We start from the raw sequence: 92,495 nt of genomic DNA, 5'->3' as shown, positions 1-92,495 counted from the left end.
AAAAACGTTTTGCATCAACGGTTTAAGGTGTTTTTAATATGCGAAGTTTGAGTTAACAAGTTTTAAAGTTTCAGGCTGGTATGGCGGGCCGGTTTAAATGAGTTTGAAGGCCCGGTAGTAGTTATCGTCTTTAATGGTACCAAAGAGCTGTAAATCCTGGCCGGAATAAACACCGGGGAAAAACATCACCACTGGCACAGTGTCCAGCACCTGATGAAGATTGTTGAGGACATTGTGAGACCGCACAATCGGATAACATTTTCCCACCCCGGTAATAAAAACTACGGAATGAGGCGGGGTATGCTCAACAATATGGTTGACCAGCAGATTGGTCTTGCTGGTCAGGCGGAGCATTTTGATAATGGCCTGATAAGTATATTCCAGACCTTTTGTTTGTTCAAACTGGAAGCACTTTTCCAGATAGCCCCGTTCTTTTAAAACGGTAATCACCAGTTGGTATAGGTCATATTCGACAATCTTTACGCCACCGGATGATTTGTTAATTTTCGCTTTGAGATAGGCAATGTGCTGCCTGACCTTTAGTTCGTCTTGGGGGGCATAGTCAAAGATGTAATAGCCTACTTCATTGCCCAGACCCTTGTTTTTTAAAAAGTCATCATTGGTGATTTTCGCTTCAATTTGATCCAGTCGAATTTCGATGTTTTTCATGTTACGCCTCTCCGGTTATGGCATTCAGGTAAGGTGTGAAGCCATGGTCTTCCAGTAGTTTTCTCAGGTTGTAGTCAACCAGGGGAATGATGATTTTTCTTTGCTCGGCTTCATTTTGAATCACCCCTGCTTCAAGAAGATTCTTTATATATTGCTGTTTTAACTTTTTGGTGGTTATTTCAGTCCATGCTGCCACGGTTTCGTTTTGCTGTTTCTTTTCATCAAAAAAAACGTTGATGGCCCGGTCGGTGATAATCTTCTCGCCTAAGAGAATCGCCAGACGGTAAACCTGATGGATGAACTCAAAAAAAAGCCGATCGGTTTTCATAATGCTGATCAGAATAATCAGCTTGACGGTGGCAATATCAGCGGTGACGATCAATTCTAAACAGTCAACGGGCAGACTGTGGAGACGCTTGATGATGACATTGGCCATTTTTCGGGCCCGTATTTCATTTTTTACCTGATAAATATTTTCTGTCTGGGCGAGAACCCGGATCGTATTAACGTCGTTGCCGTCTATCAAAAGCTGGGCTGTTTTTCGGGTTTCGCTGAGCCAAAACAGGCTTGAAACCATTCCGGCGCTATATTCCATGGTCTTCCTCCAATTCGATTTTTGAGATACTGCCATTATTGTACCACTTCTTTGCCTGTTGATAAATATAAAGTTAACACGACAAAATTATCAACAAAAAAACAAGTGACTATGATTGCACCAATCGATGCATCTTATCATAACCACTTGCTATTTTTTATTGTCTTCTTATTCTTTTAAACCCTGTAAACAGAACTTATTTCAGAGAACTACACTTTAAAAACTTATTCCCACTCGATCGTTGAAGGCGGCTTGCTGGTAATGTCGTAGACAATCCGGCTGACATGCTTCACTTCATTAACAATTCGGGTGGAGATGCTTTCTAACACATCAAAGGGGATGCGGGCCCAGTCAGAGGTCATACCGTCAACCGAGGTAACGGCTCGCAGGCCGATGGTATAGTCATAGGTTCGTTCATCACCCATAACCCCGACACTACGGTTTCCCGGCAGGACCGCAAAGTATTGCCAGATTTCTTCATCCAAGCCTGCTTTGGCAATCTCATCTCTAAAGACAAAATCAGCTTCTTTTAAGATGTCCAGTTTTTCTTTGGTGACATCGCCCATCACCCGAATGGCCAGGCCTGGTCCCGGGAAGGGTTGCCGCCAGACCAGATCATGATCCAGCCCAATTTCTTCACCGACGGCCCGAACCTCATCTTTAAATAGGTTTCGCAGCGGTTCAATCAATTCAAAATTGACATCATCCGGCAGACCGCCAACATTGTGATGACTCTTGATGACGGCCGCATTTTTGGTGCCGCTTTCGATGACATCGGGATAAATGGTTCCCTGCAGCAGAAAATCGATATCGTTGAGTTTGCTGGATTCTTCCTCAAAGACGCGGATAAATTCCGTACCGATGATTTTTCGTTTTTGCTCCGGATCACTGACACCTGCCAATTTACCAAGGAAACGATCTTCGCAGTTCACCCGGATAAAGTTCATGTTAAAGCGGTTTTTAAAGATTGCCTCAACCTGATCACCTTCATCTTTTCGCAGTAAACCATGATCCACAAAAATACAGGTCAGCTTGTCGCCAATGGCCTGGTGAACCAGGGTCGCTGCAACCGAAGAATCAACGCCGCCGCTGAGAGCGCATAGCACTCGACGGTCGCCAACCTGTTCTTTGATGGCTTCAATCTGTTCCTGGGCAAAGTTATGCATGGTCCATAAACCTTCACAGCCGCAGACATCATAGATAAAGTTATTTAAAACTTCTTTGCCATATTGGGTGTGTTCCACTTCGGGATGGAATTGAACCGCATAGAGCTTGCGTTCATGACATTCCATCGCGCCGGTAGGACAAGAGTCGGTAGTAGCAGTGATTGTGAATCCTTCCGGAATGGTCTGGATATAATTGGTGTGACTCATCCAGCAGGTCGATCCGTCGGGAATATCTTTAAACAGCACCGAGTCTTTTTCAAAATTCAGCGCTTTTTTTCCATACTCGCGAATATCGGCAGAATCGGTGACGCCTTTTAGCTGCTCGGCCATCAGCTGAGCACCGTAGCAGATCCCTAAAATCGGAATCCCCATGGTGTAAATTTCCGGATCACATTGTGGTGCTCCCTCTTCATGGACGCTGGAAGGTCCGCCGGTGAAGATAATACCCTTGGGATTTTTCTGGCGAATCTCATCAGGAGTAATATCGTAGGGTACAACCTCAGAATACACTCTGGCTTCACGGACCCGTCGGGCGATCAGCTGATTGTATTGTGCTCCAAAATCCACAATGAGAATAATTTCATCTTGGTAATGCTTTTTTATCATAAATTCTCCTAAAATTGAGCGCTATTGTAGTTAGGTGATTCTTTGGTGATGGAAATATCATGAGGGTGACTTTCGATCAGACCGGCACTGGTTATTTTCATAAACTGTGATTTTTCTCTTAAATCCTTGATGGTTGGAGTACCGCAATAGCCCATTCCCGAACGAAGGCCCCCAACTAATTGGTAGACGGTATCGGCCAGTGGTCCTTTGTAGGGAACCTTTCCTTCAACCCCTTCAGGAACCAGTTTTTTCTGGCCTTCCTGGAAGTAGCGGTCCGAGCTGCCATCTTTCATGGCCCCTAAAGAGCCCATACCGCGGTAGGTTTTAAAGCTTCGGCCCTGGTAGATAATGGTTTCGCCCGGGCTTTCGTCAGTACCGGCAAAAAGACTCCCGATCATAACCACATCAGCGCCGGCGCCAATGGCTTTTACCACATCACCAGAATACTTGATCCCACCGTCAGCAATCACCGGAATATCATATTCTTTGGCGACTTCAACCACGTCTAAGATCGCGGTGATTTGAGGAACCCCAATCCCAGCCACAACCCGGGTTGTACAGATGGAGCCGGGGCCAATCCCAACCTTAAGGGCATCAACGCCAGCTTCGATTAAATCTTTGGCGGCTGCTCCGGTGGCAATGTTTCCGACGATGAGCTGAACATCGGGATATTTTTCTTTGATTGCTTTGACCGTTTTAACCACCCCGATGGAGTGTCCATGGGCGGTATCCACAACGATGACATCAGCCTGGGCTTCGACCAGGGCATCAACCCGTTCGAAGGTGTTGCTGCTGATGCCGACGGCACCACCAACAATCAGTCGACCGCGATAATCTTTAGCGGCGTTGGGATATTTAATGCTCTTTTCAATATCTTTAATGGTGATCAAACCTTTTAAATTATTTTCCGAATCCACAATGGGAAGCTTTTCGATCTTGTATTGTTTCAAAATGGCTTCTGCTTTTTCCAGGGTGGTGCCCTCTTCAGCGGTAACCAGGTTTTCTTTTGTCATGGCGTCTTTGATCTTTTTTTTAGGATCACTCTCAAAACGCAGATCGCGGTTGGTGATGATTCCTACCAATTTTCCTTCAATGGTAATTGGAACCCCGGAAATACGATAGCGGGACATCAATTCCAGAGCATCCCCGATATTATGTTCTGGGGATAAGAAAAATGGATCCACGATAACCCCGTTTTCTGAACGCTTAACCTTGTCAATTTCAAAAGCCTGTTCTTCAATGGTCATATTTTTATGAATAATCCCGATGCCGCCTTCTCTTGCCATGGCAATTGCCAGCCGTCCTTCGGTGACCGTGTCCATGCCTGCACTCATAATGGGAATATTCAGAGCAATTTTCTTTGTCAGACGGGTGCCGGTGTTTACGTCCCCTGGCAACACTTCTGATTTTCCTGGGATTAACAATACATCATCAAAGGTAATGCCTTCCTTTAATATCTTCTCCAACCTTGTACTCCTTTCGAATTCAACTCTCGCTTAGATACAAAAAAAGCAGACAATTGGCCATTGCTTTTCATCTGCTTCATGTATGTTCTGTAATCTTATATTATGCTGTTTAGTCTAACACAATTTGCTTAAATGTGACAATGATTATTTTTTTGGTAACGTTATCTTTTCTTGATTTTGACAAATTTTAAGACTAAAACAATAAAAGTGATGGATTCTCCATGTCGGCCTTAATTTCCTGCAGGAATTTAGCGCCGTCTACCCCATTGGCCACCCGCTGATCCAGATTGAGGCTGATTTTCATCACTGATCGAACCACCGGTTCACCCTGGTGAATACGAATCCGCTGAACGACTTCGCCGACACTGAGGATGGCGCTGTTGGTCTGATTGATGATGGCGGTAAATTCCCGGATTCCATACATCCCCAGGTTGGTGATGGTAAAGGTGCTGCCCTCTAACTGATCCGGGGGCAGATGTTTGTTTTTAACCGCCTTTAAGAGATCGCCCCGACTTTTGACGATTTCCACAAAGTTCATCGCCTGAGCGTTTGGGATCACCGGAACAATAAAACCATGTTCGGATTCGACGGTTAAACCCATATTTACATGGGCATGGGCAACCACCGCATCATCTTCCCGTCGGGCATTAATCAGCGGATGTTTCACCAGTGCCCGGGATGTTGCCAAAAGCAGAAAATCCGTATAGGTACAACGGTATCTGGCCTGTTCTTCAATTTTTTTGGTGATCTTCTTGCGGAGGTCCTTGATTTCGGTCATGTCAATTTCCGTGGTTAAGCTGATGACGTCCGTTTTTGCATTGCTTTTAACCATATATTTTCTGATCGCTTTAGGCCGAACCGGCCGGGTCACAATTTTTTCTTCATGGCTTTCTTCATTGTTCTCAGCGATCTCCGGTTCCTGAAGGGGTTCTTCGAGTGTTTCGATGATTATCTCTTTTTTAACTTCACTATTTTCAAGAACTTTATTTTCTTCAACGATATCGCTGACTACTGCTTCAGCGATAATTGGAACACTGGTTGCTACTGCTTTGATGTCATTTTTATCGTGAGCTTGATTTTTTCTTGGCAGCCCCCGGGATTTTTTGTTTTCCAAAGCAAGATCTTCCGGTTCGCTTTCATAAAGCATATGCATGGGCGTTGGTTTAACAATAATCTCTTCCCGCAGCGGTTCCGCTTTCAAATCGACAAAGGGGACAAAATCCAGTGCTGATATTTTGGTCACCACATCAGCATCTTTAACTTCCCGATTTTCATCGTTCTCGTCCACAAAGGGAACGAAGTCCAATTCCGGATTTGGTACCTTTTCGATCTTCTGATTCATATCCTTCAGTTTTTTACGCGACCCCGTTTTTTTGTCGGGAATTTCTTCCAGTTTCACCGGCGTTGAAAAAAGATTACCGGGATTCCCGGCTATTTTATCCAGACTTGTGCCAATTACCACCGGTTCTTTTGATTTGTAGTCGAAGGTTCCTGGTTGAATGACCACCAGTTTTTTTACATCATCGGCTTCAATTCTTCCGTTTGGTCCGCTGCCGGTTGCTTTTTCAAGTTTCACCTTAAATTCCCGGGCGATTCGTCGTGCCGCCGGGGTTGCTCTGACCTTTCCCACTCGGGGATCTGGTTCAACGACCATTTTCTCGGGTTCTTCAATCACTTCATCCATGACGATTCCCCGAAGGACTTCAGATGGTCGCTCTTTGTTCCCTTCTTTGATGGTTTCTTCCAGATTTCTTTCCAGCGCCTCAATGACCGCGGTCAGTTTTTCTTCCAGATTTTCTGCCAGCGGGTTTTCTGCCACAGGATCGTCGGCAGAAATATCTTCCGATGGTTCCATCATTTCTGCTGATGCTTCTATCGGGATCGCTACGGCTGTCTCAGTTTTTAAAGCGACAGCCGCTTCGTGAAGGGCTTCTTTCTGGTTATCGTCATCAAGAACTGCGTCCGTTTTAATTGTTTCCGCCAACTCAGCCGTAGCGGTATTCGTCAAGTTTTCTGCTGCCATATCCAATTTCTCTTTCGGTAGTATTATTTCATTTTCCATCATCCTGTCAACTCCCTATTCCCGGTTAAGGAGACGATAAACGCCATGAACAAAATCGTTCCGCTGGGGCACCGCTGCTGCCTCTAGTTCCTGATTAAAGGGAATTGGGACATCCAGCCCACCTAACCGGATGATCGGGGCCGTCAGATAGTCAAAGGCTTCGCTTTCGACCACCCGGGCGACGATTTCGCCGCCAACCCCGCCGGTTTTAACCGCCTCATGGGCGACAATCAGACAGCCGGTTTTAATAACCGATTCAATGATGGGTTTCATATCCATGGGATACAGGGTCAGGGGATTGAGAATTTCTACCCGGATCCCTTCTTCGTCTAAAAATTCAGCGGCTTCAATCGCTTTTGCCAGGGTGGTACCGTAAGCGACAATCGTGACGTCCTTACCAGGCCGTTCGACAATGGTTCTTCCGATTTCCAGAGTATAATCGTCGTCAAGCGGAACCAGACCCACCATATCGTAGAGCATTTTATGTTCAATAAAACAGACCGGGTTATTGTCCCGGATAGCCGCTTTTATCAGACCTTTGGCCTGAGCCGGAGTCGATGGGGTCACCACCTTTAGTCCCGGCACATGGCATAACCAGGCTTCCAGACTCTGACTATGCTGAGCTGCTGCACCGGTGCCGGAACCGGCCGGCAGACGCAGAACCATCGGCACCTGGGACTGGCCGCCAAACATGTAGCGCATTTTAGCGCCCTGATTAACCAGGGCATCCAACCCGAGAGTAATAAAGTCCATAAACATCATTTCGCAAACCGGTCGCAAGCCGGTGGTTGCTGCTCCCACCGCGGTCCCAACGATGGCGCCTTCGGAAATCGGAGCATCCAGAATCCGTTCTTCGCCAAACTCTTCCAGCATACCCTTTGACACCCCAAAGGCCCCGCCGTAAACGCCAATATCTTCTCCTAAAAAAATGACATCCCGGTCCAAACGCATTTCTTCGGTTATTCCCAGACGGATGGCATCGCGGTAGGTCATTTTTGTCATATCACTTGTTTTCATCATTCAACCTCTCACGCATATACATCTTCTAAAATTGTGTCAAGCTGCGGTTGCGGACTTTTTTTGGCAAATTCCACCGCTTGCTCAATGGAAATCATCGCTTCGTCTTCCATTTTCAGGATCTGTTTTTCGGTAAAGATCCGGTTTTCCCGGAGATATTCTTTCATCTTCAAAATCGGGTCTGTTTTGCGCCATTCCTGAACTTCCCGTTTGTCCCGATAAACCTGTTTATCACTTTTGGAATGGCCGCAATAACGATAGGTTTTGGCTTCAATCAGCACTGGACCCTTTCCGGCTCTGGCATAGCGCAGGGCTTTAGTAACGGTGTTGTAAACATCGAGAAAATCGTTGCCGTCAATAGTGAGGCCCGGCATGTTATAGGCTTCGCTGCGGTCGGAAATGTTTTCGATATTCATATGATTTTCAATCGGGTTTGACATTCCATACTGATTGTTTTCAATGAAGAAAACCACTGGCAGTTTCCAGACTGACGCCAGATTCAAGGATTCATGAAAACTGCCCTCGTTGGTGGCGCCATCCCCGGCAAAGCATAAAACAACCTTTCCGGTCTGATGGTATTTTTGCGTCAGCGCCGCCCCGCAGGACAGGCTAAAACCCCCACCGACCACGCCATTAGCGCCAAGATTTCCGTTTTCCACATCAGCGATGTGCATCGATCCGCCTTTGCCTTTGCAATAGCCGGTATATTTTCCCAGACATTCGGCCATCATCAGATTAACATCCAGCCCGAAGCCAATCGCCTGGGCGTGACCGCGATGACTCAGCGATACCAGATCCCCCTCTTCCAACGCCAGGCAGGCCATAACCCCTGAGGCCTCCTGACCCATGGCCAGATGGACGGTTCCATGGACCTGTCCCTTTGAAACGAGATCATCCAGTTTTTCTTCGAAATATCGGGCTTGATTCATTTTATAATACATTCTTAATAGAATTTCTTCAGATAATTCAATCATGGTTTCCTCCACATTTTCACAATTTATTTTTAAAAAGGTGAATAACCCTTAGCTTTTTGTTTCGTGCATTTCCATTATATCTTTTATTCCCCAATAAATAAAGAATGAAGCGAAAAACTGCATAAAATAACAGCTTTTTTCACTTCATTCTTTATTTCTATTAATAATCTTTTAATTTTTTCTGTCCGTTCACAGGTTATCGGCCATTTGCTTGATGATGGCTTCAGCGATGGTCAAATCCTCCGGGGTGGTGATTTTGATATTAGTATAATCGCCAACCACAATTTTAACCGGGATCTTCAACCATTCCACCAGAAAGGCGTCATCGGTCCCGACTACTCCAGATTCAAGAGCTTTCTGATGGGCTTCTTTGATCAGATCGTAATCAAAGGTTTGAGGGGTTTGTATTTCGACCAGATAATTTCGATCCGGGGTGTCTTCGACAAAACCCTCTTCATTAATCACTTTGATGGTATTTTTAGCCGGCACCCCCACCACCGTGGCTCGATGTTTGAGGGTTTCTTCAATACTCTTGCGAATGACCGACTGCCTGATCAGAGGTCTGGCGCCATCGTGGATCATGACAATCCGGGTCTGCGGATTTACCGCCTTTAGTCCGGCAAAAACCGACTCCTGTCGGGTATCGCCACCGGCCACTAATTTGATCTTGTTATAGGAATAAGCCCCGATGACCTGCTCCTGACAGAGATCCAGCTCTTCCGGATTAATGACCAGCACAATTTCATCAATCAGCGGACATTTTTCAAAAGCATCCAGGGTATGGGCTAAGATCGGTTTTCCGTTTAACTGCAGATACTGTTTGCTGACGGATGCGTTCATCCGCCGACCTAATCCGGCGGCGGGGATGATCACACTGGTTAACGATTTTTCCATATTTGCCACCTTTTCATTTATTATTAACATCGCCTAAAGCCCAGCAGTTAATGACCACCACCAGGTCAAGCCCCAGTTCTGGCGGCATCATGCTTTGCTTTTTAGCTACAGCGAATTTAAGATCTGCGACACTTTTAAATTGTCTGTTCTTAAAATAATTTCCCGCTGCTCGGGCGTCTCCAGATGGGATACCAGACTGATTTCAAGCTTGGGATCAAACTGATCTTCCAGCACCAGATCCGGCCACTCCAGCAGCAGGGTGCAGCCCTGACTAAGATAATCTTCAAAACCCATCTCGTAAAGCTCATCTGGATCCTGGAGCCGGTATAAATCAAAATGAAAAATCCGGGGCGGATTGCCATATTCATTGACAATCGTATAAGTGGGACTAGTGACCTCGTCATCTAACCCCATTCCGGCCACAAAACCTTTTGAAAACAGGGTTTTTCCGGCGCCCATTTCGCCATGTAAAAAAATAATCAGGGGGAAGTCGATGACTTCCCCCAGATATTTTCCAAAATCAAAGGTTTCCTGACTCGATTTTGTAATGATTTTTTTTTCCAGCATCTTAATCAACCTTTTCTTCGGATCCTGTCTTTTCGGCACTGAAATCAATGATCTCTTCATCGTTATTGTCATCAACAATTTCATAATCCACCTCAACCACATCCTGATCCGCAATCCGTTGAGTTCCAGGGAGTACCACTGCCAGGAGAATATAGACAATGATGCTGAGGATGCCCGGTACAAATCTGAGCACAAAGGGCAACAAGAACAACCCTCTGAAGACCCAGGGCGAAATGTTGCAGTATTCGCCAAGACCGGCACAAACACCGGCCAGGATTGCTCTTTTTTTACTTTTCACTAACTGTTTTTTCATTATTCTTCCGTTCTTTTAACCTTATTTTTGCTGATAGTTGGCCATAAACCGCTCCAGTCGATCCATGGTTTCAATCAAATCTTCGGGATGGGGTAAAAACACAATTCTGAAATGATCGGGATGGGGCCAGTTAAAGCCGGTGCCCTGAACCATCAGGACATGTTCTTCTTTCAGGAAGTCCAGCGCAAACTGGATATCACTGGTGATATTAAACATTTCCGTATCAATTTTGGGAAAGACATAAAAGCCGGCTTTTGGTTTGACACAGGACAGACCCGGAATCGCATTAATCCGCTTACAGACAATTTCCCGCTGTTCATAAAGCCGTCCCCCGGGTTTGAGCAGATCATTCATGCTCTGGTAGCCGCCCAATGAGGTCTGGATTGCATGCTGTCCTGGAACATTGGAACACATCCGCATATTGGAAAGCATCTTGATGCCTTCGATATAGTCCTTGGCCCCTTCCTTGTTGCCGGTCAAGATCATCCAGCCGACCCGATAGCCGGGTATCCGATGCGATTTTGACAAGCCGTTAAGGGTCACCACCAGCACCTCCTCGGTGAGCGTTGCCATCGGGATATGAACATTGTCATCATAGAGAATCCGGTCATAGATTTCATCGGCAAAAATAATCAGATTATTTTCCACCGCCAGATCGACGATGCCTTCTAAAATCTCGCGGGGATAAAGGGCGCCGGTGGGGTTATTGGGATTGATGACCACAATCCCCTTGGTATTGGGGGTAATCTTGCTGGCAATGTCAGCAAGATCGGGGTTCCAGTCGTCCTCTTCATCACAGGTATAATAGACGGCAGTACCACCCGATAAGTTGACCGCAGCCGACCACAGCGGGTAGTCCGGTGCGGGAACCAGAATTTCGTCACCATTGTCTAACAGAGCCTGCATACAAAAAAGAATCAGTTCGCTGACACCATTGCCAAGAAAAACATCATCGACCTTCAGATCCATCAGACCCTTGGTCTGATAATGCTGAACTACGGCCTTCCGGGCTGAAAAAATCCCCTGGGAATTACAGTAGCCTTCGGCGGTTTTCATGTTATATTTGATATCTTGAATAATTTCATCCGGGGCATTTAAATTAAAGGGGGCAGTGTTCCCGGTATTGAGCATAATAATGTCAATGCCGTCTTTTTCCATGCGGTCCGCCTCGTCAACCACCGGTCCTCTAATATCATAACAAACGTTGTCCAACTTCTTCGACTTTTTCACAGCTTTCATCACTACACTCAACTCCTTCAATATTAAATTTTAGATAAGATTCAGGTTCCTGCAAACTACCGTACCGACCAATTGTTAATCTGTTGTTCGCCGCGGAATCGGACAGGCTCGCCGTGTCCGCTCCGATGCGTACAACATGATGTAACAATTGTCGGTACTGCTTTTGCGTTTGTTTACAGACTCAAGATTACTCCAATGTATGGTCCTTTTTCATTTTTTCGATGATGTTGCGGTAGCCTTTGCCGTGTTTGAGGCAGCGGTTGACCCGACTGATGGTGGCCGAGCTGGCCCCGGTCAGTTTTTCAACATCGATAAAGGTTTTTCCCTGGGACAGTAAGTAGGCAATTTCGAAACGGTGCGCCATGTCTTCGATTTCTTTGATGGTACACAGGTCTTCAAGTAACAGATTACAATCCTCTTCGGTTTCTAGGGCTAAAATCGCCTGGGCCAGGACTTTTCTCTTTGCATTTACTTCCATGGAGATTCCTCTTTCATTTCTTGTCATTCATTTTGGCTGATAACAGAAATTTTCTTCCTAAAAAATTTTATCCATTGACACTTAATCTTATCTTTAGTGTATAATATGTTATCATAACACATTCATGTAAAGAAATAAATTGAAAGGTTGAACTTTATGAAATTATATAATACCTTGACCCAGAAGAAAGAAACCTTTGTCCCCATTGAAGCGGGCAAGGTCCGGATGTATTCCTGCGGACCCACTGTTTACAACTATTTTCACATCGGCAACGCCCGTCCCTTCATCGTTTTTGACGTGCTGCGCCGGTTTTTGGAATATAGCGGTTATGAGGTGACCTTTATCCAGAATTTTACCGACGTGGATGATAAAATCATCAACCGCAGCCATGAAGAAGGAATCTCGCCTGGTGATGTTTCGGAAAAATACATTCGAGAATATTTCACCGATGCCGATGCTTTGGGCATCAAACGGGCTTCGGTCCATCCCAAGGTCAGCGAGCACATGCCGGAAATCATTGCCATGATCAAAACCCTGGAAGAAAAAGGATTGGCCTATAACGTCGACGGTAATGTCTACTATCATGTCGATGCCTTTAAAGACTATGGCAAATTATCCAAACAGTCGATTGACGATTTAAAATCCGGCGCCCGGATTGATGTCAATGACGAAAAACACAGTCCCCTGGATTTTGCCCTGTGGAAAAAGAAAAAAGATGGCGAACCCTATTGGGAAAGTCCCTGGGGCCAGGGTCGACCGGGCTGGCATATCGAATGTTCGGCAATGTCCAAAAAACACCTCGGCGAAACCATTGATATTCACGGTGGCGGCCAGGACCTGATCTTCCCCCACCACGAAAACGAGATTGCCCAATCGGAAGGCTGCTGCGGCAAACCCTTTGCCAACTATTGGGTACACAACGGCTACATTAACATCGACAACGAGAAAATGTCCAAGTCCAAGGGCAACTTCTTCACCGTCCGGGATATTGCCAAAACCGTTGATCTCGAAGCAGTCCGGATGTTCTTATTGATGGCTCATTACCGCAGCCCGGTTAACTTCAGCGAACCGCTGCTTAAGCAGGCGGCCAGTGCTCTGGAACGTTTGTATACCGCCAAATTCCAAATGGCTTTCTTGCTGGAAAACGCCACCGCTGAGATGATTACCGAAAAAGAACAGGCCTGGATTGATGCCCTGGTTAAATATAAAAACGATTTTGTCGCCGCGATGGACGACGATATCAACACCGCCGATGCGATAGCCGTTATTTTTGAGCTGGTCCGGGATCTCAACTCCAATCTTGATGCCGCTTCTTCCCAACCGGCGATCATTGCCGGCCAAAACCTTTTTGCCGAACTTACCACCGTTTTAGGACTGGCGGTAAAAGATAAGGAAACCAATCTTGAAGAGGCTGTTGAAGACCTGATTGCCCAGCGACAAGCCGCCCGTAAAGCCAAAGATTTCAAACGGGCCGATGAGATCCGTGATGAACTACTGGCTCAAGGCATTGTATTGGAGGATACCCGGGAAGGTGTAAAATGGAAAAAAGCCTGATCCCAACACTACCAAATGCCGACAACCTGGAAACAATTAAGGCCACCATCGAAAAAAGCTATACCATCGAACAGGCCGCTGCCATGAATCCCCTGGCCCTGGCCTATATCGGCGATGGGATATTTTCGGATCTGATCCGGAAATATCTGTTGGGCTGCGGCCACCAGAACGTTAATTTCATGACCAAAACCTCGATCAGCTATGTCCGGGCCAGTGCCCAGGCCCAAATCGTCCGGGAACTGCTGCCGGAGCTTTCCGAAACCGAGGAGCGGATGGTTAAACGGGGCCGGAACACCGCCTCCCAGGTGCCCAAAAACGCTAACCCTGCAGACTACCGCTATGCCACCGGATTTGAAACCCTGATTGGCTACCTCTTTCTCTGCGGCGAAACCGAGCGGATGAAAAGCCTGATTTATCAGAGCATTGATGTGATAAATAAATTGAATACGAAGTAAAAAAAGATCTTCAAAAGCCAAAACGCCTTTTGAAGATCTTTTTATTTTGAGTTGTTTTAATTTGACTTTTTAAAGCCCAGGTTAGTTTTGTATCGCTACCGGTGAGGCATCCCAGGTGTCGAAAATATTGCGCTGATACCATCTGAACATGAAAAGCTCATAAGCCAGACAGAATACTTCGGAAATGATAAATCCATACCAGACCAAGTCCAGACCACCGGCCTGAGCCAGCAGATAGGTAACCGGCAGGAGTACCACCATCTGCCGGATAAAGGATGCAATCATGCTGACATAGGCTTTGCCAATCGCTTGAAAGCTGACCCCAATCATAATCGAGATCCCGGCCAGGGGAAAGGCCAGACTGATGCTGCGCAGACAATTGATCCCGATTTCCATCATCTCCGCCGACGGGTTAAAGGCCATCATAATCTGGGCTGGGAAAATCCAGAACAGTAGCGTGCCAATCGTCATAATCGTCAGGGCGGCGGTAACCGCCACCTTCAGGGTTTCATTAAACCGTTCCCGATTTTTGGCCCCAAAATTGAAGCCGAAGATCGGCATGGCGCCCTGACCCAAGCCAAAGATGGGCATAAAGATGACCGACTGAATTTTAAAGTAAACGCCAAATACTGCCACGGCCGACATTCCGAATCCGGCCAGAATCAGATTATATCCGGTAATCATCAGCGACGCCAGCCCCTGCATAATGGCTGCCGGCAAGCCGACTTTAAAAATATCTTTGACTATTTCTGTTTCATAATGAAACACCTGATAGTCCAATTTGAGATAATTTTTACTGCTTTTGAAAATTACCAGCAGCATATAGGTCATCCCGAAGAGCTGACCGATTACTGTTGCGATGGCGGCACCGGCCACTCCCAATGCCGGGAATCCCAACCACCCGAAGATCATAATCGGATCGAGAATAATATTGGTAACTGCACCAATAATCTGTCCCACCATCGGCTGGATCATTTCACCACTCCCCTGCAGCATGGAATAAGCCGCTTGAGTAATGAAACTACCAAAACAGAATACGGTGACGATCATTAAATAAGCCCGCCCCTGGGCTATGATGTTGGCATTGTCAGTAAACAAACCGATAAATGTTTCTGCCGTAAAGAAACCCAGGATTCCCAACACCGCGGCGATCAGAATCGCCAGTAAGAAACCATGTTCTGCCACATTGGCGGCTTCGCTTTTTTTATTCTGCCCCAGTCGTCTTGAAATGGCCGAATTAATTCCAATTCCCATGCCAACAAAACAGGAGATGATGATCATCTGAATGGGAAACGCCAGGGAAACCGCAGTCAGTGCTTCTTCCCCGATTTGGGCCACAAAGATACTATCAACAATGTTATACATAGCCTGAATCATCATCGAAATAATGGCCGGTATTGACATCGAAAAGAGTAGCTTCGGAATTGGAACGACCCCCAATTTATTCTTTTTTTCTGCTTGAGTGTCTTTCATTTGGCACCTCCTCCTTATTTTATTTAAAATGTACTAAATAATACAATAATGAAAAACCTGGATCCAAGGACAAAGTCAGCCTCAAACCCAGGTTCTATTGATACGTTAATTATTTCTTCTTTTTAGAAATTTCAACTTTAACTTTGCGTTCTTTGATTATTTTTCCGTTTAATTTCTTTTCAACTTTTTTTGCCTGTTCTTCATCGACATCAACAAAGGTAAATTTGTCGTACATGTCGATATTGCCGACTGCTGAAGACGGTATCCCGCATTCGCCACAGATCGCACCCAGGATATCACGTTTTTGAGCATGATCCTTTTCGCCGACACTGATGAAAAGACGCTTGGTTTTTTCTGGACCAGCTCGACGGGAACCGCCATCTCTGGATCCGCCATCGCGACGGCCGCGGCCATCTCGGCCATCGCGGCGAGGTGCTGAATCAGTACGTCTTGGTCGTCGTTCAATGGTGTTAAGGTCTTCGGCTTCTGACAGCGGCAACTGGGCCTGCAGTAAGACAGCCGCAATGGTTTCTGCGGTATAGCCTTTTTCGACCAGTTCGTCAATGATTTTTACATAGGTGTCTAAGGTACCCTTTTCCGATCCCTTATCCGCGCGAATCTTAAAGCGTTCATGGAAATGAGCAATCTTGATGTCATTAATGACTTCGCTGGTGGGAATTAAATCCCGTTCAATACTTTTTTTGGTATAGTCGGTGATTTTCTTCAGTCTGAACTGATCTCTGGATCGTGCCAGGGTCAGGGAAATTCCGCTTTTCCCGGCCCGGCCGGTTCGACCGATTCGATGGACATAGTATTCTTCGTTATCCGGCACATCGTAATTAAAAACGATATCCACATCATCTACGTCAATTCCCCGGGCTGCTACGTCAGTGGCAACCAGGATATTCAGTTTACCACGGCTGAAATCTTTTAAAACCGCCATTCGGGACATCTGACGCATATCACCATGAATTTTATCGACTGAATAACCCAGTTTTTTAAGATCATCCGTAATTTCATCCACATATTTTTTGGTGTTACAGAAAATCAGGGATCGCTGGGGTTTGTAAACATCCAGCAAGCGGGTTAACGCTTCGAACTTGTGGTGATCGTTGATGTTGAAGTATTTTTGTTCGATACTGGTTGCGACCATATTTTTAGGTGAAATTTCCACCAATACCGGATTTTTCTGATAGGTTTCGGCGATTTTTAAAATTGGTTTCGGCATCGTTGCCGAGAATAATACGGTCTGAATTTCATGAGCAATTTCGTCAAGGATCAATTCAATATCTTCCCGGAATCCCATGTTTAACATTTCGTCGGCTTCATCTAAAACTACCATCGAAACATCGGTTAATTTCAATGTTTTTCGGCGCATATGATCCATCACGCGGCCGGGCGTACCCACGACAATCTGAACCCCGGATTTAAGATCACGGATCTGGGCTTCAATAGAGGCACCACCGAAAATCGGCAGTACTTTAACGCCTTTTTGATATTTTATAACTTTTTTAAACTCGTCTGAGACCTGTACTGCCAACTCTCGGGTTGGGCATAGAACTAAAACTTGTACTTTCTTTATGGAAGGGTCAAGCTTTGTAATGGCTGGAATAGCAAACGCAACAGTTTTTCCTGTTCCTGTTTGTGATTTTCCAATGAGGTCTCCTCCCATCATCAATTGTGGTATCGCTCGCTCCTGGATTTCGGTCATTTCTACAAAGCCCATTTCTTCGATGCCTTGCAGTAGTTGTTCATTAATTTCTAATTCTGTAAATTTCATTTAGTATCCTTTCTCGAATATATAACATCTTATTCTAAACCAAGTTAAGCAATAAAGCAAGTTTGTTTTAATTGTTATTAAGAAATAATGCTTCTGACTCATGTCCAATTCAAATTATTTCCGGCTTGGCACCTTTGTATAAAATTTCTGGCTATCAAAGATATAGATGGTGTATAATCTGGGTATACACATATCATGTGTTTATCTTATTCATTCATACTGAGATTATGAATATTTTTGGAGGAAACACCATGTCTACTTTTGGAACACGATTAAAACGACTGCGAATTAATAAGGATATGACACAGCAGGATTTTGCTGAACATTTTGATTTAAACAAGAGCTCGATTTCCAAGTATGAGAAGGATAAAAACCTTCCTGAAAACCAATTACTGGTCGAAATTGCCGATTATTTTGATGTATCAGTCGACTATCTACTCTGTCGAACTGACAACTCTACCTCACTCAATGATGCCAAGCTCAAATCCGAGGGTTCATTGAACTCAGCCGAACAATTAGTTAAACCGTTGGATATGAAAGATCTACTGGGACTTTTTGGATATGCCATGACCAGTGATGATGGGAAAAAAGAAATTCTGGATTTCATTAATTTCAAACACGAAGTCCTGATTCAACACTACGCTAAAAAAGAATAACCAAAAAAGAAGCTGTTTTCGAACAGCTTCTTTTTTAGTTGCCGATAAACTACCGTACCGACCAATTATTAATCTGTTGTTCGCCACGGAATCGGACACTAATAAGAAATAAAATTTCTTGTTAGTCGTGGGCAGTCGCCAACTACAAGCCAGCTTGTGATTGGCTCGTTGCCTCCACGCAGGCTATGCCGTGTCCGCTCCGATGCGTACAACATGATGTAATAATTGTCGGTACTGGGTTATCTTTTATGCAGCTTCTTTTTTAACAGCTTAGCTGATCGGTTCCATTTTTTCCAGACTCTTGAGCCATTGGGTGGCGTGGGCATCGGCAGGCATTCGCCAGTCGCCCCGGGGCGAAAAGGAAACCGAACCCACCTTTGGACCGTCGGGCAGGCAGTTGCGTTTAAACTGCTGGCTAAAGAAACGATGGTAAAAGCTTTTCAGCCATTTAAAAATCACCGGCTTTTCATAGACGCCATCAAAAGCTTTGCAGGCCAGGAAATATACTTTTTCTGGCGAAAAGCCATGACGCACCATTTGATACATAAAGAAATCGTGGAGTTCGTAGGGACCGACGGTTTCTTCTGTTTTTTGGGCGATTTTTCCATCGGCATCCGGGGGCAGCAGTTCCGGGGAAACCGGAGTGTCCAGAACATCATAGAGAATTTTTTGTATATCCGCCTCGGGAGAATGATCCGCCACCCATTCCACCAGGTAGCGAATAAGCGTTTTGGGCACACTGCAATTGACGCTGTACATCGACATATGATCGCCGTTATAGGTGGCCCAGCCAAGCGCCAGTTCGGAAAGATCGCCGGTCCCAATAACAATCCCGCCTAGTTTATTGGAAAGATCCATGAGAATCTGGGTTCGTTCCCGGGCCTGAGAATTCTCGTAGGTGACATTATGAAGTTCCATGGGGTGTCCGATGTCCTTAAAGTGTGCGGTACAGGCGGCAACAATGGAAATTTCATGAAAGGTGGCACCGAGACCCTTGATCAACGCCACGGCGTTATCGTAGGTGCGGTCAGTGGTACCAAAACCGGGCATCGTTACGGCATGTATTTTTTCCCGGGGGATGTTGAAGCGGTCACAGACACTGACGCAGACCAGCAAGGCCATGGTGGAGTCCAGTCCGCCGGATATCCCCACCACCATTGGCGCATTGCCGATATGAGCCAGGCGGGTTGCCAAACCCATGGTTTGAATGTTAAATATTTCTTCACACCGTTCACTCCGGCGATTTGGGTCAGCCGGAACAAAGGGCTGCGGATTCACCTCCCGGTCAAAATCATTGGTGCCCGGGGTTTCAAACTTAATGGTTCGGTAGGAATGGTTATCGAGCAAATCAATCGAGTCTCCAAAACCATGCTGCATTTGCCGATCATGATTAAGTGATTCAACATCGATATCGGTAATCAGCAGTTCATTTCCCAGGTTAAATTTGGGCAATTCCTTTAATAATATCCCCCGTTCACAGATGATCGCATTGCCGCCGAAGACCAGATCACTGGTGGATTCACCAAATCCTGCCGAAGCGTAGAGATAGGCGGCGTTGCAGCGACCAGATTGGGAGCGGATCAGCTCTCTGCGGTAATCACTTTTCCCCACCACCTCATTGCTGGCTGATGGATTAAGAATCACCGTTGCGCCAGCCAAAGCGTGAAAGCTTCCTGGTGAAATGGGCACCCACAAATCCTCGCAGATTTCGATCCCCACCACAAATTCTTCCCGATGGACATGCTGAAAAAGAAGATCAGTTCCGATCGGAACCGTTTGAGAACAAATGGTTATTTCTGTTCGATTCAGAGCTTTTGATGAGGCAAACCAGCGCTTTTCATAAAATTCCTGATGATTGGGAATATAGGTTTTGGGGACAATTCCCAGAATTTTTCCGTCATTCACTGCTATTGCACAATTATAGAGGCTCCCACTGATGGCCAGGGGCAGTCCCACAACCAGGAGCATCTTCTTTCCGTCGGACCATTGACAAAGGCTGTCCAGAGCCTTTACAGCGTTTGTTTGCAGTTCCCGTTGAAAGAATAGATCACCGCAGGTATACCCGGTGATCCCCAACTCTGGAAACAATAATACCTCAACGCCCTGATCCCAGGCTTTGCTTGCTAAAGTAATGATTTCACCGAGGTTATATTGACAATCTGCCAGTTTTAGTTTTGGAACAGCACAGGCCGTCCTAAAAAAGCCATATTTATGCATATAATTCACCTTATATCTTTTTATTTTTCATTTATTTTTAGTGGATGACTTTCATTATATCCCCATTTATGACTTGTGACAATCTTATTTTATTTTCCACAGCCTGTGTGCAACCGCATTTTTTTTATTAACAATTGCCTTGTTCATTGTTTTTCCATTACATTGGCGCTATTGGGGGTTTCCCTGTTCAATCAACAAGGTTATCCACATTGTCCACAGGGAAAACCGATGTTCTCCACAGTTTTATACAAATACTATCCACAGTTTTTGAGTTATCCACAGTTTTCCTGTTAGTATATCTTGTGTATCGCGCCATAAAAAAAATCAAGATCTGGGATCTCGATTTTTTTATCAACTATTTTTTTGCTGTTAACGCGGCTTTTACAAAGCTCTGAAACAACGGATGGGGTTTATTCGGACGGGATTTAAACTCTGGATGAGCTTGAGTAGCCACAAACCAGGGATGGTCTTTAATTTCAATCATTTCAACAAGAACTCGGTCAGGTGACATTCCTGAGAATACCAGACCCTTTTCTTCAAGTTGTGGGATAAAATCATCATTAACTTCATAACGATGACGATGTCGTTCGCTGATATTTTTCTCGCCATAGGCTTCCATGGCCTTTGAACCTTCCAGCAGTTCGCAGGGGTATAATCCCAAACGCATGGTGCCGCCCATATCGATGATTTTTTTCTGTTCTTCCATCAGATTGATAACTGGGTAAGGTGTTTCCGGATCCAGTTCAATACTGTGGGCACCGGCAAGACCGGCTACATTTCGGGCAAACTCAATAACTGCCAGCTGCAGACCCAGACATAAACCCAGGAACGGAATCTTATTTTCTCGGGCGTATTGGATCGCATGAATTTTGCCTTCCACCCCGCGGTGACCAAAGCCCCCGGGGACAATGATACCATCCAGATCTTTTAGCATTCGGTCGACATTTTCCTCATTGATATCTTCGGAGTGAATCCATTTGATCGCAACCTCGGAATTATTACCGATGCCACCGTGACGTAATGCTTCGGCAACTGAAAGGTAGGCATCGTGAAGTTCCACATATTTTCCAACCAAACCGATGGTTACCTTGTTTTCCAGACTTTTGGCCTTTTTAACCAGGTCTTTCCATTCAGTTAAGTCCGGTTCTTTACAATCGATATGCAGTTTTTCGCAAACTAATTCAGCCAGACCTTCTTTTTCAAGCATTAAAGGCACCTCGTAAAGTTCTGCGGCATCCATATTGACAACCACTGCTCTTTTATCCACATTACAGAACAGTGAGATTTTTCCTTTTAAGCTGTCATCTACTTCTTTTTCCGATCGGAGGACGATAATATCGGGTTGAATCCCAATACTTCGGAGTTCTTTGACGGAATGTTGGGTTGGTTTTGTTTTCAGTTCCCCGGCTTTTCCCAGGTAGGGTAACAGTGTCACATGGATGTACAATACATTTTCAGCGCCCAGATCACCCTTGAATTGTCGGATCGCTTCCAGATAGGGAAGACTTTCGATATCCCCAACGGTGCCGCCGATTTCGGTGATGACCACATCCGGATGGCTGTATTCGGTGACCCGTAGAATTCCGTCTTTTATTTCATCAGTGATATGAGGAATAACCTGAACGGTTCCCCCCAGATAGTCTCCCCGGCGTTCCTTCGAAATAACATTCCAATATACTTTTCCGGTGGTGACATTACTGAACTTGGACAGGTTTTCGTCAGTAAATCGTTCGTAGTGACCCAGGTCTAAATCAGTTTCTGCGCCGTCATCGGTAACAAAAACTTCTCCGTGCTGATAAGGACTCATGGTTCCGGGATCAAAGTTCAAATAGGGATCAAATTTCTGGATCGACACTTTGAGCCCTCTGGACTTAAGCAATCGCCCCAATGAAGCACTTGTAATGCCCTTACCTAAAGAAGATACTACACCACCAGTGACAAAAATATACTTTGTTTGCATTAATTTACAGGCTCCTTTTTCTTTTACATTTTCTTGATTTTCCAACAAAAAAATCACTGCAAAAAATGAGTTTTTTTTTTGCAGTGATGCAATTAACAATACTATTAGTTTAACATTTTTTTTTTGAAATTCAATAAAAATTTTATTTTTAATATCAATTTTTTAATAATAACATTTTTTTCTTAAAGAATAAAGAAAAAAACGCAAATAAAATGACAAAGGGAACCTAAAATTACAAAAATGTGAAACAATTCGTGAAAACCGAAATTTTCACCGAAGTTTGGTTTTTTGATCGCATAGATAACCCCGCCGATGGTGTACATCACGCCGCCGCCAACCAGAAGCATAAATCCCGGCAAGGGCAGGGCCTGATAGAGCGGTCCTAAGACAAATAAAGCAAACCACCCCAGAAAGATATATAGTCCCGTTCCCAGCCATCGGGGCATATTGATCCAGGCCACTTTGAGAATAATTCCGATCAGGGCTACCCCCCATATCGCCACCATCATCGCCACCCGCATGGTTCCGGTCAGGCATAACAGACAAAATGGTGTATAGGTTCCGGCAATCAGAATAAAGATCATCGCATGATCCAATTTTTTCAGATGCAGAATTTTTTCCTGGTCCCCCTGAGCGGCATGATAAGTAAAACTGGTACCATAGAGACAGATCAGCCCCACCCCAAAGGCCAGCACGGAGATTAGGGTCAATGGGGTCACATTATCTTTCGCAATAATTAAAATCACCATCGCAATAATCCCAAAAACCGATAAAACTGCTCCAATTAAGTGAGTTAGCGCATTCATTGGTTCTCTAAACTGATTCATATTTTGTCCTTTCTGTTACTGAATAGTTCTTTTCTTTCACTATACCACACTTTTCTAAGTTGATGCAACTACGATTCCACTTCGCTCCTTCGCACAAAAAACACCCGGAAAATCAATTGCTGATAGAACCAGGTGTTTACTTAACCGTTTTTTTAATTGCTCACACTTTTCGAACTGCTACCCCATCAAAATCGTCATGGGTGGTAAACTGACCGGGGGGAATAATACAAAAGCCCTCATGCCATTGCCCGGTTACCATTTTTTCCAGCGGGGTAATGCTGCCCTGATCGACTACCACCTCCAGACCGATGAGTTCGCCGATATCATTGACCCGGGGCAGATGATCCGCCACCGGGTAGGCTCCGGTATCAATGAGCATCAAATTTTTATAATTTTTGAACATGATCTCCATAACCCGCCGCGCCCGGCTTTCGCCGTATTTTTCGAGATTGTGCTGGAACTCCTTGTCTAGCGACTTTTCGCCCTTTAACCATCCCTGGGTTAAGAAATAGGTGGATGTCCGGATCCGTTCGAGGTTTTCTTTTTCTGAAAGAAGGATATCAATGCAATCCCCATAGCGGGGAATAATCAGCGTCGCCTTTTCGCTTTTTAGACCCAGGAGGCCATTGCCACAATTGCCATAGGCAAACAGCAGCTGGTCATAATCATCTTCGGTTTTGTCAATTTCTTCCTGGAGGGCATTTTTCAGTCGTTCCGGGGAGTCATGGAGCAGATTGGACATCCAGATGATTTCCAATTCCGCTCCGGTTCGTTGTAATGCCATTTCAACCTCATCCCGGATGGTTTCACAGGCGATTAATAATCTCTTCATTTATTTTTTACACCTTTTTTCTGTTTACTCCGTTAAGAGTATTATTTATGTACTATTTTTCTGCACTATACCCAGTATAACCAAGAATCCTTTGTTTTCAAGCAGAAATTCAGATAAAATTTCCCCTCGATAATTTTTTGTCCACATCCGACTTTATGTTATAATATCATCGTCAATTAATCTTAATATTAGGAGAAGAAAATGGATAAAAGTTTGTTCCGAAAAGAAATTCTGGCACGTCGTAAAGAAATTTACTGTGCTGACACCGATGCTAAAATTATCGAACAATTCCTCGATAGTGATCTTTATAAAAACGCCGACTGGATTATGGCCTATGTCAGCTTTGGGACCGAAATCTACACCCATGATTTTATCAAGCGCGCCTTAGCCGATGGCAAACACATTGTGGTTCCCATCTGTAACATTGAAGACCATACCGTTACTTTGTCAGAACTGATCAATTTTCCCGATGATCTGGAAGAAGGCCACTACGGAATCCTGGAAGTTCGTGAAGATTGTATGCGGATTGTCGACCCCAAAAAACTTGATCTGGTCATGGTTCCCGGTTGCGCATTTTCGCCCTCTGGCCATCGGATGGGTTTTGGTGGTGGCTATTATGACCGCTTTCTGGAAACCATCAGTGACGACTGCATCACCATTGCGCTGATTCGGGAAGACTTTATCTTCGAAAAAATCCCCATGGAAGAACATGACAAAAGCGTTCAGTTCATGGTGACCGAAAAATGTGTCAATTGTTGTCCCATCCAGGAGGCCTAATTTAACATGAACGTTACAGAAGCCATCAGCTACATTGAAGCAACCCATAAGTTTGGCACCCGCTTAGGTCTCGAAAGCATGAGCCTATTGCTTGATGCCATGGACAACCCCCAGGATAAACTCAAATTTATCCACATTGCCGGCACCAATGGAAAAGGGTCCACCTCCACCATGATCGCCACTATCTTAACCACCGCCGGATACAACACCGGTTTATTTACCTCACCCTTTCTGGAAGCCTTTAACGAACGGATCCAGTTAAACAACGAACCCATTGACGATGACAGCCTGGTCGCCGCCACCATTTTTGTTAAGGAACGGATTGAAGTTCTGATGGAACAGGGCGAGCCCCATCCCACTGAGTTTGAAATGGTTACCGCAGTCGGGCTCCAGTATTTTTATCAAAAACAGGTGGACTTTGTGGTTCTGGAAGTTGGTTTGGGCGGGCGGCTTGACGCCACCAATATCATCAAAGATCCACTGGCGGTGGTGATCATGGGCATCAGCAATGATCACACCGATTACCTGGGAAATACCCTGGCTGAAATCGCCTTTGAAAAAGCATCAATCATCAAGGAAGGATCCGATGTGGTGGTTTATCCCCAGGATCCGGAAGCCTTAAAGGTTATTCTTGATTTTGGCGCCTCAAAAAACGCCAATCTCGTTTTGGTTAACCCGGATGATATTTCAGTTTTAAGTCATACCACCCGCAGTCAGACCCTGAAATACCTGGGTGATCATCTCTATCTTGATGGCTTTGAATTAAAACTGCTGGGCGACCATCAGTCCCTGAATTGCCTGACAGCGTTGGAAGTCATTGCCCTGCTTAATCGCAAAGGCTATGATATCAACTCCGGGCATATTAAAAAAGCATTGGCTACCGTTGTTTTTCCGGGACGTTTTGAAATCTTTCTGGAAAATCCGGTGGTCCTCATTGATGGGGCCCACAACAGCAACGGCATTCAGGCCTTTGTCAACAATATGAAGCAATACTTTCCCAACCGTACCATCAACTTGTTTTTTGGGATGCTGGAAGATAAGGACATTGAAGAATCTTTATCTTATCTGGTTCCCATCGCCAGCACCATTCATACCCTGACCCCCAACAGTGACCGGGCGATGCCGGCGGAAAAAATGGCCGCGCTGATCCACAATACTTACGGAAAGAGTGTCGACTTCTACGATACCATGGCGGCCGCAATTAACAGCATAGACTTATCTAAAAAAGACGAGATTAATGTTTTTGTGGGCTCACTCTACATGATCGGCGAAGCCCGCACCCTGATCCGAAAAAATTTACTATAAAACTAAGCTGAAAATTTACAATCATTAATAAAAAAGTAGGGGCGATCGCAGATCGCACCTACTTTTTTATACGTTTTTATTAATTTATTATTGTGTCAAGGCACTAGTCAACAGTTTTATTACCGCTTCTTTATCCGGCGCATGAAAGAGTTCGTTGCGGATGACGGTAGCATGATGAAGACCCTTGGTATAGGCCGCCAGATGCTTGCGCATTTCCCGGAGCCCGGCGTCTTCATTTTTAAGGAGCGCCAGCAAGTCGATGTGCCGAATGGCGACCTGAACCCGTTCATCTGGCGTCGGTTTGTCCAGCACTTCACCCGTCTGCAAATAATGGTTGATCTCCCGAAAAATAAAGGGATTGCCAATGGCTGCCCGACCAACCATCAGACCATCCACCCCGGTGGTTTCAAGGGCTTTTTGCGCCGCTTCACCGCTGTTGATATCGCCATTTAAGATAATCGGAATCCCGGCATTTTTTTTGACCTCGGCAATAATACCCCAGTCGGCCTGACCCGAATAATAAGCTTCCCGGGTTCGTCCGTGGATCGTTAGGGCCGCTACCCCGGCTTCCTCCACCCCTTCTGCGATGGCCCGGATATTAATGCTCTGATCATCCCAGCCGATTCTCGTTTTGACAATCAGTGGCTTTCGGGAGGCTTCCGCCAATGCTCTGACCACCTTAAAAAATAGCTCCGGTGTTTTTAACAAGGCCGAGCCTTCACCATTTTTGGTAATCTTGGGGGCTGGACAGCCGGCATTGAAATCCAAAAAGGCATAATCGGTAGCATTGATTGTATCGCTGACGACTTCAGCCAGAATATCCGGATCGGATCCGAACAGTTGAATCCCCGCCGGCGCTTCTTCTTCACAGGTCAGCATTAAATCAGCCGTCTTATGGTCTTTATAATACAGACCCTTACCGCTGATCATTTCTGAAAAGACTACTCCTGCCCCAAACTGTTTGGCAATCAAGCGAAAGGGCAGATTGGTATAGCCTGCCAGCGGCCCCAAAAAAAGAGGGGTCTCAATTGAAACATCCCCAATTTTCAGTTCTTTATTTTTTTGTGCTCGTTCTGATTTTATGTTCATTGTATGTCCTGTTTATCTGAAATTTTTGTCATGGATAATCTTCAATCCTTTTAGTGACAATTGCGGATCATAAACGTTGATGGATTTTGTTTCCTGGTAGAAAAGACGGCCATAACCACCGGTGGCCACCACCTTCATATCCTTGACGCCAGTCTCTTTTTTAATCTGTTCGATGATATACTCCACCTGACCAATATAACCATAAACCAAACCAGCCTGCATGCTGGTGACCGTGTCTCGCGCCAGTATCGAAGCGGGTTTTTTGATTTCAATATTGGGCAGCTTAGCGGCATTCTTCCACAGCGCGTCGATGGAAATCTGAATTCCCGGGGTAGTCACCGCCGCGGCAAAGGCCCCATCCTTGGTGACATAATCAAAGGTGGTTGCGGTTCCAAAGTCGGTCACAATCACCGGTCCACCGTAAATGCTGTAAGCCGCCACGGCATCGACAATCCGGTCTGCCCCCACTTCGGATGGATCCGAGGTGTGAATGGGCATCCCGGTTTTGATGCCCGGTCCTACTACCATCGGTTCCAGGCCAATATATTTTTTGATGCCATTGGTCAGCGAGTACATGATGTTTGGCACCACTGAAGCAATAATCACACTGCTGACTTCCTCTACCGATATCTCCGAGTTTCTAAAAAAGGATTTAATCAATACCCCATACTCATCTGAGGTTCGCGGTGTTTTCGTGACAAATCGCCATGAATAGGGGATTTCATCACCGATCAGTACCGCCAGTTCTGTATTTGTATTTCCGACATCAATACCTAAAATCATATTTCCTCCTAAAGACTGGTTTCCAGCTTTTTCAAAACCTTCTCGTTGAAGCGGGCTTTGTCTACAATAAAGCGCTGGTGAATGGCTTCGCCGATTTTTTCTGCGGTATCCCAGGCTTCAATGTCAAAATTCAGAGCCCGCTTTTCAATGGATACCAGCGTCGCTTTGATCCGGATTTCCATGCCCACTGGTGAAGCCGCCATATGCTTTAATTCGATGAAAGTACCCACGGTAGTGTTCTCGTCCAGCTGGGTAGCTTCCACCCCTTCAAATGCGGTGTTTTCCATCCACGCCACCAGTCGCGGCGTCGCCAGCACGGCTTCGCCGCCGCTGCCTAAAGCCAGGGCGGTATCTTCTTGATTCACAAAAAATTTCTTTTCATAACTGGTTCCAACTTTCAGTTCTTCCATTGCTTCCTCCATGTCTTGTTTTATCAATTTTATCCGATCTCACCACTTAATATCTTAAGAACAACATTTTAAAAAAAGCCGTTATTAAACGGCTTTTTTTGTCCTAATTATTCAATTTCAGCTTCGATCTCAATTTCAACCATTTTTTCTGCTTCCGGTTGTTCTTCTTCCGCATGTTCTTCGAACAATGCTTTGAATTCTTCACCAGTTACGGTTTTATCTCTGAGTAATCGGGTCGCAATTTCTTCAAGCTTTTCCTGATGCGTTTCGAGAATGGAACACGCCCGTTCAAAAGCATTTTCCACAATGGTGCGGATTTCCTTATCAATGACAGCGGCTACTTCTTCACTGTAGTTACGGGATCTTCCCAAATCCCGGCCTAGAAATACTTCGCCGCTTTCCGGATGTCCAAAGGTCATCGGTCCCAGATGTTCACTCATTCCCCATTCAGTTACCATACTTCTGGCAATGTGAGTCGCCCGTTCAATGTCATTGCTGGCGCCGGTACAGATATCATCGAGGGCAATCTTCTCAGCTGCCCGTCCGCCCAGTAAGCCACAGATGTTTTCCAGTAATTTGCTTTTGCTCATATGCTGACGATCATCATCCGGCAGCGACAGGGTGTACCCAGCCGCCATTCCCCGGGGAATAATCGAAATCTCATGAACTGAGTCACAATTGGGCAGGAGATGCATGACAATCGCATGTCCAGCTTCGTGATAGGCAGTGATATGTAAATCGTCCTGATTGACAACCTTGCTTTTCTTTTCCGGTCCGGCAATTACCCGTTTAATGGCTTCTTCCAGTTCAACCATGGTAATCAGTTTTCCGTTATGTCTGGCTGTCAGCAGTGCTGCTTCGTTCATCAGGTTTTCCAGATCTGCTCCGGTGAATCCTGGCGTTCCTTTGGCGATAGTACCCAGATCTACTTCTGGAGCCAGTGGCTTATCTTTTTTATGAACATTGAGAATTTCTTCCCGGCCTTTTACATCGGGTACGCCGACTGTTACCTGCCGGTCAAAACGTCCCGGTCTCAGTAACGCCGGATCCAGAATATCCGGACGGTTGGTTGCAGCGATGATGATGATACCTTCGTTGACACCGAAACCATCCATTTCCACCAGCAGTTGATTCAGGGTTTGTTCCCGTTCATCATGCCCGCCGCCAAGGCCAGCGCCACGATGACGACCCACCGCATCAATTTCATCAATAAAAATGATGCAGGGTGCGTTTTTCTTGGCATTTTCAAAAAGGTCCCGAACTCGGGAAGCTCCGACCCCAACAAACATCTCGACGAAATCTGAACCACTGATGGTGAAGAACGGCACTGCCGCTTCCCCGGCCACCGCTCTGGCCAGAAGGGTTTTCCCGGTTCCCGGAGGGCCGACTAACAAAATCCCTTTTGGTATCCGGGCGCCCAGTTTTCGGTAACGATCCGGCGCTTTTAAGAAGTCAACAACTTCTTCAAGTTCTTCTTTTTCTTCATCCGCACCAGCCACGTTTTTAAACGTGACCTTTGTTTCTCCTTCAACGTGAAGTTTTGCCCGACTCTTTCCAAAGGACATCACTTTACCGCCGCCACCGCCAGCTTGTTGGCTGAAGACCAGGAAAAACACCACCATTAAAACAATTAGCACCACGGATGGAATTAAAGAAATCCACCAGGAATCCTGCTGTTTGGTAATGGTTACCTTGACATCATTCTCTAAAATATACGGTGTTACCTGTTCATCTATTACATATTGCGGTACCACTGCCTCAAATGTTTCGCCACTTCGCAAAACGCCAGTGACATTTGAGTTGTTTATTTCAATCTCAGCGACCTGATTGTTATTCAATTCGGTGAGCAACTCGCTATAAACAATGGTTTTAACCTCTTCCTTCATGGGGTTTAAAAAGGTTACCGCGACAATAATGATTAATAGAATTACTAAATAAAACCCAATCATCTTAAGGTATTTATTCAAAAAACATCACTCCTCTCAAGTTCGAATTTTTCTTTTCACTGCTATGCTTATTCATATACTTCTCGTTTTAAAATCCCGATAAAGGGGAGGTTTCGATACTTTTGGGCATAATCCAAGCCGTAACCCACCACGAATTCATTGGGTATTTCAAAGCCGATATAATCGGCAACGACTCGTTGTTCCCGACGCTCCGGTTTATCCAGCAACGAACAGACCTTCACATCGGCTGCCCCCAGGCTTTCGAAGCGGTTCAGTAAATATTTCAGCGTGTTTCCGGTATCAACAATATCTTCAACCAGCAAAATACTCCGGCCTTTAACATCCATCGATAAATCGGCCTCCAGCTCAATAACTCCGGAGCTGCGAGCTTCAGCACCATAGCTGGATGCCTTTAAAAAATCAATTTCCACTGGAATTGGGATTTTTCTAATCAGATCGGCCATAAAAACCGATGATCCTTTTAAAATCCCGATCAAAATCGGGTATTTCCCCCGGTAGTCTTCTGTAATCTTTTCTCCAAGTTCTGAGACACGCTTTTCCAATGCCTTTTCATCAACCAAAATTTCCTGAATATCGGCTATCACACTTTTCTCCTAACATAAGGTATGTTACCCTAATTATATTTTTTGTATCATCATCGGCCAGGAATCGTTGGTTAATGGCATAACCCAAAATCCACAATACCTCAGCCTCCGTCGCCAGCAGCGGAATTTCATCCCTTTGGTTACGGTCGATTTTTTTATCGATATAATACTTTTTAATGGATTTCTTGCCCGCCAAACCCGAGGGATAAAAATAATCTCCGGATTGTCGGCTACGTAAAACCAATATGTCCTTTATTTTATCATAATCAAAATATTTTTCACTATGATTTTCCATTTCTTTGGAAAAAAAACACCTTTTTTTTCTAAATTCATCCTGGGTAACAAATTTTGTCTCCAATATCAGACGTTCTTTAGAAAAAAGATAGGTTTTATTGGGGAGAATCCGCTTGGGTGGTATTATTGCACCCTGATATTTTTGTTTTTCTGCCACCATAACCCGGTCATAACGGCGCATTATTTGAATGTCATGAGGGAAGTGGATTTCCCATATCGTTTTATCGCTCTTTAGTAAACTATAAAAAGCAGTGATATGATTGTACTCAATTTCCTTTAAACTACCCTTAAATTTAAAAATAGACCGGCGTAAAATTTCTTTTTGAACGACCGGTTCTTCTCTTAACCACAAATCACGATCAATGACTACCCTATTCTCTTTTAAGGCCAGGATCTGATCTTCAATCTGATCCACATATTTCTCGAAAAATGCTTCATATTCATTGGCAATTTTTGTAAATTCATTAAAATGGACTTCCGCCCTGGGATTGATCTCTAAAATCATGGGCATAATATCCAGGCGAATTTTATTGCGAGTATAATCTCTTTGAAAGTTGGTAGCATCGGTACGAAACGCCAGCTTATGGATTTCACAATAATTCAGGATTTCTTTCTTCTCCAGACAGAGAAATGGCCGGATGTATAAATTGTCCCGGCTGGATTTAATGCCGGACACACCCTTAACCCCAGTACCCCGAATCAACCGCATCAACATCGTTTCAGCCTGGTCGTTGATATGATGCCCCATGGCAATCCGATTATACCCGTGATCCTCGGCAATGACGCTAAAAAAGTCGTAACGCTCTTTTCGTCCTGCTTCTTCAACGGAAATCTTTTCCGTTCGGGAAATCTCCGGGATATTCCGCTGCCTTGAGAAGCAGGGAATGTTTCGCTCCTGACAGAAGCTTTTGACAAACATTTCATCCGCATCGGCTGCCGGTCCGCGGAGGCCGTGGTGAAGATGGGCCACGCCGATGGCAATCTGAAACAGGTCGGCAAATTTGTCCAAAAAATACAATAAAGCCAGCGAATCTGCTCCACCGGATACGCCGATGAGAACATGATCGCCAGCCTCTAAAATACTCTGTTCTTCAATATATTGAATTACTTTTTTCTCCATGGTTTCACCACTTCAATAAAATTCTCTATTCTAATTCTAAATAAAAAAAATGGTGGTCGCAACAGGGCTCGAACCTGTGACCCCCTGCTTGTAAGGCAGGTGCTCTCCCAGCTGAGCTATGCGACCACGAACAAAATCTGGAAATTATATTATGTTGTAATTATACAAATTAAGTGGTGACCCCTAGGGGACTCGAACCCCTGTTACCGCCGTGAAAGGGCGGTGTCTTAACCGCTTGACCAAGGGGCCACAGATTGTATATTTTTTTATGGTAGCGGCGAACGGAGTCGAACCGCTGACACTACGGGTATGAACCGTATGCTCTAGCCAACTGAGCTACGCCGCCATGAAAAAAAGGATTTGTTTAATTGGTTGCGGGAGCAGGATTTGAACCTACGACCTCCGGGTTATGAGCCCGACGAGCTACCAAGCTGCTCCATCCCGCGATGTAATTAGTGAGCAAGTTTTAAAGTGGCAATTTTAAAAAGTGTTTATTTAAAAAAGTGGTGCCGAGGACCGGAATCGAACCGGTACGGTCGTTAGGACCGCAGGATTTTAAGTCCTGTGCGTCTGCCAGTTCCGCCACCCCGGCACTTTTTCGTCTGTCCCCTTGCTCAAGGGACAAGTGTTATTATACGCCCATTCAAACCTAATGTCAAGCTTTTTAGAGAAAAAGTTTTTTTATTTATTTTCCATGACAAAACGGCTGTACGCTGCGCCTTCAAGGTTATCATAATCACAGACGGTAAAAATAGTTTCGCCGGTAATTTTAAAAATATTTAAAAGTAAAAAAGCCCCGGCTAGAATAATGTCGGCCCGTTTTGCTTCCAGACCCACCATATTTTGCCGTTCTTTGATGGTTTTACCGGCCAAACTGTCAATCATGCGTTCCAGCTCGTCTTTGGTAATGGTACTCTCATGAACCATCTCACTGCAATAGGTCTTCAGTTCCTGTTTGATAGTGGAAAGACTGGTGGCGGTTCCGCCAATGCCAATGAGTTTATACGGTTTTGTCGGCAAAAATCCCCTGGTTCTTTGCTCAAATTCAGCATATATCTTCTCATTCATCCGTTCCAGTTCCTGAAAGGTCGGCGGATCGGAAAAAAGATATTCTTCGGTACAGCGAACACAGCCCAGATTGATGCTCATCATTCTTTTTAGTTCGTTGTCTTCCCCATAAATAAATTCGGTGCTGCCGCCGCCGATATCAAAAATCAGGATTTTTTCTTCAAAGCACTGGGATACCCCCACAAAACCAAGCTCAGCTTCTGCTTCTCCAGAAATAACTTCAATTTCAAAACCCAGTTTCTCTTTGACAGCGTCAAGATAAGCCGCCGTATTATCGGCATCCCGCATGGCGCTGGTGCCAAATAAATAAAACTCTTCCACCCCATAATCGGCGGCAATGTTTTTATATTCTTCCAGGGCTTCCATATTTCGTTTTTCCGCATCCGGATGAAGTCGCCCGGTTTTATTTACGCCCTGGCCCATCCTTGTATAGCGAACGGACTTATTAACCCGAACCAATTTCCCCTGGTCATTTCGAAAGACCAGCATCCGGGTGGAATTGGTACCAATATCAATCACGGCCAGATGTCGTTTTTTTTCTTTTTCTTTTATTTCAATCTGATCCTGTTCAACACCATCTAAAGTACTGTCACATTTATTGTTCAACTGTTTGCCCATCGCTTTCTGCAGCATTTTCCTGGGTTTCCACAATGACTATGGTTTCATCCGGATAATATAAACCAAGATATTTACGCGCAAAATTCTCCACATAATTCTTGCTGCCCATTTGTTTGACCTGTTCATCTAGTTGATTGCTTCTTATCTTTTCATTTTCAATTTCTTGTGCAATCTGGATCTTTTGTTGATCCAGTTCATAGATTTTTATAGCATTGGCCAGATAGATGTAGGCGGTAAACAGAACCGTCACTACGATTGCCAAGGCGATGATCATTCGACGCCTGATTAGACTTTTCGTTTTTTCATTCATCTTCTTTTCTTCATTTCCGGTGGAGCAGTTTTATAATTCCCGGTACATATCTCCTGCTTTTTCCTTAGGAGCATGTTCCAGACATTCTAGTACCTCCACCTTTTGTTCTCCGTCTCCATAACGGATGGTAATAATATCCCCGGGCTTCACCTGATCTCCCGGTTTAGCGACATTGTCGTTAATGGAAATACGCCCCCCATCACAGGCGTCTTTTCCGACGGTCCGACGTTTGATAATTCTGGCATTTTTTAAAAATTTATCAATTCTCATGGTTTCCTCAGTATTCTAAATCAAAAAGCTTAAAACAAAACCCTTAATAAAACAAAAAGCCAGAGCATCGCCCCGGCTTCTGTAACTTCGCTTACTTATTTACTTCATCCTTAAAGCCTTTGCCTGCTTTAAAGCCTGGGGCTTTAGAGGCTGCTATTTCGATGGGTTCTTTTGTTCGTGGGTTAAGACCTGTACGTGCTGCACGTTCTCTAACCTCAAAGGTTCCAAAACCTACCAATGACACCTTGTCTCCATTTTTCAAGGTATCTACCACAGTGTCTAAAAAAGCACCTAATGCTTTTTCTGAATCTTTTTTTGATAAACCCGACTTTTCTGCCATTTGGGCAATTAATTCTGATTTGTTCATTTTTTCCTCCATCTGATAGTTTCCAGTATTCTATTGTAATATTATAAGCGTGTTCACATGCAAATTACAAGTTTTTTTTGCTTTTTTCCGTTTTTTCCACTCTTAAAGCCCTTTTGACCGATTCCAGGCCTGGTCTAATTGCTCAAAAGTATAGTCTTCTAGAGATTTTTTCTCTTGACTGGCAACTTTTTCCATTTTTTCAAACCGTCCAATGAATTTTTCAGTCGCCTTTCTTAGCACCATCTCTGGCTGAAGTTTGAGCAACCGGGACACATTGACCACTGAAAAAAGTAAGTCACCCAGCTCTTCTTCGATCTTTTCGGGATTATTTTCCTGCAGCGCCGCTCTTAATTCAAGGGTTTCCTCATCGATTTTTTCCAGCGCGGCCGTTGGCTCCGGCCAGTCAAAGCCGACTTTGGCAGCTTTTTTCTGAACCTTATAGGCCTCCATTAAAGCCGGCAGAGCCTTGGGTATTTTTTTCATTTCCGCTGCCAGCCCGGGGCTTTCCAGCGATTCTCCCGACTCGCCCTTTTCCAGCCGTTTGATGGCATCCCAGTTGGTTTCGACCTGATCTGGATCAAAGCTGGCCTTGTCAATAAAAACATGGGGATGGCGTCGGATCATTTTTTCATTGATCCCGCTAATCACCTGGTTGATGCTAAAACGACCGGCCTCACTGGCAATTTCGGCGTGAAAGACAATCTGAAATAAAACATCGCCCAATTCTTCAGCCAGATTATCCCAGTCCTGATTATCGATGGCTTCTAAAACCTCATAGCTCTCTTCCAGCAGATAACTTCTCAAACTTTCATGAGTCTGGCTCCGATCCCAGGCACAGCCGTCGCTTCCGCGTAGGGTTTTCATCAGCTCAATGGTCCCCTGAAACCCCTGATAGGCTTCATTTTCAGCCGGAATATAAAGGCTGGTCAGGTGATTGATGGCCTCCACCCGGTCCAACTCATACAGACAGATTTCCAGTGACTTTTCGGTCTCGGGAATTCCTGAACCGATCAGCAGAACCACTTTTTTTTCGGGATCATAAATTTCCATTAATTGCAGTTTGAGCTCTGAAGCCATATGCTGATCGTAAACCTGGGTTATCAAAGCCCCGATCCGAGGATTGGGAGGATTTTTCCCGCAATCAAAGGCGTCCATGATTTTAAGTCCATTGATCGGGTCTTCTTCCAGACTGTTCAAGGTCACATCGACGAAGCTTACGCCCGGATAAATCCGATAGATGATGCCTGCGGCTTTTGCGGCAACAATCAGTTTTTCGACGGTTTTTTCACCAAACAGAGGGTTGCCGGGAACCGCATAGACCAACTTTTCAGTTGTTTTAGCCGTTTCGATAAGCTTTGTGACGATTTGATCATAAACCGCCTCAAAAGAGCCTTCCTGCTCATAATAGCAGTCAAAGCTTTGATAACTGATGGCTTCCTTCTCAATAAAATCCATCACCGGATGAATTTTTGTTCTAAAAAAATTGGGACTCGCATCTTTTAATAATGCTAATGTTTCCAGCGTGATCTGGCCCGGGCTGCCCGGCCCCAAACCAACAATATCGATATGGTGCATGCTTTTATTTCCTTTCTGAATCGATTACTGATGTCGGATCCGCCGTTTTTTGCGACCGGGTACAAGTCGCTCAAGCCAGCGAAAAAAGCTTAATAAGGTTCGGCTGCCCGGCAGTACCCTTATTTCGTCTGCCGTGATGCCTTTGATCAATACCAGCACAAAGGAGTAAATGAAGATGCCGATGACGACCGCCATGATAATCCCGAAAAATCCGCCCAGCAGCGCGGCAATGCCCTTATAAGCAAAAAATACGACAATTCCCATCACCGTGGCAGCAACCAACGGTTTCAGGGCGGTGTGGATAAAATCCACCTTGATGCGGGTGTAACGCTTAACCGATGCGTAGTTGGCCACGGTCAAATAAATAAAGGTAATCATACTGCTGATGACAATCCCCTGAATATTGAAAAAGGGAATCGACAAAAATATCCATCCGGTAATAAAGCGGATAATGATGGCCACCCCCAGATTGATCAGTGGAATCCGAAAGCGGTCGATGGATTGGAGGATGCTCTGAAAGGTGTTGGAAAGCATCATAAAAATTGTCGCATAGGAAAAGGTGCATAAAATAAATCCGCCGTAGGGCGATCCCGGAAAGAGCAGATCAAAGATGCCGTAGGACAGTACCGACAAGCCGATACAGGACGGAAAAGCCACCAGTAAAATAACCCGAATGGCCAACACGATCTTTTCATTCATAGCTTTGCGGTCCCGCATCGCAAATGATTCGGAAATCGCCGGGATCATCGCCACCGCCAGATTACCACTGATAATCAGAGGAATCGTGATCAGTATTTCCGCATTGGTAAAGTCGCCAAACATCATCGTGGCAGTGACCTCATCGATACCGGCCACTCCCAACCGGGATACATAGATAAATGAGTCCACGGTGGAAAACATCGCCACCAGCGCCGATGTCAAGGTGACCGGAATGGAGATAATCACCAGCCGTTTGAGTAGCGCCCGGTTGGAGATCTGCCGTTTTCTGGTTCTTGTTTTCAGCAATCGTTTGTTTTGGGTAGCAAAGTTATAATAAAGATAAGCCAATAAAATGGCCGCTACCAGGCCGCCGGCGGTGGCGCCAAAAACCGCCCCGCCAACGCCTAGACCGATGCCAAATTGACCCACAAAAGCCCAGCATAAAATGACCCCCAGAAAAACCCGGACAATTTGCTCGAGAATCTGGGAAACAGCGGTGGGTGTCATAATCTGAAAACCCTGAAAAAAGCCCCGAAAGGCTGATACAAAGGAAATAAACAAGGGTGCCAGGGCGATGGCCACCAGAGCTGGATAGCTTTCCGCTGTCCAGCTTGCTGTTTCAATGATCCACTCTGCCCCGAAAAACAGGAACAGGCTGGATAGTGCTCCCAGAACAGCCAGGATCATTATCGATAGCTTGAAAACCCGATGGGCGGTTGCATATTCATTTTTGGCAATACTTTCGGACACCATTTTTGAAATCGCCACTGGAAAACCCACGGTGGAAACCATCAGCAGCAGGTTGTAGATGCTGGTGACATTGCCATAGATCCCATTTCCATAGCTACCCACCATCTGGTACAGAGGGATCTTAAAAAAGAGGCCTAACAGCCGGGATAAGATCCCCGCTGCGACCAGAATACTGGCACCCTTTAAGTAATTTGATGTTCGCTCAGACATAGATAAACCTCTTTTATACATTGTTGCAAATCCCCGATGGTACTTTGCAGATTGTTTTTTATTATATCCCATCAACTATTCATACACAACCAAAAAGCACTGAAACTCAGTGCTTTTTGCGGTGATGTTTAAATTGAATTTAGATTTTATTTTCGTAAACTTTAACATTCAACTCGGTTTTTAGTTCTTCCAGATAAGCTGCCGCCGGAGTGACGATGTCGTTGATTTTAACTTTGAATTTGTTCATCAGCTTGGTTTTGAGCTTGTCAAATTCTTCGGTGACTTTTTCACTTTTTAAGGTTTCGGTAATTTCTTCTTTTTTATCTTCCAAACTTGGTGTTTCACCGGTTTTTTTATCATAAACATAGATAACATGGTAACCGTAGTCGGTTTTAACTGGCTCGCTGATGGTATTCACATCCATCCCGAAGGCGGCATCGGAAAATTCAGTAACCATGGTTGACTTTGTGAAGGCCCCCAGATCGGCGGCTTCCTGAATACCGTCGGTAGTCTGGTATTTTGCCATTATCGCATCAAATTCTGCGACTGTTTTAGCATTCTTGGCTTCGGCGTAAACCTGATCGGCCAAGGCTTGTTCGGTGGCTAAAATATGTTTGGCCGAAACGGTGCTGGTGTCGTAAGACGCTTTGTTTTCATCGTAGTATTTCTTAATCTCGCCATCAGTGACTTTTATCGTACTTTCCAAATCAGCCTGAACGGCTTTGGAAACAGCAGAGGCGGTGGCATCCTGTTTCATGAATTCTTTAAATTGGGCAATGGTTAAAAATTTAGTATCTAAAAACTGTTGTAATGCTTCATCGCCAGGCAGCAGATAATTGATAAATGCTTCCTGGGTGGTCACATAGGTGTCGATATTTGTTTGATCTGTTGTCAATTTCTTTTCTTCGGCATATTGGGCCAGGGCTTTTTGTTCGGCGATGGTATTAAAGATGGTTTCATTGGTGGTTTTCATGGTTTCATCATCAGTTCCCAAAGCCTGTTGAGTTTGGTAATAGGTCAGCAATTCTTCATTAGCCAGACGATAATTGTAAACATCTTTTTTAACCTCATCTTTGCCAACAGTTCCCACAACAGTATCTAATTCTTTGCTGGGATCTGCTTTTAAGGTGTTGTTATAATTTGTTTCCATGGTGTTGGCATAGCTATAATCTAACAGGAATTTATTTAAAAATGCCTCAAAAGATGCCGAGTCAGTATTATAAGTTTCTAAAACCGCTGCATATTTTTCTTCGCCCAGGGTTGTTTTCAATGATTCCAGCATACTGGTCGCATTGGCGGCAATCCCCGTTTCATCGACCGTAACCCCATCTTTTTTCGCTTTCGCGGTGAGCGTTTCAACCCGAACCAGATCATCCAGGATATCTTTTTTCAGCTCTATCAGCTCTTTATCGGTGGGGAATGTCATACCGCTGGCATCAAAATACATCTGATAATATGCCATATAATTATTGAAATTCTCTTTTAACAAAGGGGTTCCATCAATGACTGCGATTTCCACCTTCTTATCCTGTTCAGGATTTACCTTAACCAAACTGCAACCTCCGGCAAAAAGACTGACACAGATAACGCTTGTCAGCATCAAAGCCAGAATACGAGATTTCTTCATTTTTGTTGTTCTCCTCTTCTTTATTAATATCATATAAATTAAAACCTTGCCTAGTTTAACATACGACAACTGGACTTTACCTTAATTCTTTGACGAAACCAAACGCCCCAGAAATTCACCTAAGGCTTTCAGGTAAGCCTGATCCTGGTCATGTTTTAAAACAATCCGCCAGCGGATCTGATCCCCTTTTCCGGCATTGAACTTAATATTGTAGATGTTAAATAGTTCCTTCATCAGTTCAGGATTGGGAATGGGGATTTCTCTGGTATTGTCAAAGGTGAATAAAACACTGTTTCCCCGTTCCCGGATTTCAGTCATTGCCAATGATCGGCCCAGGTGTTTGATCATCGCCAAAGCCATCAGATTATAGACTCCATCGGGGATTTCCCCAAAGCGATCCAACAACTCATCCTCCAGCTCGTCGTAATCATCTCTTGATTTAACGTAGGACAGCTTTTTATAAATATCGTATTTAAGTTCTTCATCCGAAATATAATTCTCGGGAATATAACTGCTGACATTGAGATTGATCATCAGCTCACTGGCCGTGAAATCCATTTCTTTACCGAGCCGTTCATGGATGGCCTGATCCAGAATTCGACAATAAAGTTCGTAACCGATGGTGGCCAGATTACCCGACTGGGCCGCTCCCAGAATATTTCCGGCCCCTCTGATTTCGAGATCCCGGAGGGCAATTTTAAAACCCGAACCGAAGGCGGTAAAGTCTTTGATGGCCTTTAAGCGTTTCTGGGAAATTTCCGAGAGCACCTTGGGCCGATGGGTCACATAGGTGTAGCCTTGAACATCCGACCGCCCCACCCGTCCCCGGAGCTGATACAATTGCGACAGACCCATATAATCGCCATTGTCAATGATCAGGGTATTGGCATTTTTGATATCCAGACCTGATTCAATGATGGTGGTGGTCACCAGGATATCATACTCCCGCTCTAGAAAATCGACCATGATGTCTTCCAGCTCCTGACCGGTCATCCGGCCATGGGCCACCACAATCCGTGCTTCGGGAACCAGCTTCTGAATTTTTCGGGATACTTCAAAGATATCGTGGATCCGGTTGTGAACAAAATAAACCTGCCCCTGTCTGGCCAGTTCCCGCTGAATGGCATCTTTGACAATGGCTTCATTATATTCCATAACGTAAGTCAGCACCGGCCGGCGGCCGGCTGGCGGCTCGTCGATAACGCTCATATCGCGAACCCCGATCATCGACATGTGCAGGGTTCGGGGAATCGGGGTAGCGCTGAGGGTTAGCACATCGACATTTTCTTTAAGCTGTTTGATCCGTTCCTTGTGTCCCACCCCAAATCGTTGTTCCTCATCCACTACCAGTAACCCCAGATCTTTGAAGATGACATCTTTTGACAACAGCCGATGGGTACCGATGATCAGATCCACCTGGCCGGCAGCCAGTTCCTTTAAGGTTTTATCCTGGTCGGTTTTAGACCGGAACCGGCTGAGCAGACCAATGCTGACCGGATATTTTTTGAACCGGTCCAGGGCGGTCTGATAATGCTGTTGGGCTAAAATAGTGGTCGGTACCAGAAAAGCCACCTGTTTGCCCTCCATCACCGCTTTAAAGATAGCCCGCAGGGCGACCTCGGTTTTGCCATACCCGACATCGCCGCAGAGCAGCCGGTCCATCGGCCGGGTCGATTCCATGTCTTCCTTAATCTCGTCGACGGCCTGGAGCTGATCGTTGGTTTCCTCATGAGGGAATGAGTCCTCAAACTCCTGCTGCCAACTGGAATCTACTCCAAAGGCATAACCCTTTAGATTCTGGCGTTTGGCATAAAGGGCAATCAGTTCATCAGCCATTTCTTCAACCGCGGCTTTGACCCGGGATTTGGATTTACTCCAGTCATTGGTTCCCAACTGGTTGATCTTCGGCTTTTTCTCGCCGGTTCCCACGTAAACCTGGATGGCATCCATCTGATCCACCGGACAATAGAACTTGGCATCATTAGCATATTCGATGACCAGCAAATCTTTAATGGTCTCATCGATTTTCAATTGCTCAATGCCCCGGTAGACTCCAATACCATGGGTATCGTGGACCACAAAATCGCCCTGGTTCAATTGGGTAAAGGAATCGATCTTTCGTCCTTTTTGACGACGGCGTTTTTTCCCCCGGCTGGATTCTTTGATGATTTCACTTTGATTGATACAAATAAGCTGCTCACCGGCCAGTTCAAAGCCGCCGCTGATTTCACCAGTAACCAGCTGAACCCCCGGTAACGGCTCATTGGTAAAGCGGTGAATATCGGCATCGGTCAGTAAGCTTTTGAGTTTTTCCAGTCCTGCTTCATCCCGGGCCCGCAAATGGATGATGGCGTCTTTTTCCAGCTGCTTTTGAACAAATTCAATAAATAGCGGGATCTGGCCTAAAAAAGAATCGTTTTCCTTAACCCCTAAATCAAGGGCGAGCCCTTTTTTAGCCCGGGAGGTGAATAAGTGGAGTCTTAACTGGGTTTGACTGTCCAGTGCTTTTTCAATTTTTGAAAATGAATAGAATTTGTTTTTCTCTTCGGGAAACATCAGCTGTTCATCCATCAGGGTCTGAAAATCACTGTGCAGTTTATTGATAAAAACAGCCTGGGCTTCTTTAATCCGGGGCGGTTCATCCCAGATAACCAGAGCATCTCCCAAATAATCCGTGAGCATTCCTTCCGACTTGATAAAGGCAAACAGGGTCTCATCATGGCCCCCCGGATCTTCGCTGATCCGTTCAATCAGCGCCTGATAACCTGGCATCTCGCCATAATTTTTAGTGATTTGTTTCAGCGCTTTGGCCCGTTCGTCTTGATCCAGAATAATTTCCCGACCAGGCAGAATGATCACCTGATCCACCGAATCGGTCGACAGTTGGGTTTGGGGATCAAAGGTTCGTAGGGATTCAATGGTATCGCCAAAAAATTCAATTCGATAAGCTTCCTGACCGGTGGTTGAAAAAACATCGATGATCCCACCGCGATGGGCAAATTGTCCCCGGGCCTCAACCTGGGAGACCGGTTCATAACCCAGTTCAAAAAGCCGGTTGGTCAGGATAATCGGGTCCCAACTGTCTTCCACCGCCAGCGAAAAACCAAAGCCCTGAAATTTTTCTCTGGGCACTTGTTTCTTTAACAGGGTTTCCGCTCCCATTACCACCACAAAGGGCTGATTTGACAACAGTTGTTCAAAGACGACCAAGCGCTGGTGATTGATTTCCTGGCTGTGCACGTCGGCGAAATAGTCATGAATCGGTTCGGCCGGGCAGTAAAGCACCTGATCTCCGAGAATTTTCTGCAGATTTTGAGCCGTTTTCTGGGCCTGATAATCGGTTGCAGAGACATAAAGAATCCGGCTCTTCTGCTGCCTGAAGATCAGCCCGGTAAGCACTTCTTTAAAACTGTTGTTGACATTGGAGAGATTGATGATTTCTCCCGGGGCCAGGTTATTCAATATGGTTTGGATCGATTCGACCTTCAAAAGGTTTTGATAAAGTAATTCCATGATCTCTTCTTTCATTTTCAAACACGGATAGCCCGGGTTTTAAACCCGGGCCCCTGTTTTTTATTCTTTTTCGCGCGTCTTAACTGCTGTCTTTTATTATGATTTATTCTGATCTTGCTGTTCGTTTGTTTCTGCGGTCTTTTTCTCTTCCGCTTTTTTTCTGATATTAATCCGGTTCATGGCCAGATCAACGCCGTCTTTGACAAAAATGTCCACCCCTTTTGCGGCTTCCATCACGGCATTTTCCATCGCCGGAAATTCGCTTTTGGGAAAACGCCCCAGGACATAGTGAACCAATTCCGAACCCAGCCGGGGTCGGCCGATGCCGATCCGGATGCGGGAAAAATCCGGATTTCCCAAATGCTGAATAATCGAACGCATCCCGTTGTGGGTTCCGGCGCTGCCCCGCTGGCGGATGCGCACATCCCCGGTGGCCAGGTCGATGTCATCATAAATTACCAGCAGATTCTCCAGCGGGATATCATAAAAATTCATCAGCCCGGCCACACACAGTCCGCTGTTATTCATATAGGTGGTCGGCTTGGCCAGCATAATTTTTTGTCCCTCTTCACGATAGACGCCGGTTACGCCGTGTTGTTCTTTCTTGGTGATGGTGACTCCTTTTTTATCGCTGAGATAATCAAGGATTTCAAAGCCGATATTATGCCGGGTTCCATCGTATTCTTTGCCAATGTTTCCCAATCCAACAATCAGATGCATCGGCTATCCTATACGTATCTTCCTACAAAAAGCTTACTCAGTGATCGACCAAAATGAACGTAGTCAATGGCCCGGCCGAAAAGCGTTCCGGTGGAAAGAATTTTTATTTTGTCGATTTGTTTTTCCTTGGGAATACATAGGGTATTCAGAGTAACCAGTTCTTCAATAGCGGAATCCTGAATTCGTTGGATCGCCGGACCGGAAAACACCCCGTGACTACAGGCCGCAAACACCGAATTGGCGCCAAGATCAATCAGGGCATTGGCACCGGAGGTAATGGTGCCGGCGGTATCAATCATATCGTCGATCATGATACAGTTTTTCCCTTTGACATCTCCAATAACATTCATAACGGCGGTTTCATTGGGGCGGGGACGTTCTTTATCAATGATAGCAAAAGGACAATTCAGGTTTCTGGCTAGCTTTCTGGAACGCTTGACACTGCCCACATCCGGAGAAACTACAACCATGTTTTCCAGTTTCTTGTCGCGATAGTATTCAGTGATCAGAGCCCCACCTGATAAGTGATCCAGGGGAATATCAAAGAAACCCTGAATCTGATTGGAGTGAAGATCCATGGTGATGACCCGATCGGCACCGGCGGTGGTTAACAAATTAGCCACCAGTTTGGCGGTGATGGGATCTCGCGATTTGGCCTTACGATCCTGTCTAGCATAGCCATAATAAGGGATAACGGCATTAATTCGTCCAGCCGAAGCACGTTTCATGGAATCGATGAGAATCAGTAATTCCATTAAATTTTCATTCACCGGGGTTCCGGTGGACTGAATAACAAAAACGTCTGCACCACGAACCGATTCAAAGACGTTCACGCCGATTTCCCCGTCACTAAAGGAGACCACCTCAGCGTTACACAGCTGGACTTCTAAATATTCGGCAATTTCCTGTGCCAATGCAATATTTGAGTTCCCAGCAATAATCTTAATTCCACTATACTTTCCATCCATACGTTTTATACCTCTTCTTAATCTTCTCTATTTTCTATTTTTTGTTAATGATGTGATGTGTTACTTTTTTAAATAACCAACCTTGTTGACCTGTCGGGCCCTGGCAATCGCCAGACTGTCTTCAGGGACGTCGTCAGTGATGGTCGAGCCGGCGGCGATGTAGGCACCTTCCTTAACGGTTACCGGAGCAATCAGATTGGTATTGCACCCAACAAAAGCATCTTTTTCCACAATCGTCCGGTATTTTTTCTTGCCATCGTAATTGACAAAAACCGTACCACAACCCAGATTGACATTTTCGCCGACGTCACCATCGCCGATATAGGTCAGGTGGGAGGCTTTGGCACCGTCACCCATGGTAGAATTCTTAACTTCCACAAAATCGCCAACCTTGCAATGCTTGCCGATTTGGCTACCCGGACGAATATAAGCATAGGGTCCGACGTTGGTGTAATCGTCGACGCTGCTCTCCAGAATAGTCGAACTCTGTATATTAACCTTATTCCCAATTTTTGTGTCAACTAACCGACTATTTGCGCCAATGACACAATCTTTTCCAATCATGGTCGCGCCTTCCAGAATGACCCCGGGATAAAGAACCGTATCCTGACCGACCAGAACCCGGGCGCCAACATAGGTCGTGGCCGGATCGATGATGGTCACACCGGCATCCATCAGTTTATGGTTGATGCGCTTACGCATCACCGCTTCTGCTTCAGCCAGCTGAACCCGGGAATTGATGGCCTGGATGTCTTCCGGATCCGGGGTCACATAGGTACCGGTGGTTTTTCCCATATTCCGCAGGATCTCGATAACATCGGTGAGATAGTACTCCCCCTGGACATTATCTGTTTTTAATTCCGCCAGCGCCAGAATAAGGGCCTGGGCATCAAAACAGTACATCCCGGAATTGATTTCTTTGACCTGTTTTTCAGCCGCAGTGGCATCCTTTTCTTCCGCAATTTTAAGCAGCTCACCGGCACTGTTTTTAATCATCCGGCCATAACCAGAGGGCTGATCAAATTCGGCCGTTAAAACCGTTGCGGCATAACCGCCGGTTTCGTGGGCTGCAATCAGCCCGGTCAGGGTTTCCGGACGGATCAGCGGGGCATCGCCGACCAGTACAATCAGGTTTCCCTCGAGTGCCTCAAAAAAGGGCAGTGCCTGCAGGACTGCATGGCCGGTACCCAGCTGTTCGGGCTGGAAATAGGTCGCGATCTGTGGTGACAGGCTTTCTTTGACCTGTTCGGCCTGAAATCCCACAATCACTCCAATCTCCGAAATTCCTGCCGCTTTACTAACCTCAATCACATAATCCAGAATATTCTCCCCGCACACCTGATGAAGCACCTTGGGTTTTTGGGACCGCATCCGGGACCCTTCTCCAGCGGCCAATATGATAGTTTTTGAATGGTTCATTTTCATCTCCGCAACTTTTAATTATTATTAACAACAAAAAAAGGGAAGCGCTCCCCCTTTTTTTTTAAACTTTTTTAGTTTTTTATTCTTCTTCGTAATCTACTTCTAGTTCAACTGTTGCTTCTTCTTCATTGGTTACTTGGTTATCCTCTTCTATGGCCTTTTCGTAAGCGTGCAGGACACTCTCCTGCATGTCACGACGGGTACCCATGTTAATGGGATGTGCAATATCCTTGAATTCGCCATCCGGCGTTTTTCGGCTGGGCATCGCAATAAAAAATCCGCTTTGACCCTCAATTACCTTAATATCATGAACAACAAATTGATCATCAAAAGTAACTGAGACAATCGCTCTCATTTTACCCTCTGGATACGTTTTCCGTACTCTTACGTCTGTTATTTCCATCTCGTAAGCCTCCCCTTTGAAATAAAGTCACATGTCTGATACTAGGTATATACTAACACAAATTCAACTATATTAAAACAAAAACCTTAAATTTTTTCCATTCTAATTATTTTCAAAAAGGGTTAAAAAAAACTAAGAACTTCTGTTATTAAAGGTACTGTTTTATTCTGTAAATTATGTGTTCAGACAACGTGCTTATTTCATTTTTCAGCTTTCAGAATGCAGGGAAACCTGTAAGCCGGCTTCCAGGTTTTCGTCATCCATCCAGATCAGCGGGGTAAAATTATCAACCAGTTTTTCTGCCGGGGATCGGGTCACAAAAATAACACAGATTCCCATCACCTCAGCACCTACCTCTTCCATCAGATTGGTCATACCTTTGGCGGTTCCGCCGCCTTTCATAAAATCATCGATGACCAGTACTTTTTTATCTTTCAGATCAATCCGCCGACTCAAGTACATGGTCTTAATTTTATTCGACGACCCGGAAATATAATTGACACTGGTGGTTGCCCCCTCGGTTACCCGGTTGGAACGTCGGATCAGGCCCATCGGCACATTTAAATAGTGGGCTGTTTCCATAGCGGCAGGGATACCCTTGGTTTCGGTGGTGACGACATAATCAATCCCCATTTCACCATATTTTGAAGCAATAATCCGACCAATATTCTTAGAATAGCGGGGATTCGAGAGGATATCGCTGTAATAAACAAAACCACCCTGAATTTTTCGGGCTGGCGACCTGAGCTGATCGGCAATTTCTTTGAGGATACTCAATTCTTCTTCCCTGGTAACCTGGGGATGATAGACCACACCCCCGGATGCCCCGGAATAGGTTTCGACATAACCGGTACCGGTCAGTTCAATGGCATTTTTGACAATGGCAACATCTTCGCAGACGCTTGATTTTCCAGCTTCCAGTAAATCGGTAAAATAATTATAGCTAAAAACCTCGTTGGGATGGTCTGACAATATTTTTGTGATAACACTGATTCTTTCATTCTTTTTCATTTTCCACCTATGAAGGATTCGATTAAAATCCGAACATTATTCTCAATATCTATAATATTATTCATATTTCAATGAAAGTGCAAGTTTTTTTTAATCTTTACTCAGCGGAAACACCTGTGTTATAATTCGGTTTAAAGTGTTTTTCCCGATTTTGAATGGTATTTTGATTATTTCATGCATATTCTTAACCAACAAATAAGCACTTTCAGATGAATCATTAAGAAATAATTAAGATTTTATTACCGAATTAAAGGAGCTAATTATTTGAAAGCACAACTAGAAAACAAATTCAACCGACCCATCAATAAATTATTCTTCATTGGAATTGGCGGAAGCAGCATGAGTGGCCTGGCTACGATGGCTTTATCCCAAGGTTTTTCCATTGAAGGTTCTGATATGATTGCTTCATCCTACACTGAAAAACTGGAATGTCTGGGCATCAAGGTCCATATCGGGCACAACTACGAAAACATCCCCGCCGACACGGATTGTGTTGTTTATTCTGCTGCCATTCATGACGATAACCCGGATATGGTTAAAGCTACGGATTTGAATCTTCCCAAAATCGAACGTTCGAGTTTTCTGGGTCTTTTTTCCCACATCTTCGATAAAACCATTGCGGTTGCCGGAACCCATGGCAAAACGACAACCTCCTCGATGGTTGCCTGTCTGCTCCAACATGCCGATTTGCGGCCGAGCCTGAGCATCGGTGGCAAGCTTGATGAATTCGGCGGCAATGCCGTAATTGATGGCAAAGAGTTCTTTGTTGTCGAAGCCTGTGAATATGTGGACAGTTTCCTGACCACTTCACATTCCATCGGAATCATTACTAATATTGAAGAAGACCATCTGGATTATTTTAAAGATGGTATCAAACAGATCAAGGAATCCTTTACTAAGTTCGGCAAAATCCTGCCCGCCGACGGCTTGATGATTGCCTATGGCGATTCCCAGGATGTTCTCGATGTCGTGGCTGATTTAGCCTGTCCGGTGACTACCTATGGTTTAAAAAAAACCAACGACTGGTACCCCGCCAATATTGTTTATGACAAGGTTGGCAAACCCAGTTTTGATGTCTATAAAAAAGGAGAATTTTATGGCCGTTATCAATTGATTATTCCCGGCCAGCATAATGTTCTCAATGCCCTTTCAGCCATTATCTGCGGCGACTTCCTCAGTATCCCGGTGGAAACTTCCATCACTGGGATGGCCAAATTCAGCGGCGCCAAACGCCGATTCGAATTCCGGGGCGAAGTCAACGGGATTAATGTCTATGAAGATTATGCCCATCACCCCACCGAATTAAAAGTGGTCGTGGATGCCTGTCTCAATTATGAGCACAATAAACTCTGGGTTGTTTTTCAACCACATACCTATTCACGAACTTTCTTTTTCTTTGATGATTTTGTGGACGCTTTTGCCAAGGCTGACTATGTCATTCTTAACGATATTTATTCGGATCGGGAAGGCAATGACTGGAATATTTATTCCGAAGATCTGCAAAAAGCCATTGAAGCAAAATATGGCATCCCCACGGTTACCATTTCGGCTTTTGCGGATATCGTCAATCATCTGACTGACCACTTACGCCCGAACGATCTGGTTCTCGTGGCCGGTTCGCAAACCATCAATCATGTTGCTTTTGATCTGGTGGACAAGTTAAAAGAGATTCATAAATCTTGACATTTTTTCCCAACAAGAGTATTCTAAAGATAGAAATAATTTTACTTTAGGAGGCTTATATGGAACAGTATAACAATAAGGCCATTGCTTCCCTTGTGTTGGGAATCGTATCCTTGGTTTGCATCTTTTTGGGTTATTTTACCCTTATCGGTATTGTTTGTGCCATTATCGGTTTGATTTTTGCTATCCAAATCCGTAAAGCCGGCGAGTTGGAAGGCTTTAAACCAAACGGTATGGCCACTGCCGGTTTAGTTCTCAATATCATTGGTCTGGGCTTATGCGCCCTGGCATTCATTGCCTGTGTGGCCTGTGTTGGATTATTAGGCACTGCCGCTTATATCAGTTAGTTTCAATTTTCAGAAATAGACGACTCCCATCGTCTATTTTTTTTATCTAAAGTCAAAAAACAGTCAACTTTCTGGTAAACATCATTTTATTTTCGTGAACAACCGGACTTTGACTATCATTCAGAAAAGGAGTCTTATGTATCCCATTATTCATATTTTTGATTACGCAATCCCGACTTTTGGAATCATGTTTATCATTGGAACCGGATGCGGATTTCTCCTGGCTATTCCAGCCGCCAGGAAATATGGCATCACCACCATGGATGCGATGTTTTTCGGTCTCTTTGGCATTATCGGCGGGATCATTGGTGCGAAACTGCTATATATTATTGTGGATTTGCCCAATCTGATCGCCAGCCCGGAAACCGCTCTGATTCGCCTGGCCACCGGCGGCGCTGTTTTTTATGGCGGACTGATCGGTGGGATTCTGGGCGGCTATTTTTACACCCATATTTATCACCTTGACACCATCCAATTTTTCGATATCGCGGTGCCCTGCTTAGCCCTGGCCCAGGCCTTTGGTCGGATTGGCTGTTTTTTCAATGGTTGCTGCTATGGGATCCCCTATGAGGGTCCCGGCGCTGTTCATTATCCGGTTGGTGCCTATCCGCCATCAGGAATCGGGCTGTTTCCCGCCCAGTTATCCGAATCGGCCTTTCTTTTTGCGCTCACGCTGATGCTGGTGACGGTGCTATGGAAAAATAAAACTCCTGGTTTTACCACCGGCTTCTACTTAGTCGCCTCTGGTCTCTTCCGCTTTATCAATGAATTTTTCCGGGCCGACCCCCGCGGGGCCATCGGATTTCTCTCCACCTCTCAATTTATCAGCCTGCTGATCATTGGTTTGGGGATCCTGTTTATGCTGAAAATCCCCCAACAGATCTATGAAAAACACTTGAAAAATTAGTTATTTGAATGACTTTAGGGTATAATTAGGGTATTAGATTTTTAAGGAGGTTTATTATGCATATGTATGATGATTATCTGGGAGATATTTCTTCCCAGCCTGACAGTTTTATGGCAATCATGCCAGTTATTATGTCAGTTCTTGGTATTATTTTAGTCATTAGTCTTGTGATTGGTGTAATTTGCTATGTTTTTAATGCCCTTGGCCTTTACGCGATGGCAAAAAACCGAAATATTGATAACCCCTGGCTGGCCTGGATTCCCTTCGGCAGCCGCTATCTGATGGGCGAACTGATCAATGATGATGTTTCCATCAGCACCTTGCATATTCCCTACGCCAAGCTCTTTCTGCCCCTGATGGGTCTGGCCTTAACCATTGTCATGATGATTCTTGGCTTCATTCCCTATCTGGGTACCTTTATGACAATCCTGTTGTCACTGGCGTTGAGCTTTTACTATTACACCGCCCAATTCTGGCTCTACAGCATTTATGATCAGGATCACCGGGTGCTATATCTGGTTCTCAGCATTATTTTCCCTTTCCTGGGCCCGATTTTTGTCTTTATTATCCGCAATCGGGATGCCTACGATGAGCGTTATCCGGAAGGAGTTATTGCCGAGACGTACGATTCCAAATCAATCCTGGCCCTGTCACTGGGGATCTTCTCAATTGTCAGCTTTATCACCCTGATGGGCAGCGGTTTGCTCACCGGTGCGGTGGGTCTTATTTTTGGGATGATTGCCATGAAGGAACGAAAACTTCAGGGTCTGCCCACCGGCATGGCCATGGCTGGTCTGATTTGTTCCATCATTGGAATGGCCTTTACCGTGCTGATGATCTTTGCCTGCATAACCTGCATCGGATTAGGCGGTATGGGAATGCTCGGTGGTCTGATGAGCGAAATGTACTATTAATCAGTTTCATACGATTCTTTAACTAACATTTCTTAATAACAGCGAGGTGAACATTAAATGTCGCAGCAACAGTACGGCCTGGTTCTCAGTGGCGGCGGTGCCAAAGGCGCCTTTGAAATGGGTGTATGGAAGGCTCTCCGAGAATGTGATTACTCCCTGGGAGCCGTTATCGGAACATCCGTCGGGGCATTAAACGCCGCAATGATTGCCCAGGACGATTATGAAATAGCCATGGAGTTCTGGTCCAAACTAACCATTAACCAGGTTCTTGATTTGAATAAAAAAATGACCAACACCTATGTCGATGAGTGGTCAAAAGAAAACTTTGATGTTTTTAAAAATGGTTTTTTAACATCACTTTTTTCCGACGGTTTGGATATTTCGCCGCTGCGTCACAATCTGACCCAGTTGATCTCTGAAGAAACCATCCGGCAATCAAACATTCGGTTCGGACTGGTAACCGTTGATATCACCAGCCTGAAACCACGTCAGCTGATGATTGAAGATATTCCAGAAGGCCAGCTGATTGATTATTTACTGGCCAGTGCCGCCCTGCCCATTTTTCAGAAACAGGAAATTGATGGTAAAACTTACCTTGACGGCGGTTTTTTTGATAATGTTCCAATCAATTTTATGCTCGAGCAGAATTTCAAGCAGATTATTTCCGTAGAATTCCCGGCTCCCGGGATGCGAAAATGGGTACGGGATAAAAATGCTGAAATTATAACGGTTAATAATTCAGAATATCTTGGCGGGATCATGAATTTTGATTCCCGACAAATCGAACAGAATATTCAATTGGGTTATCTGGATGCCATGAAGGTATTTGGACTTTTGGAGGGCCGCCATTTTTATCTGAACATCAACAAAAACAATACCTATTTCAGGAAGTTTAACAGCACCTTGGGTCTGCCGTTATCAAATCTGAAACAGTTACAAAAAATGTTGGCACTGCTCAACCTACCGACCGATGCCAGTCAGAGCGATATTTTAAGCGCGCTGGAGAACCTGTTGAAGAAAACGCCTTTCAAAAACCAGCCCCTTGGCCTTTCAATGCTGGAAATTGCCGGAAAAAGCATGGGCGTGTCCCGATTGGAAAACTATCCCGTTGATTTTTTCATTCAAGCCATTCTAAAAGAACTGAATCGGCTTTTGGATGAAAACCTCACCCTATTGGATAATCCTAAAATCATTGGAACCTTTTTAACCCCATCGAACAGTAATTTTCTGCGCTACAATTTTATTACCTTTTATATCGTATTTTTGAGTATCCGGAGTGATCTCAGTCCTGAGCGCATGTCAACCTTTTTAAGTAAATTTTCACCGGATATCGCCCTCTCAATGATTACTGTTTTTTATATTCATGAAATAATCAACCACTAAAAAAAGAGCTTTCGCTCTTTTTTTATGTACTAACGGCCGCAGCACTTTTTATATTTTTTACCGGATCCACATGGACATGGATCGTTTCGGCCCACTTTCACTTCATTGACCACGGTTTTTGAGCGTTTATAATCTTTTTCCAGCTCAATCCGCTCGTCCTCTGTGAAAAAATTATCCCATTCTTCCAGGGTATAAAGCCATTCCGCCGGAACTGCCAGCATATTTTTATAAAGCTTGGCAAAATCGATTTCCAGCTTGATTTCAGAATCCAGTTCAATGGTTTCAAGATCTATGGGTGTCATCAGACTTTCGCTGATGCCGTCCAGAAAACCCATGTATTGGGGCGGAACCATATTGCTTTCGTTAACCAGGTCTTCGACCTTACCGGAAATGGTTGTGATTTTCTCACCGAGAATCTTCTGATACAGAACTTTTTCATCGGCACAGTATTTTTCCCAAAATTCATTTTGCTCTTCCTGGGTGCTGCAATTCTCTTCTATGTAGTTTTTCCACGCATCATATAAACTCATTCAATTTCTCCTCATAGTAATCTAGTCTTATTATATCCCAAAACCACTGGGAGTTAAACCATTTTCTTGCAAAACCTTTTATATTACTTCACCAGTTCAATAGTAATGAGATTCACAAAGGGCGGCATGCTCATCCCGACCTGTTTTTTTTATGATCAATTTAAATCAAAGCTCCTGTTGATTATAATCGCATTACAGTTTACAATAATTGTATGATAAAAACACGAAGAAAGGAATATTAAATTGAAAAACAACAAACCAGACCAGCCCAGAATAAAAAACCGCAAGAATCGACCCGATGAGGAATTGGTCTCGGTCTTGATAAAATATCTAAGTTTTACCTTAGTTGGTGCGGTTATCTTAAATCTTATCTTGAATCTCATTCTGTTACCCTTTTTGGGTGACAACCCGTTTTTAAGTATCCTCTTCACAATTATACCCAACTTATTGGTTTTTATTATGATCTCCCGTTTAATCCGCAAGAAATTAAGCTATCTCAAGACTCTGCAAAAGGGCTCTGCGCAAGTCGCCGCAGAAAACTTTGAATCTTATATTCCGCTGCAGGGAAATAACGAGCTCACTGATATTGCCAACAACGTGAATCTGATTCATGATTTATATGAAGCGAAAAACAAGGCCGAATCCCTTGCCAAGATGGAAAATCACCATATTATCACTACTGTTTCCAATGAAATCCATGCTCCCTTATCCGGGATCATCGGCTATCTTGAACGGATTCAAAACCCCAACGAGCATGATCTTTCCAAAAAAGAAGCTTACTTGAAAATCTCCCTAAAAAAAGCATATCAGGTCATCGGCTTTATTGACGATCTTTTTGAACATGCCTTTACGGATAACGGCAAAGGATACTACCAGTTTAAAGTCTATAACGGAAAACCACTGATTCATCAACTACTGAATACGTCCACCCAAACTTTGAAAGAAGCCGGATACGAAATTATTGAGGAAAATTGCATCGAACGTGATTTCTCCCTGTGGGTCGACCTCGAACAGTTGCAACGGATTTTTGACTATCTGACTTCCAATATTATTAAGTATGCCGACCCCGACAAGCCCGTCGATTTTGGCCTGATCCTTAATAAAAACGAGCTCTGTATTATTCTGCGTAATAAAACGATTAATAATCCCGATGCCGCTGGCAAAAAGATCATGGACGCAGAGGGGTCCAGTCTGGACTCCTGCCGAAAAATCATCACCCGCCATCAGGGCCGCATCGACTACTATCAGCTGAACCAGCTGTTCAAGGTTGAACTGATTCTGCCGATTCATCAATAATTATCTAAACTTTTTAAGGCTCCGATCCGGGGTCTTTTTTTATTGTCAAAAAGTCTTAAGAATTTGAGCGACCTGATCTTCATAATTAAAGCTTATACTTAAACCATCTTAATAAACAAATGAGGATTAGTGATTGTGAAACTGCTGCTCGTTTTGTTGTAAACACTAAGTAAAATTAAATAAAGTGCTTGACAATCATCTCAACTCGTATTATTGTATTAAGTAATTAATACAATAATACGAGTTGAGACAGCAAGTAACTCGTTTTTAAATTTAAAACCAAGGAGTAACAAGGAGAAGTTATGAAAAAAAGAGGAATTATTTTATGTGTTGTGATTGGGGTAGCCCTATTGGTTGGCGGGGGTGCCTATGTTTATGCCAATTCTCAGCCTGCCGCGGCGGTTGCTGTTAAAACTGCCCCGCTTTCAAAATCAACCCTACAAAACACAATTTCGGCTACCGGTGTGATTGAAAGCTATAGCAAAGTTAAAATCAGCGATACCAGCAATGATAACATCGAAAAAATTTATGTTTCGGTTGGTCAATGGGTCGCTAAAGACGATTGGTTATGTCAACTCTATAATAAAGCCGATGACAGCTACAGTTATGTCAAGGCCACCACCAGCGGAACCATCACCGCCATGAATGCCGTTAAAGGAAACCCCGCCAATGGCGAGCTTTTTACCATTGAGGATACCAACGACCTTAAAGTCCGGGGTAAGGTTAAAGAAGCTGATTTGAATCATATCCATGAAAACATGCCGGTACTGGTAAAATCCGATGCCACCGGGGATAAGATATTTCCAGGCAACCTGACTAAAATTGCCCCAACAGCCATTAAAACCGAAGCAACTGCCAATTCAGCTTCAACCGCCACTAAAGCCGAATTCGAAGTTGAAATTGACCTTCCCGCCGATTCTACCGGATTAAAAATCGGGATGACCACCCGCTTAAGCATTGTCAGCGAAGAACGCGCTGATGTGTTCTGTGTTCCCTTTGAGGCGCTGGTGATGGATGATTCCGGTCAATCCTGCATTTATGTGGCCAAAGAAAATCCCGTCGAGCAGGGATCCTTCACGGTCGAATCAATTCCGGTAACCACAGGTCTGGAAACCGATTCACTGATTGAAATTGCCGGTGATCAGCTCAGTGATGGGATGGCCATTATTTCTCAACCGCAGACTGTTCAGCCGGGAATGGCAGTTTCGATGGAAACCGGGGTATAGATGATGCGAAATAAAATTATCGAAATGAGGGGGATCGTCAAATCCTATTATTTGGGAACCCCCAACGAACTGGAAATTCTCCACGGGATTGATCTGGACGTTTATGAAGGCGAGTTTTTATCGATTGTCGGCGCTTCCGGTTCCGGCAAATCCACCTTGATGAATATCCTGGGGGCCCTGGACCGCCCCACTAAAGGCCACTATTATCTCGATCATCTACCAATGGAAAATGTCCGGGATGACGGTTTATCACAAATCCGGAACAAAAAAATTGGCTTTGTCTTCCAAACCTTTAATCTGATTCCCCGTTCAACGGCTTTAAAAAACGTGGCCTTGCCGATGCTTTACGGCGGGGTGCCCCGCAGCGAACGATCACGACGAGCCGCTGAATTACTGCAGTTAGTGGAGATGAGCGGTCGTTCCCATCACCGCCCCAATGAATTATCCGGCGGACAAAAACAGCGGGTGGCGATTGCCCGCGCAATGGCCAACGATCCGGCCATTATTCTGGCCGATGAACCCACCGGTGCCCTGGACACGCATACCGGCCGCCTGGTTATGGATATCTTTCACCGACTTCATCAGGAACAGGGCAAAACCATTATTCTGATTACCCATAATGCGGAACTGGCTGAAGAAACCGAACGAACCATCCGGCTTCGGGATGGTTCGATTGTCGACAACCGCATGAATGGTCATTATCAATTGGAGGGCTGCTATGAATCTGTTTGAAAATATCCGGCTGGCCCTGGAGGGCTTGCGGGCCAATAAGATGCGGGCCCTGTTAACAATGCTGGGCATTATCATCGGGATTGCTTCGGTTATGGCCATCTCCACCCTGGGTTCGGCCATGACCGGATCGGTCACCAAAACCATGGATAAAATCGGCGGGAAAAATATTATGGTTTCCCTGGCACCCAAAAATTATGATACCCAGTCGACCCTTCAGGAAGAAGATCTGATTACCCAGGAAGAACTTGATGCTTTTAGAAATACCTATGCCGATCAGATCAAGGCCATCAGCTTTTCCACCGGGATGGGGTCGGGTCAGCTTAACAGTGGCTTCATTCATAAGGATGTCAGCATCACCGGAGCCAGCCCTGATTATGGTCTGGTCAACAATGTCAATCTGGTTCAGGGCCGCTTTATCAGCGACCGCGATATGGATGGAACCCGAAATGTCATCATCATCGATACCACCCTGAGAAACAATCTGGTCGGCGTCGACGGTGATGTGATCGGTAAGGAAATCCAGGTCGATACCAAGTCCACCAATGAGACCTACACCGTTATCGGCGTCTACGAAAAAATGGTAATTGACAACCCCTTATTTTATATGGGTGACGATACCCGTGTCGAATGCTTTATTCCCATCACCACCGCCAAATCACTAAATCCGGATACGACCAATCAGAATGGTTATGAAAATTTCACCATCATGGCCACCACCAATACCGACTCAGCGGCTTTCGCTCAGACCACGAAGGATTATTTTATCAAGGGGTTAGGTTCATTATCGGACTTTACCATTCAAGCTGAAAGTCTGGAAGCCATTGCCAGCGAGGCCACCGGTATGCTCGCCACCTTATCCCTGGGAATCTCAGTGATTGCCGGCATTTCGCTGTTGGTCGGCGGGATTGGTGTGATGAACATTATGCTGGTGTCAGTCACCGAACGAACCAAGGAAATCGGTATCCGCAAGGCCCTGGGGGCCCGTAATTCGGCGATTCGCAGTCAGTTTATCATTGAGGCGATTATCATCTGTCTGATCGGTGGCCTGATCGGAGTGGGACTGGGCTCCGTCCTGGGAATAATGGGCAGTACCCTGATGAAATTCCCGTCAACACCGCCCATAGGCCCAATGCTCATTGCTCTTTGCTTCTCCATGGCCATCGGCGTCTTCTTCGGCTTTTATCCGGCCAATAAGGCGGCTAAGCTGGATCCGATTGATGCGCTGCGGTATGAGTAGATCCACTGCTTCACCTGCTGTAAAGATTTTCGGAAATTATATTTGAAATTTTAAAAGCTTCATCCAAAGCTCATGTTAGAGTGATGGATGAAGCTTTTATACGTTAAGGAACCTGGTACCAGGTCTAAGATGCCTGATCAGGAATATCCTGAGCCCCATCAGTCAGCCGATAATATACAAATGCCTGCTTGCGTTGCCCGTGTCATAGAGATTTTTTCCCATTCTCTGCTCTTTAATCTTATCCTCGTACAGATCAAAATTCCCTTCGCTTTTGAAAGCATCTTCACGCGTTTCCAGAGCGCACAGTGACTTTTCGTACAATATTCGTTCATTTTTACTGTAATCAATCATTTCATAGGGAACCTTGAGCTTCTTCAAAATATCGGCAACTTTTGTGAAATTGCCCTGTAATATACGTTTTTCCAACGCATGATCATCAAACAGATATTGTGAATAGAACAAATAAATCCGATTGTTTTTAACGCCGCACAAAGACCGCATCAGCCCCTCCGGGTCACGGCTGAAATAAATGCTGTCAACGGATAAGGTAACAGTCGGATGCAGGTCAAAATCATCAATGTCGTCAATATCACCGCATAGATATTGCGGGTTTTCACTTTCAATTTCAATTGCATCACTGTCGAGCTGGTCGATACCGACGCCTGAGCAGCCACTTTTTTTCACCAGCCCCTTCAAAATACTACCCGAACCACAGCCCAGATCCAAAACTGTGTCGTCCGAAGATATCGGTATTGATTTAAAAATGAAGTCAAGCTGCTCCTTATCCATCATGTTGAAAAGATACATCCGATATCCATACACCTCTTCGCAATAATCCAGATATGCTTTGCTTTTTGTCAGGCGATTGATCTTATTGTCAAATTCCCGTTTGATGCTGTCATCCAAATAAATACCCCCTTATTAGTTAAATGAAGCCTGCTACCGGCGGTTAGGATGCTCTCCTAATTTCCCTTGCCTCATTTGATTTAGAAAAAATACAACGATGTTGCGCCGTGTCTGCACACTTTGAATTCCCTCTTCAATACTATTTCTTTTTTCGTTTCATACAGCGAATCCGCACCTTCATCTCCGGATTTACCTGTCGCGATTCGGTGATTTTCTGCAATGCCTTATTGTAGGTAAAGTCATCGAGATCGTTGGCTTTGAGATAGATCATCGTCATTTCCGGGAAAACCGTAAAGCAGCTGGTAATTGCCCAGGACACGGCCATCTTGACATAGTAGTTGTCGCAGTCAATGGCGTTGAAATTCCGAAACATTGGCTCCAAATAACAGTCTTCGAGGAAATAGGTTATAAACATCACTACCCCAAAACGGATCTCATAAACTTCATTGGATTGGAGGTAGGGTTGTAAAAACAGCCATACCTCTTCTTTATGTTGTTTTGTGAATTTCAGGCCGGTACAGAAACTGTCGCAGATTGACCAGTTGTCAATCTTGGGAAGATAGGCTTTGATCTGTGCCAGTCGTTCGGCCAGTTCCATATCGGCATAACCGATGACCATCCCCTGCAGCAAGGTCTCCTCAAAGCTATCATCCCGGGCTGTTTCCAGATAGCTCCGCCAGTCTGTTTTGGCAATTCTTTTGCCAATCTTCCTAAGCGCTGGCAGGCGCACCCCTAAAATATTATCAGTTCCCGGCGTTAAACGACTGGAAAATTTCCGGTACTTTTCGTCAGCCAAAGCCAACAGCTCGTCTTTCAAAACTTTTTGATCCATCGTAATTTCTCCCTGCTATTTCAGATAAAGTAAAAGCCCTTTTCAGCAGCAATCATGATTGCCGCCAAAAATGGGCTTGTCTGTCACTTATTTTAATTTCATCGGTAAGCCCGCCACCAGCAGATAAGCTTCATCCGCCCGGCCGGCCACCAGCTGATTCATCCGCCCGGCGATATCCCGGAAATAACTGCCCAGCTTGTAGGCCGGCACCAGACCTAAGCCCACCTCGTTGGAAACAACAATCAGGGTTTTATCCTGACAGACGTCCAGCAGTTTTTCCACTTCCTTCTTAATGGCATTTTCGATTTCGCCCACCTTTTCCATGTCGCAGTTGTCATAATCTACCGGAAAATCCAGCATATTATTGGTGGTCATCACCGTCAGGCAATCAAAAAGAACGATCTCAGCTTGTTCGAAAATGGGATTTCCTACGATTGTCTGAAAATCCTTATATTGTTCAATCGTTCCCCAATGATCCGGCCGTTGCGCCTGATGCTTGGCAATGCGGTCCTTCATGCCATCGTCAAAGGCGATTGCTGTGGCAATATAAGCCACGGGTCTGCCCGATTCCCGGGCTAAATTTTCGGCATAGGTACTCTTGCCGCTGCGGGCACCGCCGGTGACAAATATTAACTGTCCCATTACTCATTCCTCCAGTTTTTAAGAAAAGTCAAAAGCTTGGTATTATCTGTTTCTTTTTTGATGGCTATCCGAAAATATGAATGGTCCAGACCGATAAAATCTTCGCAGGTGCGCAGGGACATGCCTTCTTTTTCCAGGGCGATCTGCAGCTCGGCTACGGTTCCCTGTAACAATCGACAAAGATGAAAATCGGTGCCGCTGGGATAGACCTTCAGGCTTTTAATTTGGTTTAAGGCTTCAAAGACCCGCTGCCGTTCCTTCTGAATATAGGTTTTGGTATTCGCAGCATAATCTTTTTCATCATAAACCCCAGTGGCTGCAATCAGGCCCAGCGCATTGATGGTCCAGGGCTCCTTAAAGCCTTCCATTTTTGCAATAATCGGGGCCGCCCCGACCCCATAGCCAATTCGCAGTCCTGGTAAGGCATAGAACTTCGTCAGGGATTTTAAAATAAAAACCGTCTGTTTTGCTTCTTTGACCAATGACAGGCTGCCGCTTTCGTCAGAAAAATCCATGAAGGATTCATCCAGAAACCAACTGATTTCCGGAGCCGAATGCTCTAACATCTCTCTGATAAAGTCACTTCCATAAACCCGGCCGGTGGGGTTATTGGGGTTGCATAAAAATACCGCCTGGGGCTTTTCATTTTTTATGACCGTCGCTAAAGTTTCCGGGTTAATGGTAAAATCATCCGCCTCGGTTAAGACATGGTGGACCACATCCCAGCCGTATAGCTTAAGTGCCCGTTCATATTCATTAAAGGTCGGCTGCACAATCAGTGCCTTCCCCGGTCCCATGCTGCGGGCAAAAAGATAGATCAGCTCAATGGCACCATTGCCGAGAATGATATTTTCCGGTAATACTGCCAGATCGTCGGCGATCTTCCCAATCGCCGAAACACCGGTGATCTCCGGATATTTCACCAATTCGTCAATGCCGGCGATCAGCTTTTCCCGGATTCCCTCTGGTATTCCCAAGGGGTTAATATTGACGCTGAAATCCAGCATCTTTTCGTTTTCACCCTGATATCCGCCGTGTTTATTCATGTTGATACTCCAATTATTTTAAATTCGATGATTTACCAGATTTCTAAAAAGAATAGATTATCACTGCTACTAAGGTCGCAAAAACCATCAAGACAACTTCGCTACCATACATAATGGTAATGGTTTCGCGAATATCCAATATTTCCAACGGGGTTTTAGCATCACCAATGGTCGGTTTTTCCAGAATTTCGCCAAAATACTGGTTGGTTCCGCCCAGCTGTATCCCCAACAGCCCGGCCACCACCGATTCCGGATGGGCCGAGTTGGGACTCTTGTGATTGCGGCGATCCCGCTTGAAAATTCGACAGCCGTCATTAAAAGTATATCCTAAAAGCATCCCGGCCACCAGCATAAAAATGCTGCCGAGTCGTGCCGGAATCAAATTGACCAGATCGTCAAATTTTGCTGAAGCATAGCCAAAATCCTTATATGGTTCCTGGATGTAGCCAACCATCGAATCCAGGGTGTTAGTGGCCTTATAGAGCATTACCAGCATCACCGGATTCAGCCAGGGTACCGGCAGCAACACGCCCAGCAGCATATAGAAAATCGGGGCCAGGACACCATCAATGGTATTTTCGGCAGTGGTTTCCACCGTCGCCCGGATAATTTCCTTTTCTTTGAGTTCTGAAGTATCGCGACCAACCAGATAACCGACCTGTACCCGGGAGACTTCAATATCGCCACCCATTAAGGCGGTCATCACTTTTTGCACTTCAACTGCCAGCGTTTTGGCCGCCAGGGCGGTGATAATCAGATAAAGGTTAAAGATGATGTAGAGATAAATGTTGATGCTATATAACAGCCATTGCAGACCAAAGACAATCGCCCCGGTGAGACCCAGAACTAAAAATAACAGTAAAAAGCCTTTGGCCTTGCGATGCTTGCCACGATTCAGTTTTTTATTTAAAAAGCCGATGGTTTTTCCCATGGCGATGATCGGATGGGGCAGCCAGGGGGGATCCCCGATCAGCCAATCCAGCAACACGCCGATGAGTATCAGTAAAAACCAAAAGCCTCCCCCTAAACCCAGGGGAAGTCCTTCAATTAGATTCAATTTGCTATTTCTCCAATGATTTCCATTATTTTTTTCATATCCAGATTCGCTTCCACGGTTTCTGCCAGCAGATCATACTGTTCTTCTTTAAAGGCCTTAAAATCAAAGGCAGTGGGACCGGCTTCGAGGTTCTTTTTGACCCGCAGGGCTTCAATGATTTTTTCCCGTAAACCATCGTTGTCAAAGATACCATGAAGATAGGTACCCATCACGGTGCCATCTTCGGCAATCACGCCATCGACGGTGCCATCTTCAAGAATTGCAAAGGGTTTGGCATTATCCAGGGCTTCGCTGGTGCCCATGTGAATTTCGTAGCCTTCCACTTCCATGTCAGCCAGTTCCATTCCCATGAAGTTACCTTGAACCTGGCCGGAAGTCCGGACGGTTCGCTTTTCTTCTTCAATGGTAGTAACAATGTTTAAAAGGCCCAATCCTGCGATACTACCCTTGGTTGATTCCACCTGGAAGGGATCCCGAATTTCTTTGCCCAGCAGCTGATAACCGCCGCAGATACCGACAATCGGCACGCCGCAATCGTGAAGCCGATGGATTTCATCGCCCATTTTGCTGTTGATAACATGGCAGGTGTCGTCAATGGTATTTTTACTGCCGGGAATCACCAACAAATCCGGGTTGGCCAGCTGCAGATCGCGCTGGTTTCGGTAGTATTCCACCTTCACATCGGGATGCATTTCAAAGGCGGTGCAGTCGGTAAAGTTGGAAAGATGAGGTAAGTAGACCACGCCAATCGTGATCAGACCTTCGGAATTATTATCAAACCGTTCACTGACGCTGTCTTCGTCATCAATGACAAAGCGTTTGTAGGGAATAACGCCCAGGCAGGGCACCTTGACCAGATCTTCGATCATTTTGATGCCGGGCTTTAACAGTTCCACATCGCCCCGGAATTTATTGATGATAAAGCCTTTAATGCGGGCTCGTTCTTCGGGTTGCAGTAGCATAATTGTACCATAAATGGAAGCAAAAACGCCACCCTTGTCGATATCGCCGATCAGCACCACCGGAGCATCGACCAGTTCTGCCAGTCCCATGTTGACGATGTCGTTGTCCCGCAGGTTGATTTCGGCCGGGCTACCGGCCCCTTCAATGACAATGACATCTTTACCTTCAGCCAGCGCGTCATAGGCTGAAACCACGATCTCCACCAGCTTGGGTTTATGGGCGTGATAGTCCATGGCATCCATATTAAATTCGGCTTTTCCCATCAAAATGACCTGACAGCCCACGTCCGAGTTTGGTTTTAACAGTACCGGGTTCATTTCAACCTGAGGCTCCATCCGGGCGCACTCGGCCTGAACTACCTGAGCCCGGCCCATTTCTTTGCCATCTTTGGTGATAAACGAATTAAGCGCCATATTCTGGGATTTATAGGGTGCCACATGATAGCCGTGGTTATCGAGTATCCGGCACATGGCCGCAGTAATCAGACTTTTTCCTACTGATGACCCGGTACCCATAAACATAATATTTTTTGCCATGTTTTCTCCTTTTTTTCTTAACTTTCTATGATGAATTATTTTAGATCGTCGAAACCCCGTACCGACCAATTGTTAATCTGTTGTATGCTTGCAATTCGTACAGGTCTACAACCTGTTCGCCTTGATGCATACAACATGATGTAAGAATTGTCGGTACTTTGTTCGTCTATTTAAATTTAAGTCAAAATTCTAATGATTTTTCAATGCGCAGACCACGGCGTCTTCAACGGACGAGATGACTCGGGGGTAAGCAACAATGGGTCGGCGGATGAATAGAATTTTAGCGTCGACCAGCCGGGCCGCTGCGACCTTTTCTTTAATGCCACCAACGTCGCCGCTGTCTTTGGTGACGACGAAGCCGATGTGGTATTCTTTCATGGTGGCGACATTCATTGCTACCGAAAAAGGACCCTGAAGGGCCAAGATATGTCGGGGCTTGTAGCCCAGGTTTTCGCATTTTTTTAACACCCCTGCAGTGGGCAGGACCCGAATATAGGTGCGCTCTTTGGGCAGTCCTTCAAAGGCTTCCAGTTGACGGCTGCCGGTGGTCAGTAGAATATTGCGGTCGCTCTTTCCCATCGCCCCGGTCAGATAATCCCGGGCTTCTTCATAGGTGTTATAGGCGACAATATCCTCTCCCTCATCAATATTCGATGGTCTTTCCAGCCGAATATAATCGATATTCATGGCGTCACAGGCCCAAATAGCATTTTCGGAAATTTCCCGGGCATAGGGGTGGGTGGCATCAATACAGAGATTGATATTGTAAATGGTAATGGTTTCCCGCAGCGTGCCGGCATCCAATTGTCCTGAAATCTTTGTCAAAAGGGGGTTTTCCGAGATCTGATCGGCCGCGATATTGGTCAGCGACGAATAGCAGACTTCTTTCCCTTCTTCAAGCAGAAGATCGGTTAATAATCGGCTGTCAAGGGTTCCTCCCAATACCAGAATCACAGCTGATAACCTCTCGGGGTAATCATTTTTAATTGATCGCGGGTCACATAGGTTTTGGAATTGCCGATGATAACCATGGAAAACATATCAATATCTGCTTCGTTCATTTTTTTCAGGGTCGTAATCACATAAGACTCATCTTTACGTTTGGCATTACGAACAATCCCCACCGGGGTTTCCGGTGCTTTATATTTCAACAGAATTTCCTGAGCACTTTCGATATTGTGGGGACGGCCCTTGCTTTTTGGGTTATAGAGGGTAATAATAAAGTCCCCTTCGCCGGCACAGTGCAGCCGTTTTTCAATGACGGCCCAATCGGTCAGCAGGTCACTGAGGCTGATGACGGCATAGTCATGCATCAGCGGCGCGCCCAAAGTTGATGCGGCGGCATTGGCGGCCGAAATCCCGGGAATAATTTCAACTTCGACATCGCTGTTTTTTGCTTCAACGATTTCCAGCATGATACCAGCCATTCCGAAAACGCCAGCATCACCGCTGCTGACCAGACAGATTTTTTTACCTTGTTCAGCCAGTTCCAATGCTTTTTCGCAACGGTCAATCTCCCGACGCATCCCGGAAGAAAGCACTTCCTTATCGCCAATTAAATCGGCGATAATATCAATATAGGTTTTATAACCGACAATAATGTCCGCATCTTCCAGGCTGGCTTTGGCCGCCTCGGTCATATGTTCATACAGTCCGGGACCAATCCCGGTGACATAAATTTTGCTCATTTGTTCTCCTTTTTTTAACAAGGTAAATTTTTTCTAATTTTCATCCAGCCAGACCGACAGGGTGATTCCGCCCAGTTTTTGTTTTTCCAGCAGGCATTTCCCAAAGCCGGAGGCGACAAAGCCGCAGGGTTCAGAAACGGCATATAGGCCGGTTGTTTTAAAAACAAACTCCGATGCTTCAAAACGGCTTTGAACCATTTGCACCATTTCATTGGGGATGATGACTTTTTTTGCTTTAAAGAAAGTACAGGCTTCAATAATTCCCGGTTCATCGGCTTTCAGACCGATGGTAGCCAGGGATTTGATGCCTTTTTCATTGAGATTCAGCGACGCTAAAGTCTCCTGAATGGCCTGGATAATCCGTTCTCCCGGGGTGTCCCGGCGACAGCCCACACCCAGCACCAGTTTCTTGGGAACCAGCTTAACGCTGGGAATTGGCTGCGCTTGTTTTTTGGTATCCAGTGTTGTCATAATGACACCCTGATATTTATTTAAATTATTTAGATCAGTTAAATCGGCCACCACTTCGATGTTATTAGGCAGAATAACCGCATCCAAATCGCAATTTTCCTGATTCACAAAGGCCACCGGATCGGCGTTTAAAATCAGGGCGGTCACATCTTTGGCATCGGTAAAATTATCAATCGTGCAATTAATTTTCTGGGCCAATACATCCACCGCCATGGTTCCCTTAACATCAGTGCCGGTGGTAATCACCGCCTGAGCATCCAGTCGTTTGGCTACCAGACGAGCAGCGTCATTGGCGCCACCCAAATGGCCGGAAAGCAGACTGATGACAAACTCACCATTGGTATCCATGACCAGAATGCCCGGATCTGAAGACTTATGTTCCAGATGGGGGGCAATCGCCCGGACCACAATGCCGGTTGCCATGATGCAGCAGATGATCTGGTACGCTCCGATGATGCTGCCCATAAAGGTAGTAATATCGGTGGTGATGATTTTTGTGGTTTCGTTGGCGTATTTTTCTTTGGTGTAGATGTGGCATTCCCGGTCATCCAGATGTTCTGCTAACCGGTTTGCCAAAACCATGCCATCCTGGGACAGGGTGACTATGGCCCATTTTTCTGTTTTCACGGTTTTATTCAACCCCTTGACGGTATTCGTGAGTGAAACTGGGATCATAAAGCTTGGATAAGCTGTATTCGTCGCCCAGGAAATCACCAACTAAAATTTGGGCGGTCTTGGTGATATTTTCGTCTTTTACTTTTTGAGCAATGGTTTCCAGGGTTCCCATAACAATTTTCTGGTCTTCCCAGGTTGCCCGTTGGATAATCGCAATCGGCGTCGTTGGCGCGTAATGTTTCATTAATCGCTTAACCACATCATCAATCATTTGCACTGACAGGAAAATACACATGGATGCCTGATGGGATGCCAGATCTTCCAGCTTTTCTTTTTCCGGCACGGGGGTTCGGCCTTCCAAGCGGGTCAAAATAACGGTTTGGGATACATCTGGCAGGGTAAATTCTTTTTTAAGGGCTGCCGCTGATGCCACAAAGGAGCTGACTCCAGGGATCACATCAAAAGGAATTCCCAATTCGTCCAATCGGTCCATCTGTTCCCGGATGGCGCCATAAATGGAGGGGTCACCAGTATGAACCCGGGCAATTTTTTTGCCTTCTGCAGTTCCCCGTTTAATCACGGCGATAACATCATCTAAAGTCATCGATGCGGAATTAAAGATTTCGGCATCCGGTTTGTGACCGGCAATAATGGCTTTGTTGACTAAAGAACCGGCATAAATAATAATATCTGCTTCGTTGACAATTCGTTGACCCTTAACGGTAATCAGTTCCGGATCTCCTGGGCCTGCACCCACCATATACACTGTATTCATCAATAATTTCTCCTAAACTTTATTTCTAATTTTAGCACTTTTGAATCCATTCCTACATTTCTGTAACGGGTTGTGCTTTCTTTAAATGATCTAAAAACATGTTCTGAATGCCGGCATATTCACCCAGGCCTTCCAGGATACATTCGACTTTAAAACGTTCATCTTCAAGAACGGTTCGCCAGGAGTCTTCTTCATCACTGGCCATATCATTAATCGCGTGATCGCCAGCTACCAGCATAAAGGGCGCCAGATAAATCTTTTTATATTTCTTTTCCAGAAGCAACGGCACAATGTTTTCCAACTCCGGAAAACCTTCCACGGTTCCCACATAAACATCCTCATAACCCTTCATTTTAAACATATAATCCAGACAGGGATAGGTGGAATTGGCGTGGTGGTCACTGCCATGGCCCATATAAACCAGGGCTTCGCCTTTTTTGAGCTTGGGCATCTGCTTCATCACGATGTCCACGGTTTCTTCGTAATCTTCTACCGTGGTTAGCAGTGGCCGGCCCAGGGTCAGAGATGCAAAGTCTTTTTCAAAGGCCTTGAGTTCTTTTAACGTAATGTCGTACTCATAGCCATTGATGATATGGGTGGTTTGACACTGCACGTGGGTATAGCCGGCTGCTTTAAGCTTTTTCAGCACTTCTTGCGGGGTATCCACGCTTTCGTTGTCCCGGGTCTTCAGTTTGTTGATGATCATTCGGGATGTGAAGGCTCGATAAAAATCATGGTCCGGGAATGCTTCTTTTAAGCGGTTCTCGGTAGCCTCGATGGTTTTTTTTCGGGTCTCAGGGTAAGATGTACCAAAACTGATGACCAGTAACGCTTTCTTTTCCATTAAATGGTTCTCCTATTTATGTTTTTTAGGCCCTAACTAAAGTGCCGTGAGCTTCGCTGCCAGTTTGCGCGAAACAATTTCTACACTGTACGGCGTACAGTCTACCGACTGTTCGCCTACACGTTACTAAATTGTTTGCGGAAACCGACATCAAAGCAATTATTGTTCGTTTCTTTTAATTTTGCGATTATATTATTTTAAATTTAATAATGCCTGATAGTGATCGGCGATGGTTTTCTCAATGTCCGCTTTGGTGTGGGCGGCAGAGAGGAAAATACCTTCGAATTGGGCTGGCGGCATGAGGTTGCCGGCATCCAGCATGGCTTTGAAATATTTGGTATAGGCTTTGGTGTCCGAGGTCATGACGGCGGCATAGCCATCGATGGGTTGGTCGGTAAAGAAGCAGCAGGTCATTCCTTTGAAACGAACCATCTGAGCTTTAACGCCGGTTTTTTCAATGTTGGCCTTAAAGCCGGCTTCTAACAGCTTGGCGTTTTCTTCCATTTCGGTATAAACTTCGGGATGATCCCGCAGGTAGGTCAGGGTGTTCAACCCCATTTTCATCGCAATGGGGTTTCCGGACAGGGTTCCGGCCTGATAAACGCCACCTAGGGGTGCTACGGTTGCCATGATATCCCGACGTCCGCCATAGGCGCCGACTGGCATGCCGCCGCCAATGATCTTGCCGAGGGTGGTCATGTCTGGTTTAATATCCAGGACTTCCTGGGCGCCGCCGTAAGCTAAGCGGAATCCGGTGATGACTTCATCAAAAATCAGTACCGTTCCTTCAGCTTCAGTGATCGCCCGCAGTTCTTTCATGAACTCCAGATCGGGTGGCACAACGCCCATGTTTCCGGCCACTGGTTCGACGATGACGGCGGCAATTTCGCCGGGGTTTTCGGCAAAGAGGGCTTTGACGCTGGCAATATCATTATAAGTTGCCACCAGGGTGTCCCTGGCCGTTCCCGGGGTCACCCCGGAGCTGGTCGGGACCCCAAAGGTCAGGGTGCCGGACCCGGATTTAACCAGCAGTCCGTCGGCATGGCCGTGGTAACAGCCTTCAAATTTGATAATCTTATCCCGTCCGGTATAGCCTCTGGCGACCCGTAGGGCACTCATCGTGGCTTCGGTTCCGGAACTGACCATCCGCACCATTTCCATGGAGGGATAGGCTTCGGTGATCAGCTTGGCAACCTCGACTTCAATGGCGGTTGGGGCTCCAAAGCTGGTGCCTTTTTGCAGGGCTTCCTGAATCCCTTCAAAATAAACTGGTGAGGCATGACCTAAAATCAAGGGACCCCAGGAACAGATATAGTCGGTGTATTCGTTGCCGTCGACGTCATAAATTTTAGCGCCTTTGCCGTGGTCAATAAAAACCGGTGGCATTTCTACTGATTTGAACGCCCGCACCGGACTGTTGACGCCGCCAGGTATATACTTTTCTGCTTCGATAAATAATTTTTCTGATTTTTCTCGATTCATAATATCTCCATTTTATAATGATCATATTTTTCGTCTGAATTCCTGATTTTTATCAGGAAGAATTCAGCCCAAAATTATGTTAGTTTTTACACCAGCCACACGCTCGCGCTTAGTGGCTTACCAAATTTAAAAAATTTGGGTAAAAACGTCACTGATAATCTTTCAGCATCGCCTGCAGTTCTTTGGCAAAATAGGTGATGATGATGTCGGCTCCGGCCCGTTTGATGCTGATCAAGCTTTCAAAAATAGCCCGGCGATCCATCAGATCGGCATCGACGGCATTTTTAATCATGGCGTATTCACCACTGACCTGATAGGCGGCCATTGGCAAGTAGGAAAGTTCCTTGCCCTTGGCGATAATATCCAGATAAGGCATGGCTGGTTTGACCATCACAATATCGGCGCCTTCATCAATATCCAGAACCATTTCCTTCAGCGCTTCCCGGGAATTGGCCGGATCCATCTGATAGCTGCGGCGGTCGCCAAAGGATGGGGCCGAGTTGGCAGCATCCCGGAAGGGACCATAAAAACTGGAAGCAAATTTAGCCGAGTAGGCCATAATCGGAATCGATTCATAACCGGCCCGATCCAGGGTTTCCCGCATATGGTCAATGCGGCCATCCATCATATCGGAAGGAGCGACCATATCGGCTCCGGCTTCGGCGTGGCTGAGCGCCGTTCTGCTTAAGGTCTCCAGGGTCTGGGCCCGGCGGATCTCGCCGTTTTCTTCAAAGAAACAACAATGTCCGTCACTTTTATATTCGCACAAACAGACATCGGTGATCACATACATTTCCGGATCAACCTTTTTGATCACCCGAATCCCTTCCTGGATCAGACCGTCCGCTACAAAGGCAGGCGTGGCTTCGCTGTCCTTTTCGTCGGGGACGCCAAACAAAATGACATAACGGATCCCCAGTTCTTTTAGCGCCAGGGTTTCCGCCCCCAGCATATCTAAAGACAGATGATACTGATCTTTCATGGAGCCGATTTCTTTACGCACTCCCTGTCCGTCGACTATAAACAGCGGATAAACCACATCATTCATGGAAAGCTGGGTTTCCCGGATTAAATTCCGAACTGCCGTATTTTTTCGTAATCGTGTTGGCAACATATTGCTGACCTCCTAATTTACTTCTTAATAATTACATGTCCCGCACCGACCAATTTTTAATCTGTTATCGGTACTCGTTCAGCTCTTTTACTCAAGTCTTATTTCTGAGCATCCTTTAAAATCGCATCCAGCATGCCCTGGATGGTGTATGTTTCAGCTTCGATGTCCACATCAATGCCCAGTTCCAGACATTTTTTTGAGGTTTGGGGGCCGATGGACACTGCTTTTGCAGAGTTGATGGCGTCAATGTGGGCGGCGCCGATTTTTTCGACAAAAAACTCGACGGTGGTGGAGCTGGTAAAGGTAATATAATCAATTTCTTTGTTATTTAACATTTCCAGCGGATCAACCGTGGCGTGATCTTCCCGGATGGTTTCGTAGCTTTGGACCTCGTCGACCGGACAGATCTTCGATAGTTCTTCGACCACATAGATCCGGGCATTTTTTGACCGGGGGATCAGCACCCGGCTGTCTTTGTTAAGCAGTGGCGCCAGACCACTGACCAGTTCTTCGCCGACATATTTATCCGGTACAAAATCGGCCTGTAGACCTCGGGCTAAGAGAGCATTTTTGGTACCTTCCCCAATGGCAGTGATATGCAGATTGCCAAAGGCGCGGGCGTCTTTGCCACAGCGGGCCAGGGAATCAAAGAAGATTTCCACGCCGTTGATGCTGGTAAATATAATATGGCTGTAGTCTTTCAGGACTTTTACCTTTTCGTCACAGGCTGCTTCGTTAATGGGGACAATTTTGATGGTTGGGAATTCGATGGCATTACCACCCAACTCACTGATTTTTTCAACCATCTGGGAGCTCTGTTCACGGGATCTGGTGACGATGATGTTTTTTCCAAACAAAGGTTTTTCATCAAAGAACCGCAATTTTTGACGTTTATTGACGACTTCCCCGACCACAATCAGGCTGGGAGCGGTGATTTTTGCTGCGGTGGCAATGTCGTAGATGGTAGTCAGGTTTCCGGTCACGACCCGCTGATAAGGGGTGGAGGCCCGATGGACCACAGCCACTGGCATTTCTGGATTCATGCCATTTTTAACCAGTTCGTCGCAAATCTTTTCCAGATTCTTGACCCCCATTAAAAAGACGATGGTGCCTGTGAGCTTGCCCAATACCGGCCAATCCAGATCTGATGCACCGTCGTAGGCGTTGGATTTTAAATGCCCGGTGATGACATGGAACGAAGACACACAATCCCGGTGGGTAATGGGAATCCCGGCATAGGCCAGTCCGCCGATAACCGAGGTAATCCCGGGGATCACTTCAAATGGTACCCCGGCGTCGTAAAGGTCTTCGCCTTCTTCGCCACCCCGGCCAAAGACGTAGGGGTCGCCACCTTTTAAGCGCAGAACCAGTTTGCCTTCCAGGCCTTTTTGGACGAGTAAGGCATTGATATCTTCCTGACGCATGGCATGGTTGCCGGCCCGTTTGCCGACATAGACAATTTCGGCATCGGCGCGGGCGTCGTTTAGAAAACTTTCATTAACCAGGGCATCATAAACCACCACATCGGCTTTAGTTAAAATATCTTTGGCTTTAACGGTTAAGAGACCGGGATCCCCGCAACCGCCGCCGGCCAGATAGACCTTGCCCGGTTTTGTATGTACATCTTGATAACATGTTGCTGCTAATTGTTTTCCCAAATTTTCTGCCTCCTCGGGTGCTCCTTCAATGGATCGGGTGACCACATGACTGCCGTCTTCCAGACCATAGAGTCCATATAATATAATGGTGTCTGCAGTCATTTCACAAAACGCCCCCACCGGAATATGACAACTGCCGTTGAGTGCATTTAAAAAACTCCGTTCGGCATTCATCTGGATGATGGTGTCTGGATCACTGATGGCGGCCATCAGTTCTTTGACCGTTTCATTGTCTTCCCGGACTTCCACCGCCAGGATTCCCTGGGCTGGTGCCGGGATAAAGGTGTTCTCCGGCAAGGTCACGGTTTGGTAGGCGGGATCGGCCAGACGGCCAATCCGTTTCAGACCGGCAGCGGCCAGAATGATGCCATCCAATTGCTGTTCTTGCATTTTGCGAATCCGGGTATCGATGTTGCCGCGGATCCCGACGATTTCCACATCCGGCCGCAGCTTTTGCAGTTGACAGATCCGCCGTTTGCTGCCGGTTGCTACCACTGCGCCTGGTGGCAACTGATCCAAGGTGGTAATCTGATGGGGTGTCAACAGGACATCCCGGGGATCTTCACGAACGGGTGGAACCGACAATACCAGGCCTTCCGGCAATTTTGACGGCATATCCTTCATACTGTGGATGGCCATATCGATCTCACCGGATAATAGCGCATCTTCCAGCTCCTTGGTAAACAAGCCCTTGTCACCGATTTTATCCAGCGGTTTATCCTGAACCAGATCGCCTTTTGTTTTAATAATCACCATTTCGAAGTTTATCTGCGGGTGCGCTTTGGCCAGCACATCAATCAGCCACTGGCTTTGGGTGCGGGCCAGGGTACTGCCCCTTGTTCCAACTTTTATATTCATTTCTCTTATCTCCAATTGTCAGTTATTTCCTAGTTTTGACCTGAGTTCCGCATTGGAACATCGGGACAATTCTTTGAGTTTTGCGGTTTTTTCCTGTGGGGACCCAGCACCGGCTAAAATGGCCTGACGCAGTAATCGCAATAAGGCTGTTTTTTCGGTATAGCTGTCATCGTAGCGGTCGGCCAGCTCGTCGACAATGTGCTTCGTTAAAAAAGGACTGGCCCCTTCGGTACAGACCGACAGGGTTAAATCGCCCCGGCGAATGACGCTGGGAAAAATGAAATCCGAATCCTCGGGATCATCGACCCGGTTACACCAAATTTTTTGGGATTGGCAGTCCCTTTTAATCTGCCGATTCAACGCGCGATTGTCGGTTGCTGCCACTGCCAGATCGATGTCCACAAGCTGCTCCTTGTGATAGCCGGCACTAATCAGAGTCAGCTGATTGTTCTCGGTTCTTTCGATCGCCTCAGAAAAATCCAGGCTCACCGCAATCACCTGCATGCCGTTTTCCAATAAGGTGACAATTCGTCTGGCGGCAACCTTGCCGCCGCCGACCACCAGGGCTTTTTTATTATTTAAGTTAAATAACAGCGGTGTCATCATGGTTCTGTTCTGCCAATGGTTTTTTATCCTGGATTCCCGGGAACAGGTAGGTCACGGTTTTTTCGATGCCGATAATTTCCTCTTCACACTCCAGTGACTTAAGCTGCTTAATCGGCGGCATCACCATTTCCCGGAACTTGGAGCGGATCACCTTGGCCAGATAGACTTCTTCTTTTTCAGTCAGGCTTAACCGGCCACAGAGGTTTTCAATGGTTTCCTCAGCCAGTTGCCGGGAGGTTTCGTTTAAATCCCGGACCATATTGTCGACCTTGGCGTGAGTCACCCAGGACAGCAGTCCATCGATTTCATCCTGAATTTCGGCCGCTATTTTCTCTGCAATTTTGACCCGATAAGCCATTTTTTCATCCATGATGTTTTTAAAATCATCAATGGTCAGCAGTTCGACCTTGTCCAGGCTGCCGACCGCTTCTTCGACATCCCGGGGCAGTGCTAAATCGATTATCGTCAGCGGTTTGCCCAGCGGCTTCATTTCATCAGCCTTTAAAATAACATGGGGTGATGCGGTGGCGGTAATGATCACATCCATCTCGGTAATGATGTCATAGCGGTCTTCATAGTGGATCATCTGGACGTTTTCATGAATCGCTTCGCATTCATGCATGTTATGAAAGGTCCGATTGGTCATGTAGGGATTCTGAAAGCCTTCCGCCTTCATATAGCGTAGTGCCAGCACACCCATTTTCCCGGACCCGATGATCAGTATTTTTTTATCGCCATAGTCTTCGGGATACTCCCGTTTGATGTGCTTTACTGCGGTTGAACTTAAGGATAAGGGGGTTTCGGATATTTTATAGTCTGTTTTAACTTTTTTTGTAAAGGTAATTGCTTCGCGAAACATTTTCGTCAGGTATTTGCCGCAGCCCTTAACGGCCTGGGATTTTTCCAGGGCATCCTTGACTTGGCCCAAAATCTGATCTTCCCCCAGAATCATGGAGTCCAGTCCGGTAACCACCTCATAGAGATGGACCATCGCTTCCCGCTCTTTTTTGACAAAAAGATAGGGTGCCAGTTCCGCTGATTTTTCACTGAGATAAAAATCGGTTAAAATTTTCCCGGCCGCGTCGATATTTCGGGTTGATACGTAGATCTCACTGCGGTTACAGGTTGACAGAATGATCACCTCGGCAATGTCCGGCTCACTCAAAAGGGTCCGGATGGCCTCATTCAGGGTGCGATGGAGAAAAGCCCCTTTTTCCCGAATTTCCAAAGGCGTATCCTTATGATTAATTCCCGCTACTACCAATTTCATCCGTTTGAACCTCCTTTTTCTGATTCCTGATCGCTTCTTCCAGGGCGGCAATGCTGCGAAACCCTTTAATCCCCAGGCACTGTTCCAAGCGGGTCATCGTTGCCTGTTCCAGACTGGCCGTTTCCAGCGCTTCGGTGTTTTTGAAAACCGCGGTGGTTTCACCTTCCACCAGCACGCCACCATGATGGAGCACATAGGTATAATCACAAAATTCATAAATAAAATCCATATCATGACTGGATAAAATAATCTTGATGCCTTTGGCTAAAGCCCCTTTGATAATGGCTTTGACCCCGGTCTTGCTTTTAGGGTCCAGTCCCAGGGTCGGTTCATCCATCAGGATGATCTCCGGTTCGACGGCTAAAACCCCGGCCATCGCCACCCGTTTCTTTTGGCCATAACTGAGATAATGTACCGGTCGGTCGGCCAACAGCGAGATTCCGGTAGCTTCCATGGCCGCCTGCACCCGCTGATCAATGACCTCCGCGGCCATGCCCATGTTTCTCAGGGCAAAGGCCACATCATCATAGATGCCGGAATAAAAGACCTGCTTATCCGATTCCTGGATCACCAGCCCAATCGATTTGCGAAATTCATAGAGATTTTTTTTCTGATAGGATAAGGGTTCTTCTTTAAAAAAAACGGTTCCGGCGGTGGGCTTGATCAACCCAATCAAGGCCGACATCAAGGTCGATTTTCCGGCCCCGTTCTCACCGATCAGGGCAATGCAATTGCCCCTGGTTCCGTCAATGGACACACTTTTGAGAGCGGTGGTGCCGTCCGGATATTGATAAGTCAAATTTTCTGTTTTAATCATTTTTAAGACCTTTCCGATAGCTTACATGAAAGTCTCCCTGATATTGCTTTAATTCCAGGGTTTGGGTCATCTCCTCGTAGCTCTGGATGGCCATGAGAAATAAATTGCTTAACATCATTGCGATGGATTGGATCGCGACTCTTAAATTACGATAGCCAAACCGCAGTTCCTGAGCGGTTGCCATGAGTTTAATTTTATCCCAGTAATCAAAGATGAAGCGGTAGGTTAAAATAAATATTTCTAAAAAAGTATTGCTGATATGGGCTTTTTTCATGACTCCGGCAATCTGCATCACCGGGGTTGTATAAATTAAAAAAAGCATACAGGAAACCCCTGACATGGCTCGGCAGAAAACCAGGCTGGCCAGCACCAGATTGGTGGTGGTGATGCCGATGGTAAACTGAAAGAAGTCAAATGCAAACAAGTAATCACCGCCACCTCTGGAGATGGTAAACAATAGCGCCAGGGCTCCGGGGATAATAAAGATGGAATCAAAAATCAGGGTATGCAGATAAATCCGCACCGGGATTTTTGCCCACAGCAGGGTACAACCCACCATAACACCAAAAACCCCTGCCATATACAGGGGTTCATTGATAAAAAACACCGAAAGAAGCATGACTAATGAAACCACTACTTTGACAGTAGGATTGGCATTGCTGAGTTTATTGGTGTGGGCAAAACGATCAATCATGTTAGTCTCCTTCTAAGCTGCTGTTTATTATAATTCAGGCTGATTTGTCTGGTTTCAGACTGTCAAAAAAGATAACCTAGTACCGACAATTGTTACATCATGTTGTACGCATCGGAGCGGACACGGCAGAGCCTGTCCGATTCCGCGGCGAACAACAGATTAACAATTGGTCGGTACGGTAAGTCTATCGACAACCTCTAGGCTGATTTGTCAGCCTTTTCATTTTTCTTCGATTTTTTATAAAGGTAGAAAAAGCAGATTCCCAGTCCACCGACGCCTAGTAGCTGTTGGAAATGGAATAGACTTTCTTCCATTTCGCCGGGATCAAACAAGCTTTCAAACCAGGGTACGTAATTTTCATCGATGGTGGTGATGGCGGTTCCGGCGGCATCATCGGCGCCTGAAAACTCGGCGTCTGGCAAGGCAATTTGCGGGATAATAATCAGGGCGCCAATCAGCAAAACGAGAATAACTTTAGTTATCGGTGAGAGTTTCATTTGAAATAATCCCCTTTTCTTTATATTGGTAGATGGCATTGACCACCAGTACCGTTAAAATACCTTCGATTATGGCCAGCGGTATCTGGGTGATCGCAAAGATACTTAAAAACTTAACCATGGAAGCCGCAATCCCACCGATCGGGTCGGGGAAAGCCAGGCCCAGCTGGATGGATGTGGTTACATAGGTTGCCAGATCGGCGATAAATGCTGCTAAAAAAACGGTTAAGGCCTTGGGCACATTGAGTTTTGACAGCCCTTTGTAAATTCCGTAAGCCACAAAAGATCCGACAATGGCCATTGAAAAGGCATTGGCTCCTAAAGTTGTCAGCCCCCCATGTGCCAGTAGCAGTGCCTGAAATAACAGCGCGATGGTACCAACTACAACGGTGGCAAAGGGTCCCAGAACAATGGCGCCCAAACCGATCCCGGTCATATGAGAAGAGCTGCCGGTTACCGAAGGCAGTTTAAAAGCTGATAAGGCAAAGGTGAAAGCTGTGGCAATAGCTAAAAGCACTTTTTGTTCGGGTTTGTCTTTGAATATTTTTCCTACCTGATATAATCCAAATGCGATAAACGGCAGGGACAGTACCCACCAGAAGACCGCCCAGCCAATCGGCAGAAAGCCCTCCATAATATGCATGGCGTTGACTGGCTGTGATGCCAGAACGACCATAAAAAACACAATACCGGCAACGGTCATGGTTCTTTTTGTTTTTTTCATCTTTACTACCACCCTCCATTTTCTATAACTATCCGAAAAAAAAACCTTTCACCCACATTGCTATGGGAAAAAAGGTTTTATCATTACACGTATCCATTGATTCCGATAACTCAATGCCACCGAACCAACTTATGTTAATGTTACTAACTTCCCTTTTCCCTGGAAGGACACTTTAGTACATCATTTTAGTAGGTTTCCTGACTTATAGCTTTTATTCTCCTCGCCTTCCCAGACAAAACGTGCCCAGTGACATATTAAGGAGACATAACTAATTACAGTGACCGGATCGTTCTGGATTCTAACCAGATTCCCTCAATGAAATTTTTCATCCTAAATGATTTTTTACATTTCTTATTTAGTTGTGTTTATATTATAACATGGATAATATAAATGTACAGGTTTTTTTAAGTGCTTTAAGGCTAAAAAACGGCTCTTCAGACTGGTTGCCGGTTATTTATTTTTTAAACATACCCTTCTATCTATCGCATTAAGGCCCGGAAAATGCTACAATAGAGCAAAATGACTGTAATCCTTTAAACAAAGAGGTAGTATAATGGATAAACTCCAATTTAAACGAACCATGCCCGCCGTGTTTGAGCAATTAAACGCCGCCGATGATCCTTCGCGAATATTGTATTATCAGAATATGATATCCTGTATGCTTGCTGCTCCACTGCTCTTTTTCGGAGCCTTTGCCAACTTGATTGTCGTTTATTTTTTATGGGGCAACGATTTAACCGCGGTACTGGTCAATAGCGGGATCTTCTTGTTGCTCGGCTTTATTTTTGAACTGATTTCCCGGAAAAAACTGGGCAGTGACTTATTTGATCATCTGATATCCCTTTCCCAATCCCTCTGTCTGGCTTTTATCGTTGTCCGCTACTACCACATCATTGGCCCGGCAGTATGGTCGGTTGCTTTTGTGATGATTATCATTGCCATGATGCGGCTGAAAATAACGATGCTCTATTATATCGCTGCAACAACTTTTATCTGCGGACTCTATGTGACCTTCCTCCTGCCTGTTGATGGTTTCCAATTTGCTCCGGTTTATTTTCTGATTCAGAATGTTCTATTTACTTTCGTGTTCTGCCTGGCTGCCGCAGCCTTTTACATGAACTTGAATCGCTACGATAAAGCCATGGAACGGTTGAATGCGGTGATTACTCAAAAAGAAAAAATCGCCGCACTGTATAAAAAACTGAATCTGACCAAACAGACCCTGGCAAACCAGAATCGCGAGCTCCAGTCGTCGAATGAAGAAATCCGAAAAAATGAAGAACGCCTTCATTTTCTGGCTTATTATGATGGCTTAACTGAACTCCCTAATCGCAAAATGATTCTGGAACGCTTGCAATTGCTTGTCAATCTTTCCGAAAATGAAAAATCAGCCTTTTATGTTGTCTTCATCGATTTGGATAATTTTAAAAAAATCAATGATACCATGGGGCATCTTTATGGTGATGATTATTTAAAATACACCGCCAAGCGTCTGCAGGAAATCGTTCATGAAGATGATTTACTGGGTCGAATGGGCGGGGACGAGTTTGCCCTGATTATTCAACGGAACATCAAAGAAGATGCCGTCTATAACTATGTGGAAAGTCTCCGCAATGAACTTTGTGATCGCATTAAAACCAGCTGCTCAGAATTTAAAGTCAGCGCCAGTTTCGGTATTTCGGTCTTCCCGCAGGATGGCAAAGATCCCATTGAACTGCTCAAGAGCGCTGACACATCGATGTACAAGGCCAAAGAACTGGGCCGGAATAACATCCAATTTTTCAGACCGGATATGAAAGATGAAATTCTCAACAAGATTCAAATGGAATCCCTGCTCTTAAAAGCCTATGAAAACAAGGAATTTTTCATTGAGTATCAGCCCCAATTCAATGCTGAGGATCATCGCATCCGTGGCTTTGAGGCTCTGATTCGTTGGGACTCCCCCCACTATGGTCGGGTTGCCCCGATGAATTTTATCCCCCTGGCAGAAGAAATGGGACTGATCATCGGCATTGGCCAATGGGTGCTGTTGACCGCCTGTCATAAATTTAAGGAATTGGATACTCGTTTTGATCAGAATCTTTGCATTTCTGTAAATGTTTCGGCGGTGCAGATGCGGGACAAGAATTTTGTCGACATTGTTAAAAACGTTCTTGATGAAACCAGCATGGACCCCAAGCAGTTGGAATTGGAGATAACCGAATCTCTCTTTATTGACCACATCGAAGAAACCATCGACATGCTCAATGAGTTAAAATCCTTAAAGGTCCGGATCTCGCTGGACGATTTCGGCACCGGATTTTCATCCCTGAGCTATTTACGACGGCTGCCTATTGACACCCTGAAAATTGACAAGTCCTTTATCGATGATCTCACCGATAAGGATTCCTCAATCCGCATCGTTGGGGATATCATTTCGCTGGGACATAATCTGGATGCCCATATTGTTGCCGAAGGCATTGAAAACAGCACCCAACTGGACTATTTAAAAAACCATAACTGCGATTGTATTCAGGGCTTTATGTTTGGCAAACCGATGAGCGTCACAGACGTGGAAGCACTACTGGAAAAAAATCCCCTGAAATAGGGGATTTTTTGTTTGCCGACATTATTCTTAATGAATCATCTTATAGTATGATCGGGCGGTGAGCAGATAGACGCCGGTATAAACCAACGCATAAACGACGACGCCGACCAGTGTGCATAAAAAGATCAGGGGTATGTTGGTCAGCCGGAAGGCGGCCAGCATTTTGGTGATGACCGGGAAAGCAAAGGCGACGTGGACGATGGCGCCGGCCAGAGGCAGGAAGAATACCATCAGAATCTGCTTGCCGATGGTTTTTTTAACCTCGGTTTTATCCATCCCCACCTTCTGCATGATCTCAAACCGTTCGCTGTCTTCATAACCTTCCGAAATCTGTTTGAAATAAATAATCAACACTGTGGCCATCATAAACAGGGAGCCCAAAAATACGCCTAGAAACAAGAAACCACCAAAGAAGAAATAAAGTTCCGTCAATGCTTCATAAAGGTTTTGGATATTGATGTCCGGATTGCTCTGGGTTAGCGCTGTCCGCAGATTGGCGGAAAAGGCGTTGAGAGTGTCCTCATCCCCATCCAGATTAAACATCAAGGCATGGAGGGTCGTCTGGGGATCATCGTCGTTTTTCATAGTCTGGTAAATGGCATCCATGACCCCCGCATCTTTGACGATCAGGTAGTAGGTATGGCCCATATCCTGGGTCTTTTTAAAGTCCATCGGAATGGCTTCAAGCTGCTCGGTAATCAGATACTGCTGATCGCCAAAAACAATAGTCGCTTCGCCATAGTTGTCACCGACCGAAAAGATCAGCATTTCATTCCCGGCCAGACTTTTATTGGCACCGGTTAAACGGTTATAGTCGTCCAGCGGAATCAGGGTTATGTTTGAGATCCGTTCGTAATACATAGCGTCGGTGCTTTCGTCCTCAACCATATCTTTCAGAAAGTGAGTGCCTTCCTGAAAAGCTCGAAAATGAGCCAGATCAAAAGAAATTTCATCATTGCTTGTCACCTTTAATTTATCTTTTTCTGATTCAACAATCGTTTTGATTTCAGCGAAATCAGTATTGGCCACTTCGCCAACAATACTGACATCCAGCGGATAAAAATCCCGGCGCATCCCTTCCTGACCAATATACAAAGACACGGTGGTGGACAGGGTGACCAGCACCATGGTGCTCAGGATACAGATATTGGCCAGGCCCACGGCATTTTGTTTCATCCGGTAAATCATCCCCGACACGGAAATGAAATTCCGGGACTGATAATAAAACTTTTTATTTTTTTTCAGTTGTTTCAGTAGGGTGATGCTCCCGGAGATAAACAACGCATAGGTACCGATGATGACAAACACCACCGCCACAAAGAATAGCAGCAACGCCTCAAGCGGGGTTTCCACCGAAAGAGCAATCCCATAACCAGTGCCCAGAGAAATAATCCCGATCAGAGTGACAATCCAGGAAGATTTTGGTTCCTTCTCGCCATGTTGCCCGCCTTTTAACAGATCGATGGGGTTTGAGAGTTTCACCTGTAAAAAGTTCGTCAGCAGGGTCAGGCCAAAGATCGCCAGAAAAACCCCGGCGGTGATTAACAGTCCCCAATAATCAATATGAAAGCTTAAGGGACTTTTGAAATGAACGATATTAAGTAGCAGCAGGAACAGCAGTTTCCCAATCAGAATCCCCCCGATCAACCCCAGTGTCAGGCTGATGACTGTTACAAAAATGGTCTCATAGAATAGCACCCAGGCAATATGCTTCTTTTCCAGACCCAGGATGCTGTATAAACCCAGTTCCTTTTTACGGCGCTTGATTAAAAAACTATTGGTGTAAAAAAGAAAGATAACCGCAAAGATACCAATCACGATGATACCCAGAAAAAGAATGGTTTTCAAGTTTATCGACCCGGGCATTTGATCCAGCCCCTTGTTGCTATGGATCGAAACCATGGTATAAAAAGCAATGATCGATCCGATGCAGGTCAGAATATAGGGAATATAGGTGTTCCCGTTTTTCTTGAGGTTGACCAATGCCAGCTTGGGATAAAAAAACTTATTCAAGTTCCTCACCTCCGGAAGCCAGCACCGACAGGGTAAAGGATATTTTCTGATACATATCGTCGTTGCTCATCGAACCCCGATAGATCTGATTGTAAATTTCGCCGTCCTTGATAAAAAGGACCCGGTTGGCATGACTGGCCGCCGCCACCGAGTGGGTGACCATCAAAATCGTCTGACCCAGATCGTTGATGCTTGAAAAGATCTTCAGCAGATTCATAGCCGCCTTGGAATCCAGGGCGCCGGTGGGTTCATCAGCCAGCACCAGTTTGGGCTTGGTGATCAGCGCCCGGGCCACCGCAGCTCGCTGTTTTTGCCCGCCAGAAACCTCATAGGGGAATTTTTGCAGAATCTCTTCGATTTCCAATCGCTGGGAAAGGGGCTGGAGCCGGTTGTTCATTTCCTGATAATTTTTCTGGGCCAGCACCAGCGGCAGAAAGATATTATCCTGAATCGAAAAGGTATCCAGCAGATTAAAGTCCTGAAAAACAAAGCCCAGATTATCACGACGGAAGGCCGAGATCTCACTGTCCTTGATGGTGACGATATTCTTGCCATCCAGAAACACTTCACCGCTGGTGGGTTTATCCAGGGAGGCCAGAATATTGAGCAGGGTTGTTTTTCCCGAACCGGATTCTCCCATGATGGCCACGTATTCGCCCTGCTCCACCGAAAAGTTGACGTTGGACAGCGCCTGGACCTGATTCCCACCGAACCGGGTGGTATAAATTTTCTTTAAATTCTTTACTTCGAGTAATCGCATTATTTTTCTCCCTGATCTGAAATTTTATTTTATCGATAACCAAAGTATAGCGAAAAAGAGCATAAGCGGCCATCGCTTTGCCTTACATTTCGGCTGTTAATCTTACACTTTTGTAAGCTTGTCTTATAAGGCTTCAAACCCTCGGGTTGCCAGATCAATGCTGACCCGGGTACCCTGGCCCACCTGGGAGGTTACGGTGATGGTGTGGGAAAGTTTATCAAGCACCTGCTGACCCAGATAAAGACCAATGCCGGTGGATTTCTTATCCATTCTGCCGTTATAGCCGGTAAAGCCGCGGTCAAAAATCCGGGCAATGTCTTCTGCCCGGATGCCGACGCCGGTATCTTCAATGATCAGGGTTTTTTCTGCCTGCTGATCCAGATAAATAGAAATTTTTCCCTGATTGGTGTACTTCAGGGCATTGGAAACAACCTGTTCCAGCACAAAGACCAGCCATTTTTCGTCGGTTAGAACCCGGCAATTCAGTTCTGCCAACTCCAGCGATATTTTTTTATTGATAAAAATAATGCCATATTTTTTCACAGCCTGTCGGACAATGTCCGCCAAATCGTATTCAACTAAAATCAAATCGGAGGACATGCTTTCTAGCCGTAAATACTGGAGTACCATGTCCACGTATTGTTCGATCTTAAAAAGCTCCTGCCCATAGGTGCGGGTGCGTTCCCGGTCACCCTCTTCGGTCTGGAGCAGCAGCCCCATGGCCGAGATGGGGGTTTTAATCTGATGGGCCCATAGAGTGTAGTAGTCAATCATATCGGTTTGCCGGTTATCAAACTGCGAGATCAGCTCAGCACGGTTCTCGGCCAGCACCCGGATCAGGGTTTGATAGTCGCTTTCTAACAGATCCCGGGGCTTGGGCAATTCCCCCACCCCGGCCGTCGCCGCATTGATCGCGGCTGTCAGACGCTGATGTTTTTGATAAAACTGCAGCCAGTCCAGGCCGGCAAAAATCACTGCCAGTGCGGTCACCAGCTCCGCACTGTAAACAACCGGCTCCAGTGGCAGATGATAGAGGGTGTAGACCAGCGCAAATACCAACATAAATAAAACAAAGGCTGCGATTACCTTAATCCGACTTTTCAGATATGCTCCAAATAGATAAGCTGTTTTCATTTTAAACCTCTATTACTTCTTTATTAATCTCCAATTAAATAGCCAATGCCTTTTTTGGTGGCAATAAAATCTGCCAGTCCAGCCTCATCCAGTTTTTTTCGCAGCCTGGCAATATTGACCGTCAAGGTATTGTCGTCGACAAAACAGTCACTGTCCCAGAGCCGTTTCATGATCACATCCCGGGATACCACCTTGCCCTTGTTCTCCAGCAAAATCTGTAGGGTCTTAAACTCATTTTTGCTCAGTTCCACTTTTTGATCGGCATAGAGTATGCTGGCATCACTCAGATTCAGAATCGCGCCCTTATGTTCCAGCAGGCTGACCTGTCCCTGAAAGGAGTAGGTTCGCCGCAACAGAGCCTGAATTTTTGCCACCACCACCGTTAAATCGAAGGGCTTGGCAATAAAATCATCCCCACCCATATTCATGGCCATGACGATATTCATGTTGTCGCTGGTGGACGAGATAAAAATTATCGGTACCTTGGAAATCTTGCGGATTTCACTGCACCAATGGTAGCCGTTAAAAAATGGCAAAGAGATGTCCAAAAGAACCAGTTGGGGATCATAGGTCACAAACTGATCCAGAATATGATGGAAATCCTCAACTATTTGGGTTTCCAGTTCCCATTTATCCAAATGATTTTTCAGTGCCCTGGCAATAATCTGATCGTCTTCGATAATTAGTATTTTATACATGCGAACCATCCTATCATTTTCTGATCGCAGGCAAAGCAAAACACACGCGCTTCGTTGCCGCTTATGCACCATTATAAATCAAATCCGCCAAATTTCAAAATCCATCTGAATCATTGTTGTTTTTTATAAAATAACTGGCCCATCTGCCATATAAAAGAGATTTATGGGTATAGATTTAATATAGACCCTGCAGATTTTTCTCATTGTCAATTGCTGGCCATTCGTTTCAAATTTTTGGAACCGTAACTATTTTGCGTTTTGATTCCAACCCGGACAAGGAGGGTTTAAAATGAAGGATCACGAACACCAATCGGATAACCATAACGGCTCACCGGCTAATGACGAATTAGATTGGGCTGAACTGGAACGGACAGAAGTTGATTCAACTCAAAACATTCCACCTGAGAATATTCCACCGCCAAAGAAAAGCAAAAAAACGCTGATCATCATCCTGGCAATTGTCGGGGCGGTACTGATTCTGGCCGGTCTCACTTTTTTTCTTTATAATCAATTTGTCGTTTCAAATCTGACTAGTGAAGAAAAAATTGAAAAAACCACGGATCAGGCCGAATTAAAAAAGCTCTATGATGAATTAATCAGTTCTTACCTCTCGTCGGGAAAATCTGAGGCCGAGATTCTCGCTTTGCTGGAACGGGCCGCCACAGAAACCGGAGATCAAAGCTATCTCACAAACAAGGACAACTATCTGGTTAAAAAGCCCAGCTTCAACCTGGCCCCGGGCACCTATGAGGGCACCCAGAATCTGGAAATCATCAAAGGCAGTGCTGACGATGCGGTCTATTATACCATCGATGGCAGCCTCCCAAATCAGGCCTCGGCCAAATATACCACGGCGATTCCCCTGGCGATTGGCGAAACCACCGTCAAGGCCATGGCGGTGAGTGCCAAAGGTTTTTCCAGTCCGGTAATTGAAGGGCACTATAGCCTGACCAGCCCCCCAACCACGACCCAATCGGTTCTTAGCGAAGAGGAGTTTATCAATAAATTATATGGGATTTGGTATAATTCCGACTCTGGAACCGTTTTATCGGTTTCGCAAACTACCTATCGGGAATACATCCCCACACCGCTCAGTGTGGCCAGCGGTGATTATGTTGTTGTCTCAACCACTGAAAATGGCGGCACCATCAAGGTTCTGGATTTCACCTATGATGGCTATAATGCCGGCGATACGCTGGTAGAATTCGATTTCGGAACAATCGGAGACAACCAGATCCAACGCCGCTATGCCGGTAAATCCTGGTTGAATTATACCGCCGCCGAATACCTCGGTGGCGGCCAGTATCGGATTCCTTTTTTATTCGCTGGTCAAGATATCTTCACCTTTGATTAGATCTCGTCGCCATTAACGTTAAAACTCCCAGCCTCTTGACTGGGAGTTTCTCAGTGTTACAGCGATTAAGTTTTACTCCACGCTCCAGGCTTCCACATTGGGGATGGTGAATTCCTCACCAGCTTCAGTGGTGTAGGTATAAAGATATTCAACGGTTCCCCAGACTGTTACCATTTGGCCTTCAACCAGAGGGGCCTCATCAACATTTAGGCGATAATATACCTGAACCATCTGATTGGGATCGTCATTTGCATCGATGATAAAATCACAGAAATATTGCTGATTTTCATAATTTTCATAAACCTGAAAAACCCGACCAGTCAGCTTGACCTTTTTACCGGTTTCATTTTTGGCATTGTCAAAAATTTCAGCGTATGAGATTTCTGCAGTTTGCGCTTTAAACGGATCCAATCGGGCCTTTCGCTGGGCCGCCGTTTCATTGTAGAAACCCAGAACAAAATCGCCTTCGTAAATCACATCGCCGTAATAATTATAAAGGATCCCTTGTCGATCATACTGGTTTTGGTCAAAATTCCCTTCATATAAGAGATTGCCATCCAGATATTCCTTTCCTTCTCCCGATAAGTAATCATTTTTATAATTTCCTTCCTGCATAAACCCATCTTCCCAGACAGTTTCCCCGATCCCCTGAAAATGACCTTGTTCCCATGCGCCTTCATAGGTCCAGGCAACTTCATCCTCATTGGAAACCGTAAAGACACCATTACCCTGGGGCAAACCCTTGACCAATTGACCGGTATAGGTGCCGGTTTTCTCGCCAAACGACAAGGCCAGGGTGATTTCCTGATTTTTTACCGACTCCGACTTATTGCCAAAAATCCCCGGGATCAGCGAACAGCCGGACAGGAACAGGGCTAAACCAATCGCTGCCAGGATCAACATTAATTTTTTCATGATTGACCACCTCTTTTCTTGTTATCAGAATTGCTTTTTCTATTTATTACCATTTCTCAAACTAAAAATGATTATCGCTTGTAAAACATCAGTATTCCCAGCCCCGCTGATTCATCTCTTCGATGGCGCTGGCAACCAGCTCGACAAAGATCTCCAGCATCTGATCACCTTTTTCAATGCTGGCTTTGGTGGGATCGCCGGTGGCACCGGTGGCGGTGAGTTCCTTGATGTCCCAGATAATGTCCACCTTTTCATTAATCTTAATGACGTTTTCTGGCACCTGGGATACCGCATCTTCCAGCTTGACCAGTTCCGGGCGTAGCGCCATCATAATCGAGGTTTCGCCTTCGCCACCATGTCCCAGCCCATTCCAGACCTCAAAACGGTCACCCATAATCGGTCCGACCTTGGTCCACCAATCTGGCAGATACAAAAACTTTGCCTCGCGATGGCGATTCTTGACCTTATGGGCGGCAATTTCCAGCGCCGGAATATTACCGTCATGGCCATTTAAAATATAAATGTGTTTGATGCCGTTGTTAATCAGGCTCTCGAAAATATCTTCGGCAATGGCAATTTCCGTTTCATAGCGCAGCGTAATCGACAGCGGGTAACGGTTATAATGAATCGAGGTGCCAAAGGGGACACAGGGCAGCACCACCACATTGTCCAACTTCTGCGCCACCCGTTTGGCCACCTCTGATGGCACGAAAAAATCCGGTCCCAAACAACAATGCCAGCCATGGCTCTCGCAGGAGCCAAAGGTCACAATGGCAGTAACCTGATCGGCATTTTTTAACATCTCCTGAACTTCCAGTGCGGTCATTTCGTTAAGCATTACCTTTTTCATCTTAAAATTCCTTTACACAAAATATTTTAAAACATCCTGGTTTATATTTACCCAAATTTTCACCAGTCATTTGTTGTGAAAGAAAATTTTTATTAAATCCGGCCTTCCTCAGTCAGTTGTTTCAGCTGGTCTAAAAAGGCTGCCATCCACTGATTGTCCTGAAGAATGTATTCCGGGTGAGCCAGGACTTCCTCCGGTAACAGTACATAATCACCGTGAATCATTTCATCGCCGCAATTTGCAATCAGATCTTTAATAATCGGCAGGGTGTTTTCCAGGTGAAACTGAAAGCCAAAAACTCTTTGTCGGTAGACGAAGGCCTGGTTCTGACAGGCGGCGCTGGCGGCAATGACCGTGGCTGCCTCAGGCAGCTCGATAAAGGTATCGCCGTGCCAGTGAAAGACCATCGGATGATCCGGGAAAAAGGCAAACAGTGGTGACGCTTTGGCTTTTTCCGAAAACGTGATCGGAAACCAGCCAATTTCTTTTTGTTTGTTTTGAACAACCTTTCCACCGATGATGTCAGCAATTAACTGACTGCCCAGACACAGGCCAATAACCACCTTATTAGCTGCAATGGCAGCTTTGATCAATGCTTTTTCGGCCTTCAGCCAGGGATATTGATCGTCTTCATAAATGTTCATCGGTCCCCCCATCACCACCAGCCAGTCAAAATCACTCACCTCCGGCAGCGCTTCATCGTTATACAATTGCGTCGAGGTGACGAGACCGTTATTGGCTTTGGCCCATTCCAGAATACTGCCGGGGTTTTCAAAGGAGACGTGCTGTAAATAGTGAATTCTCATCTGCGACCTTCCTATCTGATTATTTATCAGTATCTTTTTTTTATAGCAAGTATACCATTTTAGGCGCTTTTTCAAAAATCTTTTTTAATGGCCAAATGAATTTCTCACCAATAAAAAAAGCGCATCCATAAGCGAATGCACTTCTTTTATTAGTGCTCAAATTTTTGGCCAGAAAAATCTAAGCAGAGGAATAATTTTCTATACAAATGTAAATTAATGAAAGCTAAATAAATTCGGGGATGTCACACACCATCCCCGAGGAAGGGCATTAAATACTGACTTGGAGATGTCCTTCTATTCGAAGAGATTCTATTATTGGCTAGGAGAAATTAACCAACTCCCAGGAACCACACAATTCCTGGGTTCGCTTCCGGTCGCTGACGACTAGAAAACGAAAAAAAATCCTTCTCCAACGGAGAAGGATAAAAGAATCATACTTACAAATTTAAATATAATGCTCTTACAGTCCTCTAAATCGGAGGTGTATAAGAAATCACTACAAACAGGTCTTCTGGCTCAACAATCAACTTTCCATCTCCCTTCCCGCTAATTACTTAACAGTGGTTATGAGACGGTCATCATGTTTTACAGCTGCGATTACAGCAAAGGATTTACACCTTTTTCCCTTGAATATAGGACAAGTTCACTATTTAATTGAATTCATTTTACACTAAGAATTTCTTCTTGTCAATAGCAGTTTGCACCTTTGAATGATTAATTTAGTTCACGTCGCCCGTGATAATAAAAATCGGGTTGGCGGCCTTCAGCATGGTTAACCCACCGATGCCTTCGCCCCGGCTGATGCCCACCTGAATCAGTTCGACATTGTCAAAATACTGATTCATCAGCGTGGTGGCCTGGGCGGCGTTCTCCAGGGTAACGAAGTTGGCAATGACCCGGCCGCCGGTGCGGGTATTGGCCTTGCACCACTGGAACAGCCCTTCCATGTTACCACCGGAGCCACCGATGATGACCCGGTCCACTGGTTCTTTAATTTCGGCCAGTGCTTCCGGTGCTTTACCGGGAATAATCACCACATGGTCGGCGTTAAAATGCTCTTTATTTTTTTGGACCAGCTCCAGCGCCGTTTCCTTGGCTTCCACCGCGTAGACCTTACCCTGGTCGGCGGCATAGGCTGCTTCCATGGTGAGTCCGCCGGTGCCGGCGCCGATATCCACCACCACGTCACCAGGTTCAATCCCCAGCAGTGAAATGGTCAGGATGCGGATTTCTCGTTTGGTCATTGGGGCCTTACCCCGAATATAGGCGTCGTCCTTATATCCTGCGATCTTACTCATTGATTACCACCACTACTGCCAGTCCTTCCTCCTGATAGCTCAGGGCTTCTGCCACGGTTAAGCGGGTTATCTTTTCGTTGGGATAGGATAACTCCTCGCCTACATAAAGGATGCTGTTTTCACAACCGGCCGATTGCAGAATGCCGGCAATGAACGCGGTATTATTATTTTTATCGGTGAGAATGCCCAGCTTTTTATTTTCCGCCAGGGCGGCGGCTAAATCCTGATCCCGGCCATGCAGGCTCATCAGTTTGGCATCCTCCCAGCTGAAGGCCAGTTTGGCAAAAAAATACTGCAGCGAACTGATCCCCGGGATACAGACGATGTCCTTTTCCGGCACCACTTTTTTGGCATAAGCCAACAGACTGTAAAAGCCACAATCGCCGGAAACTACCAGCGCGGTTTTCCGGCTCTGGTAGCCCTTAGCAACCTTGTCCATCAGCTCGCTCAGCGGGGTTCCCTTGCCGATAAAAAGCATTTCTTTACCGCTGGTATCAAAGCTTTCAGCGTGACGGGTGCCACAGAGGATCACTTCCGCGGCCTCAATTTCTTTTAAGGCGATGGGCAATATATAATCCGGATGTCCCGGTCCCAGTCCAATAATTTTTAATGGGTACATAATCGTTTCCTCAACTCTTCTGCGTCTTTGCTTTGTCCGAGCAAGCCATGGATCTTGGAAAATAGCACGACTTCTATTTCAATGGTGCCATAAACTCGATCGGTGACCTTTTTTCGTACGACCTCGGCCAGATGGTTAAAATAGTCTGGCAGATTTTCGGCCAGAATAATATCAGTGGCTTCATCGGTGGTTTTGGACGCCATAATTTTTGCCATGGTTTCCCGGGTTACCCCGAGTAAACCGGCGTGGGCAGTCAGAATTTCCATTCGGCCGTCGGCAACGCTGCTGTGGGTATTAAAAATTCCCCCGGCCACTTTGACTAGTTTGCCCAGATGGCCGATCAGCAGAATTTTCTCAAAGCCCATCCGTTCGGCCTCATCCAGCATAAAGCCCATAAAATTGCTGGTCTTCACCAGCACATTTTCATCCAGCCCCAATTCGTCTGAGAAATCTTTCCCATAATTACCGGGGACAAAGATGATTTCTTTAAAGCCTCTGGCATGCAAAACGGACAGCTCCAATTTTAATGAAGCTGTCCAGGCCTCTTCGCTCATCGGCTCCACAATCCCGGTGGTGCCGATGATTGACAAGCCCCCTTCAATCCCCAGCTTGGGATTAAAGGTGCGTTTGGCCAGTTCCACCCCCTGGGGAATCGACAGCTCCACCCGCCAGCCTTTGGGTAAATCTGACCGCTGTCGTACCGCGTCAGAATTCAAAATCGTATTGATCTCCTGAGCAATCATTTCCCTGGGAGTGGGATTAATCGCCGGTTCACCGGGTGGAATACTGAGTCCCACCGAGGTCACCGTCCCGACACCAACGCCGGCGGCAAACTCGATTCCAGCCCGATCTGACGGCGTGATTTTAGCAAAGACCTTGACGCCATTGGTCACATCCGGGTCATCGCCGGAATCTTTGACCACTGAACAGGAAGCTTCGTGGTCTGAAAAAGTCTGATCATGAAGCACCAGATCCAGCACCCAGCCCTTGGGCGTATTGATTTCAACCGTTTCCCATTTCTGCTGATTTAAAAACATCAACAGCGCCGCCTTGGTTGCGGCCGTGGCACAGGATCCGGTGGTATATCCATAGCGCAGGGTTTTGCCGTTTTTTTCAATGGTTTTATCTAACATCGCTTACCTCCCTTACTGAAGGGGATAATTCTTTTTGATTAACAAAGTCGATAAGTATGGAATCTTGCCTTTTAACACATCAATATCCCGGACTACCTGCTGGGTTTCCATCCCGATGTTGGATACCAGCACAAAACTTTTTTCCAGCCCGCGGGCTTCCAGTTCTTCGGCCATCCAGGCATTGTTGGCGGAAATTTTCATCACCACAATGTTCTGATGGGCATCGAGAATCGCCCGGATTTCTTCCACCGGCTGAGTCATCGCCACAACGCCCAAAGATTCTTCGCCCTGGGTCAGCGGGATGTTCAATTGCGCACC

The 92,495-nt window shown here is 45.6% G+C and carries 85 protein-coding genes, 5 tRNA genes and 2 riboswitches (1 of these 92 only partly in view); of the genes, 16 read left to right on the top strand and 74 right to left on the bottom strand.

The annotated features are described in order from the left end of the window. Positions 1–93 precede the first annotated feature (93 nt). From ABGU93_RS10305 to ABGU93_RS10250, 12 genes are all read right to left on the bottom strand, one after another. A complete protein-coding gene (locus tag ABGU93_RS10305; RefSeq protein ID WP_347413369.1) occupies positions 94–669 on the bottom strand; it encodes a DUF1788 domain-containing protein in 576 nt (191 codons plus the stop codon). Position 670: 1 nt separating this feature from the next. Beyond that, a complete protein-coding gene (locus ABGU93_RS10300; RefSeq protein WP_347413368.1) occupies positions 671–1,264 on the bottom strand; it encodes a DUF1819 family protein in 594 nt (197 codons plus the stop codon). A gap of 224 nt (positions 1,265–1,488) precedes the next feature. Next, positions 1,489–3,036 carry a glutamine-hydrolyzing GMP synthase gene (guaA, locus tag ABGU93_RS10295; RefSeq protein ID WP_347413367.1) on the bottom strand — a complete coding sequence of 516 codons (1,548 nt, stop codon included), beginning with the start codon at positions 3,034–3,036 and terminating at the stop codon, positions 1,489–1,491. A gap of 8 nt (positions 3,037–3,044) precedes the next feature. Further along, on the bottom strand, positions 3,045–4,502 hold the full coding sequence (guaB, locus tag ABGU93_RS10290; RefSeq protein WP_347413366.1) for an IMP dehydrogenase: 1,458 nt from the start codon (positions 4,500–4,502) through the stop codon (positions 3,045–3,047). 193 nt (positions 4,503–4,695) lie between these two features. Then, entirely contained in the window at positions 4,696–6,567 is a 1,872-nt protein-coding gene (locus tag ABGU93_RS10285; protein WP_347413365.1) for a 2-oxo acid dehydrogenase subunit E2, read from the bottom strand. A 12-nt stretch (positions 6,568–6,579) separates the two neighbouring features. Then, positions 6,580–7,566 carry an alpha-ketoacid dehydrogenase subunit beta gene (locus ABGU93_RS10280; RefSeq protein ID WP_347413374.1) on the bottom strand — a complete coding sequence of 329 codons (987 nt, stop codon included), beginning with the start codon at positions 7,564–7,566 and terminating at the stop codon, positions 6,580–6,582. A 26-nt stretch (positions 7,567–7,592) separates the two neighbouring features. Further along, positions 7,593–8,555 (bottom strand): thiamine pyrophosphate-dependent dehydrogenase E1 component subunit alpha, encoded by a 963-nt coding sequence (locus ABGU93_RS10275; protein ID WP_347413364.1) that lies wholly within the window; start codon positions 8,553–8,555, stop codon positions 7,593–7,595. Positions 8,556–8,744: 189 nt separating this feature from the next. After that, positions 8,745–9,449: a 2-C-methyl-D-erythritol 4-phosphate cytidylyltransferase gene (ispD, locus tag ABGU93_RS10270; protein ID WP_347413363.1), complete on the bottom strand. Its 705-nt coding sequence runs from the start codon at positions 9,447–9,449 to the stop codon at positions 8,745–8,747. A gap of 105 nt (positions 9,450–9,554) precedes the next feature. Beyond that, positions 9,555–10,016 (bottom strand): tRNA (adenosine(37)-N6)-threonylcarbamoyltransferase complex ATPase subunit type 1 TsaE, encoded by a 462-nt coding sequence (gene tsaE, locus ABGU93_RS10265; RefSeq protein WP_347413362.1) that lies wholly within the window; start codon positions 10,014–10,016, stop codon positions 9,555–9,557. A 1-nt stretch (position 10,017) separates the two neighbouring features. Then, positions 10,018–10,329, bottom strand: coding sequence for a PspC domain-containing protein (locus tag ABGU93_RS10260; RefSeq protein ID WP_347413361.1), 312 nt, complete (start codon positions 10,327–10,329; stop codon positions 10,018–10,020). Positions 10,330–10,350: 21 nt separating this feature from the next. After that, entirely contained in the window at positions 10,351–11,568 is a 1,218-nt protein-coding gene (locus ABGU93_RS10255; RefSeq protein WP_347413360.1) for a pyridoxal phosphate-dependent aminotransferase, read from the bottom strand. A gap of 187 nt (positions 11,569–11,755) precedes the next feature. Beyond that, positions 11,756–12,046 carry a YerC/YecD family TrpR-related protein gene (locus ABGU93_RS10250; RefSeq protein WP_347413359.1) on the bottom strand — a complete coding sequence of 97 codons (291 nt, stop codon included), beginning with the start codon at positions 12,044–12,046 and terminating at the stop codon, positions 11,756–11,758. 156 nt (positions 12,047–12,202) lie between these two features. Between ABGU93_RS10250 and cysS the strand changes: the two genes are divergently transcribed. Both cysS and ABGU93_RS10240 read left to right on the top strand, forming a co-directional pair. After that, positions 12,203–13,600 (top strand): cysteine--tRNA ligase, encoded by a 1,398-nt coding sequence (gene cysS, locus ABGU93_RS10245; RefSeq protein WP_347413358.1) that lies wholly within the window; start codon positions 12,203–12,205, stop codon positions 13,598–13,600. After that, complete coding sequence (locus ABGU93_RS10240) at positions 13,585–14,055, top strand: ribonuclease III domain-containing protein (protein WP_347413357.1); 471 nt, start codon at positions 13,585–13,587, stop codon at positions 14,053–14,055. Before cysS ends, ABGU93_RS10240 begins: the two co-directional genes overlap by 16 nt. An 81-nt stretch (positions 14,056–14,136) precedes the next feature. Here the strand turns inward: ABGU93_RS10240 and ABGU93_RS10235 are convergent, their stop codons facing one another. Both ABGU93_RS10235 and ABGU93_RS10230 read right to left on the bottom strand, forming a co-directional pair. Next, positions 14,137–15,528: an MATE family efflux transporter gene (locus tag ABGU93_RS10235; RefSeq protein WP_347413356.1), complete on the bottom strand. Its 1,392-nt coding sequence runs from the start codon at positions 15,526–15,528 to the stop codon at positions 14,137–14,139. Positions 15,529–15,637: 109 nt separating this feature from the next. Beyond that, complete coding sequence (locus ABGU93_RS10230; protein ID WP_347413355.1) at positions 15,638–17,308, bottom strand: DEAD/DEAH box helicase; 1,671 nt, start codon at positions 17,306–17,308, stop codon at positions 15,638–15,640. A 251-nt stretch (positions 17,309–17,559) separates the two neighbouring features. Between ABGU93_RS10230 and ABGU93_RS10225 the strand changes: the two genes are divergently transcribed. Next, complete coding sequence (locus ABGU93_RS10225) at positions 17,560–17,964, top strand: helix-turn-helix transcriptional regulator (RefSeq protein WP_347413354.1); 405 nt, start codon at positions 17,560–17,562, stop codon at positions 17,962–17,964. Between the two features lie 270 nt (positions 17,965–18,234). Here ABGU93_RS10225 and ABGU93_RS10220 read toward each other — a convergent pair whose 3' ends face one another. The 4 genes from ABGU93_RS10220 to ABGU93_RS10205 all read right to left on the bottom strand — a co-directional run bounded on the left by ABGU93_RS10220 (position 18,235) and on the right by ABGU93_RS10205 (position 23,800). Next, on the bottom strand, positions 18,235–20,181 hold the full coding sequence (locus ABGU93_RS10220) for an NAD(+) synthase (RefSeq protein WP_347413353.1): 1,947 nt from the start codon (positions 20,179–20,181) through the stop codon (positions 18,235–18,237). Positions 20,182–20,536: 355 nt separating this feature from the next. Further along, complete coding sequence (locus ABGU93_RS10215; RefSeq protein WP_347413352.1) at positions 20,537–22,141, bottom strand: CTP synthase; 1,605 nt, start codon at positions 22,139–22,141, stop codon at positions 20,537–20,539. Positions 22,142–22,323: 182 nt separating this feature from the next. After that, on the bottom strand, positions 22,324–22,968 hold the full coding sequence (locus tag ABGU93_RS10210) for a hemolysin III family protein (RefSeq protein ID WP_347413351.1): 645 nt from the start codon (positions 22,966–22,968) through the stop codon (positions 22,324–22,326). 160 nt (positions 22,969–23,128) lie between these two features. Continuing rightward, positions 23,129–23,800, bottom strand: a complete 672-nt coding sequence (locus ABGU93_RS10205) for a DUF1638 domain-containing protein (RefSeq protein WP_347413350.1) — start codon at positions 23,798–23,800, stop codon at positions 23,129–23,131. Positions 23,801–24,001: 201 nt separating this feature from the next. Between ABGU93_RS10205 and ABGU93_RS10200 the strand changes: the two genes are divergently transcribed. After that, positions 24,002–24,577, top strand: coding sequence for a 5-formyltetrahydrofolate cyclo-ligase (locus ABGU93_RS10200; protein ID WP_347413349.1), 576 nt, complete (start codon positions 24,002–24,004; stop codon positions 24,575–24,577). A 6-nt stretch (positions 24,578–24,583) separates the two neighbouring features. Further along, complete coding sequence (locus ABGU93_RS10195) at positions 24,584–25,882, top strand: folylpolyglutamate synthase/dihydrofolate synthase family protein (protein ID WP_347413348.1); 1,299 nt, start codon at positions 24,584–24,586, stop codon at positions 25,880–25,882. 87 nt (positions 25,883–25,969) lie between these two features. On the opposite strand, the gene dusB is transcribed toward ABGU93_RS10195, so the two are convergent. From dusB to purR, 24 genes are all read right to left on the bottom strand, one after another. Continuing rightward, positions 25,970–26,971 carry a tRNA dihydrouridine synthase DusB gene (dusB, locus tag ABGU93_RS10190; RefSeq protein ID WP_347413347.1) on the bottom strand — a complete coding sequence of 334 codons (1,002 nt, stop codon included), beginning with the start codon at positions 26,969–26,971 and terminating at the stop codon, positions 25,970–25,972. 12 nt (positions 26,972–26,983) lie between these two features. Next, the gene (locus ABGU93_RS10185) at positions 26,984–27,754 is read right to left on the bottom strand and encodes a type III pantothenate kinase (protein WP_347413346.1); all 771 of its coding nucleotides are present in this window, start codon (positions 27,752–27,754) and stop codon (positions 26,984–26,986) included. Positions 27,755–27,762: 8 nt separating this feature from the next. Then, the gene (locus tag ABGU93_RS10180) at positions 27,763–28,164 is read right to left on the bottom strand and encodes a thioesterase family protein (RefSeq protein ID WP_347413345.1); all 402 of its coding nucleotides are present in this window, start codon (positions 28,162–28,164) and stop codon (positions 27,763–27,765) included. Between the two features lie 107 nt (positions 28,165–28,271). Further along, the gene (ftsH, locus tag ABGU93_RS10175; RefSeq protein WP_347413373.1) at positions 28,272–30,113 is read right to left on the bottom strand and encodes an ATP-dependent zinc metalloprotease FtsH; all 1,842 of its coding nucleotides are present in this window, start codon (positions 30,111–30,113) and stop codon (positions 28,272–28,274) included. A 65-nt stretch (positions 30,114–30,178) separates the two neighbouring features. Beyond that, entirely contained in the window at positions 30,179–30,715 is a 537-nt protein-coding gene (gene hpt / locus ABGU93_RS10170) for a hypoxanthine phosphoribosyltransferase (RefSeq protein ID WP_347413344.1), read from the bottom strand. Next, positions 30,684–32,129, bottom strand: coding sequence for a tRNA lysidine(34) synthetase TilS (gene tilS, locus ABGU93_RS10165; RefSeq protein WP_347413343.1), 1,446 nt, complete (start codon positions 32,127–32,129; stop codon positions 30,684–30,686). Before tilS ends, hpt begins: the two co-directional genes overlap by 32 nt. A 50-nt stretch (positions 32,130–32,179) precedes the next feature. Further along, positions 32,180–32,255, bottom strand: a tRNA-Val gene (locus ABGU93_RS10160). A 48-nt stretch (positions 32,256–32,303) separates the two neighbouring features. Beyond that, positions 32,304–32,378 (bottom strand) — tRNA-Glu (locus ABGU93_RS10155). A gap of 20 nt (positions 32,379–32,398) precedes the next feature. Beyond that, positions 32,399–32,475 (bottom strand) — tRNA-Met (locus ABGU93_RS10150). 23 nt (positions 32,476–32,498) lie between these two features. Beyond that, a tRNA-Met gene (locus tag ABGU93_RS10145) sits at positions 32,499–32,575 on the bottom strand. Between the two features lie 58 nt (positions 32,576–32,633). Then, positions 32,634–32,721: transfer RNA gene (locus tag ABGU93_RS10140), tRNA-Leu, on the bottom strand. Positions 32,722–32,810: 89 nt separating this feature from the next. Then, entirely contained in the window at positions 32,811–33,815 is a 1,005-nt protein-coding gene (locus ABGU93_RS10135) for a Ppx/GppA phosphatase family protein (RefSeq protein WP_347413342.1), read from the bottom strand. Beyond that, the gene (locus tag ABGU93_RS10130; protein WP_026394670.1) at positions 33,793–34,125 is read right to left on the bottom strand and encodes a septum formation initiator family protein; all 333 of its coding nucleotides are present in this window, start codon (positions 34,123–34,125) and stop codon (positions 33,793–33,795) included. Before ABGU93_RS10130 ends, ABGU93_RS10135 begins: the two co-directional genes overlap by 23 nt. A gap of 30 nt (positions 34,126–34,155) precedes the next feature. Continuing rightward, a complete protein-coding gene (locus tag ABGU93_RS10125) occupies positions 34,156–34,395 on the bottom strand; it encodes an RNA-binding S4 domain-containing protein (protein ID WP_347413341.1) in 240 nt (79 codons plus the stop codon). Positions 34,396–34,486: 91 nt separating this feature from the next. Next, entirely contained in the window at positions 34,487–34,774 is a 288-nt protein-coding gene (locus ABGU93_RS10120) for an HU family DNA-binding protein (RefSeq protein ID WP_014357319.1), read from the bottom strand. 90 nt (positions 34,775–34,864) lie between these two features. Continuing rightward, positions 34,865–36,337: a nucleoside triphosphate pyrophosphohydrolase gene (gene mazG / locus ABGU93_RS10115; protein ID WP_347413340.1), complete on the bottom strand. Its 1,473-nt coding sequence runs from the start codon at positions 36,335–36,337 to the stop codon at positions 34,865–34,867. Positions 36,338–36,361: 24 nt separating this feature from the next. Beyond that, positions 36,362–37,996 carry a polysaccharide biosynthesis protein gene (locus ABGU93_RS10110; RefSeq protein ID WP_347413339.1) on the bottom strand — a complete coding sequence of 545 codons (1,635 nt, stop codon included), beginning with the start codon at positions 37,994–37,996 and terminating at the stop codon, positions 36,362–36,364. A 139-nt stretch (positions 37,997–38,135) separates the two neighbouring features. After that, positions 38,136–39,623 (bottom strand): peptidyl-prolyl cis-trans isomerase, encoded by a 1,488-nt coding sequence (locus tag ABGU93_RS10105; protein ID WP_347413338.1) that lies wholly within the window; start codon positions 39,621–39,623, stop codon positions 38,136–38,138. An 81-nt stretch (positions 39,624–39,704) separates the two neighbouring features. Beyond that, positions 39,705–43,151 carry a transcription-repair coupling factor gene (gene mfd / locus ABGU93_RS10100; RefSeq protein ID WP_347413337.1) on the bottom strand — a complete coding sequence of 1,149 codons (3,447 nt, stop codon included), beginning with the start codon at positions 43,149–43,151 and terminating at the stop codon, positions 39,705–39,707. Positions 43,152–43,232: 81 nt separating this feature from the next. After that, on the bottom strand, positions 43,233–43,856 hold the full coding sequence (pth, locus tag ABGU93_RS10095) for an aminoacyl-tRNA hydrolase (RefSeq protein ID WP_347413336.1): 624 nt from the start codon (positions 43,854–43,856) through the stop codon (positions 43,233–43,235). A gap of 8 nt (positions 43,857–43,864) precedes the next feature. Then, positions 43,865–44,824, bottom strand: coding sequence for a ribose-phosphate pyrophosphokinase (locus ABGU93_RS10090; RefSeq protein WP_347413335.1), 960 nt, complete (start codon positions 44,822–44,824; stop codon positions 43,865–43,867). A 60-nt stretch (positions 44,825–44,884) separates the two neighbouring features. Continuing rightward, a complete protein-coding gene (glmU, locus tag ABGU93_RS10085) occupies positions 44,885–46,243 on the bottom strand; it encodes a bifunctional UDP-N-acetylglucosamine diphosphorylase/glucosamine-1-phosphate N-acetyltransferase GlmU (RefSeq protein WP_347413334.1) in 1,359 nt (452 codons plus the stop codon). A gap of 82 nt (positions 46,244–46,325) precedes the next feature. Continuing rightward, positions 46,326–46,649, bottom strand: coding sequence for a septation regulator SpoVG (spoVG, locus tag ABGU93_RS10080; protein ID WP_347413333.1), 324 nt, complete (start codon positions 46,647–46,649; stop codon positions 46,326–46,328). 207 nt (positions 46,650–46,856) lie between these two features. Continuing rightward, entirely contained in the window at positions 46,857–47,660 is an 804-nt protein-coding gene (gene purR, locus ABGU93_RS10075; RefSeq protein ID WP_347413332.1) for a pur operon repressor, read from the bottom strand. 264 nt (positions 47,661–47,924) lie between these two features. Between purR and murC the strand changes: the two genes are divergently transcribed. The 5 genes from murC (at position 47,925) to ABGU93_RS10050 (ending at position 52,894) form a co-directional block, all read left to right on the top strand. Further along, on the top strand, positions 47,925–49,343 hold the full coding sequence (murC, locus tag ABGU93_RS10070) for a UDP-N-acetylmuramate--L-alanine ligase (RefSeq protein ID WP_347413331.1): 1,419 nt from the start codon (positions 47,925–47,927) through the stop codon (positions 49,341–49,343). A 59-nt stretch (positions 49,344–49,402) separates the two neighbouring features. Continuing rightward, positions 49,403–49,690, top strand: coding sequence for a hypothetical protein (locus tag ABGU93_RS10065; RefSeq protein WP_347413330.1), 288 nt, complete (start codon positions 49,403–49,405; stop codon positions 49,688–49,690). Positions 49,691–49,826: 136 nt separating this feature from the next. Beyond that, complete coding sequence (locus tag ABGU93_RS10060) at positions 49,827–50,597, top strand: prolipoprotein diacylglyceryl transferase family protein (protein ID WP_347413329.1); 771 nt, start codon at positions 49,827–49,829, stop codon at positions 50,595–50,597. A 56-nt stretch (positions 50,598–50,653) separates the two neighbouring features. Beyond that, positions 50,654–51,511 carry a DUF4190 domain-containing protein gene (locus tag ABGU93_RS10055; RefSeq protein ID WP_347413328.1) on the top strand — a complete coding sequence of 286 codons (858 nt, stop codon included), beginning with the start codon at positions 50,654–50,656 and terminating at the stop codon, positions 51,509–51,511. 57 nt (positions 51,512–51,568) lie between these two features. Next, complete coding sequence (locus ABGU93_RS10050; protein ID WP_347413327.1) at positions 51,569–52,894, top strand: patatin-like phospholipase family protein; 1,326 nt, start codon at positions 51,569–51,571, stop codon at positions 52,892–52,894. Between the two features lie 29 nt (positions 52,895–52,923). On the opposite strand, the gene ABGU93_RS10045 is transcribed toward ABGU93_RS10050, so the two are convergent. After that, positions 52,924–53,424, bottom strand: coding sequence for an SEC-C metal-binding domain-containing protein (locus ABGU93_RS10045; RefSeq protein ID WP_347413326.1), 501 nt, complete (start codon positions 53,422–53,424; stop codon positions 52,924–52,926). 459 nt (positions 53,425–53,883) lie between these two features. On the opposite strand from ABGU93_RS10045, the gene ABGU93_RS10040 reads away from it, so the two are divergent. The 4 genes from ABGU93_RS10040 (at position 53,884) to ABGU93_RS10025 (ending at position 57,915) form a co-directional block, all read left to right on the top strand. Further along, positions 53,884–54,720, top strand: a complete 837-nt coding sequence (locus ABGU93_RS10040; protein WP_347413325.1) for a hypothetical protein — start codon at positions 53,884–53,886, stop codon at positions 54,718–54,720. A gap of 302 nt (positions 54,721–55,022) precedes the next feature. After that, a complete protein-coding gene (locus tag ABGU93_RS10035) occupies positions 55,023–55,946 on the top strand; it encodes an HlyD family efflux transporter periplasmic adaptor subunit (protein ID WP_347413324.1) in 924 nt (307 codons plus the stop codon). A gap of 3 nt (positions 55,947–55,949) precedes the next feature. Continuing rightward, positions 55,950–56,678 carry an ABC transporter ATP-binding protein gene (locus ABGU93_RS10030; protein WP_347413372.1) on the top strand — a complete coding sequence of 243 codons (729 nt, stop codon included), beginning with the start codon at positions 55,950–55,952 and terminating at the stop codon, positions 56,676–56,678. Then, positions 56,665–57,915 carry an ABC transporter permease gene (locus ABGU93_RS10025; RefSeq protein ID WP_347413323.1) on the top strand — a complete coding sequence of 417 codons (1,251 nt, stop codon included), beginning with the start codon at positions 56,665–56,667 and terminating at the stop codon, positions 57,913–57,915. The genes ABGU93_RS10030 and ABGU93_RS10025 overlap by 14 nt, the downstream gene beginning before the upstream one ends. Positions 57,916–58,077: 162 nt before the next feature. Here the strand turns inward: ABGU93_RS10025 and ABGU93_RS10020 are convergent, their stop codons facing one another. The 20 genes from ABGU93_RS10020 to ABGU93_RS09925 all read right to left on the bottom strand — a co-directional run bounded on the left by ABGU93_RS10020 (position 58,078) and on the right by ABGU93_RS09925 (position 77,989). Then, on the bottom strand, positions 58,078–58,821 hold the full coding sequence (locus tag ABGU93_RS10020) for a methyltransferase domain-containing protein (protein ID WP_347413322.1): 744 nt from the start codon (positions 58,819–58,821) through the stop codon (positions 58,078–58,080). Between the two features lie 139 nt (positions 58,822–58,960). Then, positions 58,961–59,653, bottom strand: coding sequence for a DNA alkylation repair protein (locus ABGU93_RS10015; RefSeq protein ID WP_347413321.1), 693 nt, complete (start codon positions 59,651–59,653; stop codon positions 58,961–58,963). Positions 59,654–59,740: 87 nt separating this feature from the next. Continuing rightward, positions 59,741–60,295 carry a bifunctional adenosylcobinamide kinase/adenosylcobinamide-phosphate guanylyltransferase gene (gene cobU, locus ABGU93_RS10010; RefSeq protein WP_347413320.1) on the bottom strand — a complete coding sequence of 185 codons (555 nt, stop codon included), beginning with the start codon at positions 60,293–60,295 and terminating at the stop codon, positions 59,741–59,743. Next, positions 60,295–61,341 carry a threonine-phosphate decarboxylase gene (locus tag ABGU93_RS10005; RefSeq protein ID WP_347413319.1) on the bottom strand — a complete coding sequence of 349 codons (1,047 nt, stop codon included), beginning with the start codon at positions 61,339–61,341 and terminating at the stop codon, positions 60,295–60,297. The genes cobU and ABGU93_RS10005 overlap by 1 nt, the downstream gene beginning before the upstream one ends. A 43-nt stretch (positions 61,342–61,384) precedes the next feature. Then, the gene (cbiB, locus tag ABGU93_RS10000; RefSeq protein ID WP_347413318.1) at positions 61,385–62,398 is read right to left on the bottom strand and encodes an adenosylcobinamide-phosphate synthase CbiB; all 1,014 of its coding nucleotides are present in this window, start codon (positions 62,396–62,398) and stop codon (positions 61,385–61,387) included. Beyond that, the gene (locus ABGU93_RS09995; protein WP_347413317.1) at positions 62,395–63,897 is read right to left on the bottom strand and encodes a cobyric acid synthase; all 1,503 of its coding nucleotides are present in this window, start codon (positions 63,895–63,897) and stop codon (positions 62,395–62,397) included. The genes cbiB and ABGU93_RS09995 overlap by 4 nt, the downstream gene beginning before the upstream one ends. Before the next feature lie 189 nt (positions 63,898–64,086). Next, complete coding sequence (gene cobK / locus ABGU93_RS09990) at positions 64,087–64,851, bottom strand: precorrin-6A reductase (protein ID WP_347413316.1); 765 nt, start codon at positions 64,849–64,851, stop codon at positions 64,087–64,089. Continuing rightward, complete coding sequence (gene cobJ, locus ABGU93_RS09985) at positions 64,848–65,585, bottom strand: precorrin-3B C(17)-methyltransferase (protein ID WP_026394641.1); 738 nt, start codon at positions 65,583–65,585, stop codon at positions 64,848–64,850. The genes cobK and cobJ overlap by 4 nt, the downstream gene beginning before the upstream one ends. 33 nt (positions 65,586–65,618) lie before the next feature. Further along, complete coding sequence (locus ABGU93_RS09980; RefSeq protein WP_347413315.1) at positions 65,619–66,683, bottom strand: cobalt-precorrin 5A hydrolase; 1,065 nt, start codon at positions 66,681–66,683, stop codon at positions 65,619–65,621. A 4-nt stretch (positions 66,684–66,687) separates the two neighbouring features. Continuing rightward, positions 66,688–67,449 carry a precorrin-4 C(11)-methyltransferase gene (gene cobM, locus ABGU93_RS09975; protein ID WP_347413314.1) on the bottom strand — a complete coding sequence of 254 codons (762 nt, stop codon included), beginning with the start codon at positions 67,447–67,449 and terminating at the stop codon, positions 66,688–66,690. A 49-nt stretch (positions 67,450–67,498) separates the two neighbouring features. Continuing rightward, entirely contained in the window at positions 67,499–68,290 is a 792-nt protein-coding gene (locus ABGU93_RS09970) for a sirohydrochlorin cobaltochelatase (RefSeq protein WP_347413313.1), read from the bottom strand. A gap of 192 nt (positions 68,291–68,482) precedes the next feature. Beyond that, positions 68,483–69,772: a glutamate-1-semialdehyde 2,1-aminomutase gene (hemL, locus tag ABGU93_RS09965; protein WP_347413312.1), complete on the bottom strand. Its 1,290-nt coding sequence runs from the start codon at positions 69,770–69,772 to the stop codon at positions 68,483–68,485. Between the two features lie 148 nt (positions 69,773–69,920). Further along, on the bottom strand, positions 69,921–70,886 hold the full coding sequence (gene hemB / locus ABGU93_RS09960) for a porphobilinogen synthase (RefSeq protein WP_347413311.1): 966 nt from the start codon (positions 70,884–70,886) through the stop codon (positions 69,921–69,923). A 98-nt stretch (positions 70,887–70,984) separates the two neighbouring features. Beyond that, positions 70,985–73,402 (bottom strand): hydroxymethylbilane synthase, encoded by a 2,418-nt coding sequence (gene hemC, locus ABGU93_RS09955; RefSeq protein ID WP_347413310.1) that lies wholly within the window; start codon positions 73,400–73,402, stop codon positions 70,985–70,987. An 18-nt stretch (positions 73,403–73,420) separates the two neighbouring features. Beyond that, complete coding sequence (locus tag ABGU93_RS09950; RefSeq protein WP_347413309.1) at positions 73,421–74,005, bottom strand: bifunctional precorrin-2 dehydrogenase/sirohydrochlorin ferrochelatase; 585 nt, start codon at positions 74,003–74,005, stop codon at positions 73,421–73,423. Continuing rightward, positions 73,986–75,278 carry a glutamyl-tRNA reductase gene (hemA, locus tag ABGU93_RS09945; RefSeq protein WP_347413308.1) on the bottom strand — a complete coding sequence of 431 codons (1,293 nt, stop codon included), beginning with the start codon at positions 75,276–75,278 and terminating at the stop codon, positions 73,986–73,988. The genes ABGU93_RS09950 and hemA overlap by 20 nt, the downstream gene beginning before the upstream one ends. Further along, positions 75,253–76,095, bottom strand: a complete 843-nt coding sequence (locus tag ABGU93_RS09940) for an energy-coupling factor ABC transporter ATP-binding protein (RefSeq protein WP_347413307.1) — start codon at positions 76,093–76,095, stop codon at positions 75,253–75,255. Before ABGU93_RS09940 ends, hemA begins: the two co-directional genes overlap by 26 nt. Then, positions 76,088–76,789: a cobalt ECF transporter T component CbiQ gene (gene cbiQ, locus ABGU93_RS09935; protein WP_347413306.1), complete on the bottom strand. Its 702-nt coding sequence runs from the start codon at positions 76,787–76,789 to the stop codon at positions 76,088–76,090. The genes ABGU93_RS09940 and cbiQ overlap by 8 nt, the downstream gene beginning before the upstream one ends. Positions 76,790–76,986: 197 nt before the next feature. After that, positions 76,987–77,286, bottom strand: coding sequence for an energy-coupling factor ABC transporter substrate-binding protein (locus ABGU93_RS09930; protein ID WP_347413305.1), 300 nt, complete (start codon positions 77,284–77,286; stop codon positions 76,987–76,989). Beyond that, positions 77,264–77,989 (bottom strand): energy-coupling factor ABC transporter permease, encoded by a 726-nt coding sequence (locus ABGU93_RS09925; protein WP_347413371.1) that lies wholly within the window; start codon positions 77,987–77,989, stop codon positions 77,264–77,266. The genes ABGU93_RS09930 and ABGU93_RS09925 overlap by 23 nt, the downstream gene beginning before the upstream one ends. Before the next feature lie 190 nt (positions 77,990–78,179). Beyond that, positions 78,180–78,360: riboswitch (cobalamin riboswitch) on the bottom strand. A gap of 203 nt (positions 78,361–78,563) precedes the next feature. On the opposite strand from ABGU93_RS09925, the gene ABGU93_RS09920 reads away from it, so the two are divergent. After that, positions 78,564–80,597 (top strand): EAL domain-containing protein, encoded by a 2,034-nt coding sequence (locus ABGU93_RS09920; RefSeq protein WP_347413304.1) that lies wholly within the window; start codon positions 78,564–78,566, stop codon positions 80,595–80,597. A gap of 27 nt (positions 80,598–80,624) precedes the next feature. On the opposite strand, the gene ABGU93_RS09915 is transcribed toward ABGU93_RS09920, so the two are convergent. The 4 genes from ABGU93_RS09915 to ABGU93_RS09900 form a co-directional block, all read right to left on the bottom strand. Beyond that, a complete protein-coding gene (locus tag ABGU93_RS09915; protein WP_347413303.1) occupies positions 80,625–82,610 on the bottom strand; it encodes an FtsX-like permease family protein in 1,986 nt (661 codons plus the stop codon). Further along, positions 82,603–83,370 carry an ABC transporter ATP-binding protein gene (locus ABGU93_RS09910; RefSeq protein ID WP_347413302.1) on the bottom strand — a complete coding sequence of 256 codons (768 nt, stop codon included), beginning with the start codon at positions 83,368–83,370 and terminating at the stop codon, positions 82,603–82,605. Before ABGU93_RS09910 ends, ABGU93_RS09915 begins: the two co-directional genes overlap by 8 nt. A gap of 123 nt (positions 83,371–83,493) precedes the next feature. Next, complete coding sequence (locus ABGU93_RS09905; RefSeq protein ID WP_347413301.1) at positions 83,494–84,504, bottom strand: sensor histidine kinase; 1,011 nt, start codon at positions 84,502–84,504, stop codon at positions 83,494–83,496. A 23-nt stretch (positions 84,505–84,527) separates the two neighbouring features. After that, positions 84,528–85,202, bottom strand: a complete 675-nt coding sequence (locus ABGU93_RS09900) for a response regulator transcription factor (protein WP_347413300.1) — start codon at positions 85,200–85,202, stop codon at positions 84,528–84,530. A 289-nt stretch (positions 85,203–85,491) separates the two neighbouring features. Between ABGU93_RS09900 and ABGU93_RS09895 the strand changes: the two genes are divergently transcribed. Then, positions 85,492–86,556 (top strand): chitobiase/beta-hexosaminidase C-terminal domain-containing protein, encoded by a 1,065-nt coding sequence (locus ABGU93_RS09895; RefSeq protein ID WP_347413299.1) that lies wholly within the window; start codon positions 85,492–85,494, stop codon positions 86,554–86,556. A 72-nt stretch (positions 86,557–86,628) separates the two neighbouring features. Here ABGU93_RS09895 and ABGU93_RS09890 read toward each other — a convergent pair whose 3' ends face one another. From ABGU93_RS09890 to cobI, 7 genes are all read right to left on the bottom strand, one after another. Further along, positions 86,629–87,471, bottom strand: a complete 843-nt coding sequence (locus tag ABGU93_RS09890; protein ID WP_347413298.1) for a hypothetical protein — start codon at positions 87,469–87,471, stop codon at positions 86,629–86,631. 88 nt (positions 87,472–87,559) lie between these two features. Continuing rightward, positions 87,560–88,321 (bottom strand): creatininase family protein, encoded by a 762-nt coding sequence (locus ABGU93_RS09885; protein ID WP_347413297.1) that lies wholly within the window; start codon positions 88,319–88,321, stop codon positions 87,560–87,562. A gap of 92 nt (positions 88,322–88,413) precedes the next feature. After that, the gene (locus tag ABGU93_RS09880) at positions 88,414–89,127 is read right to left on the bottom strand and encodes a type 1 glutamine amidotransferase (protein ID WP_347413296.1); all 714 of its coding nucleotides are present in this window, start codon (positions 89,125–89,127) and stop codon (positions 88,414–88,416) included. 483 nt (positions 89,128–89,610) lie between these two features. Then, positions 89,611–89,796: riboswitch (cobalamin riboswitch) on the bottom strand. A gap of 50 nt (positions 89,797–89,846) precedes the next feature. Then, complete coding sequence (gene cbiT / locus ABGU93_RS09875; RefSeq protein WP_347413295.1) at positions 89,847–90,425, bottom strand: precorrin-6Y C5,15-methyltransferase (decarboxylating) subunit CbiT; 579 nt, start codon at positions 90,423–90,425, stop codon at positions 89,847–89,849. Beyond that, positions 90,418–91,044, bottom strand: coding sequence for a precorrin-6y C5,15-methyltransferase (decarboxylating) subunit CbiE (cbiE, locus tag ABGU93_RS09870; RefSeq protein WP_347413294.1), 627 nt, complete (start codon positions 91,042–91,044; stop codon positions 90,418–90,420). The genes cbiT and cbiE overlap by 8 nt, the downstream gene beginning before the upstream one ends. Beyond that, positions 91,032–92,177: a cobalt-precorrin-5B (C(1))-methyltransferase CbiD gene (cbiD, locus tag ABGU93_RS09865; RefSeq protein WP_347413293.1), complete on the bottom strand. Its 1,146-nt coding sequence runs from the start codon at positions 92,175–92,177 to the stop codon at positions 91,032–91,034. The genes cbiE and cbiD overlap by 13 nt, the downstream gene beginning before the upstream one ends. A 12-nt stretch (positions 92,178–92,189) precedes the next feature. Next, positions 92,190–92,495, bottom strand: the end of a protein-coding gene (gene cobI / locus ABGU93_RS09860; RefSeq protein ID WP_347413292.1) for a precorrin-2 C(20)-methyltransferase. 435 nt of this gene lie beyond the right edge of the window; 306 of the gene's 741 nt are visible here — the last part of the coding sequence; its start codon lies beyond the right edge, outside the window; the stop codon is at positions 92,190–92,192.

This window comes from Acetobacterium sp. (assembly GCF_039830195.1).
Lineage (GTDB): Bacteria > Bacillota > Clostridia > Eubacteriales > Eubacteriaceae > Acetobacterium.
The sequence above is the reverse complement of the archived record's forward strand: the minus strand, read 5'-3'. Positions and strand labels throughout refer to the sequence as shown.

What these genes read in the sequence shown, in the direction of transcription:
- cbiQ (WP_347413306.1), bottom strand. Translation starts at nt 76,789, where the DNA reads ATGATTGATCGTTTTGCCCACACCAATAAACTCAGCAATGCCAATCCT.
- tilS (WP_347413343.1), bottom strand. Translation starts at nt 32,129, where the DNA reads ATGGAGAAAAAAGTAATTCAATATATTGAAGAACAGAGTATTTTAGAG.
- ABGU93_RS09890 (WP_347413298.1), bottom strand. Translation starts at nt 87,471, where the DNA reads ATGAAAAAATTAATGTTGATCCTGGCAGCGATTGGTTTAGCCCTGTTC.
- ABGU93_RS10260 (WP_347413361.1), bottom strand. Translation starts at nt 10,329, where the DNA reads ATGAAAAAACAGTTAGTGAAAAGTAAAAAAAGAGCAATCCTGGCCGGT.
- ABGU93_RS10105 (WP_347413338.1), bottom strand. Translation starts at nt 39,623, where the DNA reads ATGAAGAAATCTCGTATTCTGGCTTTGATGCTGACAAGCGTTATCTGT.
- ABGU93_RS10205 (WP_347413350.1), bottom strand. Translation starts at nt 23,800, where the DNA reads ATGAAGAGATTATTAATCGCCTGTGAAACCATCCGGGATGAGGTTGAA.
- mfd (WP_347413337.1), bottom strand. Translation starts at nt 43,151, where the DNA reads ATGAAAGAAGAGATCATGGAATTACTTTATCAAAACCTTTTGAAGGTC.
- ABGU93_RS09880 (WP_347413296.1), bottom strand. Translation starts at nt 89,127, where the DNA reads ATGAGAATTCACTATTTACAGCACGTCTCCTTTGAAAACCCCGGCAGT.
- ABGU93_RS10280 (WP_347413374.1), bottom strand. Translation starts at nt 7,566, where the DNA reads ATGACAAAAATGACCTACCGCGATGCCATCCGTCTGGGAATAACCGAA.
- hemC (WP_347413310.1), bottom strand. Translation starts at nt 73,402, where the DNA reads ATGAATATAAAAGTTGGAACAAGGGGCAGTACCCTGGCCCGCACCCAA.
- ABGU93_RS09940 (WP_347413307.1), bottom strand. Translation starts at nt 76,095, where the DNA reads ATGATTAAAACAGAAAATTTGACTTATCAATATCCGGACGGCACCACC.
- ABGU93_RS10030 (WP_347413372.1), top strand. Translation starts at nt 55,950, where the DNA reads ATGCGAAATAAAATTATCGAAATGAGGGGGATCGTCAAATCCTATTAT.
- ABGU93_RS10185 (WP_347413346.1), bottom strand. Translation starts at nt 27,754, where the DNA reads ATGATTTTAGGTATTGATGTCGGAAATACAAATACAGAACTGGCGGTA.
- cobU (WP_347413320.1), bottom strand. Translation starts at nt 60,295, where the DNA reads ATGGGACAGTTAATATTTGTCACCGGCGGTGCCCGCAGCGGCAAGAGT.
- ABGU93_RS10130 (WP_026394670.1), bottom strand. Translation starts at nt 34,125, where the DNA reads ATGAATGAAAAAACGAAAAGTCTAATCAGGCGTCGAATGATCATCGCC.
- cysS (WP_347413358.1), top strand. Translation starts at nt 12,203, where the DNA reads ATGAAATTATATAATACCTTGACCCAGAAGAAAGAAACCTTTGTCCCC.
- cbiT (WP_347413295.1), bottom strand. Translation starts at nt 90,425, where the DNA reads ATGAGTAAGATCGCAGGATATAAGGACGACGCCTATATTCGGGGTAAG.
- ABGU93_RS10195 (WP_347413348.1), top strand. Translation starts at nt 24,584, where the DNA reads ATGAACGTTACAGAAGCCATCAGCTACATTGAAGCAACCCATAAGTTT.
- ABGU93_RS10035 (WP_347413324.1), top strand. Translation starts at nt 55,023, where the DNA reads ATGAAAAAAAGAGGAATTATTTTATGTGTTGTGATTGGGGTAGCCCTA.
- ABGU93_RS10120 (WP_014357319.1), bottom strand. Translation starts at nt 34,774, where the DNA reads ATGGAGGAAAAAATGAACAAATCAGAATTAATTGCCCAAATGGCAGAA.
- hemL (WP_347413312.1), bottom strand. Translation starts at nt 69,772, where the DNA reads ATGAATCGAGAAAAATCAGAAAAATTATTTATCGAAGCAGAAAAGTAT.
- ABGU93_RS10015 (WP_347413321.1), bottom strand. Translation starts at nt 59,653, where the DNA reads ATGGATCAAAAAGTTTTGAAAGACGAGCTGTTGGCTTTGGCTGACGAA.
- cbiE (WP_347413294.1), bottom strand. Translation starts at nt 91,044, where the DNA reads ATGTACCCATTAAAAATTATTGGACTGGGACCGGGACATCCGGATTAT.
- ABGU93_RS09920 (WP_347413304.1), top strand. Translation starts at nt 78,564, where the DNA reads ATGGATAAACTCCAATTTAAACGAACCATGCCCGCCGTGTTTGAGCAA.
- purR (WP_347413332.1), bottom strand. Translation starts at nt 47,660, where the DNA reads ATGAAAAAGAATGAAAGAATCAGTGTTATCACAAAAATATTGTCAGAC.
- ABGU93_RS09895 (WP_347413299.1), top strand. Translation starts at nt 85,492, where the DNA reads ATGAAGGATCACGAACACCAATCGGATAACCATAACGGCTCACCGGCT.
- ABGU93_RS10125 (WP_347413341.1), bottom strand. Translation starts at nt 34,395, where the DNA reads ATGAGAATTGATAAATTTTTAAAAAATGCCAGAATTATCAAACGTCGG.
- guaA (WP_347413367.1), bottom strand. Translation starts at nt 3,036, where the DNA reads ATGATAAAAAAGCATTACCAAGATGAAATTATTCTCATTGTGGATTTT.
- ABGU93_RS10235 (WP_347413356.1), bottom strand. Translation starts at nt 15,528, where the DNA reads ATGAAAGACACTCAAGCAGAAAAAAAGAATAAATTGGGGGTCGTTCCA.
- ABGU93_RS10275 (WP_347413364.1), bottom strand. Translation starts at nt 8,555, where the DNA reads ATGATTGAATTATCTGAAGAAATTCTATTAAGAATGTATTATAAAATG.
- ABGU93_RS10045 (WP_347413326.1), bottom strand. Translation starts at nt 53,424, where the DNA reads ATGAGTTTATATGATGCGTGGAAAAACTACATAGAAGAGAATTGCAGC.
- ABGU93_RS09910 (WP_347413302.1), bottom strand. Translation starts at nt 83,370, where the DNA reads ATGCGATTACTCGAAGTAAAGAATTTAAAGAAAATTTATACCACCCGG.
- ABGU93_RS10285 (WP_347413365.1), bottom strand. Translation starts at nt 6,567, where the DNA reads ATGATGGAAAATGAAATAATACTACCGAAAGAGAAATTGGATATGGCA.
- ABGU93_RS10300 (WP_347413368.1), bottom strand. Translation starts at nt 1,264, where the DNA reads ATGGAATATAGCGCCGGAATGGTTTCAAGCCTGTTTTGGCTCAGCGAA.
- ABGU93_RS10180 (WP_347413345.1), bottom strand. Translation starts at nt 28,164, where the DNA reads ATGGAAGAACTGAAAGTTGGAACCAGTTATGAAAAGAAATTTTTTGTG.
- ABGU93_RS10255 (WP_347413360.1), bottom strand. Translation starts at nt 11,568, where the DNA reads ATGAAAGCTGTGAAAAAGTCGAAGAAGTTGGACAACGTTTGTTATGAT.
- ABGU93_RS09900 (WP_347413300.1), bottom strand. Translation starts at nt 85,202, where the DNA reads ATGTATAAAATACTAATTATCGAAGACGATCAGATTATTGCCAGGGCA.
- ABGU93_RS10215 (WP_347413352.1), bottom strand. Translation starts at nt 22,141, where the DNA reads ATGCAAACAAAGTATATTTTTGTCACTGGTGGTGTAGTATCTTCTTTA.
- ABGU93_RS10090 (WP_347413335.1), bottom strand. Translation starts at nt 44,824, where the DNA reads ATGGATGGAAAGTATAGTGGAATTAAGATTATTGCTGGGAACTCAAAT.
- ABGU93_RS10240 (WP_347413357.1), top strand. Translation starts at nt 13,585, where the DNA reads ATGGAAAAAAGCCTGATCCCAACACTACCAAATGCCGACAACCTGGAA.
- hemB (WP_347413311.1), bottom strand. Translation starts at nt 70,886, where the DNA reads ATGTTGCCAACACGATTACGAAAAAATACGGCAGTTCGGAATTTAATC.
- ftsH (WP_347413373.1), bottom strand. Translation starts at nt 30,113, where the DNA reads ATGATTGGGTTTTATTTAGTAATTCTATTAATCATTATTGTCGCGGTA.
- ABGU93_RS10110 (WP_347413339.1), bottom strand. Translation starts at nt 37,996, where the DNA reads ATGTCTGAGCGAACATCAAATTACTTAAAGGGTGCCAGTATTCTGGTC.
- ABGU93_RS10305 (WP_347413369.1), bottom strand. Translation starts at nt 669, where the DNA reads ATGAAAAACATCGAAATTCGACTGGATCAAATTGAAGCGAAAATCACC.
- ABGU93_RS10200 (WP_347413349.1), top strand. Translation starts at nt 24,002, where the DNA reads ATGGATAAAAGTTTGTTCCGAAAAGAAATTCTGGCACGTCGTAAAGAA.
- ABGU93_RS09885 (WP_347413297.1), bottom strand. Translation starts at nt 88,321, where the DNA reads ATGAAAAAGGTAATGCTTAACGAAATGACCGCACTGGAAGTTCAGGAG.
- ABGU93_RS09930 (WP_347413305.1), bottom strand. Translation starts at nt 77,286, where the DNA reads ATGAAACTCTCACCGATAACTAAAGTTATTCTCGTTTTGCTGATTGGC.
- spoVG (WP_347413333.1), bottom strand. Translation starts at nt 46,649, where the DNA reads ATGGAAATAACAGACGTAAGAGTACGGAAAACGTATCCAGAGGGTAAA.
- ABGU93_RS10230 (WP_347413355.1), bottom strand. Translation starts at nt 17,308, where the DNA reads ATGAAATTTACAGAATTAGAAATTAATGAACAACTACTGCAAGGCATC.
- ABGU93_RS09995 (WP_347413317.1), bottom strand. Translation starts at nt 63,897, where the DNA reads ATGGCAAAAAATATTATGTTTATGGGTACCGGGTCATCAGTAGGAAAA.
- ABGU93_RS10135 (WP_347413342.1), bottom strand. Translation starts at nt 33,815, where the DNA reads ATGGGCAAACAGTTGAACAATAAATGTGACAGTACTTTAGATGGTGTT.
- tsaE (WP_347413362.1), bottom strand. Translation starts at nt 10,016, where the DNA reads ATGCTGGAAAAAAAAATCATTACAAAATCGAGTCAGGAAACCTTTGAT.
- cbiD (WP_347413293.1), bottom strand. Translation starts at nt 92,177, where the DNA reads ATGTTAGATAAAACCATTGAAAAAAACGGCAAAACCCTGCGCTATGGA.
- ABGU93_RS10065 (WP_347413330.1), top strand. Translation starts at nt 49,403, where the DNA reads ATGGAACAGTATAACAATAAGGCCATTGCTTCCCTTGTGTTGGGAATC.
- ABGU93_RS10220 (WP_347413353.1), bottom strand. Translation starts at nt 20,181, where the DNA reads ATGCATAAATATGGCTTTTTTAGGACGGCCTGTGCTGTTCCAAAACTA.
- dusB (WP_347413347.1), bottom strand. Translation starts at nt 26,971, where the DNA reads ATGAACATAAAATCAGAACGAGCACAAAAAAATAAAGAACTGAAAATT.
- ispD (WP_347413363.1), bottom strand. Translation starts at nt 9,449, where the DNA reads ATGGAAAAATCGTTAACCAGTGTGATCATCCCCGCCGCCGGATTAGGT.
- ABGU93_RS10250 (WP_347413359.1), bottom strand. Translation starts at nt 12,046, where the DNA reads ATGGAAGTAAATGCAAAGAGAAAAGTCCTGGCCCAGGCGATTTTAGCC.
- mazG (WP_347413340.1), bottom strand. Translation starts at nt 36,337, where the DNA reads ATGCACCATATCGATATTGTTGGTTTGGGGCCGGGCAGCCCGGGCCAG.
- ABGU93_RS10040 (WP_347413325.1), top strand. Translation starts at nt 53,884, where the DNA reads ATGATCTCCCGTTTAATCCGCAAGAAATTAAGCTATCTCAAGACTCTG.
- ABGU93_RS10050 (WP_347413327.1), top strand. Translation starts at nt 51,569, where the DNA reads ATGTCGCAGCAACAGTACGGCCTGGTTCTCAGTGGCGGCGGTGCCAAA.
- ABGU93_RS09970 (WP_347413313.1), bottom strand. Translation starts at nt 68,290, where the DNA reads ATGGAAAAGAAAGCGTTACTGGTCATCAGTTTTGGTACATCTTACCCT.
- ABGU93_RS10005 (WP_347413319.1), bottom strand. Translation starts at nt 61,341, where the DNA reads ATGAATAAACACGGCGGATATCAGGGTGAAAACGAAAAGATGCTGGAT.
- ABGU93_RS09925 (WP_347413371.1), bottom strand. Translation starts at nt 77,989, where the DNA reads ATGACCGTTGCCGGTATTGTGTTTTTTATGGTCGTTCTGGCATCACAG.
- ABGU93_RS09905 (WP_347413301.1), bottom strand. Translation starts at nt 84,504, where the DNA reads ATGAAAACAGCTTATCTATTTGGAGCATATCTGAAAAGTCGGATTAAG.
- hemA (WP_347413308.1), bottom strand. Translation starts at nt 75,278, where the DNA reads ATGAAATTGGTAGTAGCGGGAATTAATCATAAGGATACGCCTTTGGAA.
- glmU (WP_347413334.1), bottom strand. Translation starts at nt 46,243, where the DNA reads ATGAACCATTCAAAAACTATCATATTGGCCGCTGGAGAAGGGTCCCGG.
- ABGU93_RS10060 (WP_347413329.1), top strand. Translation starts at nt 49,827, where the DNA reads ATGTATCCCATTATTCATATTTTTGATTACGCAATCCCGACTTTTGGA.
- pth (WP_347413336.1), bottom strand. Translation starts at nt 43,856, where the DNA reads ATGCATCTGATTGTTGGATTGGGAAACATTGGCAAAGAATACGATGGA.
- ABGU93_RS10225 (WP_347413354.1), top strand. Translation starts at nt 17,560, where the DNA reads ATGTCTACTTTTGGAACACGATTAAAACGACTGCGAATTAATAAGGAT.
- cobJ (WP_026394641.1), bottom strand. Translation starts at nt 65,585, where the DNA reads ATGAGCAAAATTTATGTCACCGGGATTGGTCCCGGACTGTATGAACAT.
- ABGU93_RS10055 (WP_347413328.1), top strand. Translation starts at nt 50,654, where the DNA reads ATGCATATGTATGATGATTATCTGGGAGATATTTCTTCCCAGCCTGAC.
- ABGU93_RS09950 (WP_347413309.1), bottom strand. Translation starts at nt 74,005, where the DNA reads ATGACACCGCTGTTATTTAACTTAAATAATAAAAAAGCCCTGGTGGTC.
- ABGU93_RS10025 (WP_347413323.1), top strand. Translation starts at nt 56,665, where the DNA reads ATGAATCTGTTTGAAAATATCCGGCTGGCCCTGGAGGGCTTGCGGGCC.
- ABGU93_RS10210 (WP_347413351.1), bottom strand. Translation starts at nt 22,968, where the DNA reads ATGAATCAGTTTAGAGAACCAATGAATGCGCTAACTCACTTAATTGGA.